The organism is Bartonella taylorii, from assembly GCF_023920105.1.
Lineage (GTDB): Bacteria > Pseudomonadota > Alphaproteobacteria > Rhizobiales > Rhizobiaceae > Bartonella > Bartonella taylorii.
The window spans coordinates 1,476,102-1,591,444 of record NZ_CP083693.1 but is presented as its reverse complement, the minus strand read 5'-3'; the positions used below and the strand labels follow the sequence as shown (position 1 = coordinate 1,591,444).

General features: G+C 38.6%; 71 protein-coding genes, 3 tRNA genes and 1 pseudogene (2 of these 75 cut by a window edge). 52 read left to right on the top strand and 23 right to left on the bottom strand.

Going from position 1 to position 115,343, the window contains the following annotated elements:
- The 5 genes in view from LBE40_RS06835 to ccmA are tightly spaced (at most 46 nt apart) and all read right to left on the bottom strand, a layout consistent with a single transcriptional unit that may run on beyond the window.
- Positions 1 to 50, bottom strand: partial view of a DsbE family thiol:disulfide interchange protein gene (locus LBE40_RS06835; RefSeq protein WP_004858313.1) — the 5' end (the start) only. 601 nt of this gene lie to the left of the window's left edge; 50 of the gene's 651 nt are visible here — the first part of the coding sequence; the start codon lies at positions 48 to 50; its stop codon lies off the left edge, out of view.
- A gap of 1 nt (position 51) precedes the next feature.
- A complete protein-coding gene (locus LBE40_RS06830) occupies positions 52 to 276 on the bottom strand; it encodes a hypothetical protein (RefSeq protein ID WP_004858316.1) in 225 nt (74 codons plus the stop codon).
- Complete coding sequence (locus LBE40_RS06825; RefSeq protein ID WP_196792884.1) at positions 264 to 1,043, bottom strand: heme ABC transporter permease; 780 nt, start codon at positions 1,041 to 1,043, stop codon at positions 264 to 266. Before LBE40_RS06825 ends, LBE40_RS06830 begins: the two co-directional genes overlap by 13 nt.
- A gap of 46 nt (positions 1,044 to 1,089) precedes the next feature.
- Positions 1,090 to 1,755 carry a heme exporter protein CcmB gene (gene ccmB / locus LBE40_RS06820; RefSeq protein ID WP_004858322.1) on the bottom strand — a complete coding sequence of 222 codons (666 nt, stop codon included), beginning with the start codon at positions 1,753 to 1,755 and terminating at the stop codon, positions 1,090 to 1,092.
- On the bottom strand, positions 1,752 to 2,378 hold the full coding sequence (gene ccmA, locus LBE40_RS06815) for a heme ABC exporter ATP-binding protein CcmA (RefSeq protein ID WP_004858324.1): 627 nt from the start codon (positions 2,376 to 2,378) through the stop codon (positions 1,752 to 1,754). Before ccmA ends, ccmB begins: the two co-directional genes overlap by 4 nt.
- A gap of 298 nt (positions 2,379 to 2,676) precedes the next feature.
- On the opposite strand from ccmA, the gene acnA reads away from it, so the two are divergent.
- The 11 genes from acnA (at position 2,677) to gpsA (ending at position 17,241) form a co-directional block, all read left to right on the top strand.
- Entirely contained in the window at positions 2,677 to 5,364 is a 2,688-nt protein-coding gene (gene acnA / locus LBE40_RS06810; RefSeq protein ID WP_004858326.1) for an aconitate hydratase AcnA, read from the top strand.
- Positions 5,365 to 5,598: 234 nt separating this feature from the next.
- A complete protein-coding gene (gene rpsT, locus LBE40_RS06805) occupies positions 5,599 to 5,865 on the top strand; it encodes a 30S ribosomal protein S20 (RefSeq protein WP_004858330.1) in 267 nt (88 codons plus the stop codon).
- Between the two features lie 698 nt (positions 5,866 to 6,563).
- Positions 6,564 to 8,132, top strand: coding sequence for a chromosomal replication initiator protein DnaA (gene dnaA / locus LBE40_RS06800; protein WP_004858333.1), 1,569 nt, complete (start codon positions 6,564 to 6,566; stop codon positions 8,130 to 8,132).
- Between the two features lie 193 nt (positions 8,133 to 8,325).
- Positions 8,326 to 9,447: a DNA polymerase III subunit beta gene (gene dnaN / locus LBE40_RS06795; RefSeq protein ID WP_004858336.1), complete on the top strand. Its 1,122-nt coding sequence runs from the start codon at positions 8,326 to 8,328 to the stop codon at positions 9,445 to 9,447.
- Positions 9,448 to 9,467: 20 nt separating this feature from the next.
- Positions 9,468 to 10,601 carry a DNA replication/repair protein RecF gene (gene recF / locus LBE40_RS06790; RefSeq protein WP_004858339.1) on the top strand — a complete coding sequence of 378 codons (1,134 nt, stop codon included), beginning with the start codon at positions 9,468 to 9,470 and terminating at the stop codon, positions 10,599 to 10,601.
- Between the two features lie 53 nt (positions 10,602 to 10,654).
- Complete coding sequence (gene aroQ, locus LBE40_RS06785; protein WP_004858342.1) at positions 10,655 to 11,119, top strand: type II 3-dehydroquinate dehydratase; 465 nt, start codon at positions 10,655 to 10,657, stop codon at positions 11,117 to 11,119.
- A gap of 114 nt (positions 11,120 to 11,233) precedes the next feature.
- Complete coding sequence (gene cyoA, locus LBE40_RS06780) at positions 11,234 to 12,205, top strand: ubiquinol oxidase subunit II (protein ID WP_040296816.1); 972 nt, start codon at positions 11,234 to 11,236, stop codon at positions 12,203 to 12,205.
- A 74-nt stretch (positions 12,206 to 12,279) separates the two neighbouring features.
- Positions 12,280 to 14,298, top strand: coding sequence for a cytochrome o ubiquinol oxidase subunit I (gene cyoB / locus LBE40_RS06775; protein ID WP_004858348.1), 2,019 nt, complete (start codon positions 12,280 to 12,282; stop codon positions 14,296 to 14,298).
- The gene (locus tag LBE40_RS06770; RefSeq protein ID WP_004858351.1) at positions 14,295 to 14,960 is read left to right on the top strand and encodes a cytochrome (ubi)quinol oxidase subunit III; all 666 of its coding nucleotides are present in this window, start codon (positions 14,295 to 14,297) and stop codon (positions 14,958 to 14,960) included. The genes cyoB and LBE40_RS06770 overlap by 4 nt, the downstream gene beginning before the upstream one ends.
- Positions 14,960 to 15,856, top strand: coding sequence for a cytochrome o ubiquinol oxidase subunit IV (cyoD, locus tag LBE40_RS06765; RefSeq protein WP_004858354.1), 897 nt, complete (start codon positions 14,960 to 14,962; stop codon positions 15,854 to 15,856). Before LBE40_RS06770 ends, cyoD begins: the two co-directional genes overlap by 1 nt.
- A gap of 344 nt (positions 15,857 to 16,200) precedes the next feature.
- On the top strand, positions 16,201 to 17,241 hold the full coding sequence (gpsA, locus tag LBE40_RS06760) for an NAD(P)H-dependent glycerol-3-phosphate dehydrogenase (protein ID WP_004858356.1): 1,041 nt from the start codon (positions 16,201 to 16,203) through the stop codon (positions 17,239 to 17,241).
- Positions 17,242 to 17,517: 276 nt separating this feature from the next.
- Here gpsA and fabI read toward each other — a convergent pair whose 3' ends face one another.
- From fabI to fabA, 3 genes are read right to left on the bottom strand one after another with little or no spacing between them, the layout of a single operon-like run.
- Positions 17,518 to 18,336 (bottom strand): enoyl-ACP reductase FabI, encoded by an 819-nt coding sequence (gene fabI, locus LBE40_RS06755; protein WP_004858359.1) that lies wholly within the window; start codon positions 18,334 to 18,336, stop codon positions 17,518 to 17,520.
- 51 nt (positions 18,337 to 18,387) lie between these two features.
- Positions 18,388 to 19,608, bottom strand: coding sequence for a beta-ketoacyl-ACP synthase I (gene fabB / locus LBE40_RS06750; RefSeq protein ID WP_004858361.1), 1,221 nt, complete (start codon positions 19,606 to 19,608; stop codon positions 18,388 to 18,390).
- Positions 19,609 to 19,664: 56 nt separating this feature from the next.
- Positions 19,665 to 20,174, bottom strand: a complete 510-nt coding sequence (gene fabA / locus LBE40_RS06745) for a 3-hydroxyacyl-[acyl-carrier-protein] dehydratase FabA (protein ID WP_004858364.1) — start codon at positions 20,172 to 20,174, stop codon at positions 19,665 to 19,667.
- A gap of 231 nt (positions 20,175 to 20,405) precedes the next feature.
- On the opposite strand from fabA, the gene irrA reads away from it, so the two are divergent.
- Positions 20,406 to 20,900: an iron response transcriptional regulator IrrA gene (irrA, locus tag LBE40_RS06740; RefSeq protein ID WP_004858366.1), complete on the top strand. Its 495-nt coding sequence runs from the start codon at positions 20,406 to 20,408 to the stop codon at positions 20,898 to 20,900.
- A gap of 58 nt (positions 20,901 to 20,958) precedes the next feature.
- Here irrA and LBE40_RS06735 read toward each other — a convergent pair whose 3' ends face one another.
- From LBE40_RS06735 to LBE40_RS06720, 4 genes are all read right to left on the bottom strand, one after another.
- Positions 20,959 to 21,531: an SH3 domain-containing protein gene (locus tag LBE40_RS06735; RefSeq protein ID WP_004858370.1), complete on the bottom strand. Its 573-nt coding sequence runs from the start codon at positions 21,529 to 21,531 to the stop codon at positions 20,959 to 20,961.
- A gap of 742 nt (positions 21,532 to 22,273) precedes the next feature.
- The gene (gene rpsU, locus LBE40_RS06730) at positions 22,274 to 22,507 is read right to left on the bottom strand and encodes a 30S ribosomal protein S21 (RefSeq protein ID WP_004858373.1); all 234 of its coding nucleotides are present in this window, start codon (positions 22,505 to 22,507) and stop codon (positions 22,274 to 22,276) included.
- A 219-nt stretch (positions 22,508 to 22,726) separates the two neighbouring features.
- Positions 22,727 to 24,400: a formate--tetrahydrofolate ligase gene (locus LBE40_RS06725; RefSeq protein ID WP_004858376.1), complete on the bottom strand. Its 1,674-nt coding sequence runs from the start codon at positions 24,398 to 24,400 to the stop codon at positions 22,727 to 22,729.
- Between the two features lie 580 nt (positions 24,401 to 24,980).
- Positions 24,981 to 25,057, bottom strand: a tRNA-Arg gene (locus LBE40_RS06720).
- A 377-nt stretch (positions 25,058 to 25,434) separates the two neighbouring features.
- Between LBE40_RS06720 and LBE40_RS06715 the strand changes: the two genes are divergently transcribed.
- From LBE40_RS06715 to pgi, 3 genes are all read left to right on the top strand, one after another.
- Positions 25,435 to 26,559, top strand: coding sequence for an efflux RND transporter periplasmic adaptor subunit (locus LBE40_RS06715; protein WP_004858379.1), 1,125 nt, complete (start codon positions 25,435 to 25,437; stop codon positions 26,557 to 26,559).
- Between the two features lie 15 nt (positions 26,560 to 26,574).
- Positions 26,575 to 29,709 (top strand): efflux RND transporter permease subunit, encoded by a 3,135-nt coding sequence (locus tag LBE40_RS06710; protein WP_004858382.1) that lies wholly within the window; start codon positions 26,575 to 26,577, stop codon positions 29,707 to 29,709.
- Positions 29,710 to 29,904: 195 nt separating this feature from the next.
- Positions 29,905 to 31,575 carry a glucose-6-phosphate isomerase gene (gene pgi / locus LBE40_RS06705; RefSeq protein ID WP_004858384.1) on the top strand — a complete coding sequence of 557 codons (1,671 nt, stop codon included), beginning with the start codon at positions 29,905 to 29,907 and terminating at the stop codon, positions 31,573 to 31,575.
- Positions 31,576 to 31,878: 303 nt separating this feature from the next.
- Here pgi and LBE40_RS06700 read toward each other — a convergent pair.
- Positions 31,879 to 31,968, bottom strand: a tRNA-Ser gene (locus LBE40_RS06700).
- A gap of 291 nt (positions 31,969 to 32,259) precedes the next feature.
- Here LBE40_RS06700 and rplU point away from each other — a divergent pair.
- The 4 genes from rplU (at position 32,260) to LBE40_RS06680 (ending at position 37,526) form a co-directional block, all read left to right on the top strand.
- The gene (rplU, locus tag LBE40_RS06695; RefSeq protein WP_004858388.1) at positions 32,260 to 32,748 is read left to right on the top strand and encodes a 50S ribosomal protein L21; all 489 of its coding nucleotides are present in this window, start codon (positions 32,260 to 32,262) and stop codon (positions 32,746 to 32,748) included.
- Between the two features lie 12 nt (positions 32,749 to 32,760).
- Positions 32,761 to 33,030: a 50S ribosomal protein L27 gene (rpmA, locus tag LBE40_RS06690; protein WP_004858391.1), complete on the top strand. Its 270-nt coding sequence runs from the start codon at positions 32,761 to 32,763 to the stop codon at positions 33,028 to 33,030.
- Between the two features lie 1,452 nt (positions 33,031 to 34,482).
- A complete protein-coding gene (gene ptsP, locus LBE40_RS06685) occupies positions 34,483 to 36,987 on the top strand; it encodes a phosphoenolpyruvate--protein phosphotransferase (protein WP_004858393.1) in 2,505 nt (834 codons plus the stop codon).
- Positions 36,988 to 37,436: 449 nt separating this feature from the next.
- Positions 37,437 to 37,526: transfer RNA gene (locus tag LBE40_RS06680), tRNA-Ser, on the top strand.
- A gap of 28 nt (positions 37,527 to 37,554) precedes the next feature.
- Here the strand turns inward: LBE40_RS06680 and LBE40_RS08400 are convergent.
- Entirely contained in the window at positions 37,555 to 37,683 is a 129-nt protein-coding gene (locus tag LBE40_RS08400) for a hypothetical protein (RefSeq protein ID WP_276577405.1), read from the bottom strand.
- 574 nt (positions 37,684 to 38,257) lie between these two features.
- Here LBE40_RS08400 and LBE40_RS08395 point away from each other — a divergent pair.
- On the top strand, positions 38,258 to 38,383 hold the full coding sequence (locus LBE40_RS08395) for a hypothetical protein (RefSeq protein WP_276577404.1): 126 nt from the start codon (positions 38,258 to 38,260) through the stop codon (positions 38,381 to 38,383).
- Between the two features lie 184 nt (positions 38,384 to 38,567).
- Here LBE40_RS08395 and LBE40_RS06675 read toward each other — a convergent pair whose 3' ends face one another.
- On the bottom strand, positions 38,568 to 39,722 hold the full coding sequence (locus LBE40_RS06675) for an MFS transporter (RefSeq protein ID WP_252615180.1): 1,155 nt from the start codon (positions 39,720 to 39,722) through the stop codon (positions 38,568 to 38,570).
- A gap of 400 nt (positions 39,723 to 40,122) precedes the next feature.
- Between LBE40_RS06675 and LBE40_RS06670 the strand changes: the two genes are divergently transcribed.
- Positions 40,123 to 41,334: an MFS transporter gene (locus LBE40_RS06670; RefSeq protein ID WP_004858406.1), complete on the top strand. Its 1,212-nt coding sequence runs from the start codon at positions 40,123 to 40,125 to the stop codon at positions 41,332 to 41,334.
- Positions 41,335 to 41,643: 309 nt separating this feature from the next.
- Here LBE40_RS06670 and LBE40_RS06665 read toward each other — a convergent pair whose 3' ends face one another.
- Entirely contained in the window at positions 41,644 to 41,913 is a 270-nt protein-coding gene (locus LBE40_RS06665; protein WP_004858412.1) for a hypothetical protein, read from the bottom strand.
- On the bottom strand, positions 41,910 to 42,371 hold the full coding sequence (locus LBE40_RS06660) for a hypothetical protein (RefSeq protein ID WP_004858413.1): 462 nt from the start codon (positions 42,369 to 42,371) through the stop codon (positions 41,910 to 41,912). Before LBE40_RS06660 ends, LBE40_RS06665 begins: the two co-directional genes overlap by 4 nt.
- Positions 42,372 to 42,402: 31 nt before the next feature.
- On the opposite strand from LBE40_RS06660, the gene LBE40_RS06655 reads away from it, so the two are divergent.
- Both LBE40_RS06655 and LBE40_RS06650 read left to right on the top strand, forming a co-directional pair.
- A complete protein-coding gene (locus LBE40_RS06655; RefSeq protein ID WP_155814723.1) occupies positions 42,403 to 42,618 on the top strand; it encodes a hypothetical protein in 216 nt (71 codons plus the stop codon).
- Positions 42,619 to 42,884: 266 nt separating this feature from the next.
- Positions 42,885 to 43,415 carry a helix-turn-helix domain-containing protein gene (locus tag LBE40_RS06650; RefSeq protein WP_004858416.1) on the top strand — a complete coding sequence of 177 codons (531 nt, stop codon included), beginning with the start codon at positions 42,885 to 42,887 and terminating at the stop codon, positions 43,413 to 43,415.
- Between the two features lie 122 nt (positions 43,416 to 43,537).
- Here the strand turns inward: LBE40_RS06650 and LBE40_RS06645 are convergent.
- Positions 43,538 to 43,662, bottom strand: a pseudogene (locus LBE40_RS06645) (helix-turn-helix domain-containing protein); the annotation flags it as partial.
- Between the two features lie 150 nt (positions 43,663 to 43,812).
- On the opposite strand from LBE40_RS06645, the gene LBE40_RS06640 reads away from it, so the two are divergent.
- From LBE40_RS06640 to LBE40_RS06515, 27 genes are all read left to right on the top strand, one after another.
- Positions 43,813 to 44,343, top strand: coding sequence for a helix-turn-helix domain-containing protein (locus LBE40_RS06640; RefSeq protein WP_040296818.1), 531 nt, complete (start codon positions 43,813 to 43,815; stop codon positions 44,341 to 44,343).
- Positions 44,344 to 45,182: 839 nt separating this feature from the next.
- Entirely contained in the window at positions 45,183 to 51,161 is a 5,979-nt protein-coding gene (locus LBE40_RS06635) for a Vomp family autotransporter (RefSeq protein WP_004858424.1), read from the top strand.
- A 430-nt stretch (positions 51,162 to 51,591) separates the two neighbouring features.
- Positions 51,592 to 52,038: a hypothetical protein gene (locus LBE40_RS06630; RefSeq protein ID WP_004858428.1), complete on the top strand. Its 447-nt coding sequence runs from the start codon at positions 51,592 to 51,594 to the stop codon at positions 52,036 to 52,038.
- Positions 52,039 to 52,053: 15 nt separating this feature from the next.
- Entirely contained in the window at positions 52,054 to 52,353 is a 300-nt protein-coding gene (locus LBE40_RS06625) for a hypothetical protein (protein ID WP_004858431.1), read from the top strand.
- Positions 52,350 to 52,478: a left-handed beta-roll domain-containing protein gene (locus LBE40_RS08490; protein ID WP_081485988.1), complete on the top strand. Its 129-nt coding sequence runs from the start codon at positions 52,350 to 52,352 to the stop codon at positions 52,476 to 52,478. The genes LBE40_RS06625 and LBE40_RS08490 overlap by 4 nt, the downstream gene beginning before the upstream one ends.
- Positions 52,420 to 52,656 carry a hypothetical protein gene (locus tag LBE40_RS06620; RefSeq protein WP_252615179.1) on the top strand — a complete coding sequence of 79 codons (237 nt, stop codon included), beginning with the start codon at positions 52,420 to 52,422 and terminating at the stop codon, positions 52,654 to 52,656. Before LBE40_RS08490 ends, LBE40_RS06620 begins: the two co-directional genes overlap by 59 nt.
- Before the next feature lie 95 nt (positions 52,657 to 52,751).
- Complete coding sequence (locus LBE40_RS06615; protein WP_040296820.1) at positions 52,752 to 53,375, top strand: hypothetical protein; 624 nt, start codon at positions 52,752 to 52,754, stop codon at positions 53,373 to 53,375.
- Entirely contained in the window at positions 53,363 to 53,536 is a 174-nt protein-coding gene (locus tag LBE40_RS06610) for a hypothetical protein (protein WP_004858440.1), read from the top strand. The genes LBE40_RS06615 and LBE40_RS06610 overlap by 13 nt, the downstream gene beginning before the upstream one ends.
- A gap of 777 nt (positions 53,537 to 54,313) precedes the next feature.
- A complete protein-coding gene (locus LBE40_RS06605; RefSeq protein ID WP_252615178.1) occupies positions 54,314 to 62,644 on the top strand; it encodes a Vomp family autotransporter in 8,331 nt (2,776 codons plus the stop codon).
- Positions 62,645 to 63,364: 720 nt separating this feature from the next.
- Complete coding sequence (locus LBE40_RS06600) at positions 63,365 to 67,708, top strand: YadA-like family protein (RefSeq protein WP_252615177.1); 4,344 nt, start codon at positions 63,365 to 63,367, stop codon at positions 67,706 to 67,708.
- 1,109 nt (positions 67,709 to 68,817) lie between these two features.
- The gene (locus tag LBE40_RS06595; protein ID WP_252615176.1) at positions 68,818 to 78,189 is read left to right on the top strand and encodes a Vomp family autotransporter; all 9,372 of its coding nucleotides are present in this window, start codon (positions 68,818 to 68,820) and stop codon (positions 78,187 to 78,189) included.
- 1,108 nt (positions 78,190 to 79,297) lie between these two features.
- Positions 79,298 to 92,086: a Vomp family autotransporter gene (locus LBE40_RS06590; RefSeq protein ID WP_252615175.1), complete on the top strand. Its 12,789-nt coding sequence runs from the start codon at positions 79,298 to 79,300 to the stop codon at positions 92,084 to 92,086.
- A 3-nt stretch (positions 92,087 to 92,089) separates the two neighbouring features.
- Positions 92,090 to 92,689 (top strand): invasion associated locus B family protein, encoded by a 600-nt coding sequence (locus tag LBE40_RS06585; protein ID WP_004858471.1) that lies wholly within the window; start codon positions 92,090 to 92,092, stop codon positions 92,687 to 92,689.
- 809 nt (positions 92,690 to 93,498) lie between these two features.
- Entirely contained in the window at positions 93,499 to 94,809 is a 1,311-nt protein-coding gene (locus LBE40_RS06580) for a Ppx/GppA phosphatase family protein (protein WP_004858475.1), read from the top strand.
- Positions 94,810 to 94,841: 32 nt separating this feature from the next.
- Positions 94,842 to 95,564, top strand: a complete 723-nt coding sequence (locus LBE40_RS06575; protein ID WP_004858478.1) for an RlmE family RNA methyltransferase — start codon at positions 94,842 to 94,844, stop codon at positions 95,562 to 95,564.
- A gap of 179 nt (positions 95,565 to 95,743) precedes the next feature.
- Positions 95,744 to 96,769, top strand: coding sequence for a GTPase ObgE (gene obgE, locus LBE40_RS06570; protein ID WP_004858481.1), 1,026 nt, complete (start codon positions 95,744 to 95,746; stop codon positions 96,767 to 96,769).
- Position 96,770: 1 nt separating this feature from the next.
- On the top strand, positions 96,771 to 97,910 hold the full coding sequence (gene proB / locus LBE40_RS06565; RefSeq protein ID WP_004858482.1) for a glutamate 5-kinase: 1,140 nt from the start codon (positions 96,771 to 96,773) through the stop codon (positions 97,908 to 97,910).
- A gap of 49 nt (positions 97,911 to 97,959) precedes the next feature.
- Entirely contained in the window at positions 97,960 to 99,216 is a 1,257-nt protein-coding gene (locus tag LBE40_RS06560) for a glutamate-5-semialdehyde dehydrogenase (RefSeq protein WP_004858484.1), read from the top strand.
- A 29-nt stretch (positions 99,217 to 99,245) separates the two neighbouring features.
- Positions 99,246 to 99,839, top strand: coding sequence for a nicotinate-nucleotide adenylyltransferase (locus LBE40_RS06555; RefSeq protein WP_004858487.1), 594 nt, complete (start codon positions 99,246 to 99,248; stop codon positions 99,837 to 99,839).
- A gap of 41 nt (positions 99,840 to 99,880) precedes the next feature.
- Positions 99,881 to 100,324, top strand: a complete 444-nt coding sequence (rsfS, locus tag LBE40_RS06550; protein WP_040296864.1) for a ribosome silencing factor — start codon at positions 99,881 to 99,883, stop codon at positions 100,322 to 100,324.
- 1 nt (position 100,325) lies between these two features.
- A complete protein-coding gene (gene rlmH, locus LBE40_RS06545; protein ID WP_004858491.1) occupies positions 100,326 to 100,808 on the top strand; it encodes a 23S rRNA (pseudouridine(1915)-N(3))-methyltransferase RlmH in 483 nt (160 codons plus the stop codon).
- 176 nt (positions 100,809 to 100,984) lie between these two features.
- The gene (locus LBE40_RS06540) at positions 100,985 to 102,163 is read left to right on the top strand and encodes a murein hydrolase activator EnvC family protein (RefSeq protein ID WP_244548700.1); all 1,179 of its coding nucleotides are present in this window, start codon (positions 100,985 to 100,987) and stop codon (positions 102,161 to 102,163) included.
- 12 nt (positions 102,164 to 102,175) lie between these two features.
- On the top strand, positions 102,176 to 103,486 hold the full coding sequence (locus LBE40_RS06535) for a S41 family peptidase (RefSeq protein ID WP_004858497.1): 1,311 nt from the start codon (positions 102,176 to 102,178) through the stop codon (positions 103,484 to 103,486).
- Between the two features lie 40 nt (positions 103,487 to 103,526).
- A complete protein-coding gene (locus LBE40_RS06530) occupies positions 103,527 to 104,048 on the top strand; it encodes an RNA pyrophosphohydrolase (RefSeq protein ID WP_004858500.1) in 522 nt (173 codons plus the stop codon).
- Positions 104,049 to 104,159: 111 nt separating this feature from the next.
- On the top strand, positions 104,160 to 104,720 hold the full coding sequence (locus tag LBE40_RS06525; RefSeq protein ID WP_004858501.1) for an invasion associated locus B family protein: 561 nt from the start codon (positions 104,160 to 104,162) through the stop codon (positions 104,718 to 104,720).
- 352 nt (positions 104,721 to 105,072) lie between these two features.
- Positions 105,073 to 105,366, top strand: a complete 294-nt coding sequence (locus LBE40_RS06520; protein ID WP_004858504.1) for a YggT family protein — start codon at positions 105,073 to 105,075, stop codon at positions 105,364 to 105,366.
- A gap of 24 nt (positions 105,367 to 105,390) precedes the next feature.
- Positions 105,391 to 105,708 (top strand): DUF167 domain-containing protein, encoded by a 318-nt coding sequence (locus tag LBE40_RS06515; protein ID WP_004858505.1) that lies wholly within the window; start codon positions 105,391 to 105,393, stop codon positions 105,706 to 105,708.
- A 36-nt stretch (positions 105,709 to 105,744) separates the two neighbouring features.
- On the opposite strand, the gene ppa is transcribed toward LBE40_RS06515, so the two are convergent.
- The 3 genes from ppa to mgtE all read right to left on the bottom strand — a co-directional run bounded on the left by ppa (position 105,745) and on the right by mgtE (position 110,137).
- Positions 105,745 to 106,275: an inorganic diphosphatase gene (ppa, locus tag LBE40_RS06510; protein WP_004858507.1), complete on the bottom strand. Its 531-nt coding sequence runs from the start codon at positions 106,273 to 106,275 to the stop codon at positions 105,745 to 105,747.
- A 68-nt stretch (positions 106,276 to 106,343) separates the two neighbouring features.
- Positions 106,344 to 108,170 (bottom strand): translational GTPase TypA, encoded by a 1,827-nt coding sequence (gene typA, locus LBE40_RS06505; protein WP_004858510.1) that lies wholly within the window; start codon positions 108,168 to 108,170, stop codon positions 106,344 to 106,346.
- Positions 108,171 to 108,760: 590 nt separating this feature from the next.
- Positions 108,761 to 110,137 carry a magnesium transporter gene (gene mgtE, locus LBE40_RS06500; RefSeq protein ID WP_004858512.1) on the bottom strand — a complete coding sequence of 459 codons (1,377 nt, stop codon included), beginning with the start codon at positions 110,135 to 110,137 and terminating at the stop codon, positions 108,761 to 108,763.
- Positions 110,138 to 110,448: 311 nt separating this feature from the next.
- On the opposite strand from mgtE, the gene LBE40_RS06495 reads away from it, so the two are divergent.
- A complete protein-coding gene (locus LBE40_RS06495; protein ID WP_004858515.1) occupies positions 110,449 to 112,473 on the top strand; it encodes a M3 family metallopeptidase in 2,025 nt (674 codons plus the stop codon).
- A gap of 159 nt (positions 112,474 to 112,632) precedes the next feature.
- On the opposite strand, the gene LBE40_RS06490 is transcribed toward LBE40_RS06495, so the two are convergent.
- Positions 112,633 to 113,640, bottom strand: coding sequence for an SGNH/GDSL hydrolase family protein (locus tag LBE40_RS06490; protein WP_004858519.1), 1,008 nt, complete (start codon positions 113,638 to 113,640; stop codon positions 112,633 to 112,635).
- Between the two features lie 69 nt (positions 113,641 to 113,709).
- Positions 113,710 to 114,966: a lytic murein transglycosylase gene (locus LBE40_RS06485; protein WP_004858521.1), complete on the bottom strand. Its 1,257-nt coding sequence runs from the start codon at positions 114,964 to 114,966 to the stop codon at positions 113,710 to 113,712.
- Positions 114,967 to 115,241: 275 nt separating this feature from the next.
- Here LBE40_RS06485 and galU point away from each other — a divergent pair, with 275 nt between their 5' ends.
- Positions 115,242 to 115,343 carry the 5' portion of a UTP--glucose-1-phosphate uridylyltransferase GalU gene (galU, locus tag LBE40_RS06480; protein WP_004858531.1) on the top strand. It continues 789 nt past the right edge of the window, so 102 of the gene's 891 nt are visible here — the first part of the coding sequence; it begins with the start codon at positions 115,242 to 115,244; its stop codon lies off the right edge, out of view.

Here is a 115,343-nt window from a genome sequence, read left to right as displayed (position 1 = left end):
ACGACGAACAAAGATATGTTTTTTCTAGATTTTTGAGGGGTAATTTTCATTCTATTTTTCTTTTTGAAACAGCTCTTTTTTGTTTAGCTGTTGTAGGATTTTTTTTTGGTATATACCTTTGCAAAGTGTGTATCCAATAAAACATAGGAGGGAGATTGCAGAAAGTATGTAGCTCAAAATAACAATTTGCTCGTGGTAAAGAGTACCAAGGAAAAAATCAATTTGCTGAGAGAGATTTCCTAAAAGTCCACTGTGAGTGCTATTTAAGTCGAGCATGATGAAGAGTCCTTATGTTGTGCGTGACGGGCCTTTTTTATCTGAAGTATTTGGATATGACGATTATTGATTTCGTTGCGCATAGCCATCAAATAAAGCAAAATGAACATAAAGCTAAAACAAAATATCATTGTTATGAGGGGCCATAACATAGCACGGTCGATTGTTGGACCGCCTGAACGTAAAAGTGATGCTTGTTGGTGCAGTGTATTCCACCAATTAACGGAAAATTTGATAATGGGGATATTCACAAGTCCAACGAGTGTGAGAATTGCTGTGGCGCGTGCAGCTTTTTCTTGGTTATCAAAAGCGCGAGCAAGCATGACAATGGCAAGGTAAATAAAAAACAAGATCAGAACTGATGTTAGCCGTGCATCCCATACCCACCATGTTCCCCATGTAGGGCGCCCCCAAAGTGCGCCTGTCACTAGAGATAAGGCTGTAAAAATTGCTCCAATAGGTGCTCCACATTTGAGTGCTACATTAGCAAGATGATATCTCCAAATCAGACTTCCTAAAGCAGCAGCACTTATTATGATATAACAAAATGTAGAGAGCCACGCGAATGGTACATGAATATACATAATCTTGACGGTGCTACCCTGCTGATAGTCATCAGGAGAATGCATAATCAGAATAAGCCCTAAGATAAGAAGACACAATGTTATACCAGTTAACCAAGGCAAAACGGTGCCGCTTATTTTCATGAAACGGGTTAAACCTGTTGAGAGTGAACTCATTTTATGTATGTGAGATGTTTTATTCATGAGATTTATAATAGGCAGAGTTTTGCTGTGCGGCAATTACCTTTTATTATTCTGATAAAAGCTTGAGCGTTATAGCAGCAACAAAAGAGCTAAAAAGACTCAAAAGAAGTGAAAAGGCAATAAGAAGAGTCAAGGAAGTGAGAAAAGAAACGTTTGGGTTTGTCGGGGCTGTAGCAGCTGAAACACCGAAAATCATGATTGGAATGATCCACGGCAAAATGATGATAAAAACGAGAAGAGTGCTGTGTAACAATGACGTTGCGAGAGCTGCTCCTATAGCGCCGATAAAAATAATAGCAGGTGTTCCGCATAAGAGGGTGAGTGTTGTTGTAAAAGTTATCGTTGCATTTAAATGGAGCATGAATGCTAAAATAGGAGTAGCAAAAATAAGAGGCAGCATTGTTCCTACCCAATGGGCAAGGCATTTGGTAAATACAATCAGTGTGAAACTTTGTCTTTGTCCAGAAAGGATGAATTGATCAAGATTTCCATCATCACTATCGGTTTGAAAAAGTTTATTGAGATTAAGGAGTCCTGCGAAAAGTGCTCCAAACCATAATATGCCTGGGCCTATTTGTGCAAGAATTTTAGGATTTGGCCCAATGGCGAAGGGAGTTATCATAATAAAAGCAATGAAAAACAAAAGTCCTGTTAAGGAAGAAGCTTGTGGTGCTAAGATTAATTTAAGATCACGCCAGAATAGTGCTTTCATTTGCTGATCTCCAAGGGAGGTAAGAATTTTTCCAGAGCGACTTTATGGTTTTCTGTAATACCAAGGGGATTATGGGTTGCAGCGATAATCATACCGCCTTGGTTTAGATGATACTGAAAAATATTGGTAAGGAGAGTTTGAGCATGGATATCAATTCCTGATATTGGTTCATCTAAAATCCAAATAGGACGATAGGAGAGCAAAAGGCGGGCAATGGCTACACATCTTTTTTGACCTGTTGACAGAATATTGAAGGGTAAGTGTTCAAGATTAGAAAGACCTACGTCGGCAAGAGCTTCATGGGGATAACGTAGATGTTGTCCATAAAATGCTGACCAAAATTGCAGATTATCGATGACAGATAAGAGAGGTTTCATAGCATTTTGGGGACCAAGATAATGACATGCAGTTGCTACGGGATATGTTTGTTCTTGGTCTTTAAGACTTACAACACCTTCGGCAGCTTCAAGAAGACCGACAATGATTCGCAGTAATGTAGATTTTCCGATTCCATTTGGGCCTGTGATTGTCATAAGTTGTTGTGGAAATAAACAAAAAGAAAGACCTTGGAATAGAACTTCTGCGTTTCTATAAGCTGCTAAATCTTTGCCCGATAACACCATGTGCTTACCTGTTTTGCTTTTGTTGCTATAAGCTTTATTGCATTATAGGATAAAAAACACGTTTTTTATGCAATTGTACCTAGAATAGTTCTAGAAATAGTTTTATAAGGCATGTGTTACATCAAGATCTGGTGTAGAATGGTTTTTAACACCGATTTCCGAATTTGCCGATGAAAAGGTGGAGAGGGAGATGAATGGCAGAGGTGATTGCGTCTGCATTCAAGCTGCGACCTTGACTCGTAGTTTGTATTGTTCGTTCTGGGAAATTGGATAGTTTGTAATATGAGGGTGGTCAGTTGTGACTCAAATTGATAGCTTTAATTGTCGCAGAACTTTAGATGTTGGTGGCAAGGAATATATTTATTATAGTTTGATCGAGGCGGAGAAGAATGGGCTTCAAGGTGTTTCTCGCTTGCCGTTTTCAATGAAAGTAATTCTTGAAAATTTATTACGTTTTGAAGATGGACGTTCTGTCAAAAAAGAAGATATTCTAAACGTTGCTAAGTGGTTAAATGATAAAGGCTGTGCTGGTGCAGAGATCGCTTACCGTCCCGCACGTGTTCTCATGCAAGACTTCACTGGTGTTCCTGCGGTTGTTGACCTTTCTGCGATGCGCGATGCTATGGTAAAACTTGGAGGAAACGCTGAAAAAATTAACCCTCTTATTCCCGTTGATCTTATCATTGATCATTCAATTATCGTTGATCATTTTGGCAATCCTATGGCTTTTAAAGACAATGTTGAGTGTGAATATGAACGCAATAGCGAACGTTATCGTTTCCTTAAGTGGGGACAGCAAGCTTTTCAGAATTTTCGCGTTGTGCCTCCGGGAACGGGAATTTGCCATCAGGTTAATCTGGAATATTTAGCGCAATGTGTGTGGCTAAAGGGTGAAGGAGGGTATCAGACGGTCTATCCTGATACCTGTGTGGGAACTGATTCGCATACAACTATGGTGAATGGTTTAGGCGTTTTAGGTTGGGGTGTTGGCGGTATTGAAGCAGAAGCGGCAATGTTAGGGCAGCCTGTTTCTATGTTATTGCCTGAAGTGATTGGTTTCCGTTTAACAGGTAAGCTTAAAGAAGGCGTGACGGCTACTGATTTAGTGTTGACAGTAACACAAATTCTACGCAAGAAGGGTGTTGTTGGTAAGTTTGTTGAGTTTTTTGGTCCAGGTCTGGAGCACATGACGCTTGCTGATCGGGCGACGATTGCGAATATGGCACCCGAATATGGTGCAACATGTGGTTTTTTCCCAATTGACAAAGAAACAGCGCGTTATCTCAACATGACAGGGCGTGATGAAAGTCGAATTGCTTTAGTAGAAGCTTATTCCAAAGCACAAGGGATGTGGCATGACGAAATGATTGTCGATCCTATTTTTACTGATACAATTGAATTAGACATGGAAAGTGTTGTGCCTTCTATGGCCGGTCCTAAACGTCCTGAGGGGCGTATTGCATTGGAAAGTGTTGGACAGGGCTTTGAAGTGGCATTGTCCGGTGATTATAAGAAGACTGTTGGTCAAGATGACCGTTATAGAGTTGAGGGTGAGGGATATGATCTTGGCCATGGCGATGTGGTGATTGCTGCGATTACTTCTTGTACGAATACATCCAATCCAAGTGTTCTTATTGCTGCAGGTCTTTTGGCGCGTAATGCTGTAGCGAAAGGCCTTAAGAGTAAACCGTGGGTTAAGACTTCTCTTGCTCCTGGCTCGCAAGTTGTTGAAGCTTACCTTATCAATTCCGGTCTCCAAAAAGATTTAAATACATTAGGGTTTAACTTAGTCGGGTTTGGGTGCACGACATGTATTGGAAATTCTGGCCCTTTGTTGCCTGCTATTTCCAAAACGATTAATGATAATGGTTTAATTGCTGCTGCGGTTCTTTCAGGAAATCGTAATTTTGAAGGGCGTGTATCACCTGATGTGCAAGCGAATTATTTAGCTTCACCACCGCTCGTTGTTGCACATGCTTTGGCAGGGACGGTGCGTAAAGATTTAACCAAGGAGCCTCTTGGAGAAGGTTTAGACGGACAACCGGTTTATTTGAGAGACATTTGGCCAACTTCTAAAGAAATACAAGAATTTATCGAAAAAAATGTCACACGTAAGATTTTTGCTGAAAAATATGCAGATGTATTTAAAGGAGACGAAAATTGGCAAGAAGTCCAAGTTCCAACAGGGGCTACTTATTCTTGGGATGAACAATCGACATATGTGCGTAATCCGCCATATTTTGATGATATGCGGAAGATCCCTGATGTCTTACAAGACATTAAAGATGCACGGATTTTAGGTTTGTTTGGTGATAAAATCACAACGGATCATATTTCTCCTGCTGGTTCCATTAAGATTGATTCTCCTGCAGGGAAATATTTGACGGATCATGGGGTTAAAGTAGCTGATTTTAACCAGTATGGAACGCGTCGTGGAAATCATGAAGTGATGATGCGTGGAACCTTTGCCAATATTCGCATTCGTAATTTCATGCTAGGAGAAAATGGTCGTGAAGGAGGCTATACAATTCATTATCCGTCAAAAGAAGAGCAAGCAATTTATGATGCAGCAATGGCGTATAAAAGAGAAGGTGTTCCGCTTGTTGTTTTTGCCGGTATTGAATACGGTAATGGGTCATCCCGTGATTGGGCAGCTAAGGGCACCAATCTTCTTGGTGTAAGAGCGGTGATTGCTCAGTCTTTTGAACGGATTCATCGTTCTAATCTTGTTGGTATGGGAATTGTTCCTTTTGTGTTTGAAGCGGGTACAAGCTGGCAATCTTTGGGTTTAAGGGGGGATGAAAAGGTAACGATTGAAGGAATTCATAGCTTGAAACCTCGCCAAAAGACTATAGCCACAATCACTTTTTCTGATGGAATGGTAAAAACTATTCCATTATTATGCCGTGTTGATACTGAAGACGAGTTAGATTATTTGTATCATGGTGGAATTTTACAATATGTTTTACGTAATCTGGCGGTCTAGATTGCATTTGTTTGTTTAGGAGCGCCTGTAAAACTCTTAAGGTGAGTATCAAGGAGCTTGTCCTTGTTTTTTATGTCTCTTTTTGAAAATTCGATTGACGTTGGCTTGAGGATTGCGTTATAAGTCGTACAGTTATCAGCAGCTTTATAGTTTTGCTTGGCTTGATTTTATTTGGATTAGGAGAGATGTTATTGAGACGCTTCCTATCCTGTGCGTTGAAAGAGAGAGATATTTATGGCGAATACACCTTCCGCTCGAAAAGCGGTGCGCAAAGTTGTGGCGCGTACGCAGGTTAATAAGGCCCGCCGTTCGCGCGTTCGTACTTTCGTACGTAAATTTGATGATGCTTTGGCTGGTGGTGATAAGGCATCTGCGGAAATAGCATTTAAGAATTTTGAACCTGAGATTATGCGTGCGGTTTCCAAAGGGGTTTTTCATAAGAATACTGCTGCGCGAAAAGTATCGCGTTTAGCAAAACGTTTGAAAACTCTTAGCGTTTAAGTTTCTTCCATTTTTTAGAATTGAAGCCAGCATCTTTGTAGGTGCTGGTTTTTTTTATTCATTTTTACGAAAATATGACACTTCTAAAGGAGAGGAATCTTCAGCGATTCTTTCCATGGAAGAGTAGAGAAAATTTGTAGAATTCATACGGTTATCCACAAGCTTTGTGGATTTTTGCAGAGTCTTTTTTGTCAAGCATTTTTATTTTTTTTTTTTAATCTGAAGAGATTCTTTAATTATTGGTAAATTTAGAAAAAAAAAATGAATTGAATCAATTATTTTTCTCATCTCTAGTTTATATGAGCAGCTTTATGGTGACTTTTTAGGGGCTTTTGATTTTATTTTGACCTCTTGCATTTTACCTCTGCTGTTTTGTATGGTTCTTATGGAGACTAAAAACATACAGGGGTCGCATCAACTCATTATCCTGTATTACGCTGAGTGAATGGGCTCTCATGTTGGAGAGGTTTTCTTAACGTGTTTCTTAGTTTTTTTGATTGGTATGCTTACCATTTTAGAGGATTGGATCATATCATGAATGCAAGTAAATCTTATTGGTCATCTTTATTGATGGGGTTTTAATGAGACTGTCCTAGGGGAGGATAAGTAATATTATTTGGGGTAGGGCGTTTTGCTTTCGCTAAGTTTATTTTTAGCTGTTTAGTAGGACAAATTTTTTATTTTTATCAGGATGAAAGATGGTGGATAAATTGAACTCTAAAGCTAGTTCCTTTAAAAGGGTTTCGGTGAATATCCTGTCGGCAGAGAAAATAATCAAGAGTAAGATGACAGATAGTGGTGGAGCGGTGAATAGAGATGCTTCTGTAGAGCATCCTATTATTTTAGAGGAGGAGGGCACGGCGGCTTTCGCACGTGTGATGGCGCAATTAAAGGCGCAGGTTGGTATCGAGGCTTATACGAGTTGGTTTGGTCGTGTGAAACTTGCTGAGTATAGCCGTAATCTTGTGAAGCTTTCTGTTCCTACAGCATTTTTGCGTTCATGGATTAATAATCACTATGGTTCTCTTTTGACAAATTTATGGAAACAAGAGAATTCAGCGATTCTTCGCGTTGAAGTTATCGTTCGTGGTATGAAGCGTGTTTCGGGAGGTGTGGTTTGTAAAACGAGTACAGCTCCTGTTGTTCTGGAAGAACAGACGACTCCATCTTTTGTTGAGAATTACACAGAGCATTCCGTAAAAAGTGTTCGAGCAGGTATTTTTGGTTCACCGCTTGATTCTCGTTATACTTTTGAAAGTTTTGTAGAAGGTTCTTCTAATCGTGTTGCTTTAGCTGCTGCACGTTCGATTGCGGAAGGGCATAAAAGTGCCTTAAGATTTAATCCTCTTTTTGTTCATGCGTCTGTTGGTTTAGGAAAAACACATTTGCTTCAAGCTATTGCAGCTGCTGCACTGAAGCGTTCGCCTGCGCGGGTTATTTATTTGACCGCTGAATATTTTATGTGGCGTTTTGCAACGGCTATTCGTGATAATGATGCTCTTTCTTTTAAAGAGCAGCTTCGTGATATTGATCTTCTCATTATTGATGATATGCAATTTTTGCAAGGAAAGTCGATTCAACACGAATTTTGTCATTTGCTTAATATGTTGCTTGATAGTGCAAAACAAGTTGTTGTGGCTGCGGATCGTCCACCAGCAGAATTAGAATCGCTTGATCTTCGGGTTCGCTCTCGTCTTCAGGGAGGGGTAGCCCTTGAAATGGAAGCACCAGATTATGAAATGCGTTTGAAAATGCTACATCAGCGATTAAAGTTGGCGCAACAAGATGATAATATGATCTCAATTTCCGATGATATTTTGGAGTATATTGCTAGAACGGTTTCGGGGTCGGGACGTGATATTGAAGGAGCATTTAATCAGTTATTGTTCCGTCAATCTTTCGAGTCTGATTTATCTTTAGAACGGATTGATGAATTATTAGGTCATTTGACACGTTCTGGCGAACCTAAGCGTATCCGGATCGAAGAAATTCAACGTACAGTTGCACGCCATTATAATGTTTCTAAGCAGGATTTATTGTCTAATCGTCGGACGCGTACAGTTGTGAAGCCGAGGCAAGTTGCAATGTATTTAGCAAAAATGTTAACGCCTCGTTCACTGCCAGAAATTGGGCGCCGTTTTGGTGGGCGTGATCATACGACAGTTTTACATGCTGTACGTAAAATTGAAGATTTGGTTTGTGGTGATCAAACGCTTGCTAAAGAGCTTGAATTGCTTAAGCGGTTGATTGGAGAACAGGCTGCGTAGTGTTTACAGGTTTTCTCTCTTTGGAGAAATATTGTAATAAAGAGCTTAATAAGGAGTGCTGTTTTTTCTTGTGCAGTAGTGGCTTGCCATTTTAAAAGAGGTTGAATAGAGTTCAATAGGTGATTCTTAAGGGGATAGGTTATTTTCAATCTAGAGAATTTTATAGTTTTTGGTAAATAGTAACGGGGATTTTATGCGTATTACAGTTGATCGCAATCAATTTCTCAAGTCTCTTGGTCGTGTTCACCGTGTGGTGGAACGCCGTAATACTGTTCCTATTTTATCGAATGTGCTGATTGATGCAGATGACGGTCGCATACAATTAAAAGCAACAGATCTTGATTTAGAGGTTACGGAATTTTTTATAGCAAATGTTGAACAAGCTGGGGCAATAACCGTTCCAGCACATTTGCTATATGACATAGTTCGAAAACTTCCTGATGGCAGTGAAATCGTATTATCGGTTGATGTAAATCAAGCAAATACCATGTCCGTTATTTCGGGTTGTGCACATTTTCAGCTTCAGTGTCTTCCAAAAATAGATTTTCCAGAATCGCTTCCGGGTCAGTTCGGTTATCGTTTCTCTCTGCCAGCATTGAGGTTAAAACATTTACTTGATTGTACGCAATTTGCTATTTCTACTGAAGAAACACGTTATTATCTTAATGGTATTTATTTTCATGTTGTTAATGACGGTATTTTGAAACTGCGTTTAGTTGCGACCGATGGTCACCGTTTGGCACAAGTTGATATGGAAGCTCCTTCAGGTGTTGATGGTATGCCAGGTGTCATTATTCCTCGTAAAGCCGTAGGGGAATTACAAAAACTTCTTTCAGAAGAAATTGATGGGGATATGTGTGTAGAGCTCTCAGAGACGAAGATTCGTTTTTCTGTAGGTTCTGTGGTTTTTACATCAAAATTAATTGACGGAACATTTCCAGATTATCAACGTGTTATCCCTCTTGGAAATGATAAAAAGTTGATTGTCAATAGGCAGGATTTTTCTTCTGCGGTTGATCGTGTTTCAACAATTTCGAGTGATCGTGGGCGTGCGGTGAAGTTGACGATTGAGCATGGGCAATTGAGGCTTGTCGTTAATAATCCTGATTCGGGAAGCGCGGAAGATCAATTAGCGGCAAATTACACATCTGATCCGCTTGAGATAGGGTTTAATTCACGTTATCTTTTGGATATTGCAGGGCAATTTTCGAGTGATGAGATGGTTTTTATGTTGGCTGATGCTGTCGCTCCAGCTCTGATTCGTGATAATGATGATGCGGATGCACTTTACGTGCTGATGCCTATTCGCGTTTAGGGAAGATTGTTTTGCAATGCATGGCTGGTCATGTGCACAAAGTGGCAGTGAGACAGCTAAAGCTTTGGCGTTATCGCAATTATCCTTATTTTAACATTCGTTTTTCAGGTCAGCATGTGGTTTTTACTGGCCATAATGGTGCTGGTAAGACCAATCTTTTAGAGGCGTTATCTTTTCTTTCTCCTGGTCGTGGTTTGCGGCGTGCGTCTTATTCTGATGTTAGTTTTGCAGATAGTAGAGGCGAAGGGTTTGTTGTGTTTGCGCGTCTTGAATGTGCTCTTTATGGTGAAGTAAATATTGGTACAGCTTTGGAAATTGATGATAACAGTCGAAAAGTGCATATTAATGGTGTAAATGAGACAGGTGATTGCTTAACAGATTACTGTCATATTAGTATTCTAACTCCTTCTATGGACGGGCTTTTTACAGGTTCTGCGCTTGAGCGTCGTCGTTTTTTGGATCGTATGGTTTTGGCTATTGATCCTTTGCATAGTCGCCGCATAGCAGATTATGATAGGGCTATGCGTGCACGTAATCGTTTGTTTTCGGATGGAAATGATGATTGTGCTTGGTTTGATGCTTTAGAAAAGCAAATGGCAGAACTTGCGACGGCTATTGCTGCGGCGCGTATTGATGTTATTCGGCTTTTAAATGAGATATTTTCACAAATGCCATCTCAGATACCTTTTCCACGGGCTTTTTTGCAAATTGATGGTTTTTTAGAAACGGCTCTAAGTAAGATATCGGCGGTTGAGGTTGAAGAGCAATTTTGTGATCGGTTGCAATATAACCGCGCAATAGATCGTGCTGCTGGGCGGACATTAGAGGGACCACATCGCACAGATTTGCAGGTTTTTTATGCTGATAAAAATATGGTTGCAGGATCTTGTTCAACTGGTGAACAAAAAGCTCTGTTGACAGGTTTGGTTTTGTGTCATGCGCGTTTAACAGGGATGATGTCGTATAGGGCTCCTATTCTTCTTCTTGATGAAATGGCTGCGCATCTTGATTCTTATAGGCGTGCTGCTTTATTTGATATTCTTGATGACCTAGGTGGACAAACATTTATGACAGGAACAGATCGCATTTTATTTGATGCCTTAAAAGGACGAGCAGAATTTTTTGAAATAAAGGATGGAGCTTTATTGCAGTAAGAAATATGCTAAAAATTTTTTTATAAGGTGATGGTCGAGGTGAGAGGCTTGCTATGTCTAAAGTTATAACGGTTCTAAATGGTCCTAATTTAAATTTTCTAGGTCAACGTGAGCCAGAAATTTACGGAACTGAAACCCTAGAAGATATTGAAAAATTTTGTAGGGAATGGGCAACAAGAGCTGGTGTGATGGTACACTTTCATCAAAGTAACTGTGAGGGTCAATTGATAGAATGGATCCAAGCAGCGATTGGGGTGAGTGCTGGATTGATCATAAATCCAGCTGCTTACAGCCATACATCTGTTGCACTTCTTGATGCATTAAAAATATTTTCAGGGACGAAAGTAGAGGTTCACTTATCTAATATTTATCAGCGTGAAGCTTTTCGCCACCATTCTTATACGTCTATAGGTGTGGATGCGATTATTGCCGGCTGTGGGAGTGATGGATATCGGTTTGCGCTTGAATATATTGCTAAGAGGCTTAAATTTAGCATAGAGGGATCAAAAATTGTATAATATCGATGAGGGTATTTGAATTTACTTGATAATTCTTTTTAAATAGGTAAGCATCTCATTGAGATTTTGTCGTTTTTTAGTGACAACTTCTGATATGTATGATGGGCAGGTAAAATGAGAAACTTTGTTAGACAAATAAAGATGCTCGTGATTTTAGGGGCAGTGTTGCTTTTGTCAGGTTGTAAATTTGACGTTATTAACCCAGCAGGATATGTTGCGAGGCAACAGCTTATTTTGATCGTTATTTGTGTTGCTGTTATGCTTTGCGTTGTGATTCCAGTTATGATCAGTGTGGTATTTTTAGCCATTAAATATCGTGCGTCAAATGCGGCAGCAGAGTATTTACCTGATTGGGGGCATTCAAATAAAATTGAAGCATTTATGTGGGGTATTCCAATTGTTATCGTGATGGTTTTGGGTGCGTTGACAGCCTATTACACCTATCAGCTTGAACCAGAGAATCCACTTCCAGTGGAAGTTGTTGGCGAAGGGAAGCCGTTGCAAGTAGATGTTGTCGCTCTTGATTGGAAATGGCTCTTTATTTATCCTGAATACAATGTTGCGTCGATTAATGAAATTTACGCGCCTAAAGGTCGTCAGGTTTTGTTGCAATTAACGTCAGAAAGTTCTGTCAACGCTTTTTGGGTACCAAAACTGGGCACAGTTCTTTACGCTATGCCACAAATGAATTCTAAGTTGCATTTGGTAGCTGATGAGCAAGGAATATTCAAAGGAAGCTCAGCGAATTACAGTGGTGATGGTTTTGCAGGGATGCGATTTCAATGGCATTCTGTCTCTTTGCAGGATTTTGACAATTGGATTTCTAAAGCTCGGGCTAGTGGCCAAATCCTTGATCGTGCGTCTTATCGTCAGCTTTCTATTGCGCCTCGTATGGGTGATATTGCTGCGAAGGAAAAAGATGCTGAAGTGCGTTATTTTGCACCCGTTGAGAAGCGGCTTTACTACCGGATTGTCAATCGATGTGTTGATGAAAATACGGTATGTAATGAGGACTTAATGAAGCGTGCTGCGGCTCAGACGCTTTGGGGCGCGCTTTGTTCTGTTTTTGATCCTGATGTTATTTAGGGCATCAATCGAGAAGGAACTCTTTTAAAAATAAGGTTTCTTTAAACTGAAATTTATTTGATACGGGTTGAGAAATGTTTGGAAGACTTACAGATCCTACGGCTGGTGCCTTTCATGCACTTGCACATGAGCCAATCGTTTTATACACATGTATTGCGATTGTTGTGGGTGGTTTGATTGCTGTTATTGCTTTGACAGTACTTGGATGGTGGGGCGTTTTATGGCGAAATTGGATTACAACAGTTGATCATAAACGCATTGGCATTATGTATATCGTGCTTGGCATTATCATGCTTGTTCGCGGTTTTGCCGATGCAATTATGATGCGAACGCACCAGGCTTTAGCACTTGGCAGTGAGTCGGCAGGGTATTTGCCTCCTGAGCATTTTGATCAGATTTTTTCGGCCCATGGTACCATTATGATTTTCTTCATGGCAACGCCAATTTTATTTGGTCTGTTCAATTATCTTATACCGCTTCAAATTGGTGCGCGTGATGTTGCTTTTCCTTTTGCGAATAATTTAGGTTTTTGGATTACTGCTGCAGGGGCAATATTAATTAACATATCACTAGGTGTCGGTAATTTTGGTCGTGGTGGTTGGTTGATGTATCCACCTTTCTCTGAATTGCAAAATAGTCCAGACACAGGGGTAGATTATTATTTATGGTCGCTTCAGCTTTCCGGTATCGCGACAACGATGGGGGCAATCAATTTTGTTGCGACCATTATTAAAATGCGTGCTCCTGGGATGACAATGATGAAAATGCCCGTCTTTTGTTGGAGCGCTTTCGTTAGTAATATCCTTATTTTAGTTATTTATCCCGTTTTAGCTGTAGCATTTGCACTCTTGGCATGTGATCGTTATTTGGGTATGAATTTCTTCACCAATGTTGGTGGCGGAAATCCGATGGTATGGATTAACTATGTTTGGATTTTTGGTCATCCTGAAGTTTATGTTTTGGTTGTTCCTGCTTTTGGGATTGTTTCTGAGGTTGTCTCAACTTTTTCTTCAAAGCGCCTCTTTGGTTATACTTCAATGGTATGGGCAATGTTGGTTATTTTAATTCTTTCTATGCTCGTTTGGGGGCATCATTTCTTTACGATGGGTGGAGGTGAGGCTGTAAATACCTTCTTTGGTATTGCAACGATGATTATCGCCGTTCCAACGGGTGTTAAAGTTTTTAATTGGTTGCTGACTATGCATAAAGGTCGGATTCGCTTTGAGCCTCCAATGCTTTGGTGCATGGGAATGATTTTTACGTTCGTTGGTGGTGGATTAACAGGCGTTTTGTTATCTATTGTACCTGCTGATTGGCAGTTTCATAATTCGCTCTTTTTGGTAGCACATTTCCATCATACAATTATTGGAGGTGTCGTTTTTGCTTATTTAGCTGGGCTTGCTTTTTGGTTTCCAAAAGTTTTTGGTTATAAACCGAATCGGGCACTTGGTATTGCATCTTTCTGGTGTTGGTTCATTGGTTTTTACCTTGCTTTTTTCCCAGTTTATGCGCTTGGGCTAATGGGTGCAACACGTCGTCTTCAACATTATATGGAACCTAGTTGGCAGCCAATGTTTATGATTGCTGCACTGGGGGCACTTATTATCTTGCTTGGTATTCTTTGTTTTGTGCTGCAAGTTGTTTTGGCGATTTGGTATGGTATCAAACATAAGGGACGCTTACCGATAACATTAAATGATTCTTGGGGTGATGCACGGACTCTTGAATGGTCTACTTCTTCACCTCCTCCTTCTTACAATTTTGCGATAATTCCGAGAGTAGAAACTGATGATGCTTATTGGAATATGAAGAAGAATGGTTATCAACGTCCGACAAGTGGGTTTTCAAAAATTCATATGCCGTCAAATACATCAGCTGGAATTATTGCGGGATTCTTTTCATTAGTTGTTGGTTTTGCGCTTGTTTGGCATATTTGGTGGCTCGTTGCGATTGGAATGATTGGCTTTGTTGCAACGATTGTGTGTCATTCATTAATAGGTGACCACCATGGTTATTATATTCCAGCTGAAGAAGTACAAAAAACTGAAGATGCTTTTACGGCTGTTCTTAAAGAACAAGGAGCAACAGTATGAGTGCGATAACAATGGATAATGCTCACATTGATGAGCATCATCATGATAGTAGTTCGGTAATGATATTTGGTTTTTGGGTCTATATTCTTTCGGATTTGATCCTGTTCTCGACGCTTTTTTCAAGTTTTGCTGTTTTTTCTGCTTCTTATGGAGGAGGCAAAGCTGGCAGTGAGTTTATTGATTTAAAATTTGTTTTGGTTGAAACTGCCATTTTATTGCTATCATCAATTACTTATGGGTTTGTAATGGTACAAGCGCATAAAGGTAATCTTAGTGGTGTGCGTTTATGGATGATTATTACCTTTGTACTTGGATGTTGCTTTATTGGAATGGAAATTTACGAATTCCATGAACTTTTGAGCGAGGTGTTCTATTACGATCCTAATGCTTATGCTGGTATTGATCCTGCAACAGGTTTACAGCTTTTTGGACGAGAAATTCTATCTGCTTATTGGTCAGCGTTTTTTGCTTTGGTTGGCACCCATGGTCTTCATGTGAGTGTTGGTCTTCTTTGGATGGTAGTGATGTTTTTTCATCTTCGTCGTTGTGGCTTAGATCGGGATAATAAAACGCGTTTGGCATGTCTTTCAATTTTCTGGCATTTACTTGATATTGTGTGGGTTGGTGTTTTCACCATGGTTTATCTGTTAGGAGCGCTGTAATGAGCATGCATAATGAAACACATAGTCCCAGTACTGGTTCCTATTTAGTTGGCTTTATTCTGGCTGTATTTTTCACTTTGGGCTCTTTTATTCCTGTGATGTATGGAATGATGGAAAGCTGGGCAATTAGCACGAAGGTTGCATATCTTATTGGGATGGCGATTATTCAAATTATTGTGCAGATTGTTTTCTTTTTACACTTGAATTCTGGTCCAGATGCTAAATGGAATTTAAGCGCTTTGTGGTTTGCAGTCATTTGTGTTTTTATTATTATTGGAGGTACTTGGTGGGCTATTTCCCATTTGAATTATAATATGATGGGTGGTTCAGGACGTATTATTGAGCCAGAAAAGGTAGAAAGAGATAGCTCTGTATCGGTAGAGAAATTATCAGACATACAAAAGCTTGAAGAGCATTTATTAGGTGTCCAAGTGTCCCCAAGGCAAGCACCGAATACGCAGGCTCCCGTAGAGCAGGCACCAGGAGTAGAAATGCCTGTGGGGCAAGCACCGAATACGCAGGCTCCCGTAGAGCAAGCGCCAGGGGTAGAAATGCCGTTAGGTCAAGCACCAAATATGCAGGCTCCCGTAGAGCAGGCGCCAGGAGTAGAAATGCCCGTGGGTCAAGCACCAAATATGCAGGCTCCCGTAGAGCAGGCACCAGGAGTAGAAATGCCTGTGGGTCAAGCACCAAATATGCAGGCTCCCGTAGAGCAGGCACCAGGAGTAGAAATGCCTGTGGGGCAAGCACCAAATACGCAGGCTCCCGTAGAGCAGGCACCAGGAGTAGAAATGCCTGTAGGGCAAGCACCAAATACGCAGGCTCCCGTAGAGCAGGCGCCAGGGGTAGAAATGCCCGTGGGGCAAGTACCGAATATGCAAGCGCCCATAAAGTAGTTACCAATAATAAAAATATTCATAGGAGCCAGTGCCAAGCATTGGCTCTTTTGGTAGGTGATAGGCACAAAAAATGTTCATGGGATGTAAGGTGGATGTTCGGTACAGGGAAGTAGTAGAATAATTATTGTGGGGGCATTATTTCAAATAGCCATTTATAGAATGTACAAGAGTTTATCTGTACAATTCAGTACAGAAAACATGAAGATCTTTAATAGATTACATATTGTATTGGATAAAGCCATGAAGCAGTAGGGCTTTCAAATTCAGTGAATTTATATTAAAGATATTGTAACAATAATATACAATTAAAACGAAGATTTGGAAAACCATCAGGAAACTTAATGAATGCGGTTTCGATGACAGTTATTGGTGCTGGTTCTTTTGGCACTGCATTAGCCATTGCGCTTGCTCGTAACGGTTATCGTGTTTTATTATGGGGACGTGACCTTCAGCATATCAGGAAATTACAGGAATATCGCTGTAATCAGGCATTTTTACCGGATGTTCGATTTCCTGACAATTTATCGCTTGAAGTTTCACTTGAGACTGCAATAACCGCAAGTCGGGATATATTAATAGCTGTTCCAAGTCATATGTTTCGTAAGGTATTATACAAAATAAAACCTTATTTAAATCAACATTCACGTATTATTTGGGCAACAAAAGGCCTAGAACATGGTACAGGACGGCTCTTACAAGAAGTTGCTCGTGAGATTTTGGGTGATAAAATTCCTTTAGCTATCTTTTCTGGACCAACTTTTGCTAAAGAATTGGCTATAGGTTTGCCTACAGCAATTACGGTCGCAGCTTCTGATGTTAAATTTAGTGAAGAACTACAGAAGCTTTTCCATTGTAGCAAAAATTTTAGAGTTTATAAAAATCCAGATATGATAGGCGTTCAATTAGGTGGAGCTGTCAAAAATGTCATTGCTATTGGTGCAGGAATATCAGATGGTATGGGATTTGGAGCAAATGCTCGAGTAGCTCTTATCACGCGAGGGTTAGCTGAAATCAGTCATTTAGGCATTGCTATGGGCGCTGAGCTTTCTACATTTATGGGGATGACAGGCTTAGGTGATTTGGTTTTGACATGTACTGATAACCAGTCGCGCAACCGCCGTTTTGGAATGCTGCTTGGTCAAGGAATGGATACAGAAGAAGCAGCAAAACAGGTTGGTCAAGTTGTTGAAGGTTATTTAAACACTAAAGAAGTGCATACGTTAGCACAACGTATCGGGGTAGAAATGCCAATTACAGAGCAAATTTATCAGGTTCTATTTTGTGGTAAAAGTGTAGTTGAAGCAGCTGATACATTACTGAGCCGAGCACTCAAAGATGAAATGCATGATTCCAGTATGTTTTTAAAATATTCAAACACCTAAGAGAGATATGATTATAGTATCACGGAAACTTTGCAATAGGTTATGCTAACCATTAGACAAGGCAATAACACTTTGGTGAAGTGTAGGGGTTATATGGGCTAACTTTTTATGCAATATGACTTAAACGTGAAAAATTTGATCATTATCTAAATCATCTCTTTGAGAATAAGGTACATCTTCTCCTTATAGAGTTATACAAAAGCAAGAAAGTGTTGAAAATACTACTAAAATAGTATGGAAATGGCCATTTTATACTTTTAAAAGTATTATGGATAGTTATTCTCCCTGAGTTTCCTCACTTTGTTTTAATTCTTTAAGTGTTGGCATAGACATAATGTTATAGCCCGAATCCACATAATGGATTTCACCAGTAACACCTGATGATAAATCAGAGAGTAGGTAAAGAGCAGATTTTCCGATTTCATGGATGTTCACTGTACGGCGCAATGGCGCATTACGACGTTGATACGAAAAGATCGCGCGTGCAGCTGCGATACCATTACCAGCCAAGGTCCTAACAGGTCCTGCTGAAATTGCATTAACGCGGATATTTTGAGGGCCAAAATCTGCGGCCAAATAGCGTACCATAGCTTCTAAAGCAGCTTTAGCCACACCCATGATATTGTAATTAGGTACAACTTGCTGTGAAGCTCCATAGGTAAGTGTTAAAAGTGTACCCCCATTGGGCATAAGTTTACCAGCACGTTGGGCAATTTCAGTAAAAGAATAAGCTGAAATAACCATTGTGCGTTTAAAATTTTCGCGTGTTGTAACATCAACATAACGCCCTTTTAGTTGAGTCTTATCTGAAAAGCCAATAGCATGAACAACGAAATCAATAGTTTTCCATTCTTTTTCAAGTTGTTCAAAGACGCGATCGACATTTTCAATTTTTTCAACATCGCATTCAAGTAACAATTTACAACCGAGCTGCTCTGCTAAGGGTTGAACCCTTTTCCCGAAGGCATCTCCTTGATAAGTAAAAGCTAATTCAGCTCCTGCTTCTGCTAGTTGGCACGCAATACCCCATGCGATTGAATGGTCATTTGCAACCCCCATAATAAGGCCACGTTTGCCCTCCATCAAACCTTTCATATTATTCTCCGTAAAAGATCGTGCTTTTTTCAACCAGCTAAGAATTCCTGTTTATGTATAGCGTTGGAAAACGAGCGTTGCATTGGTACCGCCAAAACCGAATGTATTTGACAATACAGTATTAAGTTGTTGATGATCACGACGTTCACGAACAATGGGCATATCAGCAAAAATTGGATCAAGCTCTTCAATATGAGCGCTTTCGCAAATAAAATTATGATTCATCATTAACAGTGTATAGATTGCTTCTTGAACACCTGCCGCTCCCAAAGAATGACCAGTTAAGGATTTTGTGGCAGAAATTGGAGGGCATTGATCACCTGCTCCAAAGATACGGCGGATTGCTTCTATTTCTGGAGGATCACCAACAGGTGTTGCGGTTGCATGGGGATTGATATAATCAATCTTATTATTTACGGTTGCAAGCGCCATACGCATACACCGTTCTGCTCCCTCGCCAGATGGAGCGACCATATCATGTCCATCAGATGTAGCGCCATACCCAACAATTTCTCCATAGATTTTCGCACCACGTGCTTTAGCAAGTTCTAGCTCTTCAAGAACCAAAACACCAGCCCCACCAGCAATAACAAATCCATCACGATTGATATCATAGGCACGTGAAGCTTTTTGAGGTACATCATTATATTTGCTGGACATAGCACCCATAGCATCGAACAACACAGATAGTGTCCAATCTAAATCTTCGCAACCACCGGCAAAGATACGGTCCTGCCTGCCGTATTGTATCAATTCATAAGCATTTCCAATACAATGATTAGAAGTGGCACAAGCCGAAGAGATTGAATAATTCACTCCTTTAATTTTAAAAAAAGTTGCAAGTGTTGCAGATGCTGTAGAACTCATCGCTTTAGGTACGACAAAAGGACCAACGCGCTTTGGACCTTTTTGGCGTGTAATATCAGCAGCTTCAACAATTGATTGAGTTGAAGCCCCTCCAGAGCCCATAATGATACCTGTACGTTCATTTGATACTTCATGAAGTTCTAAACCCGCATCAGCAATTGCTTGATCCAGGGCAATGTGATTCCAAGCAGTTCCACGTCCATGAAAACGTAAAGCACGTCGATCAACTAATTCTTCTACATTAACATTAGGTTTGCCATAAACTCTGCTACGAAAGCCCAACTCGGCATACTGGGGCGCATAAGAAATCCCAGATTTCGCTTCATACAAGCTAGTTAAAACGGCTTGAGGGTTATTTCCGATTGCAGAGACAATTCCCATTCCAGTTACAACAACTCGACGCATTCATACCTCCTTGTTTCACACAGAATAACAAAATATCCCTGCTAATGGAAATAATTTCAGTCTTCTTTAAACAAAGCAACACGTAAATCACTCGCTTTATAGATGGATTCCCCATCTGCTTTTACCCATCCATCGGCTATTCCCAAGACCAAATTCCCACGCCGAATACGTTTAAAATCTATTCCATATTCAAGAAGTTTGGTTTGCGGAGTTACCATACCTGATAATTTTACTTCACCTGTTGATATAGCTCTTCCTTTGCCTAGTTCACCTAACCAACCGAGAAAAAAACCTGTTAATTGCCACATACCATCTAAACCGAGACATCCTGGCATGACTGGATCACCTATAAAGTGACAGTCAAAGAACCATAAGTCTGGAGTAATATCAAATTCGGCACGGACCATTCCTTTATTGTATTCACCACCGGTTTCACTAATTTGGGTGATTCGATGAATCATTAACATTGGTGGTGCAGGTAATTGTGCATTACCCCTACCAAACATTTCGCCGCGCGCGCAGCTTAGAAGCTCTTCATAAGTGTAGCGAGACTTTTGTTCAGTCATTGTTACTCCATTTATTTGCGTATATTTTTAACTTCTGCGCTTCTCCACAATCTACTTTTAGAGCAAATTTTAAGGAGAGGGAAATGATTTTATATCATTTTTAATGACAAATACCCTTTTTTATGTATCCTGCACGGTAGGTTATTTAAAAATGGAATAAAAATTACACCATACTGTCCCCATTTTTATGTTTTAACCTTATTTGAACAGAAATAAGTTGTGGTCTTTAACATGTCAGTGAGCGTAGAGAATTTAGGTTTGGATGAAGAAGAACAGTCAACGAAGGATTGTGAAGAGGTTGTGCATTATTATTCCATCCCTATGTTAGAAAAACGTTTGCGTCAAAATGGATTGCGGCCAACACGTCAGCGGTTAGAGCTTGCTCATATGATTTTTTCTCAAGGCAACCGTCATATCGCTGCTGAAGAGCTCTATGAAGAGGCAATAGCGTTAGGTGTGCCTGTGTCTTTAGCAACTGTTTATAATACACTTCATCAATTTACGGAAGCAGGGTTATTACGGATTATTGCCGTAGAAGGTTCGAAAACTTGGTTTGATACTAATACATCTAATCATTATCATTTTTATATAGAAGGTGAGAATCGTATTCTTGATATTTCGTGCGATTTGGAAGAAGCTCCTATTATTGGAAATTTGCCTAAACCACCAGAAGGTATGGAAATTTCGCATGTTGATTTGATAGTTCGGTTAAAACCAAAAACTTAATTATAGGATTCGAGGAATTCAATAAGGAATGAAAATTAAACTTTATTGATTTGAAAATTTACCAACCTTTTATTTTTTCATCAGGATAGATTCCCCATAACTGTGGTTGAGGAAGCCATCCGCGCGTATTGTTAATACTTAATTCGCACCAGTATCCATCGCATTGGCGGATGTTACCAATGACATTAGGCTCTACTTCTGCCACAAGTTCTGCGTTGTCTGCAGGACTTTTGCGTAGCATCAGCCTTTTTGTTTTATCTTTTTGCCATGGAATAGCTATAGCGGTTCGTTTTCCTGATAAAAGCGATTGATATACCCATCCCTCATCGCCTTCGGCATCACGAATTTTGCGCCATTGATCATATTCTTGGATGATTTCAATAGGCAATCCCTGTTTTTTGTAGGTAAAGATGATAGAATAATTGCTACCTGGTCCGATGCGCACATTAACACGGGTAGGTTTTATCGAAGCAAACCGTGGAAGTGGTAAACCGCTTGGTCCTAAATTTTGCCCTGAATTTTGATTGAGTGTTTGTGCGTGCAAAAAACGAGGTGAGCTGAATACAAAGGTTCCTGCTATTAGGATACGTAATGCAAGCACTGAGAATCGAAACCAACTAAAATATTGCACACTTAAACCTTTTATCTATTCGTTTCTATATATTGGTAATCTAAGATCTGGAAGATAGGATTGAGAACTGATCAAAATTATGGCATACTGCTAGTTAAAGAGATCTAAACAATGAAGAATTTGTTACAAGAATAACAGAATAAGTAAAACAAAAGTTTGGACTTCTAATGCTTACATTGTTTATGAGAGTATACCGTTCATCAACGTCCAGTTTTCTTTTGCATCAACCAAGTACAGAAGTATAAAATTGAACAGAAGATTCAGAGCAAAACTTGTGAGCCTATGCAATGAATCACATAAGTGGTTAGAAAGTGGAGTGTAGTTGACAGAAGCCAATCTTTAATCAGATTGGTGATGGTTAAGGATTTTCGTTTTTTAAGGTGGGGAGGAAGTCAAGAGATGCAAAAAGTTACAAAATTTTATCATCTTATTAAATTACATGAAGAAGAAGTCATGGTTTGATATAATATTCTTTCCACACACAATTACATATTTTGACAGTGATTTGTATTTGCGATCTGTCGTGATTCAGGGGATTTGAAATATGCGGAATGTTTTATACCAGATAAGAAAACCATCACGGAGTTGTATACAAAAAAATTACAGGAAAAGACAAAAAAACACTCCATACGCATACTCATTTCTTGAAATAGCTAAAAGCAAAAAATCCGTGTGCTATATCTACCTACACAGCTGCCAACGGAAATCTTACAATACAATTACACAGAAGTTTACTCGTATACTATTTTAATGCAGTAGCCCGACCATTACTAACAAGGCCTTCTCTTTGCGCACGCTTACGAGCAAGCTTACGTGTGCGACGAACAGCTTCAGCCTTCTCACGAGCACGCTTTTCTGATGGCTTTTCATAATAACCACGCATTTTCATTTCACGGAAGATACCTTCACGCTGCATCTTTTTTTTCAACGCGCGCAGCGCTTGATCAACATTATTATCACGAACGAGTACTTGCACTATTTATCCTGCTTTGTTTCAGTGTCATAAATAATAGGAAAAAACCCAGTCCTTTTTAAATAGATATCTAAAAGGACATACACCATACGTATACTATACGTACAATACACATACACATACCACATAAAGAAGGGGTTTGTCTATATCGCTTTTTAAAATTCTAAGCTTTTTATTATAGAGTGCCTTTCATAATGAATGATTGACTTTACAAGTATAAGCTTATGAAAGCCCTTGTATCTGATCATTTTCGTCAAGATGAATTTTTTCAGCGATAGGGTAATGCGGTAAGCCGGGCATGGTCATGACATCCCCGCAAATCACAACAATAAAACCTGCACCTGCAGAGAGACGAACTTCTCGCACAGGAATTTCAAAATCAACAGGAGCGCCGTATTTTGTTGGATTAGAGGAAAAAGAATAAGGCGTTTTTGCCATACAAATAGGAAATGCGCCATAGCCCTCTTTTTCCCAACATTCAAGTTGCTTGAGAATATGATCTGCGATTATAGCTCCGCGTCCACCATAGAGATTTGTTATGATACAATTAATTTTCTGAACGAGCGGCAGGTTATCTTGATACAGAACTTTGAAATGGGCACTTTTTTCTTCAATTAAGCTAACAAGCTCTTGTGCGAGTTCTGTGGCGCCTTTTCCACCTTGTTGCCAATGTTTGCAGAGAACAGCTTTGCATCCAGTTGTCGAAACTATTTCTTGCAATGTACTTATTTCAGCGTCGCTATCAGTATAAAAATGATTGATAGCAACAATACAAGGGATACCGTAGTGTTCCATATTTTTTATATGCCGTAAAAGATTGGCTGCTCCCTTTTGTAAAGCTGCGATATTTTCTACTGTCAAATCATTTTTAGCTACTCCACCATTCATTTTTAGTGCGCGAATTGTTGCGACAATCACTGTAGCATTCGGTAGAATATCTGCTTGTCGACATTTAATGTTGAAAAATTTCTCTGCTCCAAGGTCGGCTCCGAATCCTGCTTCTGTGACAACATAATCTGCAAGTTTTAAAGCGGTTTTTGTTGCTATAACTGAATTACAGCCATGAGCAATGTTAGCAAAAGGTCCTCCGTGGACAAGAACAGGGTTATTTTCAATTGTTTGTACAAGATTAGGTTGCATAGCATCTTTGAGAAGAACTGTCATTGCACCTTCCGCATTGAGATCAGCAACGGTCACAGGTGTTTTATCGTAACGATAGGCGACAATAATTTTTTTGAGTCTTTGCGTAAGATTTTCTAAATTTTCGGCAAGACAAAAAATAGCCATAATTTCTGATGCAACAGTAATGTCAAAACCTGTTTGACGTGGAAAACCGTTGGTTACTCCACCCAATGAAATAATGATATCACGCAAAGCGCGGTCATTCATGTCAAGGACTCGTTTCCAAACAATACGACGTGGATCAATATTTAAGCTATTTCCCCAATAGATATGATTATCTATCATCGCAGCAAGAAGATTATGAGCAGCCGTAATGGCATGAAAATCACCAGTAAAATGCAAATTAAGGTCATCCATTGGTACAACTTGGGCATAACCACCTCCAGCAGCACCACCTTTTATACCAAAGCAAGGACCTAAGGATGGTTCTCTCAAGGTAGCTATTGTTTTTTTTCCAATGAGATTGAGAGCGTCATTGAGTCCAACCGTTGTTGTTGTTTTTCCTTCTCCAGCAGGTGTTGGATTGATAGCCGTGACGAGGATAAGTTTACCATCCGGATTTTTATTGAGCGATTTTATGTATGCAGAAGAAATTTTAGCTTTGTCATGTCCATAAGGAATGAGATTTTCATGTGCGATACCAATTTTTTGCGCAATTTCAGTGATGTGTTGCTTGTGAGCCGTGCGAGCAATTTCAATATCTGTTTTAGGCATAGAAAGATTCTTTAAACTTGGCTTTTGTTAACGTTAAGTTGGAATGTACTATAATCGGGCGAGAAAGCTTATAGCACATGGGAATAGGAAAAACATCATAGAGGTTGATGATATACTGTGCAAGGAGGAATGCTAAAGTGGAATAAGGGAAATTTGTATAGATTTTTTATAAAAACAATCACTACGTTTTTAGTTCTGATAAGCTTTTAAAAAGGAATGAGGTCTTTAGAAAAAGCTATTTCTATCTCTTACTAAGAAGGAATGTTATAGCTCTAGAAATTTTGTGGAAGAAGATTGTGTTAAAATAGTAAATCTTGCTTCAGAAGCAGACAGAATATTTTGTTTTGTGTTTTAAGAGATAAAAGAGGTTTTCAAAGTCTTCTATTTTTGAGTAGTAAAAACACGTTAAATATCTGGTGCATTTACAAACATCTAGGAAAGAAGTGCTGATTCGCAATCAAAAGAATAGTTATAGTGCCCATCTGATAGCATTACAAATACATGATAGAAGGCAATTAAATCGTGGAGTTTATAGTTAATAATACCAATAACGCACTGAAGAAAAATAAAAAATTTATAATGGCGCACCCGAAGAGATTCGAACTCCTGACCCCCAGATTCGTAGTCTGGTGCTCTATCCAGCTGAGCTACGGGTGCATTTTCAATTTTCTATCTTAAAAAGACAAGGGCTTCCTAATCGTTTCATTGAGGAATTGCAAGGAAAACTTGGTGGAAATAAAAAAATTATCATCTTCATTGATGATATATTTAAAAAAGGTTGCAGTGCATTTCCAGGTTTAGTTGAATTTTGTATGATATTTTCTCTGTAGATTAGCGGTACAACTCAATATGAACGATAGTTAACTTGACGTTGTTATTTACGAAAGCTAGTCAGGCAATAGATGAGATATGTTTTTGCGGTGGAGGGGTGAGATACACTACCTGCAGTTCAGTTTTTGTATGAAACTCGGATATCACTGTTGGGGACTTTTTCAGATAAATTTATATACTCATGATACAACAAGGATAGATGTATGAAATTGTTAAAAAAGATCTTTCCGTTGGTGTTTTTCGTTGTCGTTTTGATGGTTACTTATTGGGCAGGGAAACAGAGTTCAGAGCAACGCATTTCTATAGTGGATAAAACAACAAATGCATCGCATAAAACTTCGAAGGCTCCGATAGGAAATCCGCCAACGAATGTTGTTGTTGATCTTGTTAAAATTCAGGATTTTTATGAACAGTTGAATGTTCTTGGGAGCGGACGAGCATCTTCTGCGGTGGAGTTAGTTCCTTGGTCATCAGGTATTATTGATAAGATTTTTGTATCAGCAGGCATGAAAGTACAAGTGGGTGATGTGATTGCAAAGCTTGATTCTAAAAAGGAAGAAATAGCGGCTGCAAAAGCAAAAATACAACGTGATAATAGTGCTTTAACGCTTTCACGTATTCTTAAATTACGTGCCAGTCATACAGCGACAGAGGTTCAGGAAATTACGGCACGCTTAGAGCTGGATAACGCAAATTTGGTTTTGCGTAATGCTGAGTTAGATCTTGAACGGCGCACAATTCGTGCACCGATTAGTGGTGTTATTGGTATTTTACCCATTAATGAGGGCAATGCTGTTACTTCTAATATTATAATAGGCCGTATTGAGAATAGAGAACGCATTTTTGTCGATATATGGGTTCCTGAACGATATGTATCGCGAATACATAAAGGAGATGAAGTGACTGCAACATTAACGGCACAGCCGGATAAAGCTTTTGTTGGTCATATTTATGCGATTGATAATGTTGTTAATACAGAAAGCCGCACACTTCATATTCAAGTTGAAATCAATAATGAAAAAGATACGCTCGTGACAGGTATGTCTTTTTCTGTTGCGTTAAAATTCTATAGTGGTTCTTTTCCTGTCGTTAATCCTCTTGCGGTTCAATGGAACAGTAGAGGGTCATTTGTTTGGTGTGAAAGAGAGGGAAAGGTAGAGCCCGTTCCAGTATCGATTATTCAGCATAAAGCAGATCAAGTATTTGTGAAAGCACCTCTAAAAAATGGTGAACGAGTTGTCATACAGGGAGTACAGATGCTTCATCCAGGAAGTAGGGTTACTTTTGATGATCCAAAGCCCGATCAACAGCAATTATCAGCCGTTTAGGGGTAAGGATGTACAATGAGCCAAAAATTTAGCACAAAACAGCCTATGGTACAGGTAGAACAGGGCGGTATAATTGCATTATTTATTCGCAGGCCGGTTTTTACCTTTGTTTTGAATGCTATGATTATGATTGCGGGATTTGCTGCATGGTTGAATGTTGATGTACGCGAATTACCAGACGTTGATACTCCAGTGACGACGATTATGACGATTTTTGCTGGTGCATCGGCAGAGACAATTGATCGTGAAATTACAAGAGTTATAGAAGATACAGTTTCTCGTGTTTCAGGTGTTAAGACAATTTCTTCAACTTCTTCTTTTGGACGTTCCCGTGTGGAGGTTAGTTTTAATGTTGGTGTTGATTTGAATGTTGCAGCATCTGATATTCGTGATGCTCTGTCTCGTGTTGCCTATTCTTTACCTAAAAATGCGGATTCGCCTCTGATCATTAAAGCAGATTCAAATGCTGCTGCAATGATGTATTTGGTTGTGACATCACCAACGATGAGCATTGATGATTTAACAACGGTTGTAAACGATCAGGTTGTTGATGCACTTTCTGCTGTTGATGGTGTTGGTGATGTGCAAGTCGATAGTGCACGCACGAAGATTTTTCAGGTTGATATAGATCAAGCGAAACTTGCGAGTTATGGATTAACCGTGGCGGATATTTCACGTGTTCTTACTGATATGACAACGGATGTACCTGTTGGGTCGTTACGTAATTCTAAGCAAGCTTTAATTGTACGCGCTACTGCACGTTTAACAACACCAGAAGCTTTTGAACAAGTTGTCTTAAAACCTCATGTGCATCTTGGTGATGTTGCACATGTTACTTTGTCACCGGATGTAGAAACGGTTATCCTTCGTATCAACGGAAAGACAGGCATTGGGTTGGGAATTGTGCGCAAAGCACAATCCAATACCCTTAATATTTCCGAAGGTGTTAGAGCGGTTGTCAATAATCTTAAGAGTGTTGTTCCTTCTTCTGTGCATATAAGTATTATTAGTGACGATGCACTTTTTATTAAAAGCGCGCTTCATGAGGTTGAGGTTGCATTGGTCATTGCTATCCTTAGTGTTATCTTGGTTATTTTTCTTTTTCTAAGAGATATTCGTGTAACGCTTATTCCCACTTTATCTCTTCCTGTAGCTTTGATTGGTACAATTTCTGCCATTTATCTTGTAGGGTTTTCGTTGAATATTCTCACATTTTTAGGATTGGTTTTGGCAACAGGGCTTGTGGTGGATGATGCTATTGTTGTTCTGGAGAATATTGTTCGATGGCGCAATATGGGATTAGGCTCTAGAGCGGCAGCGGTGCTAGGAACGCGTGAAGTATTTTTTGCTGTTTTAGCAACAACATTGACTCTCGTTGCCGTTTTTGTGCCTATTTCTTTCCTTCCTGGACAAGTTGGTGCACTTTTTAGAGAATTTGGTTTTGTATTGGCAATTTCTATTCTGCTTTCTTCGGTTGTTGCTTTAACTCTTTGTCCTATGTTGGCCTCACGTTTTCTTAAAGAACATGTTGAGGGTAATAAAGGAGGGACGCATCATTCTATTTTTCTGTACAAATTAGGCTCTTTCTTGAGCAAGGGATATGCTTATAGTTTGCATAAATGTTTGGGAAAACCTTGGACCGTCGTCATTGTTTCACTTATTTTTGCGGGTCTTTGTGTTGGAGGCTATATGAAATTACAACAGGAATTGACACCAGCAGAAGACAGAGCCCTTATTTTTTTGGTCATTAGTGGACCACAGGGTATTTCAACACAATATCTGAATGAGCAGGTAGAGCAAATTGAAGCGAGTTTACAACCGTTACACGATTCTGGAGAAATTGCTAATAGTTATTCTATTGCGGGCATTGGCGGTTCGTCCAATACTGCTTTTTTGGTTTTGTTGCTTTCATCTTGGGATAAGCGTTTGCGTAGTCAGCAAGAAATCGTGAAAGATGTTAATGCAAAGGTTAGACAATTTCCCGCAGTTTTTGTGTTTGCAGTGCAAGGAAATTCTTTAGGTGTGAGAGGAACTGGCCAAGGGTTACAATTTGCAATTCTTGGGAATGATTATACAAAATTACAACTCATTGCTGATAAGTTGGTTAGTGCTTTACAAACTGATCCGCATTTCATTCGTCCACGTCTTACTGTTGATGCAACGCAACCGCAATTTTTTATTGAAATTAATCGAGAAAAAGCTTCTGATTTAGGGATTGATATCACCAATTTGGGCAATACATTACAAGCAATGTTGGATGGTAAAAAGATCGGTTCGATTTACGTAGATGACCATTCTTACGATGTTAAATTGACATCGCGTAGGAATCCTATGAAGAGTCCTAGTGATTTGGAAAATATTTTTTTAAAAACTAAAGGAAATCAATATGTTCCGTTGTCGGTTATTGCAAATTTACATGAAAAAGCTATTGCTCCCCAATTAAAACGGGAGAAGCGCATGAGTGCTGTTATTTTAAGCGCAAATCTTGCTCCAGGTGTCGTCTTAGGGGATGCTTATCAAACTGTACAGAAAATTGCTGCTCCTTTGTTATCAAAAGGAAACTATGTGGTTCCCTTGGGGGAAGCTGCGACACTTGATGAAACATCTTCCAATTTTATGATTGTTTTTGGAATTGCCTTTGTGATTATTTTATTGGTTTTAGCCGCACAGTTTGAAAGTTTTGTTTCAGGATTTATTATCATGGCTACTGTACCATTAGGGATTGGTTGTGCTGTGATTGCGATGCTTTTAAGCGGTGTCAGTCTTAATATTTACAGTCAAATTGGTTTAATCTTGTTGATTGGAGTTATGGCCAAAAATGGTATCCTCATTGTTGAGTTTGCAGATCAGTTACGTGATCAAGGTAAAGGCGTGCGTGAAGCTGTAGAAGAAGCGGCAAATATTCGTCTTCGTCCAGTTTGTATGACGATGATTTGCGCCATTTTAGGGGGTATACCCTTGGTTTTAGCAAAAGGTGCTGGTGCAGAAGCACGTATAGCTTTAGGTTGGGTTATTGTTGGTGGTTTGGGGTTGGCAACTATTTTTACGCTTTATGTTACACCGGTTGTTTATCTTTTTCTCGGACGTTTTGTAAGAGCAAAAGCAGAAGAAACTACACGCTTAACAAGAGAACTCAGCCAAGTTGAATGATGTATCTGATAGGGAAGATTTGGAAGTTTTTTACTCTTATTTTACAAATGCCATCTTGGGGACTTATCTTTCCATTTTTGTACCCCTTCATTTTGAATATGAGCAGTAAAAATGACTAGCAATAAAGGAGAGACTCTCTGTTTTATTATTGTTTATGCATAGATTTTATTGTCAATAACCGTGCGGGATCAGTTCATGGAAGATAGCTTTTCGATTCGAAACGAGAAAGCTTTTGGGGAAGCTTTGAAAGCGTTAAGAAGACACGCTATAAAGGATAGGGTGCACGATATTCGTCGACATTTCGAAGAGGATGAACAGCGTTTTTCTCATTTTTCTTTAAGACTTGATGATCTCCTTTTCGATTTTTCGAAGTGTGGTGTAACATTTAAAACGTTGCAACTCCTAGATGATTTGGCTGTCGCAGCAGATGTATTAGGCAGACGTGAGGCAATGTTTTCGGGACAGGCCATTAATACAACTGAAAAGCGCTCAGTTCTTCATATTGCGTTACGTTTACCTGCTGACGAAGTTTTCATGTTGGACGGGCATGATCTTGTCCAAGATATTCAGGCTGTTCTTAAAGATATGGAAAGATTTTCTGAAAGGGTGCGTGATGGCAGCTATAAGGGAAATAGTGGCGAAAGAATAAATGATATTGTAAACATTGGTATTGGTGGCTCTGATCTTGGACCTGCGATGGTCACACGTGCTTTAAAACCTTATCATGACGGTCCGCGTTGTCATTTCGTTTCTAATGCTGACAGTGCACATATTTCTGATACTCTCTCGGTTTTGAATCCAGCAACGACTTTATTTGTCATTGCCTCTAAAACGTTTACAACGGCCGAAACAATGGCAAATGCTCAAATTGCACGTCAATGGATTCATTCACATTTAGGGGAAAAGGCTGTTTGCACGCATTTTGTTGCTGTTTCGAGTGCACTTGATAAAGTGGTGGAGTTTGGCATAGATTCTTCAAGAGTTTTTAGATTTTGGGATTGGGTTGGAGGGCGTTATTCAATTTGGTCAGCCATTGGTCTTGTTGTTATGTTAGCAATAGGGGGGCAGAATTTTCGCCAATTTCTCAGGGGTGCTCTGCAGATGGATCAACATTTTAAAGCGACGCCTTTGCATAAAAATATTCCTATTCGATTTGCTCTTTTAGGGTTTTGGCATCGTGTTATTTGTGGTTATTCATCACGTGCTATCATTCCCTATGCACAGCGTTTAGCGTGTTTTCCGGCTTATTTGCAACAACTTGATATGGAATCAAACGGTAAGCAGGTTTCTTTGGATGGCAAACCATTAACTTTTTCGAGTGGTCCGGTTGTTTGGGGTGATTCAGGGACAAATGGTCAACATGCTTTTTTTCAGCTTTTGCACCAAGGAACAGATGTTATTCCTGTAGAATTTATTTTATTTATAAAAGGGCATGAGCGAAATTTAGATCCTATGTATGATATGTTGGTAGCGAACTGCTTAGCGCAATCAAAAGCCTTGATGAAGGGGCGTAGCGTCGAAGACGCTTGGCATATTTTGGTAAAAAATGGAATTGGTGAACGTGAAGCAAATAATTTAGCACGTCATAGAAGTTTTGAGGGAAACCGCCCCAGTATTATGCTGGTTCAGGATTTGTTGACACCTTTTGCACTTGGTCGTCTCATTGCACTTTATGAGCATCGTATTTTTGTCGAAGGGATTTTAATGAATATTAATTCATTTGATCAATGGGGTGTTGAGCTTGGTAAAGAATTAGCAAATGAATTGTTATCAATACTCCGAGGAGAAAACAAAGCTGATAACCGTGATAGTTCAACAATAGGGTTGTTGGCACACATTCAGGTGAGACGTGCAGAACAAATATAATTTTCTAGTAGTTTTGTACTAAATGGGAAAAGATAGAATTGGAGGAATACGAGATAATTCATTATTTTTGTATATACTTTTATCATCAGCTGGAACTATTTTTCAGATTGGATTTTGAGAGAAGAAAACCCAAAAAGAGCAAAAAATGACAAAGAACAAAACTTGATAGCAAAAAGGAGGAAATTTTTGCAAGGATTTTGAAAATCCTGTTGAATTTTTTAGAAAAAAATAAATCGGTACAAAACTTGGTGACAAGTTACATACAATAAAAACATTTTAATGAGATCACTTTAGCTGATACTCTGGCGGAGAGAGAGGGATTTGAACCCCCGATAGAGTTGCCCCTATGCCGCATTTCGAGTGCGGTGCTTTCAACCACTCAGCCATCTCTCCCTATGAAAATACAAAAAATTTCACACCGTTTAAGTATATGGCGGCTAGATAACCTTCAATTGTGTTTAGTACAACCTTTTTTTGCTTTTTTGTAGGACTTTATTGACAGAGAATAGAAATTCCTTCATATATGCAAAATACAAGCGTGGGGAAATCTGCGCGCGTTTGTGTTTGGGAGGATATTTTTATCCTTCTTTTAAAATCTATTACGACTGATAAAAAGCAGCCTATTTTCCCTTGATTTATAAGGCAGAAATCAAATAAGAGCTGGAATGAACGGAAGGATAAAAAATGTTCGCAGTCATTAAAACCGGTGGTAAGCAATACCGCGTTGTTGCTAACCAAGTGATGAAAGTTGAAAAAATTATTGGTAATGCCGGTGATGTTGTTGAATTCAATGACATATTGATGGTTGGGCAAGAGGGGAATGCGGTTATTGGTACACCTGTTGTTGCTGATGCTTTGGTTACGGCTGAAATTGTAGAGCAGGTACGTGGGCGTAAGGTTATCGCATTTAAGAAGCGCCGTCGTCAAAATTCGAAACGTACGCGTGGTCATCGTCAAGAACTGACAACGCTCCGTATTTTAGAGATTTTAATGGGTGGTTCAAAACCTAAAAAAGCAGCTGCAAAACCAGTTAAAGAGGAAGCAGCTGTATTAAAAGAGGCGACAAAAGAAACAAAAACTACTGCTGTTAAGAAAACAGTTAAAAAAACTGCTGAAAAAAAGACTACATCGCAGAAGGAAGCGGTTGTAGCATCAAAGAGTAAAGAAGATTAAAGGAGAACGTCCATGGCACATAAAAAAGCTGGTGGTTCCTCGCGTAATGGTCGCGATTCAGAATCGAAACGTCTTGGCGTTAAAAAATTTGGTGGTGAAGTCGTTATCGCTGGAAATATTATTGTTCGTCAGCGTGGTACGCGCTGGCATCCTGGCGACAATGTAGGCATTGGAAAAGATCATACCCTTTTTGCACTGTCAAATGGAAAGGTTTCTTTTCAAAGGAAAGCGAGGGACCGTTCATATGTTTCGGTCATTCCTATGGTGGAGGCAACAGAATAGACTGCAATATTTTCTGTAATAAGCCGGTGTTTTGTTAAATTTCGGTTATGAAATTATGAGTCTTAGAAAGGAAAGATGGCGCCCCATCTTTCCTTTTTTTTGCTCTATGATATAATGCAAAATGGAGGGACGTGCAAAAAACTAAAAGACAGAATCTAAGAAAATCTTTTTCTTAAATAACTATAAAATTGGTACTATGTTTTGTTTGCACTGAAGGCATTGACGTGATGGTGGAGTTTACCAATAGATGTGCATATGATAACAGTGATGGGATTTTTCTTTTTATACTTGGAAAAGCGCCAAACAGCTTATTTTAGAGAGGAAATTTATTTTCGAAGAATTTTAGAGAAATTTTATGGGAGCATTTGCGCGATCGTTTTATGAGGGAGAGCTAGTTTACGGAGTGGTGGTGTTCTTAATATACTTTCAACGGTCTCAGGTATTGGTTAGGTTATCTCTTTAGAAGAAGAGGAATATGTAAGAGAGGTTATAAGGGTGTTGATTAAAACTGCTTTGTAAGTGATATGCGTTGGGGATTTTCAGTAAATCTAGAATGGAGTTACACGTAAAGGAACTTATTTTGAACCGGTCGGAATGATAGATGTGTGGTGAGCTAAATAGTATTTTTAAATCTATCTGTTATTGGGTGTTATGAAAATGAAACGCTGCCAATATAAGCACAAAGACTGATTTAAGATAAAAGCACTTTTCACTTTATAGCTTTATGGATCTTGTTCGGCGAAATATCCAGAAATTAAAGTCATCTGTGGAGCATTGTTTTATTTTAGCGGTCGGGGATATTGTTTTTGGGATGTAGATACTTTTCGGGTATGCAGATGGATAACGTTCTGTGGTTGCGGTTTTTGTTTGAGCAAGAGAAGCCTATAATGTTGTTAAGGTTATCTTTTGAGGATTTTATAGCGTGAGATATTTAGCTGCGCGGAATTTTAAAGAGGTAGGCTGAGAGTAGAAATTTGTAATTATGTAATGAGGCAAAGAGCGGCAAGGGCGGGTTGCTCAGTTTGGGGAGATTTAAAACATTAGCTGAAGTTGCAGTGGGTTGGAGGCTGTTTTTTTATATGAGGAGTAATGACAAGTTATATTGAATAACTTGGGATGATGAGGGCATTTTTAAACATAGCTTTTCAGTTTTTTGGGTGTGTAAAGATCAGGGCTTCTGTCTTTGTAAAGTTTAAAAAGAGTAGGAGTCAGATTTGCCTATGATGGTTTTAAGCAACACGGTGAATAGCAATATCCAATTGTTTGATAGGGGACATGTTGGGGTGTTAAAGCGCTTCACTTAGCTATATTTTGTAAAACAAAGGAAAATTGCGGTGCTGTTTATACTTTGTATTTTGGGAAATCCAACTTGGAAATGAAATTTATCAGAAATATTCATGTTCAAATGTGATGTAGTTTGAATTGATGATGAAATGTAAGGAAGTAGAAGCGATGAATACAGATTTTAACGAGAGTGAAATCTTGTCTATAGGATCTGTACAACTTGCGGCTACTTTTGATCATAAAAATGATGCGATTCATGCTGCTGCTGAATTGCTTGTGCAGATTGGCGCGGTTAACAAATGCTATCTGGCTAGCATGCTCCAACGTGAAGCAATAACGAATACTTGGCTTGGGAATGGTATAGCAATTCCTCATGGAATGATTGAAAATCGTGATTTGATTATCAGGGATGCTGTTGCTGTTATACAGATTCCTGCTGGTGTTGAGTGGTGGGATGAAAAAAAAGCGTATTTGGTCATTGCCATTGCAGCTAGTCCGGATCGCTATAGAGAGATTTGTAAAAAATTGACACATCTTTTATTTGATAAGGAACGGCTAGAAGCACTTTCAACAACTGCAGATAAACAGCAGATTGTTAAAACTCTTTTTGGTCAGGATATGAAGATGGGGAAGACTTTTATTGGTGACCTTTCGGTAAGCCAAGAATGGACTTTAGATTATCCAAGTGGTCTTCATGCGCGACCAGCTTCTCTTTGGGTTGACTTTGCAAAAAAAGTCCAGAGCTCTATCAGAATTCGCCATGGTCAGTATACCGTTGAAATGAAAAATTTGGTTGGCTTATTGCAATTAGGAGCAAAAAACGGTGATGTTCTGATTTTTTCGACGGATGCTGTAGAAGGTGTGCAACTGCTTAAAGATGCGATTTCTGTTGCGAAGAAAGTGAGCATAAGTGAAAAGTGTATGATGAGAGAGATGGAAACTCAAACGAAGGCTTTTCATGGTTGGTATCCGTGCTCTGGGCAAAAAGGTATTTCTGGTGTTGGGGCAAGTTCAGGGTTAGCGCTTGGCAAGATTTTTGTTTTAAGGCAGAATAATATTACCATAACAGATCAACCAATTGATTTTGCGATTGGTACTGCATGTCTTGAAAGTGCTCTCACAAAAACAAAACATAAAATGGCATCAGTTATTGCTGATATAACAGCGCGTATGGGAGCGGATTCTGCTGCGATTTTTTCTGCGCAAATGGTTTTGCTTGAAGATGAAAATCTGATCGCTCAAGCTTGTCGTTTTATGGCAGAAGGTCATGGTGTAGCTTGGTCTTGGGATAGAGCGGTTCGACAATTTGCAGATATGTTTTCTAATCTAGATAATCCTTTGTTAGCGGCGCGTGCTGTCAATTTAGTTGATGTTGGCCGTCGTGTTTTAGGCGAAATTAATCCATCGTATAGATCATTCTTTTTAGATGATATCCCGTATGGTATTATTCTTGTTACAGATGATCTATCTCCTTCTGATGTAGCTCAGCTTGATTGTACAAAAGTGCAAGGATTAGCAACGGCATGGGGAGGACCTCTGTCTCATACAGCTATTCTGGCTCGTACCCTTGGAATTCCAATGGTTGTTGCTACGGGTGCTGATATTTTAGCAGTTGAGTGTAATGTTCAGGCTATTATTGATGGCGATAATGGGTTCATTTATCTTGATCCTGCTCCTGAAGATGTTGAAGATGCTCAAAAGCAGATGCGTATTGTCGCGCAAAAGCGTGACAGTGAGATACGGGTGTGTAGATTACCAGTGCAAACGGCAGATGGTCAAAGAATTCGTATCATGGCTAATGTCAACTACGCACATCAGGTTCCTGTTGCGCTTGATTTTGGGGCTGAAGGTATTGGACTCATGCGTACAGAATTTTTGTTTTTAGATAGTCCACATATTCCGGATGAAGAGGTCCAATTTGATGTGTACCGGACGATGATTGCAGCTGTAGGAGATAAGCCATTAATTATTCGTGCGCTTGATATTGGTGGGGATAAACAGGTTACGCATTTACATTTATCGCAAGAGGACAATCCTTTTTTAGGTGTTCGGGGAACGCGGCTTTTATTACGTCGGCGTGATCTTTTAGTTCCGCAGTTGCGTGCTTTGTATCGAGCTGCAAAAGAGGGTGGAGATCTATGGATTTTATTTCCAATGGTTATGTCTGTTTCAGAGATTTTTGCTATAAAAAAGATCACAGAAGAAATTCGCAACGATATTGATGCGCCAAAATTAAAGCTGGGTATTATGATTGAAGTCCCTGCAGCAGCTATTATGGCAGATGTTTTGAGTGGTTATGTCGATTTTTTTTCGATTGGGACCAACGACTTAACACAGTACACAATGGCTGTTGATAGACAAAATCCTTATCTTGTGTCTGAAGCTGATAGCCTTGATCCAGCGGTTTTGCGTATGATTTATCAGACTATTCAAGGTGCAGAAAAACATAAGTGTTGGGTTAGTGTGTGTGGCGGTATGGCTGGAGATCCTTTTGCAGCAATGATTTTGACTGGGTTGGGGATTAACGAACTTTCTATGATATCTTGTGACATTTCTTCGGTAAAAGCGTGTTTGCAGGCGCATAGTTTTGAAGACATGAAAATTTTAGCAAAAAAAGCATTACAATGTGAAACTGCGCGAGCTGTACGCGCTCTTAGCAATGATATAAAGTGATATAGAGGCTTTAAGGGGGAAAGAGCTCGTTAGTCCTGTAATTTGGTAACACAATCACATTATAAATCATTTTTGTTGGAATAAGGTCTATTATCTCAGTAAAGCACGTTTTAATGTTGGTAAACAAGGTTTTAAGAGTTGCTTGTCCTATTTATTAGATATAATGAATAGTAATGGGTTAGTAGTGATGCTTAATTATCAATTTGAAGATGATGTTATTCATAAAATGTGAAGGTCTACAAATGAGCTAAGAGAATGGTTGTTTTTGTTGATTTAGTGATTACATTTTGGATGCCTATTCACGGAAAAATCACTTCTTAAAAGGAGAGGAAGTGCTTGTTATTCAACGAGTATTACATCTTGTTTTAATAAATGAAGTTGTTTTTTAAATTTTGAATGCATAGTTTAGGCTTGCACGTTATTTCTTTCTGGGTATAGTGCGCAAATCTGGAGAGGTGGCCGAGTGGTTGAAGGCGCACGCCTGGAACGCGTGTATATGGGAAACCATATCGAGGGTTCGAATCCCTCTCTCTCCGCCAGATTTTTTAAGGATAACTTTTCTCATCGTCACCAGAAGTCATCATGGTGAGGAATCGCAGATGACAAAGCAATCTTGTAAATGCTTATATTGCCAGGCTCTTTCAGAGCTTGCGATGACGATTGAGAATCATACTTCACTTTCTCGAATTGCGCCATTTTACCCTCTCCTTTTCCAATGCGTGCGAACATTCCGATTGAGGGTACGTATGTACTAAAACCATTGATTTACCTGAGTTTTTGGCGATAAGGCTTTTTTAACCCCTCATTTTTAGAGAACAAAAACCGGAGTATTGCTTTTACATTAGTGGAATAAACAAAGATTTATTGAGAAATAAAATTAACAATATACTACCAAATTATATGGTTCCTGCTTTTATAATTGCTATTGAGCATTTAAAAAGAAAGAAATGTCATGTTATTGGTATGCAAGCCTCTAATGAGGGAATTGGTATTTATAAAAAATTGGGTTTTATAAACTTTGGTGAATTCAAAGTTTCCAATAAACACATGGTAATTTAGCTATGAACTCTTTTTTTGCTAATTTACAAGAGAATTTATTATTTTTAGCAGAATTCAAATATGGTCAACCAATCTATAAAATCAAGGAATTTTGACCAATCTCCTTTAATACTGATATAGAAAAGCTAAAATCAGTTATTACAAATATAATTGTCTCAAGAAAGATATCTATCACAGATCCAATTTGGACAAGCGAAATTTTTTATTTGATATGACTGACAATTTACAGTCTGTTGTTGGTCTTTCCTCCAGCATAAAAGAGCCACTTCCTACAACACGGCATAGCGGTCCTGATTCTGAAGTAGTAACGGCTAGAGTTTCTTCTTTGCATGGGTAGAAACTGCGTAGACACCGTGTTAGATCTATAAAATTTGCCTGATCTTTGACAGATACTTTTTGCCTTTTGGCACCATAAAAATAAGTAGATCTAACGGTGCCATATTGCGTTTGTGATCGGAGGTTGAAAACTCTAAATCCTAATGAAACCACATAAAACGCTCGTGATAATGATAAATTAATATTCACACTGAGATCTTTTTTAGAGTTTCTTCTAAAAAGAACACTGCAAACAAGTAAATAAACAAATATATACCCAAAATGTAAACTAATGACAAAAAACCAAACATACTTACCATATACGCACTAAGATAAAAAAACACCAATAGGCTCATCCTCCCAACAGTTGACAAGAAAGATTCGTATGTGGCCCTAAGATTATCGCTAATACTATCGTGCAGGACAACTTCTACACGAAGATATGTATACTTAATGAGATAAAAAATCATACAGACTAAAATAACAGCAATTTCTTTTTTGGGCTCAAAGAAGGCAACTGTAAAAATCGTAGCAGCCGAAAGAAACAGTAGTAGAATAAAATTCACTCCCTCACTTAGTTTTGTAAAGAGAAAACTAGCCAGTAGCTGAGAGAGCAATATAAGAGAAAATGTCATACCAAGATAAAAATAAGTTACATTGATATCATAATCTTTAAATATCCACTGCCAATACTGCGAAAATATATTGAAAAAAATAAGTGAAAAATAAAAACATAGAGATATGTAAGGAACTTTAACAAAAATGGATAACATTTCTCTTGCGTCAGAAATGAAAGAATTCGCTTTTATTGTTTTTTTCTCTCCTTTTAGATCATCCAAAAAAAACAAACCAAAGATTGTTGTAATCATCATTAAAAACGCAGATATATACCATATATATTGGCTAGAATAATCGGCAAAATATGCGCCTATCAAACTAAATATAAACATGCCAATGTAATTATATTGAGAGCTGGAACCGAGCGCTTTTTTAGTAGATGTAAATTTTGTTTTTGCATATTGAACAAGTAGAGCATTATAGGCACCAGCAATCAATGTAAGCGATAATGCATTACAAGTTTCTGCCAAAAGAAAACCATAAAAGCTTGTAGAAATTCCCATAAGAAAGAGCCATGTGGCTGCAAAAGCTGCTGCTAAAATTATAGATATTTTATAACTTTTTCTATCGGCAAAATATCCAAGAGGAATATCTGTAACCATCATAATAAAAGCTTGAAATGACTTAATTATACCGATATCGATAAGAGTTAACCCTTTTTCAAGCATATAAAATACAATAAAGGCGCCTGTTAAAATCCTTATACCGTTAAATAAAAATCCAAATGCTAATATACTCTTCATTTACGCACCAATAATACCAATAAAGTAATAAGTAAATTACTTTATATGAAGATATATAAATATGACACTAGCGGCTATACGGATCTCCAGTTCTATAATTTGACATTTGTCAAAATCCTTTAAATATTTTACTGCTTCAAGAGCAGCCAAAGAACCAGTAATCGTATTATATGGATCTATCAAAGTATTCATATAGTTTTGCTTAATATTTTAAATAAACTCAAACTTATTGATATCCTCCTTTGGTGATAGGTATTGATGACAAAAGATTGAACAGCGCTAAAATAAGGAATTTTGCTTTCTTAAATCGAATAAACTGAAAAACAAAATTGTAAAAAAATATATGTTTTTAAATGCGTTACAATACATGCCAAATGACGTTCGTGCGAGGGGATAATTTATGTTAACTGCAAATTTGAAAGAACGCATTGCTTTATTTGAGAATAGAACTTTTCTCTATTTTACATTGAGCGGCTTATTTGCTACATTTGGTAGTGGGCTGAATTACATCATATTGTCATGGCTCGCCTACAATCAGACAAATTCAATTCGCGGTGTGGCACTGCTGATGTTTTTTCTTTGGATGCCTAGTGTTGTTTTTGCGCCTGTTTTTGGTGTTTTGGCGGATAAATACGATCGTAAAATACAGATCATCATTTCAAACCTTGTCAGAGGTCTGGTGATCGTGGGTTGGGTAACACTTGGTCAGTTTGGCATAGAAATTAATTTAATGTTTTTATCTGCTCTCTTGGGTGTTTTTATCTCTTTTTATATGCCATCAGCTATTCCCTTAATCCAAAGTATTGTTCCGAAAAAACAGCTGATCAATGCGAATGCAACAATTGATATGGTCTATGAACTTGGTGCTATTATAGGTATGGGGTTAAGTGGATTTATACTTGCCTATGCAGGAACAAAAGGAGCCCTTTTGATAGGCGGCATACTCTTTATTATTGCTGGTTTGTTTAACTTTGTCATGAAGGTACCTAAAACGCGAGGATTTGAAAGCAAAAACCAGCAAAACTGGTGGGAAAGTTATATATCGTCACTTCGTTATTTTAAGCAGAATCCGGCTCTTTTTATGCCTTATATGAGCCAGATGATTATTATGGTTCTTTTGATGACTATTCCTGTTATTTTGGTTCCTTATACACAAGAGATTTTGAATGCGGATAGCTGGACTTTTGCAATATTGGAAGCGCTTTATTCAGCGGGCGTATTTACTGGTGCACTTCTTTCTCCATTTTTTTGTAAAGTTTTATCCATAAGGAAAACATTGGCACTTTTATTAGCTGTTATGGCTATTGGCCTCCTCATTCTGTCTGTCAATACACATATTTTCATTGTTTTTCCTGTCTATTTCATGATTGGATTTGGACTTTCGAGTTGGGCTCTTTCAATTTCTTTATCTCAACTCTATTGTAATCCTGAATATCAAGGAAGACTACAGGCAAGTTTTAATGGGATCTCTGGTTTTTTTATTCTTGTGGTCTATCTATTTATGGCAAGTGATAGCAACGGCATCTCATCTCAGTCTGTATATTTTCTTCAAAGTATCATTGCTGCTGCTGGAATGCTCATCGTTCTTTTTTATAAAAATAAAAAACAATGAATTGTATTTGAGAGCTGTAAACACTCTTCATACTACAAACATTTATGATTTCTCATCATCTCATATGTTGCTTTTAAAGTGGAGATAAGCAAATATCAAGGTTAAAGCTTTTAAAGAGTAAAGCATAAATCTGATGTGTGCTATAAAATGCTAGTTATTTTGATGAACCACCAAAAAACATTAACATACTTTTCCGATTAACCTCACACTTGTGAGAGCCAATAACACAGCGCTTTGCAACTTCTAAAAGCCCTTTAGTTTCAAGTTTAAGCAAAGCAATGAGGAGACCTCTCACCCAGCAGGGGGGCATTACTTGTGTTCTTCAAAATCCATATGAATAACTGTGCTAGTCTCATCTTCAGTGGAATGAGAGCTTTTGCGACGGCGCAAGGTTTGTAAAATTTCTTTTTGTAAAGCTGTATCGGTTTCACTTAAACGGTGAATACTCAGTTCCAATTCAAGAGATAAAGCCAAATCCACACACGATTTAAGCTCTTCTCCAATATCAAAACCGCGCTGGTAGTCGTCATAAAGACCAACAAGCGTATCGGATAATTCTTTATCGCATAAAGAGGTCATGCACATTCCTCCACATTGCGGTTTTTCCAAGCGGCTTTGGTATGTTTAGACATCACCTCATTGTTATCATCAAGCATTGCCATGTATATCAACATCCTAGTTTTGTAAATTTTGTGCAAAGCACTAACTTTTAAACCAATGCCTGTCAGAAACTTTATCGTTCTAGGATTTTCAATTTCCCAATGACAAATACGTGCGGCAATGTCTTCATGAGAGAATTTGCAGCATTTAAGATACATTGTCAAACAGCTTTTAATTTGTGTGTAAGAGCGACTGTTTTGACGATAGGTGAAATGTCCCAAGATTTCATCATTGTTAACCAAAGCCAAATTGGTGCCATTGATATCAACAATAAGCGAGCATGGCTTATAAACGTTTAGCCTTTGAATAAGAAATGATGACCTTATTTTTTGTAGAACATCAATTATCTTGCCCATTTTGTGTTGATTTTTAGACATTGATAAACCTTTTATCGTATGTAATATAAAAATGATGAGAAATGCGCTTAATACGCATGTCTTTGCAACGAGATTCAAGCAGCGTTATCGCGCAGTACGGAAGGATGAGAGAAACCGTATTGGGCTGTATTGCTGTTTTGAAAATGCGACCACGACTTTTAGAGTAGTGGTCGAAAAAATTTGTTTGACGAGCAAACCGATAAAATCGGCAACGGCGCGTTCAGCTTTTTCGTTAAGCTGTGTTTAAATGTTTTTGACACGGAGTAACGATCTTTAGGAAGCTTTTGCGCGTTTCGTCAAGGTTATATTCCTGTGGCGGTGCTCGGTAAAATACTATGGCGATCCCATATGTGGGTGATGGTCATAACTTTCGCTCCTGCTTAAACGGATGCTGTAACATCTGCTTTTGGTGGGGTTATAATGTGATAACCGCCCAATATAACGGGCAGTAATGATGGATATAAATCAATATAATTACTTAGTCAATAATTATATTGATTTTGGAGTAATTTTTTGGCACGTCCAGAAGCAAAGCCTAAAACCGAGTTGGCAAAACGTTTTCGTGAAGTGCGCCGCGCTCTTGGTTTTACGGAGCGTAAGCAGTTTGCTGAACATCTTGGTGTAACGGCTGGTTCCATAGGAACCTATGAAAATGGTATAAGTGAACCTACGGCTTCCGCTCTCTCAAAATACCAAGAAATTTGTGGCATTTCATTAGACTGGCTTGTAACTGGCAATGGTGAAATGTTTATGGATATAGCCAAGGCAAAAACGTGTGGTTTTAAACCGCAAGGGATTCCTGCTGGGTTGATGAAAAAGCTCGGGCATTTGGTTTATACGGCTTATCATGACGCACAAAGAGAGCTTCCTCCTGAAGATATAGCGGAATTAGCAGCAGAGCTTTATGGCAAGCTGCAAGAGCTCATTCAAAACATCCACGATATGGAAGAAGTTGAAGCGACCTTTCCGCTTTTAAAATTACATTTAAAACGTCAAATCGAAGCTGAAAAAGCACATCGAGCAACTCCACAAGATACGGACTAAAAGTTCTCTAAAACAAAAATCTTTCTTTTCCACTGAATACGACATCTCATGTTAAACTATACTGATTTTGTATGGGTTTTTAGACATTGATAAACCTTTTGTTTTATGTAATGAAAAAACTATGTCCAAATATTTTTGACACTGGACGACGGTATTTGATATGCTTTCGCAAGTTCCGCCAAGGTTATATTCCTTTGGCGAAGCTTAGAAAAATACTATGGCGATCCCATGTGTGGGTGATGGTCATAACTTTCGCTCCTGCTTAAACGGATGCTGTAACATCTGCTTTTGGTGGGGTTATGTGAGTAATATATGCCCAATATAATGGGCAGTGAAATAGATTTAACTCATTTTATGTGCTTTGTAAATACAAAAAATGGGTCTATGGAGTATTTTTTTGGCACGACCTGACTCAGAACCAAAAACACCATTGGCAAAACGCTTGCGTAAAATAAGAAAAACGCTTGGAAACGAAGAGCGTGGTGTTTTTGCAAAATCTCTTGGTTTGGCAAAAAATACGCTTGCAAATTATGAGCTTGGTTTAAACGAGCCACCCGCATCGATCATAATTGCCTATCATACAACTTATGGCGTAGATTTGCATTGGCTTCTCACTGGTGAAGGTGAAATGTTTACAAACGCGGGAAAGGCAAAAGCGTGTGGTTTTAAACCGCAAGGGATTCCTGCTGGGTTGATGAAAAAGCTCGGGTATTTGGTTTACACGGCTTATCATGATGTGCAAAGAGAACTTCCTCCTGAAGATATAGTGGAATTAGCAGCAGAGCTTTATGGCAAGCTGCAAGAGATTGTTCAAAACATTAACGATATAGAAGAAGTTGAAGCAACCTTTTCGCTTTTAAAATTACATTTAAAACGTCAAATCGAAGCTGAAAAAGCACATCGAGTAACTCCAAAAGATACGGACTAAAAGTTCTCTAAAATAAAAATCTTTTTTGTTTTTTTATCGTAAAAATTCATTTAAAAACAACGCGTTATCATACCTTTTTATTGAATTCTTTCTTTTTCATTGAGTACGACATTTCATATTAAGCTGTATTGATTTTTAGCATTGTTATAAATCAAAAATAAAAAGCACCGCGCATAAAGGTAAAGAAGAACAAAAGAAAGTTTAGAAAACTTCCATATTTTTCATGAAGCCTATGGAATAAAAAAACAAAGCTTTATTCTAGAAAAATGCTTAATTTTATGAAGAAATATTTTTTTAAAGATTCATATCGTATTTTATAGCAGATGATCTCAGTGTAAAGAGTGAGGTTATCATGATGATTAAGTTCTATTACATGATGCTATAGGTCTAAAAAATCATAATTTTCCGCTTATAAGAACAGTTTTTGTAAAAAACCTCTCTTTGTGTTTATTGAGAAGTGTTTTTGCATATCAATGAAAAATTATTTTTTATACTCTTGCCATTCTGCTTATGCGCTTTATCTGAAAGAGATAATTGCTCTTTAAAAAGCTATTTTTATTATGAGCTAAGTCGCGATATTTTTGAATGGAGATTATGTAATATTCTCAAAAGTTGTATTTTTCTTTATTTTTTAGTTTGAATCCCTCTAGCTAAAAGGGTTGGGGACTTTTCTAGATTCAATGTCTTTTCAGAGATTTTAGAGTGATGCCGTAATGAATGTCGGCATCTAAGGGGGAGGGGTCTGTCTTTATTTGTTTGTTTTTTTGTGCGCGAACAGGGTTTTGCCATGAGGGTTTTTGCGCGCTGTAATGATATTGTGCTCTGTTGGAGGAGGTTTTATGAAAAAGTTATATTCAAAATCAAGTTTGGTTAGAACGGTTACATTGGGAGCCGCAGTGGCCACACTCTTGTCAAGTGTTTCTCCCGTTGTTTCACCTGTTTTTGCGGCGAATCTTTCGATAACGGGAGAGTTAAATAGAAGCACAAATGGTACCAATGTATTGTATCCATGGGGTAGTCATGGCAGTATTGTTTTTGCGGGTGATGATAATTACTGTGGTGTAGATAATGTTGTTGGTCGTGGGGGCAAACAACAGCAGGGCATACCAGATAATGTGCGAATATCTGCAGAAACCCAATATAACAGATTTATCAATAATCAAGAATTTAATAATGGTACTCACCCTTATGGCACGACCACTGAGCAAGAGTTTTGGGGTGCTGATGGTTTTACAGGTCCGCCTGCTACTCCGACTACTGGTAGCGGCTATATGGGTGCAGCTTCTACTGGTGGTTTCTCTGGTGCTCAGCCTGAGGCTTATGGTATTTATTCTTTTGCAACCGGTTGCGGATCTGCTGCAACAGGTAATTATTCAACAGTATTTGGTGCAGGTGCAACAGCAAAGGCTGGAGGAGCGCAAGCTTTTGGTGTTTCTGCACTTGCAAGTGGAAGAGCAAGTGTTGCTATAGGTGTTGATTCAGAGGCATCAGGGCTCTCTACGGTTGCGATTGGTGGACTTGCGACTGCATTAGGTAAAAATAGCGTTGCTATGGGGACAAGGGCAAGGGCAGAAAAGAATTATGCGATTGCCATAGGCTCAGAGGCTGAAGCTCAAGCTTCAGGTTCTATTGCAATAGGGAGTAGACTCTCTGATAGAACTGAGGCTGCTAATCCTGAAAGAAGAGTAATAGCGAAGGCTGAAAATGCGATTGCTATAGGTACGCACACATATGCTGAAACGGAAGATTCTGTTGCTATTGGTGCAAATGCACAGGTAACTGTTTATGATGGTGTTGCTATAGGTGGAGGCTCTCTCTCTGATAGAGCAAAGGGTGTTTTTGGTTATGATCCTTTCTTGAATGGTCCATCGACAGACGATAGGATAGCATGGAAAAGCACCACAGGAGCTTTTAGCGTCGGTGAAGTTGGTGGCAGGGGTAATGGTACACTAACACGACAAATTACAGGGGTCGCTGCTGGAAGTGAAGATACTGATGCGGTAAACGTAGCACAATTGAGAGCTATGAGAGAAGTTATAGCAGGAGGAGGGGGCTGGAAAATTTCTGCTAACGATAAAGATGCTACAGATGTAAATTCAGGCAATATCGTGGATTTTTCAGTAAAAAATAGTGCAGTAGGACCAGATAATTTAACGATTGCAAAAAACACTGAAGCGAATAAGCATAAAATTGAGTTTACTTTGAACGATCATCTTAAGTTGATGCAAGTCACTACCGGTCAAAGTTCTATGAGTGATGATGGTTTTTTTGTGAATGGCGGTGAAAACAGTTCACGTATGACTGTTGATGGCTTTTATGTTAATGATGGAAAAGGCCCAAGTATGTCTGTGGATGGTATTGATGCTGGCTATACAAACGTTAGAAATCTGTTAGATGCGACTGAAGATAGTGAGGCAGTGAATTTTGGGCAGTTGAAAGAATATGTAAAAAATAACGGGGGCGGCTGGAAGCTTGCTGTTGAAAAGAACCAGGCTTTAGATATTAATCCAGGAAACACAGTTCATTTTTTTGCTGTTGAGGCTGAAGATACTGGTCACAAAAATATAAAAATTGCAAATAAAAATGGGAAAAACGTCTCTTTTGATTTAGCTGATGATATTAATGTAATGACTGTCAAAACAGGAGAAAGCATTATGGATGCCTTGGGCTTTCGGTTTGAAGGTGGTGATGGGCCGAGTGTAACTGTTAATGGCATTCATGCTGGTGATAAAACGATTAAAGGAGTAGCGGCAGGGAAAGAAGATACCGATGCTGTAAATTATAAGCAGTTGAAAGATTTTACAGCAGGGATGGAAACGGGCTGGAAGCTTTCTGTTGATGGTAACAATGCTACAGACGTTAAAGCTGGGAGTACAGTAGATCTTGTTGCGGGTGCGAGTGGGGATGGAAGCAAAAATATTAAAATTGCAAAAGACAATAATAAAGTTACATTTGCTTTGAATGATACTCTTAAGCTCACAAGTGTTACGACAGGCAATAGTGTTATGAATAGCGACGGCTTTAAGTTTATTGATGGTAATGGACCTGAAATAACTTTAGATGGTATTAAAGCTGGTAATAAAAAGATTACAGAAGTAGCAGATGGAACTGATAATACCGATGCAGTAAATTATAAACAGCTGAAAGATGTAAGACAACTTGCAGAAAATGGCTGGAAGCTTTCTGTTGATGGTGAAAACGCTACAGACGTTCAAGCTGGAAGTACAGTAGATCTTGTTGCGGGTGCGAGTGGGGATGGAAGCAAAAATATTAAAATTGCAAAAGACAATAATAAAGTTACATTTGCTTTGAATGATACTCTTAAATTGACGAGTGTTGCTACAGGCAACAGCATCATGAATAGTGATGGTTTTTCATTTATTGATGGTAATGGGCCTAAAATAAGTATAAGTGGTATCAATGCTGGCGATAAAAAAATTACAAAAGTGGCAAGCGGAACGGATGACACTGATGCAGTGAATTATAAACAGTTGAGAGACTTTACAGCAGGGATGGAAACGGGCTGGAAGCTTTCTGTCAACGGTGAAAATCCTACCGATGTTAAGGCTGGTAGTACAGTAGATCTTATTGCCGTTAAACACCAAGAGGATGGTGAACTCACAAATATTAAGATTGTAAAAGATGAAAACAATAAGGTAAAGTTTGATTTAGAGGAACATATTAAAGTTGGTAGCATATCAGTAGGGGATCAAACTAGTTTAACGGCTAATGGCTTGGTAATTAAAAATGGTGGTCCGAGAATAACATTTGGCGGGATTCATGCGGCTGATAAAACAATTACAGGAGTGGCTGATGGTGTTTTAGAGAAGGATGCAGTTAATCTTTCACAGTTGCATAAAATAAAAGATGAGATAGAAGACAATAGTCTTGTTAAATGGGACGAAGAACAGAAACTTATCACTATTGGTGCTCAAAAAGGTGGTACGAAAATTGATATCACAGGTACTGGGGGAGAGCGGACCATTGCGGGTGTAAAAAATGGAACGATTTCAGCAGTTTCAAAAGAAGCAATAAATGGTAGCCAGATTAATAAGATATCTGGAGATATTGCAAATTACTTTGGTGGTGGTGCAGCATTTCAGGATGGTATTTTTGTAGGACCAAGATATAATTTATCTATAGTTTCTGCAGATGGTGAGGTAGTGCAGAAGGTGTTTCCTGATGTTGGTTCAGCATTGACAGGACTTGATGCGAATGTCAAAAATGTGAATAGTCGTTTGACACATGTCACCAATGAATTTAATCAGAAATTTGATGATTTCTCTAAAGACGCCTTGCTTTGGAGCGAAGGAGAGCAAGCATTTGTTGCACTGCATGGACCAAATGGAGAAAAAACAGAAAGTAAGATTACTTACCTTTTGGATGGTGATATTTCTGAAGATTCAACAGATGCAATAAATGGTTCCCAACTTTATAATATGGGCGATAAGATTGCGAATTATTTTGGTGGTGGTGCCAATGTGCTTAACGGTAAAGCGCCAACTTATATAATTCAGGGCAATAGACATAATGATGTTGGTTCTGCTTTTGAGGATGTTAATACTTCTATCACGGATATCTACAGTCAGATTAATAATGTTACAGAAAACAGTCTTGTGAAGCAGGACGGAAATGATGGTATTATCACGATCGGTAAGGCAACAGGTGGTACTAAAATCAGCATTGCAAATAAAGATAATCAAGAAAGAACTCTTTCTGGTGTGAAGGATGGAATGATCTCTCAAACATCAACGGAAGCAGTAAATGGTTCACAGCTCTTTAAAACGAATAAAAAGGTCGAGACCGTTTATGATAATCTATTAGAAGTTGCTGAAAATACATCGAAATATTTTGGTGGCAATACAGATGTACTTGAAGGTATAGAACCAACTTTCCTTATTCAGGGGGAAACATATCATAATGTTACAGAGGCGTTTGCTGGTGTGAATGTTTCTATCCATAATATTGATAATAAAATTTCTGATTTGGAAAAAAATAACCTTGTACAACAAGAGGGAGGAGCTTCAGGTGTTATCACTATTGGTGCAAAAACAGCTGGAACTAAAATCAGTGTTGCAAGCATTGGCGGTTTGGGACGCACTATTTCTGGTGTAAAAGCAGCAGAAAATGGTGATGAAGCTGTTAACAAAGACCAACTTGATAAAAGCATAGAGAAGATTTCTAATGATATTGAGATAGCAAGTGCTGCTGCGGTTCTCTATGATAAAGATGCAAATGGTGGCATTAATTATAACAGTGTGACTTTGGGTGGTCAGGAAAATGCTGGACCAGTTGCTCTTTTGAATGTAAAAAATGGCAGAATTGCTGAAGAATCTTATGATGCGATCAATGGTAGCCAAATTAATGAAATATCAGGAGATATTGCAAATTACTTCGGTGGTGGAGCCTCATTTGAGAATGGTGCTTTTGTAGGACCAAAATATAGCTTATCTACTATTGTTGAAAATGGCCAAGTAGCAAAAACTAACTATTATAATGTTGGTGATGCTTTGACAGGGCTTGATGCGAATGTCAAAAGTGTGAATAATCGTCTAACAAATGTATCCAATGAGTTTAATCAGAAGATTGAAGGTATCTCTAAAGATGCTCTGTTGTGGGATGATGAAGAACAGGCATTTGTTGCACTTCACGAAAAAGATGGAGAAAAGACAAAAAGCAAACTTACATTCCTTATGAATGGTGAAATTCATGAAGAATCAACAGACGCTATCAATGGTAGCCAGCTTTATTTCATGAGCAATCAACTTGCTGCTTATTTTGGTGGTGGTGCTAAATATGAGAATGGCAAATGGACAGCACCTAATTTTGTGATTTCTCAAGTCAATGCGGATGGCAAAATTGTTGAGAATAAGTATAATAATGTCGCTGATGCTTTTGGTGGTATTAATAACGGGATGTCAAATATTAATAACCGTATTGATGATGTCATCAACAAGGTCGATTCAGATGCTTTAAAGTGGAATAAGGATAAAGGAGCCTATGATGCTAGTCATGGTGGTCAACCAAGTAAGATTATCAATGTAGCAGATGGTAGAATTGCAGAAGATTCAAAAGATGCAGTCAATGGTGGACAGCTTTGGAAGACCAACGAACGTATCACGGGCGTTGAGAAAGATATTAAACATATCGAAAACAGAGTTGACAATATCTCAGCTACGGTTACCAATATTGGTGAGACAGTTCACAATATTGATATAAAAGTTGATAAAATTGATAATAAAGTTAACGATCTTGTTGATGGGGTTGTTCTCTATGACAGAGATGCAAACGGCAAAAAAGTCAATAAAGTCACTTTAGTAGGTGGTAACGAAAGTGAACCTGTTACGATTGATAATGTAGCTGATGGTAAAATTGGAACAGGCTCAAAAGAAGCTGTAAATGGTGGTCAACTCCATGATTATACTCAAGAACAGATGAAAATTGTTCTCGATGAATCGAAGCACTACACAGATCAACGGATAAATAATATCAGGATTGATGCTATTGATGATGCTGTTGAACGTGCTAACAACTACACCAATATGAAGTTTGAGGCTTTAAATTACAGCATAGAAAATGTGCGGAAAGAAGCAAAACAAGCAGCGGCTATTGGTTTAGCGGTGTCTAACTTACGCTACAATGATACACCTGGAAAGCTAAGCGTTGCATTTGGTAGCGGCTTATGGCGCGGACAATCTGCATTTGCTTTAGGTGCTGGTTATTCTTCTGAGGATGGAAAAATCCGCTCCAACCTCTCTGCAACGAGTTCTGGTGGTCATTGGGGTGTAGGTCTTGGGCTTAATTTAACACTGAACTGATAGCAAAAAGCTTTTCTTAAATATGCTCCTTGCCCCTGCTTCATTAAAGCAGGGGCATTTTAGCAAAAAGCTTTCATAAATCCTCTAACGAAATGAAAAAAACTATCTACGAAAAATAAACTGATGCCTAAACGGATGATCAATAGACACAAAAATGACACCTCTTTCAAAGAGATCAAAGCTAAAAACGACACACAGCCTTTGATAGAAAAATGAAATCAATTCTAATATTAAGTATTTTTTTACCTTCCTTAAATTAACTTTCACAAACCGGATTCTAACTTCTCTTCAGAAACGCGGTGCAATCACAGCTTATATCTTATTTTTTTATGTTCTAAAAACACGGGTACACAAAGGAAATAGGAAAGCTTTACAAGGCGAGAAGATGTCTTTTTTGCGTTTCTAATATGTTATTTATTGAGGGGGAATTATGAAAAAATTATATACTACACGGGTGATGCCTGATCTGAGTTTTTCTCGTTCACATCGTCGATCATCGTTGTTTAAAGTAGCTTCGTTGGGAACTGCGGTGGCCTTGTTTTTATCGAATGCTACTCCTGTTTTTTCTGCAAATCCCGATTTAACAAAAGCATCTTTTGAAAATGTGAAGAATGCTGCCGTGGTTTATCCGCAAAGCATTATCTCTGCGTATGATTACTATGATGATGATAAGGAAAATTATTTAACAGCATTGAATGTGGCAATGGTGCCAAAAGTTGACGCTTCTGATGATTATGCAAATTTTTTAATCAAAATCCTTTCTGGTATAAGTAATGATGATCCTATTGTGAATGTTTTGAGGGTAGATGGAAAAAACTCATTGGAAAGAACATTAGATGCAGGCAGGCAATATAAAAAATCGCTCATCAGTGCATAAAATGGCGAGAATACAGTGATTATTGATGCATTGAATCTTTCGCGCAATGACTCTATGGCTAGACCGCAGCGCGGTACCGGACTGCAACGTGACGGCATAGAGGGTACTAATGTTATATCTGGTAATGATATAACAAAGCCTGTAAAACTTCATGCAAGGAGTGATATTGTTGCTATTGGTGCCAAGATAACAGTAAACGCTCCAGATTCGGTTGCTGTAGGTCATTTGGCGTACGCTGTAGGTAAAAAAAGTATCGCAATAGGTGGTGAAGGTAGATACAGTGATAACCCGATTCCCCTGAGGGGCGTACAATAGCGACGGGCGAAGAATCAATTGCTATTGGACATCGTGCTAAGGCGGACGGTGAGGAATCTATAGCTTTTGGTGCTTGTGGGAGCGAGTCTGTGGCTGATGTTGTTTGCTGGCGCTATCAGTTATGATCCTTACACTAAAGGACCTTCACAGTCTGACAACTTTGCATGGAAAAGTACGCAAGGTGCAGTGAGTGTTTGTGATATTGGTTCAGAAAAAACGCGCCAGATTGTAAGAGTGGCAGCTGGTAGTGGCAACACTGATGCAGTGAATTTTGTGCAGCTACAAGAAATAAAAATCAAATAGCAGGAACTTGTCTTGTTAAGCAAGATGGTGGAGAAGCAGGTCGTATCACTATTGGTAAAGAAACAGGTGGTACTAAAATCAATGTTGCGAACAAATTGGGTGAAGACCGGACTATTTTGGGTGTGAAGGCAGCTGTTGCGAAGAATGAAGCTGTTAGCAAAGCTCAGTTTGATAAAAGGATAGAGAAGATTTCTAATGATATTAATCACCTAAATCTGTCTGTGGTTCTCTACGATAAAGATTCAAATAGTGTGACTTTTGGTGGTGATAAGACTACGGCACCAGGTGCTCTCCATAATGTACAAGCTAGTACAATTGCAGAAGGGTCGCATGATGCAATCGATGGTAGCCAGATTGAAAAAATATCCCAAGATGTAGCAAATATTTTTGGTGGTAATGCAGAATTTAGCGAAGGTATTTTGTTCGGTCCGCTTTATCATTTATCGCACATTTCTGAGGATGGAACATCGAAAGATCGTCCCTTTTATGACGTTGGTTCTGCTTTGACAGGACTTGATGAGAATATCAACAATGTGAATAGCCGCTTAACACATGTAACCAATGAGTTTACTCAGAAAATTGATGGTGTCTCTAAAGATTCTCTGTTGTGGAGTAATGATGAGCAGGCATTTATAGTACAGCATGGAGAGGGAAAAACCAATAGCAAAATTAAGTCCTTGCCAATGGAGACATTTCTGCTAACTCAATGGATGCAGTGAATGGTTCGCAGCTTTATTTGATGAGTAATCAGCTTGCGGAGTATTTTGGTGGTGGTGCTGGTTATACGTCTGAAAATGGAAAAATCCGCTCTAATCTATCGGCAACGAGTGCTGGGGCGCATTGGGGAGTAGATGGCGCAATAACTCTGAAAATAAAATAATACAAAAACTAATATTTAACAAAGCTTTCGCCCTGTCAACAAGACAAGGGTGAAAGCTTTTCAGATGCAAAACTTGAAATAACTTCTTTAAAATGGAATAAGGATAAAGGAGTGTATGATGCTAGCAATGGTCAACAAAGTAAGATTATTAATGTTGCTGATGGTAAAGCTAATAATAGCTATTTTAGTTTTGCTTTAGTTAGGTAAGCGCAAACTCTTTTTAACTAAAAAACGACTCTATAGAGCTTAGCAAAGTATTTAGCAAAGCATAAAGTTAAAATTCCATAGAATTATACTTGTTGAAAAAATAGCGCACTAGAACCCATAGTGATATCTTACTATGGGGAAGTTCATTTTATTCCAAAGCAACTCTCTTTTTTTGAAGCGATGTACCTCAAAGGGGGAGTAAAGAAATACATTTTTAAGAAACTAAATATTCTTCAAGAGAAATGCTTACGATATTTAAAGTACGTAAGAATACTCTCTTTTCTAATAAGTATAAAACTGCAAATAGCGAATTTACATTTATAGATTATAAATGTATTCTACATGTTTATTTGATTTGTTTAGTGATTTTTACATTTAGTTCTGACGACAAAAAGCACACAAACCCCAAAGGTAAAATACTAGAAATGTCATCAATTTCACAACTGGCGAGCGTAGATTTTAAATTTACAGAAATCTGAATTTATTCCGTGCTTTGGTTGGAAAGAACATTTTGTGGAATACTTCGCATCAAAATATGGCTTTTTTATGTTTTTATTACAGGGGATAATTATGAAAAAAGTATATGCCAAATTAGCGGGGAGAAAATTGAATTTTTTTAGTCCTGTTTACAAGGCGTCTTTTGTAAAGATGCTTTCCTTGTCCTCAATAGTTGCACTTTTGTCGAGTGCTTCTCCAGTGTATTCAAAAACAGTTTCTCCAAAAGAAGCATTTCTCATAAGTGCGAAAAGTTCTTCTATAGTTTTTCCGCAAAGTGTTATCTCTGTCTATGATGACTATAATGTTGATGCGAGCGATCAGGAAAACTACGTAACAGCCCTACAAGGGGGGAGCACACTGGTAGAGAGCGCTGTGAGTGACTATGTCAATTTTCTCATCAATACTCTTTCTAAGAACAGTAATGATAATGTTATCGTGAATATTTTGGCAGCATACAGCAATAGCCTACCAAAAAGTAAGTTCAGTGCAGAGGAGCAATATCAAAAATTTATCACCAGTCCGCAGTTGTCTAATTTTTCTAGCTCTATACCTCAACAGCTTGCTCAAGATGGTGGTGATGTAGGGATTATTAATAGATTTGTTAGATCACGGGATGATGTGGCTACACGAGACAGCAGTGATGGCAATATTAGACTGGGTAATCCTGGTAAAATATATAGCATCAAACATAGTATTATGATCGGTAATAATATTGATTATTATTACAACAATAATGTAAATGGGTTCCGTATAAATTCTGTTATTATTGGTAATAACGCAGGAGGAGGAGGAACATTGTATTCCAACAATAGGTTAGTTGCAATAGGTTATAAAGCATATGCCTATAGGGATGACAATGTTGCACTAGGTGCTCATTCTCACATGGGTATGGAAAAGGATATTGCTGGTTATGATCCTCTAACAAATGCTTCTTCAAAGCAGCAAGATGATATATGGCGAAATACGCTAGGCGGCGTTGGTATTGGTAGCTCTGATAATAAAACACGGCGGATTACAGGAGTAGCGGCTGGTGATAAAGATACTGATGCTGTGAATGTTGCGCAATTGAAAGCAGTAAGAGAAATTGCAAAAACAGGTTGGAAGCTATCTGTTGGAGAAAAGACTACAAATGTTGATGCGGATAACAGCCTCAGTTTTTCCTCTGGAAGTGACAACTTTAAGATAGTCAGCGATAAGAATAAGATCACATTTGATCTAGCACGGGCTATCACAGCTGATAGCATAAAGGTAGGCGAAAATACCTTAGATGCGACAGGCTTAGTGATTAAAAGTGGTCCGAAAATGACGACTGCAGGTATAGGTGCCGGCAATCAAAAGATTACAGGAGTGGCAAAGGGCACTGAAGGTACTGATGCAGTTAATTTTGCACAGCTGAAGGAGATCAAAGAACAGGTAGCATCCAGTGGCTTAGTCGCGCAAGATACGCAGACGAAAGACATCACTATTGGTAAGGGAACAGATGGTAATAAAATCAGTATTGCCAATAAGGATGGCAAGGGTCGAGTTATTTCTGGCATAGCGAATGGAGCCATTTCTGATGCTTCAACTGAAGCAATAACAGGGCATCAATTGCATCAGTTTGGCACCAGTATAGCTGGCTATTTTGGCGGTGGTGCCAAATATGAGAATGGCCAATGGAGCACTCCAAAATTTAAGGTTAAAACTGTTAAAGATGATGGCACAGAAAGTGAACAAAGCTACGAAAATGTAGCATCTGCTTTTGAAGGTGTTAGTAATTCTATCACGAAGATTCAGAATAACATCACCAAAGAGATTAATAATGTAGTCACCAAAGTAGAAGGTGATTCTTTGTCGTGGAGTAAGGAAGATGGTGCGTTTGTAGCCAAGCACGGGGCGGAAGATGCAAAGACAAATAGTAAGATCAGGTTTCTTGCGAATGGTGATGTTTCTAAGGGTTCAACGGATGCTATAAATGGTTCCCAGCTTTATTCACTAGGTGATACATTTGCTACCTATTTAGGCGGTGGCGCTAAATATGAGAATGGGGAATGGACTGCTCCAAAATTCAAGGTTAAAACTGTTAAGGATGATGGAAGTGATGTTGAAGATAAGGAATACAAAACTGTAGCGGAAGCTTTGGCTGGAGTTGGCACTTCTATCACAAATGTAAAAAAAGAGATTAACAATGAAATTACCAATGTAAAGGGTGATAGCCTTGTTAAGTGGGATGAAGCGACAAAGTTAATCAAGATAGGCGAAGAAAAAGAAGGTAGTAAAATCAATATTAAAAATAAGGATGGTGGTGCTCGGACCATTTCTGGTGTAGCGGCTGGGAGTGCTGAGACTGACGCTGTAAATTTTTCACAACTGCAGAAAGTTGAAAAAGACGTCAAGGAACAAGTAGCAGCTAGTAGCTTCGTGAAACAGGATCTTGAAACCAAACACCTTACTATTGGTAAAGAAACAGATGGTGACAAAATTGATATTGCTAACAACAAAAATGAAAAGCGTACTCTTACTGGTATAAAGGGTGGAGCGCTCTCGGCAGATTCAAATGAAGCAATCACGGGTAGTCAGATTAATAAAATCGGTGAAGATGTTGCAGGTTTCTTTGGTGGTGGAGCAGCCTTTAGTGGTGGTGCTTTCACCAAACCATCTTATGAGATACATAGCATTAGAACAAATGGTGAAGTAGGCGAACCAGGAACTATTCACCATGATGTTGGTTCAGCTCTTTCGGCGCTTGATCATAGTCTTGGGAATGTGAATACTCGTATAACGAATACGATCAATGATTTTAATCAAAAAATAACGGATAGTTCTCAACATATTGAGAAAGACGCCTTGTTATGGAACGAAGGAGCTCATGCCTTTGTCGCGCGTCATGAAAAGAGTACAGAAGAAAAGGGCAGGGCCGTAAGAACACAAGAAAATAGCAAAATTACCTTTCTTTTAGATGGTAATGTTTCTGAGGGTTCAACGGATGCTGTTACAGGTAATCAGCTCTACTCTATGGGGCATGCGCTTTCTACGTATTTAGGCGGTGATGCTAAATATGAAAATGGAAAATGGAGTGCGCCAAGTTTCAAGGTTAAAGCCTTCAATACGGATGGCACTCCCGTTGAAACAAGCTATAATAATGTAGCGGATGCTTTTGCTGGTGTTGGTAATTCTTTCACGAATATTCATAAAGAGCTTACAAATGTAGTTAGCAAAGTAGAAGGCGATTCTTTATCGTGGAGCAAGGAAGCCAATGCGTTTGTAGCTCGCCATGAACAGAGCACAGAAGAAACAGGCAAAGCCGTAAGGGCACAAGAGAACAGTAAGATTACGTTTCTTGCGAAAGGTGATGTTTCATCAACCTCAACGGATGCAGTAAATGGTACCCAGCTTTTTGAAACGAATAATAAGGTTGCTACCTATTTAGGTGGTGGTGCGTCATTTAATGAGGGTTCCTTCACGCAGCCAACTTATAAATTATCGAGTGTTTCTAATGACGGGACAGTAACAGAGAATTCCTTTAACGATGTTGGAGCAGCCTTTACTGGACTTGATGCAAATATCAAGAATGTTAATGCACGGATTAAAGAAGTATCTCAGGGTGTTGCGCAAGATTCGTTATCATGGAGCAAGGAAGATGATGCCTTTATAGCCAAGCATGGAGCAGAAAAAACAGCGAGCAAAATTAAATTTGTTGCAGGGGGAGATTTATCTAAAAACTCAACGGATGCAGTAAATGGTACCCAGCTTTTTGAGACGAATGATAAGGTTGCTACGTATTTAGGCGGTGATGCTAAGTATGAGGAAGGTAAATGGAAAGCTCCTACTTTCAAGATTAAAACAGTTAAGGATGATGGTAGTGCAGTTGAAGATAAGGAATATAAAACTGTAGCCGAGGCTTTGGCTGGAGTTGGTACTTCTATCACGAATGTTAAAAATGAGCTTACCAAGCAGATTAATAATGAAATTACCAATGTAGTGAGTGATAGCCTTGTTAAACGAGATGAAACAACGAATCTTATTACTATTGGTAAAGAAGTAGAAGGCAGTGAAATTAATATCGTTAACAAAGATGGAGCGGATCGTACGCTTTCTGGTATTAAAGCAGCAACAAAGGATAATGAAGCGGTTAATAAGAAACAACTTGAAGAACATTTGAAGGATCTTTCCACCAGTCTTCAGTCTGATGAATCAGCTGTTGTGCATTACGATAAGAAGGAAGGGGATGAAACTGATTATACGAATGTCACTTTTGGCAAAGGTAAAGCTTCTACATCTGTAGGCTTGCATAATGTTGCTGATGGTAAGATTGCTAAGGATTCACGTGATGTAGTTACGGGTGGTCAGATTAATACGATCTCTCAGGAAGTTGCAAAATATTTAGGTGGAGGAACAGCATTTATCGACGGTGCTTTTACAGGACCCGCTTATAACTTGTCGAAGATTGAGAAAAATGGTTTGGTAACAGATACTACTTTTCAAGATGTTGGCAAAGCGTTTGAAGGTCTTGATACCAATATCCAGAATGTTAATCAGCGTATTAAGGAAGTATCAGAAGGTGTTGCACAGGATTCCTTGTTATGGAGTGATGAAGCCCATGCCTTTGTCGCGCGTCATGAAAAGAAGCAAGAAGAACAAGGCAGAGCCGTAAGAACACAAGAAAACAGCAAAATTACATTTCTTTTAGATGGTAATGTTTCTGAGGGTTCAACGGATGCTGTTACAGGTAATCAGCTCTACTCTATGGGGCATGCGCTTTCTATGTATTTAGGCGGTGATGCTAAATATGAAAAGGGAAAATGGAGTGCGCCAAGTTTCAAGGTTAAAACAGTCAAGGAAGATGGCAGTGGTGTTGAAGAGAAGAGCTATGAGAGTGTTGCCTCTGCTTTTGAAGGTGTAGGAAGTTCTTTTACGAATATTAAAAATGAGCTTAAGAATGAGATTACCAATGTAGTGAGTGATAGTCTTGTTAAACAAGATGCTGAGACAAAGGTTATCAATATTGGTAAAGAAGTAGAAGGCAGTGAAATTAATATCGCCAACAAAGATAAAGAGGATCGGACGCTTTCTGGTGTAAAGGAGGCGACCAAAAATAATGAAGCTGTTAACAAGGGGCAGCTTGATAAAAGATTAGAAGAACTTTCTAAAAATATTCAGTCTGAGGATTCAGCTGTTGTTCTTTACGATAAAGGTGAAAATGGTACCACTAATTACAAGAGTGTGACGTTAGGCAAAGGTGAAAACCGCGAACCAGTTGCACTTCATAATGTTGCGGATGGTAAAATTGCTGAAAATTCACATGATGCAATTAATGGCAGTCAGATTAATAAAATTTCTCAGGATCTTGGGAAGTTCTTGGGTGGTAATGCAGTCTTTAACAATGGCGCTTTTACAGGACCAACATATAAATTATCTAAAGTCGATACAGAAGGTAAGGTAGAGCAAACTGACTTTAATGATGTAGGTAGTGCGTTTACGGGTCTTAATGATAACATCAAGAATGTGAATCAGCGTATTAAAGAAGTTTCTGAGGGTGTTGCGCAAGATTCGTTGTCTTGGAGCAAAGATGATCATGCATTTGTAGCCAAGCATGGAGCAGAAAAAACAGCCAGCAAAATTAAATTTGTTGCAGGGGGAGATTTATCTGAAAACTCAACCGACGCAGTAAATGGTACCCAGCTTTTTGAGACGAATGACAAGGTTGCTACCTATTTAGGTGGTGGCGCTAAGTATGATGGAGGTAAATGGAAAGCTCCTACTTTCATGGTTAAGTCCCTCAAGGAAGATGGCACAGAAGTTGAGTCGAGTTATAATGATGTAGCTTCTGCATTTGCAGGTGTTGGTAACTCTATCACCAAAATACATAAAGAAGTTAAGAATGAAATTAATCAGGTTGTAGCTGATAGCCTTGTTAAGCAAGAAGACAAAACAAATCGTATCACCATTGGTAAAGAAGTAGAAGGCAGTGAAATTGATATCGCCAACAAAACTGGTGCGGATCGTACGCTTTCCGGTGTAAAGGCAGCGACCCAAAATAATGAAGCGGTTAATAAAGGTCAGCTTGATGCAAGCTTGAAAGATCTTTCCAACAGTCTTCAGTCTGAGGATTCAGCTGTTGTTCTTTATGATAAAACAGGGGGTGAAAATAGCACTACGAATTATGAAAGTATAACTTTTGGCAAAGGTAAAGATCGTGCCCCTGTTGGATTGCATAATGTTGCTGATGGTACCATTGATGAGAAGTCACGTGATGTGGTTACGGGTGGTCAGATTCATACAATCTCTCAGGAAATTGCAAAATATTTAGGTGGTGGTACAGTATTTAATAACGGTACTTTCACAGGACCGACTTATAAATTGTCCAGTGTTAATGCAACAGGTGAGGTAGAAGAAAAATCGTATAACGATGTTGGATCTGCTTTTGGAGGGCTTGATACGAATGTCAAGAATGTGAATAATAATCTAACGAATAAGTTTAACGAACTTACTCAAAACATCACGAATATTACTCAAGAAGTTCAAGGAGATGCCTTGTTGTGGAACAAGGATGAAGAGGCATTTGTAGCACAGCATGGAGAGAAAAAAGGCAATAGTAAGATTACATCTCTTGCAAATGGTAACGTTGCAGAAGGTTCAACGGATGCTGTTACGGGTGGTCAGCTTTACTCGTTGAATAATACAGTTGCGACGTATTTTGGTGGCGGTGCTAAGTATGAGGAAGGCAAATGGACAGCTCCTACCTTTACAGTAAAGACGTTTGATGCAAATGGTAAGGAAGGTGAGGAGAGTTATACGAGTGTTGCGGAAGCCTTTACAGGTGTTAATAATGCTTTCATAAGTTTTGGTAACAAAGTTACCAATGAGATTACCAATCAAGTAAATAATGCGATTACTAAAGTTGAAGGTGAAAGCCTAGTTAAGAAAGACAAGAAGACAAAAGTTATCGCAATTGGTGGCGAGACAGACGGTACAAGCATCAGTCTTGCAAATATTGATGGTACTGCACGGACGCTTTCAGGCGTAAAAGATGGAGCGCTTTCAGCAGTGTCGACAGAAGCAGTTAATGGATCTCAGCTTTATTCATTGGGTGACAAGGTTGCTACATATTTAGGTGGTGGTGCTAAGTATGAAAATGGAGAATTGGTATCTCCAGGTTTCAAGGTTGTGACATTTAATGATGATGGTAGTTCTGAAGAGCAAAACTACACAGATGTTGCGGCTGCGTTTGCTGGTGTGAGTAATTCTTTCACGAAGCTTCATCATGAGATTTCAGATAATATTGAGCAGAACGCGTTGTTGTGGAGTGAAGCTGATAAAGCGTTTGTAGCGCTTCATGGAACAGGAGAAACAAAGCAAAACAGCAAGCTTATTCACCTTGTTGATGGAGACATATCCGCGGGTTCTAGCGAAGCGATAACCGGCAACCAGCTCTATCAGCTCAATCAGACACTAGCACTGTATTTTGGAGGTGATGCTGGGTATAAAGATGGAGTATGGACAGCCCCAAAATTCCAAGTTTCGCAATTTAATTTGGATGGTAGTGCGGGTAACAAGGAAGTCTATGATAATGTGGCGTCTGCTTTTGAAGGTGTTAATGGCAGTATGTCGAGTATCAACGATCGTATTAACACAGTAGAGCAGAATGTCTCGTCGAACAGTTTAAATTGGGATGAGAAAGAAGGAGCTTATAATGCAGGTCATTCAGGTCAAGACAGCAAGATTACGCATGTAGCGGATGGTAAGGTTGCATCAGGCTCGAAGGATGCAGTGAATGGCGGTCAGCTTTTTGAGACGAATGAGAGGGTTAGCGCAGTTGAAAGCCAAGTAAGTAGTATTGATAAGCAAGTAAAAGATATTGAAAGTACAGTTACGAACGGTGTTGTTAAGTATGATCAAGATGGTGAAGGTCATAAGGTTAATAAAGTCACGTTAGTAGGTGTTAATGAAAGTGATCCTGTGTTGATAGATAATGTAGGGGATGGCAAGATTGAGAGTGGTTCAAAAGAAGCTGTCAATGGAGGCCAATTGCATGATTATACCGAACAGCAGATGAAAATCGTTCTTGATGATGCGAAAAAGTATACGGATGATAAGGTCGATAGTGCAATCAATAATGCTGCTGATGAGGCAAAATCCTATACAGATATGAAGTTTGAAACGTTAAGTTATGCGGTTGAAGATGTCCGGAAGGAAGCGAGACAGGCCGCAGCTATTGGCTTAGCAACGTCTAACTTACGTTATAATGATACACCAGGAAAGTTAAGTGTATCATTGGGTAGTGGTATATGGCTGAATCAAACTGCATTTGCTCTTGGTGCTGGTTATACGTCTGAAGATGGCAACGTCCGTTCTAATCTGTCAGTAACAAGTGCTGGGGGACACTGGGGTGTAGGTGTAGGCGTAAACTTCACACTGAATTAACAATAAAACACAATAGTTTAATGACATTTTCGTTTGCCTTTGCTTAACTAAGCAGGGGCAAGCCATTTTTGCTCAAGATATAAATACACACCTACCTTAGAAAATAAATATTCGGATAGAATTAAAGGATTGAGGAAAATCTCTGATGAGGTTTGAGTGTAAAAAACTGTATCATCATCTACACAAAAGATTCTTTCGAATGTTAAGACTTCTCATTCAATAAAGCTGATAATAGCTATTTTAGTTTTGCTTTATTTAGGGTAGAGCAAACTCTTTTTAACTAAAAAACGATCCTATGGAGCTTAGCGAAGTATTTAGCAAAGCATAAAGACTAAATTTTACAGAATTATATTTTTTGGAAAAATAGAACCATAGAATCCACAGTGGTATCATACTATGGGAAAGTTATTTTCTTTCAAAAAAGCTCTCTTTCTAATAAGTATAAAACTACGAATGGTGAATTTACATTTACAGATTATAAATGTATTTTACATGTTTACTTGATTTGTTTAGCGATTTTTACATTTAGTTCTAACGACAAAAAGCACACAAACCCCAAAGGTAAAATACTAGAAATGTCATCAATTTCACAACTGGCGAGCGTAGATTTTAAATTTACAGAAACTTGAATTTATTCCGTGCTTTGGTTGGAAAGAATACTTTGTAAAATATTTCGCATCAAAATATGGCTTTTTTATGTTTTTATTGCAGGGGATAATTATGAAAAAAGTATATGCCAAATTAGCGGAGAGAAAATTGAATTTTTTTCGTCCCTTTTACAAGGCGTCTTTTGTAAAGATGCTTTCCTTATCCTCAATAGTTGCACTTTTATCGAGTGCTTCTCCAGTGTATTCAAAAACAGTTGCTCCAAAAGAAGCATTTCTCATAAGTGCGAAAAGTTCTTCTATAGTTTTTCCGCAAAGTGTTATCTCTGTCTATGATGACTATAATGTCGAGGCCAGTGATCAGGAGAACTATGTAACAGCACTACAAGGGGAGAACACACTAGCAGCGAGCGCTGTTAGTGACTATGTCAATTTTCTAACCACGACCTTTTTTAGGAAAAGTCATGATAATGCTATCATAAATATTTTGACAGTATACAACAGTTTTGCGCGAGTTATTGGTTATGGTAGTGATTTAGGACTATGGGGCACGTCTAGTTTATTAGAGGAGAATTATCCAACGAAATTTAAAGTAGAAACGTTTGGGGATATAAGCACAAGAGATACAGGTGACCCTGATCCGGACCGTTCCTATCAGGCTGGTGATCAGGCGTCTGCAGGCGGTAAAAATGCTATTGCGATAGGTTACACTGCAAAGGCAAGAGATAAAGATAATATTGCCATAGGTGCGCGTGCTGAAGCTAAAGGTTATAGCAGTGTTGCAATAGGTTCTGAATATACTGTTCAAGACCCAACAGAACATACAAGTGCGATAGATGACTACACAACAGCAGTGGGAGCTATTGCTATGTCCACTAAATTTGGAGCATCTTCTTTTGGGCATCGTTCATATGCTACGAATAAAGAAGCTCTTTCCCTGGGGTTCAAGTCAGTAGCAAATGTTGAGACAAGTGTTGCTTTAGGTGCTGAATCTGTAGCTAATATTTCTGCTGGTGTTGCTGGATATGCTCCTCTCTTACAGGGGAAATCAACTGATTCAGAAATTGCATGGAAAAGTACCATGGGTGCTGTTAGTGTGGGTTATGTTGCTTGGAAAAAAACCCGACAAATTACAGCCGTTGCAGCCGGTTTTGAAGATACTGACGCAGTGAATGTTGCACAGTTAAAGTCGTTACAAGGCTACGTGAATAAAGGCTGGAAGCTGTCTGTTGATGATAAAAATGCTACAGTTGTTAGCATAGATGATACGGTAGATTTTTCAGCTGGAAGTAATAATTTCACGATTACAAAAGGCGAAGACGACAATAATGTGAAATTTGATTTAGCTAAGTCCATTACAGTCGATAAAATAGAAACAGGAAACAACACTTTAGACGCAACAGGTCTGATAATTACTGGTGGTCCAAAAATAACAACTGCTGGTATAGATGCTGGTAGTAAAAAGATTACAGGAGTGGAAAAGGGCACTGATGCGAATGATGCAGTTAATTTTTCACAGCTGAAGGAGATCAAAGAACAAGTAGCATCCAGCGGCTTAGTTGCGCAAGATGCGCAGACGAAAGACATCACCATTGGTAAAGAAGCAGATGGTGATAAGATAGATATTTTAAACAATAAAGGTAAGAATAGAGTTCTGTCTGGCATAACGAATGGAATCATTTCTGATGCTTCTACTGAAGCAATAACAGGTCAACAATTATATCAGTTGGGCACCAGTATAGCTGGCTCTTTGGGTGGTGGCGCTAGCTTTAGCGGAGGAACTTGGACTGCTCCCAAATTTAAGGTTAAAACTGTCAAGGCTGATGGGGAAGAAGGTGAAGAGACAGTCTACGATGATGTAGCGTCTGCTCTTGCTGGTGTTGGTAATTCTTTCAAGGATATTAAAAATGAGATTACGAATGTTGTGACCAAAGTAGAAGGCGATTCCTTATCGTGGAGCAAGGAAGCCAATGCGTTTGTAGCCAAGCACGGGGCGGAAGATGCGAAGACAAGTAGCAAGATCATGTTTCTTGCGAATGGTGATGTTTCTAAGGGTTCAACGGATGCTATAAATGGTTCCCAGCTTTATTCACTAGGTGATACATTTGCTACCTATTTAGGCGGTGGCGCTAAATATGAGAATGGCGAATGGACTGCTCCAAAATTCAAGGTTAAAACTGTTAAAGCTGATGGAAAAGAAGGTGAAGAAACAGTCTACAATGATGTAGCGTCTGCTCTTGCTGGTGTTGGTAATTCTTTCACGAATATTAAAAATGAGATTACGAATGTTGTAACTAAAGTAGAAGGCGATTCCTTATCGTGGAGTAAGGAATATGGTGCGTTTGTGGCTCGTCATGAACATAAACAGAGCACAGAAGAAACAGGTAAAGCCGTAAGGATACAAGAAAACAGCAAGATCATGTTTCTTGCGAATGGTGTTGTTTCTAAGGATTCAACGGATGCTATAAATGGTTCCCAGCTTTATTCACTAGGTGATACATTTGCGAAGTATTTTGGTGGTGGCGCTAGTTTTAGTGGAGGAACTTGGACCGCTCCAGAATTTAAGATTAAAACTGTTAATGCTGATGGCGCAGGAAGTGAAGAGACAGTATACAATGATGTAGCATCTGCTCTTGCTGGTGTTGGTAATTCTTTCACGAATATTAAAAATGAGATTACGAATGTAGTTAGCAAAGTAGAGGGCGATTCTTTATCGTGGAGCAAGGAAGCCAATGCGTTTGTAGCTCGCCATGAACATGAACAGAGCACAGAGGAAACAGGCAAAGCCGTAAGGGCACAAGAGAACAGTAAGATTACGTTTCTTGCGAAAGGTGATGTTTCATCAACCTCAACGGATGCAGTAAATGGTACCCAGCTTTTTGAGACGAATGATAAGGTTGCTACCTATTTAGGTGGTGGTTCTAAGTATGAGGAGGGCAAATGGACAGCTCCAATTTTCAAGGTTAAAACAGTTAAGGATGATGGAAGTGATGTTGAAGATAAGGAATATAAAACTGTAGCTGAGGCTTTGGCTGGAGTTGGTACTTCTATCACAAATGTTAAAAAAGAGATTAGCAATGAGATTACTAATGTTGTCAGCGATAATCTTGTTAAACAGGATGAAGCGTCAAAGATTATCAAGATTGGTGCGGAGAAAGACGGTACAGAAATTACCATTGTAAGTAATGAAGGTGCTAATCGTACACTTTCTGGTATAAAGGAAGCGATCAAAAATAATGAAGCAGTTAACAAAGGTCAGCTTGATGAGAGTTTGAAGAAGCTTTCTACCAGTCTTCAGTCTGATGAATCAGCTGTTGTGCATTACGATAAAAAGGAAGGGGATGAAACTGATTATACGAATGTCACTTTTGGCAAAGGTAAAGATTCTACACCTGTAGGCTTGCATAATGTTGCAGATGGTAAGATTGCTGAAAATTCACATGATGTGGTTACGGGTGGTCAGATTAATAAAATCGGTGGTGATATTGCTAAATTCTTAGGTGGAGAAGTATCCTTTAAAGATGGAGCCCTTACACAGCCAACGTATAAATTATCGCAAATTGCTAAAGATGGAGTTGTAACAGAGAATTCATTTAACGATGTTGGAGCAGCCTTTGGAGGACTTGATACAAATATTAAGAATGTTAATCAGCGTATTAAGGAAGTATCAGAAAATGTTGCGCAAGATTCGTTATCATGGAGCAAGGAAGATGACGCCTTTGTAGCCAAGCATGGAGCAGAAAAAATAGCCAGCAAAATTAAATTTGTTGCAGGGGGAGATTTATCTGAAAACTCAACCGACGCTGTAAATGGCGGTCAGCTTTTTGAGACGAATGAGAGGGTTAGCGCAGTTGAAAGCCAAGTAAGTAGTATTGATAAGCAAGTAAAAGATATTGAAAGTACAGTTACGAACGGTGTTGTTAAGTATGATCAAGATGGTGAAGGTCATAAGGTTAATAAAGTCACGTTAGTAGGTGTTAATGAAAGTGATCCTGTGTTGATAGATAATGTAGGGGATGGCAAGATTGAGAGCGGTTCGAAAGAAGCTGTCAATGGAGGTCAATTGCATGATTATACCGAACAGCAGATGAAGATAGTTCTTGATGATGCGAAAAAGTATACGGATGATAAGGTCGATAGTGCAATCAATAATGCTGCTGATGAGGCAAAATCCTATACAGATATGAAGTTTGGAACGTTAAGTTATGCGGTTCAGGATATCCGGAAGGAAGCAAGACAAGCCGCAGCTATTGGTTTGGCAGTAGCTAACTTAAGTTATGATGATACACCAGGGAAGTTAAGCGTTACATTTGGTAGTGGTGTATGGCGTAACCAATCTGCATTTGCTCTTGGTGCTGGTTATATGTCTGAAAATGGTCGTGTGCGTTCTAATTTATCTGTCACAAGTGCTGGGGGGCACTGGGGGGTAGGTGCTGGATTTAGGGTAACACTAAATTAAAGATAAAACACAAAAGTTTAATAACATTTTCATTTGCCCTTGCTTAACTAAGCAGGGGCAAACCATTTTTGCTCAAGATGTAAATACACACCTACCTTAGAAAATAAAATAGCAATATAATTCAATGAGTTATGAAATCCTTTCATGAGGTTTGAGGTAGGATGAATTATATTCCCACCTCAACAAAAGATTCTTTCCAATGTTAAATTTCTCATTCAATAAAGCGGATAATAGCTATTTTAGTTTTGCTTTAGTTAGGTAAGCGCAAACTCTTTTTAACTAAAACAAGATCCCATAGAACTTAGCAAAGTATTTAGCAAAGCATAAAGTTAAAATTCCATAGAATTATATTTGTTGAAAAAAACACACTAGAACCCATAGTGATATCTTACTATGGGGAAGTTCATTTTTTTGGTTATTGTCTGTTAGTACCTATAAGTGTGTAAAAAGTACATTAGTAAGACTCATTTTGTTTCAAATAAACTCTCTTTTTTGAAGAGATGTATCTCAAGAAGGGGGGGTGAAAATAATGCATTTTCAGCCAACACGCATTACGCCATAGCAATTGTAGTGTAGCATTGTTCTTAATAAAAGAACCTTCTTGCAAAAAGAAATAAAGGTTTGTGAGATTTAGAGGATATTAATTTACACATTATTAAGAGAATAGTGTTCTTCTAAATAATGAAGCAATTTATCAGTAAAGGGAAGACGATAAATTTCTTATTTTGAAGACTTTTGTTAAGAAACTAAATATTTTTAAACGAAATGCTTTCGATATTTAAATTGGGCAAGAATAATCTCTTTTTTAATGAGTATAACACTGCAAACGGTGAAATTAATTTTTATTAGAGTCTAAATGTATTTTAGATGTTTGTTTGATATCTTTGCCAATTTTGACATTTAGTTTTGACGATAACAAGGGCATAGGGCGGGAAGATAAAAGACTCGAAACGTTATCAATCTAGCAACTAGCGATCGCAACTACACAATTTACGAACCTTTAAATTCCGTGGGTATTTTTATTAAGAGGACAGGTTCATAGGCATCAAAATATGGCTTTTTTATGTTTTTAATATGTTTTTAATATGTTTTTATTACAGGGGATAATTATGAAAAAAGTATATGCCAAATTAGCGGGGGGCAAATTGAATTTTCTTCGTCCTATTTACAAGACATCTTTTGTAAAGATGCTTTCTTTATCCTCAGTAGTAGCACTTTTGTCGAGTGCTTCTCCAGTGTATTCAAAAACAGTTTCTCCAAAAGAAGCATTTCTCATAAGTGCGAAAAGCCCTTCTGTAGCTTTTCCGCAAAGTGTTATCTCTGTTTATGATGACTATAATTATGATGACTATAATGTTGATGCGAGCGATCAGGAAAATTATGTAACAGCACTACAAGGGGGGAGCACACTGGCAGCGAGCGCTGTGAGTGACTATGTCAATTTTCTCATCAATACTCTTTCTAAGAACAGTAATGATAATTCTATCGTGAATATTTTGGCAGCATACAGCAATAGCTTACCAAAAAGGGAGTTCAGTGCAGAGGAGCAATATAAAAAATTTATCATTAGTGCACAGAATGGTGAGAATACAGCGACCATTGATGCATTGAATCCTTTGCGCAATGACTCTATGGCTAGAATGCAGCGCGGTACGGGAATGCAACGTGACGTAGAGGTTACTAATGTCATATTTGGTAATGATGTACAAAGAGGACCAGGAATGCATACATCGAACGATGTTGTTGCTATTGGTACCAAAATAAAAGTCTATGATGTAGATTCGGTTGCTGTTGGTTATGGTGCGCAGGTGGATAATAAATATACTGTTGCTGTAGGTCATTTGGCGTACGCTGTAGGGAAAAGCAGTATCGCAATAGGTGGCGAAGGTAGATGGGCTGATAACCCGACTCCCCCTGAGGGGCGTACAATAGCGAAGGGCGAAGAATCAATTGCTATTGGACGTCGTGTTAGGGCGAACGGTAAAGGATCTATAGCTTTTGGTGCCCATTCAAAAGCAGAGGTTGAGACAAGTGTTGCTTTAGGTGCTGAATCTGTAGCTAATATTGTTGCTGGTGTTGCTGGGTATGATTCTTTAACTAAAGAAGCTACAACAAATACAGATTTTGCATGGAAAAGTACTATGGGTGCTGTTAGTGTGGGTAATGTTGCTGGCAAAAAAACCCGACAAATTACGGGATTAGCGGCTGGTAGTGCAGATAGCGATGCAGTGAATGTTGCACAGTTAAAGTCGTTACAAGGCTACGTGGATAAAGGCTGGAAGCTATCTGTTGGTGGTGCAAATGCTAAAGCTATTGGTATAGACAGTTCGGTAGATTTTTCAGCTGGAAGTAACAATTTTACGATTGCAAAAGGCGAAGACGACAATAAGGTCACATTTGATTTAGCTAAGTCCCTTACAGTTGATAGCATAAAGATAGGAAACAACACCTTAGACGCAACAGGTCTGATAATTACTGATGGTCCGAAAGTGACGACTACAGGCATTGATGCTGGAAATAAAAAGATAACAGGGGTGGAAAAGGGTACTGGAGAGACTGATGCAGTTAATTTTGCACAGCTGGAAGAGATCAAAGAACAGGTAGCATCCGGTAGCTTTGTAAAACAAGATGCTCAGACAAAACATATTACCATTGGTAAAGAAGCAGATGGTGATAAAATCAGTATTGCCAATAAGGATGGCAAGGGTCGAGTTATTTCTGGCATAGCGAATGGAGCCATTTCTGATGCTTCAACTGAAGCAATGACAGGGCATCAATTGCATCAGTTTGGCACCAGTATAGCTGGCTATTTTGGCGGTGGTGCCAAATATGAGAATGGCCAATGGAGCACTCCAAAATTTAAGGTTAAAACTGTTAAAGATGATGGCACAGAAAGTGAACAAAGCTACGAAAATGTAGCATCTGCTTTTGAAGGTGTTAGTAATTCTATCACGAAGATTCAGAATAACATCACCAAAGAGATTAATAATGTAGTTACCAAAGTGGAAGGCGATTCCTTATCGTGGAGCAAGACCGATGATGCATTTGTAGCCAAGCACGGGGCGGAAGATGCAAAGACAAATAGTAAGATCAGGTTTCTTGCGAATGGTGATGTTTCTAAGGATTCAACGGATGCTATTACAGGTAGTCAGTTGTATTTGTTAAAGAGTACGCTTGCGACGTATTTTGGAGGTGGTGGCGGCTATGATCAGGAGGGTAATTGGAAAGCACCGAGCTTTAAAATTAAGAAATTCGATGCTGAAGGGGCTGTCACTGATGAAGCGTATGGTGATGTAGCGGCTGCTTTAGAGGGTGTTGGTGCTTCTATCACGAATGTTCAGAACAAAATCACTAAAGAGATTACCAATCAAGTTAATAATGCGATTACCAAAGTAGAAGGTGATAGTTTTGTACAGCAAGATAAGGAAACGCATCTTATCACCATTGGAGCAAAAAAAGGTGGCGCTGAGATCAATATAGCAGATAGCACGGGTGTCGATCGGACACTTTCTGGTTTAAAGGAAGCAACGAAAGATAATGAAGCAGTCAATAAAGCTCAGCTTGATAAAAATTTGAAGGAACTTTCTAACAATCTTCAGTCTGATGATTCAGCTGTTGTGCATTATGATAAAACAGATGGTGATAAGGGCACTATTAATTATGGAAGTGTGACTTTAGGTGGTAAAAATAAGGCACCTGTTGGATTGCATAATGTTTCCAGTGGTGTAATTTCGTCAGCATCATATGATGCAATCAATGGTCAGCAGATTAATAAAATCGGTGAGGATGTCGCAGGTTTCTTTGGTGGTAATGCAACCTTTAAAAACGGTACTTTCACCAAACCGTCTTATGAGGTACATAGCATTAGAACAAATGGTGAAGTAGGCGCATCAGGAAATGTTCACCATGATGTTGGTTCAGCTCTTTCGGCGCTTAATTATAGTCTTGGGAATGTGAATACTCGTATAACGAATACGATCAATGATTTTAATCAAAAAATAATGGATAGTTCTCAACATATTGAGAAAGACGCCTTGTTATGGAATGATAAAGTTCATGCGTTTGTAGCCCGTCATGAAAAGAGTACAGAAGAAAAGGGTAGATCCGTCAGGACACAGGAAAACAGCAAAATTACGTTTCTTGCGAATGGTGATGTTTCTAAGGCTTCAACGGATGCTATTACAGGTAGTCAATTGTATTCGTTAAAGAGTATGCTTGCGACGTATTTTGGTGGTGGAGCCGGTTATGATAAGGAAGGGAACTGGAAAGCTCCGAGTTTTGAGGTTAAGAAATTTGCATCTGATGGCAGTGTTTCTGATACGACCTATAATGACGTTGCATCTGCTTTTAAAGGTGTTGGTGATTCATTCACGAATGTTAAGAATGAGATTAGCAAAGAAATTACCAATGTAAAAAATGAGATTACCAATGTAAAAGGTGATAGCCTTGTTAAGTGGGATGAAGCGACAAAGTTAATCAAGATAGGCGAAGAAAAAGAAGGGAGCCAAATCAATATTACAAATAAGAATGGTGATGTTCGGACCATTTCTGGTGTAGCAGCTGGAAGTGCTGAGACTGACGCTGTGAACTTTTCACAACTGCAAAAAGTTGAGAAAGATGTCAAGGAACAAGTAGCAGCCAGTAGCTTCGTGAAACAGGATCTTGAAACCAAACACCTTACTATTGGTAAAGAAACAGATGGTGACAAAATCGATATTGCCAACAACAAAAATGAAAAGCGTACTCTTACTGGTATAAAGGGTGGAGCGCTCTCGGCAGATTCAAATGAAGCAGTCACAGGTTCACAGCTGTTTACAACAAATCAAAATGTTACAACTGCAGCCATGAATATAGCCAAATCTTTTGGTGGTGGTGCTAAGTATGAGCATGGACAATGGACCGCTCCTACATTCAAGGTTAAGTCCGTTAAGGATGATGGTGTTTCTGAGGATAAGGTTTATACTAATGTTGCTACAGCTTTTGAAGGAGTTGGTAGTTCTATCATGAATGTTCAGAATAAATTTACTGAGCAAATTAATAACGTGGTTCAAAAAGTGGAGAGTGAAAGCTTTGTTCAGCAAGATAAAGCAACGCATAGTCTTACTATTGGTGCAAAAACACAAGGCAGTAAAATCGATATCGCTAACAAAGATGGAGTGGATCGTACGCTTTCTGGTATTAAAGCAGCAACAAAGGATAATGAAGCGGTTAACAAGGAACAACTTGATGAAAGTTTAAAGAAACTTTCCACCAGTCTTCAGTCTGATGAATCAGCTGTTGTGCATTATGATAAAACAGATGGTGAAAATAACACAATTAATTATGCGAGTGTAACTTTTGGCAAAGGTAAAGATTCTACATCTGTAGGCTTGCATAATGTTGCTGATGGTAAGATTGCTAAGGATTCACGTGATGTAGTTACGGGTGGTCAGATTAATACGATCTCTCAGGAAGTTGCAAAATATTTAGGTGGAGGAACAGCATTTATCGACGGTGCTTTTACAAGACCCGCTTATAACTTGTCGAAGATTGAGAAAAATGGTTTGGTAACAGATACTACTTTTCAAGATGTTGGCAAAGCGTTTGAAGGTCTTGATACCAATATCCAGAATGTTAATCAGCGTATTAAGGAAGTATCAGAAGGTGTTGCACAGGATTCCTTGTTATGGAGTGATGAAGCCCATGCCTTTGTCGCGCGTCATGAAAAGAAGCAAGAAGAACAAGGTAGAGCTGTAGCGAAACAAGAAAACAGCAAAATTACGTTTCTTTTAGATGGTACTGTTTCTAAGGATTCCACGGATGCTGTCACAGGAAGTCAGCTTTATTCTGTAGGCAATGCACTTTCTACTTATTTGGGTGGTGGTGCTAAGTATGAGAATGGTGAATGGATAGCTCCAAGCTTCAAGGTTAAAACAATTAAGGATGATGGCAGTACAGTTGAAGATAAGGAATATAAAACTGTAGCCGAGGCTTTGGCTGGAGTTGGTACTTCTATCACAAATGTTAAAAAAGAGATTAGCAATGAAATTACCAATGTAGTGAGTGATAGCCTTGTTAAACGAGATGAAACAACGAATCTTATTACTATTGGTAAAGAAGTAGAAGGCAGTGAAATTAATATCGTTAACAAAGATGGAGCGGATCGTACGCTTTCTGGTATTAAAGCAGCAACAAAGGATAATGAAGCGGTTAATAAGAAACAACTTGAAGAACATTTGAAGGATCTTTCCACCAGTCTTCAGTCTGATGAATCAGCTGTTGTGCATTACGATAAGAAGGAAGGGGATGAAACTGATTATACGAATGTCACTTTTGGCAAAGGTAAAGCTTCTACATCTGTAGGCTTGCATAATGTTGCTGATGGTAAGATTGCTAAGGATTCACGTGATGTAGTTACGGGTGGTCAGATTAATACGATCTCTCAGGAAGTTGCAAAATATTTAGGTGGAGGAACAGCATTTATCGACGGTGCTTTTACAGGACCCGCTTATAACTTGTCGAAGATTGAGAAAAATGGTTTGGTAACAGATACTACTTTTCAAGATGTTGGCAAAGCGTTTGAAGGTCTTGATACCAATATCCAGAATGTTAATCAGCGTATTAAGGAAGTATCAGAAGGTGTTGCACAGGATTCCTTGTTATGGAGTGATGAAGCCCATGCCTTTGTCGCGCGTCATGAAAAGAAGCAAGAAGAACAAGGCAGAGCCGTAAGAACACAAGAAAACAGCAAAATTACATTTCTTTTAGATGGTAATGTTTCTGAGGGTTCAACGGATGCTGTTACAGGTAATCAGCTCTACTCTATGGGGCATGCGCTTTCTATGTATTTAGGCGGTGATGCTAAATATGAAAAGGGAAAATGGAGTGCGCCAAGTTTCAAGGTTAAAACAGTCAAGGAAGATGGCAGTGGTGTTGAAGAGAAGAGCTATGAGAGTGTTGCCTCTGCTTTTGAAGGTGTAGGAAGTTCTTTTACGAATATTAAAAATGAGCTTAAGAATGAGATTACCAATGTAGTGAGTGATAGTCTTGTTAAACAAGATGCTGAGACAAAGGTTATCAATATTGGTAAAGAAGTAGAAGGCAGTGAAATTAATATCGCCAACAAAGATAAAGAGGATCGGACGCTTTCTGGTGTAAAGGAGGCGACCAAAAATAATGAAGCTGTTAACAAGGGGCAGCTTGATAAAAGATTAGAAGAACTTTCTAAAAATATTCAGTCTGAGGATTCAGCTGTTGTTCTTTACGATAAAGGTGAAAATGGTACCACTAATTACAAGAGTGTGACGTTAGGCAAAGGTGAAAACCGCGAACCAGTTGCACTTCATAATGTTGCGGATGGTAAAATTGCTGAAAATTCACATGATGCAATTAATGGCAGTCAGATTAATAAAATTTCTCAGGATCTTGGGAAGTTCTTGGGTGGTAATGCAGTCTTTAACAATGGCGCTTTTACAGGACCAACATATAAATTATCTAAAGTCGATACAGAAGGTAAGGTAGAGCAAACTGACTTTAATGATGTAGGTAGTGCGTTTACGGGTCTTAATGATAACATCAAGAATGTGAATCAGCGTATTAAAGAAGTTTCTGAGGGTGTTGCGCAAGATTCGTTGTCTTGGAGCAAAGATGATCATGCATTTGTAGCCAAGCATGGAGCAGAAAAAACAGCCAGCAAAATTAAATTTGTTGCAGGGGGAGATTTATCTGAAAACTCAACCGACGCAGTAAATGGTACCCAGCTTTTTGAGACGAATGACAAGGTTGCTACCTATTTAGGTGGTGGCGCTAAGTATGATGGAGGTAAATGGAAAGCTCCTACTTTCATGGTTAAGTCCCTCAAGGAAGATGGCACAGAAGTTGAGTCGAGTTATAATGATGTAGCTTCTGCATTTGCAGGTGTTGGTAACTCTATCACCAAAATACATAAAGAAGTTAAGAATGAAATTAATCAGGTTGTAGCTGATAGCCTTGTTAAGCAAGAAGACAAAACAAATCGTATCACCATTGGTAAAGAAGTAGAAGGCAGTGAAATTGATATCGCCAACAAAACTGGTGCGGATCGTACGCTTTCCGGTGTAAAGGCAGCGACCCAAAATAATGAAGCGGTTAATAAAGGTCAGCTTGATGCAAGCTTGAAAGATCTTTCCAACAGTCTTCAGTCTGAGGATTCAGCTGTTGTTCTTTATGATAAAACAGGGGGTGAAAATAGCACTACGAATTATGAAAGTATAACTTTTGGCAAAGGTAAAGATCGTGCCCCTGTTGGATTGCATAATGTTGCTGATGGTACCATTGATGAGAAGTCACGTGATGTGGTTACGGGTGGTCAGATTCATACAATCTCTCAGGAAATTGCAAAATATTTAGGTGGTGGTACAGTATTTAATAACGGTACTTTCACAGGACCGACTTATAAATTGTCCAGTGTTAATGCAACAGGTGAGGTAGAAGAAAAATCGTATAACGATGTTGGATCTGCTTTTGGAGGGCTTGATACGAATGTCAAGAATGTGAATAATAATCTAACGAATAAGTTTAACGAACTTACTCAAAACATCACGAATATTACTCAAGAAGTTCAAGGAGATGCCTTGTTGTGGAACAAGGATGAAGAGGCATTTGTAGCACAGCATGGAGAGAAAAAAGGCAATAGTAAGATTACATCTCTTGCAAATGGTAACGTTGCAGAAGGTTCAACGGATGCTGTTACGGGTGGTCAGCTTTACTCGTTGAATAATACAGTTGCGACGTATTTTGGTGGCGGTGCTAAGTATGAGGAAGGCAAATGGACAGCTCCTACCTTTACAGTAAAGACGTTTGATGCAAATGGTAAGGAAGGTGAGGAGAGTTATACGAGTGTTGCGGAAGCCTTTACAGGTGTTAATAATGCTTTCATAAGTTTTGGTAACAAAGTTACCAATGAGATTACCAATCAAGTAAATAATGCGATTACTAAAGTTGAAGGTGAAAGCCTAGTTAAGAAAGACAAGAAGACAAAAGTTATCGCAATTGGTGGCGAGACAGACGGTACAAGCATCAGTCTTGCAAATATTGATGGTACTGCACGGACGCTTTCAGGCGTAAAAGATGGAGCGCTTTCAGCAGTGTCGACAGAAGCAGTTAATGGATCTCAGCTTTATTCATTGGGTGACAAGGTTGCTACATATTTAGGTGGTGGTGCTAAGTATGAAAATGGAGAATTGGTATCTCCAGGTTTCAAGGTTGTGACATTTAATGATGATGGTAGTTCTGAAGAGCAAAACTACACAGATGTTGCGGCTGCGTTTGCTGGTGTGAGTAATTCTTTCACGAAGCTTCATCATGAGATTTCAGATAATATTGAGCAGAACGCGTTGTTGTGGAGTGAAGCTGATAAAGCGTTTGTAGCGCTTCATGGAACAGGAGAAACAAAGCAAAACAGCAAGCTTATTCACCTTGTTGATGGAGACATATCCGCGGGTTCTAGCGAAGCGATAACCGGCAACCAGCTCTATCAGCTCAATCAGACACTAGCACTGTATTTTGGAGGTGATGCTGGGTATAAAGATGGAGTATGGACAGCCCCAAAATTCCAAGTTTCGCAATTTAATTTGGATGGTAGTGCGGGTAACAAGGAAGTCTATGATAATGTGGCGTCTGCTTTTGAAGGTGTTAATGGCAGTATGTCGAGTATCAACGATCGTATTAACACAGTAGAGCAGAATGTCTCGTCGAACAGTTTAAATTGGGATGAGAAAGAAGGAGCTTATAATGCAGGTCATGCAGGTCAAGACAGCAAGATTACGCATGTAGCGGATGGTAAGGTTGCATCAGGCTCGAAGGATGCAGTGAATGGCGGTCAGCTTTTTGAGACGAATGAGAGGGTTAGCGCAGTTGAAAGCCAAGTAAGTAGTATTGATAAGCAAGTAAAAGATATTGAAAGTACAGTTACGAACGGTGTTGTTAAGTATGATCAAGATGGTGAAGGTCATAAGGTTAATAAAGTCACGTTAGTAGGTGTTAATGAAAGTGATCCTGTGTTGATAGATAATGTAGGGGATGGCAAGATTGAGAGCGGTTCGAAAGAAGCTGTCAATGGAGGTCAATTGCATGATTATACCGAACAGCAGATGAAGATAGTTCTTGATGATGCGAAAAAGTATACGGATGATAAGGTCGATAGTGCAATCAATAATGCTGCTGATGAGGCAAAATCCTATACAGATATGAAGTTTGGAACGTTAAGTTATGCGGTTCAGGATATCCGGAAGGAAGCAAGACAAGCCGCAGCTATTGGTTTGGCAGTAGCTAACTTAAGTTATGATGATACACCAGGGAAGTTAAGCGTTACATTTGGTAGTGGTGTATGGCGTAACCAATCTGCATTTGCTCTTGGTGCTGGTTATATGTCTGAAAATGGTCGTATGCGTTCTAATTTATCTGTCACAAGTGCTGGGGGGCACTGGGGGGTAGGTGCTGGATTTAGGGTAACGCTAAATTAACGATAAAACACAAAAGTTTAATAACATTTTCATTTGCCCTTGCTTAACTAAGCAGGGGCAAACCATTTTTGCTCAAGATGTAAATACACACCTACCTTAGAAAATAAAATAGCAATATAATTCAATGAGTTATGAAATCCTTTCATGAGGTTTGAGGTAGGATGAATTATATTCCCACCTCCACAAAAGATTCTTTCGAATGTTAAGACTTCTCATTCAATAAAGCTGATAATAGCTATTTTAGTTTTGCTTTATTTAGGTATGAGCAAAATCTTTGTGGCTAAAACAAGATTTCATAGAGCTTAGCGAAACATAAAGGCTAAATTTTATAGAAATATATTGGATAGTTTGTGTTGAAAAAAACACACTAGAACCCATAGTAATATCTTACTATGGGGAAGTTCATTTTTTTGGTTATTGTCTGTTAGTACCTATAAGTGTGTAAAAAGTACATTAGTAAGACTCATTTTGTTTCAAATAAACTCTCTTTTTTGAAGAGATGTATCTCAAGAAGGGGGGGTGAAAATAATGCATTTTCAGCCAACACGCATTACGCCATAGCAATTGTAGTGTAGCATTGTTCTTAATAAAATCACCTTCTTGCAAAAAGAAATAAAGGTTTGTGAGATTTAGAGGATATTAATTTACACATTATTAAGAGAATAGTGTTCTTCTAAATAATGAAGCAATTTATCAGTAAAGGGAAGATGATAAATTTCTTATTTTGAAGACTTTTGTTAAGAAACTAAATATTTTTAAGCGAAATGCTTTCGATATTTAAATTGGGCAAGAATAATCTCTTTTTTAATGAGTATAACACTGCAAACGGTGAAATTAATTTTTATTAGAGTCTAAATGTATTTTAGATGTTTGTTTGATATCTTTGCCAATTTTGACATTTAGTTCTGACGATAACAAAGGCATAGGGCGGGAAGATAAAAGACTCGAAACGTTATCAATCTAGCAACTAGCGATCGCAACTACACAATTTACGAACCGTTAAATTCCGTGGGTATTTTTATTAAGAGGACAGGTTCATAGGCATCAAAATATGGCTTTTTTATGTTTTTAATATGTTTTTAATATGTTTTTATTACAGGGGATAATTATGAAAAAAGTATATGCCAAATTAGCGGGGGGCAAATTGAATTTTCTTCGTCCTATTTACAAGACATCTTTTGTAAAGATGCTTTCTTTATCCTCAGTAGTAGCACTTTTGTCGAGTGCTTCTCCAGTGTATTCAAAAACAGTTTCTCCAAAAGAAGCATTTCTCATAAGTGCGAAAAGCCCTTCTGTAGCTTTTCCGCAAAGTGTTATCTCTGTTTATGATGACTATAATGTTGATGCGAGCGATCAGGAAAACTATGTAACAGCCCTACAAGCGGGGAGCACACTGGCAGCGAGCGCTGTTAGTGACTATGTCAATTTTCTCATCAATACTCTTTCTAAGAAAAATAATGATAATGCTATCGTGAATATTTTGACAGCATACAGCAATAGCCTACCAAAAAGGGAGTTCAGTGCAGAGGAGCAATATAAAAGATTTATCACCAGCCCGCAGTTTTCTGATTTTTCTAGTTTCATCCCTAAACAGTTTTCTCAAAATGGCGATGGTGTAGCGGTTGTTGATAGTTTTGGTGGATTGTGGAATGGTAGAACTGCAGTACAGTCCCGTGGTGGAGGCGGTTCTAATATAATACATGGTCAAGTTATGCATGTAAATGGCTATGATAATGTTGTTATTGGTAACAATGCTATGGTATGGTCTAATACTCCTACAATCGAAGTATTCTCCAGAAATGTTGTTATTGGTAGCGATGCGAGATCGGATAGTTCATTTTCGGTTGCTATTGGTAATAATGCAGTCGTATTTCCACAGAGTAGAATCTCTGTTGCTATAGGTCATGAAGCTTATGCGAGAGGTGATGCTACGGTTGCTATAGGTTCTAAAACTACGGCGAAAAACGAGTCCTCAGTTGCTTTAGGTGCTTATTCTGTGGCTACGGTTTATGAGCGTGCTCGTGGGTATGATCCCATAACAAATGGTGCTACAGAGGAGGAAGGTTATGTATGGAAAAGTACTCTAGCTGCAGTTAGTGTTGGCAATACTGCTGATGGAAAAACACGCCAAATTGTAGCAGTAGCGGCTGGTACTAAAGATACTGATGCTGTGAATGTTGCGCAGTTGAAAGCAGTAAGAGAAATTGCAAAAACAGGTTGGAAGCTATCTGTTGGAGAAAAGACTACAAATGTTGATGCGGATAACAGCCTCAGTTTTTCCTCTGGAAGTGACAACTTTAAGATAGTCAGCGATAAGAATAAGATCACATTTGATCTAGCACGGGCTATCACAGCTGATAGCATAAAGGTAGGCGAAAATACCTTAGATGCGACAGGCTTAGTGATTAAAAGTGGTCCGAAAATGACGACTGCAGGTATAGGTGCCGGCAATCAAAAGATTACAGGAGTGGCAAAGGGCACTGAAGGTACTGATGCAGTTAATTTTGCACAGCTGAAGGAGATCAAAGAACAGGTAGCATCCGGTAGCTTTGTAAAACAAGATGCTCAGACAAAACATATTACCATTGGGAAAGAAGCAGATGGTGATAAAATCAGTATTGCCAATAAGGATGGCAAGGGTCGAGTTATTTCTGGCGTAGCGAATGGAGTCATTTCTGATGCTTCCACTGAAGCAATGACAGGGCATCAATTGCATCAGTTTGGCATCAGCATAGCTGGCTATTTTGGCGGTGGTGCTAAATATGAGAATGGCCAATGGAGCACTCCAAAATTTAAGGTTAAAACTGTTAAAGATGATGGCACAGAAAGTGAACAAAGCTACGAAAATGTAGCATCTGCTTTTGAAGGTGTTAGTAATTCTATCACGAAGATTCAGAATAACATCACCAAAGAGATTAATAATGTAGTTACCAAAGTGGAAGGCGATTCCTTATCGTGGAGCAAGACCGATGATGCATTTGTAGCCAAGCACGGGGCGGGAGATGGGAAGACAAGTAGCAAGATTACGTTTCTTGCGAATGGTGATATTTCTAAGGATTCAACGGATGCTATAAATGGTTCCCAGCTTTATTCACTAGGTGATACATTTGCGACGTATTTAGGTGGTGGCGCTAGTTTTAGTGGAGGAACTTGGACCGCTCCAGAATTTAAGGTTAAAACTGTTAATGCTGATGGTACAGAAGGTGAAGAAACAGTATACAAAAATGTAGCTGCTGCTTTTGAAGGTGTTGGTAATTCTATTACGGATATTCATAAAGAAATTAAAAATGAGATTACCAATGCTGTTACGAATGTTAAAGGCGATTCTCTGCTATGGAGTGATACAGCCAATGCGTTTGTAGCCCGTCATGAAAAGAGTACAGAAGAAGGCAAGTCTGTAAGGATACAAGAAAACAGCAAGATTACGTTTCTTGCGAATGGTGATGTTTCACCAACTTCAACGGATGCTGTTACGGGTAAGCAGCTTTATTTACTTGGTGATACATTTGCCAAGTATTTTGGTGGTGGAGCCAAATATGAGAATGGTCAATGGACCGCTCCAATATTTAAGATTAAAACTGTTAAGGCTGATGGCACAGGAAGTGAAGAGACAGTCTACAAAGATGTAGCGTCTGCTCTTGCTGGTGTTGGTAATTCTTTCACGAATATTAAAAATGAGATTACGAATGTAGTCACCAAAGTAGAAGGTGATTCTTTATCGTGGAGTAAGGAAGATGGTGCGTTTGTTGCCCGTCATGCAGAGAAAGTGGCTGGAGAAAATCCAGTGGAACCAGTGAACAGCAAGATTAAGTTTCTTGCGAAAGGTGATGTTTCACCAACTTCAACGGATGCTATAAATGGTTTCCAACTTTTTAAGACGAATGAAAAGGTTGCTACCTATTTAGGCGGTGGCGCTAAATATGAGAATGGCGAATGGACTGCTCCAGAATTTAAGGTTAAAACTGTTAAGGCTGATGGTACAGAAGGTGAAGAGACAGTCTACAAAAATGTAGCGGCTGCTTTTGAAGGTGTTGGTAATTCTATTACGGATATTCATAAAGAAATTAAAAATGAGATTACCAATGCTGTTACGAATGTTAAAGGCGATTCTCTGCTATGGAGTGATCAAGTCAATGCGTTTGTAGCCCGTCATGAAAAGAGTACAGAAGAAGGCAAGTCTGTAAGGATACAAGAAAACAGCAAGATTACGTTTCTTGCGAATGGTGATGTTTCACCAACTTCAACGGATGCTGTTACGGGTAAGCAGCTTTATTTACTTGGTGATACATTTGCCAAGTATTTTGGTGGTGGTGCTAGTTTTAGTGGAGGAACTTGGACTGCTCCAAAATTTAAGGTTAAAACTGTTAAGGCTGATGGCACAGGAAGTGAAGAGACAGTCTACAATGATGTAGCGTCTGCCCTTGCAGGTGTTGGTAATTCTTTCACGAATATTAAAAATGAGATTACGAATGTAGTCACCAAAGTAGAAGGCGATTCCTTATCGTGGAGCAAGGAAGCCAATGCGTTTGTAGCGCGTCATGCAGAGAAAGTGACTGGGGAAGATCCGGTGAAATCAGTGAATAGCAAGATTAAGTTTCTTGCGAATGGTGATGTTTCTAAGGGTTCAACGGATGCTATAAATGGTTCCCAGCTTTTTGAGACGAATGAAAAGGTTGCTACCTATTTAGGTGGTGGCGCTAAGTATGATGAAGGCAAATGGACTCCTCCTAGCTTTAAGGTTAAAACTGTTAAAGCTGATGGAAAAGAAGGTGAAGAAACAGTCTACAATGATGTAGCGTCTGCACTTGCCGGAGTTGGTAATTCTATCACGAATGTTAAAAATGAGCTTACCAAGCAGATTAATAATGAGATTACCAATGTGAAAGGTGATAGCCTTGTTAAGAAAGATGCAAATACAAATTATATTACTATTGGTGCAGAAGTAGAAGGCAGTGAAATCAATATTGCTAACAGCAAAAATGAATTACGGGCTCTTTCTGGTGTGAAAGAAGCAAAGAATGATAATGAGGCTGTTAACAAAAGCCAGCTTGATACAAGCATCAAAAAAGTTGAAGATAAACTAACGAATGTTACTGAACAAGTTAAAGGCGATTCCTTATTATGGAACGAAGAAGCCAATGCATTTGTAGCTCGTCATGAAAAGAGTACAGAAGAAAAAGGTAGGTCCGTAAGGATACAAGAAAACAGTAAGATTACATCTCTTTTAAACGGTGATGTTTCTAAGAATTCAACGGATGCTATAAATGGTTCCCAGCTTTTTGAGACGAATGACAAGGTTACTACCTATTTAGGCGGTGGCGCTAAATATGAGAATGGAGCATGGACTGCTCCTAGCTTTAAGGTTAAGATTGTCAGTGCTGATGGCAGTGGAGTTGAAGAAAAAGTTTACAAAAATGTAGCTTCCGCTTTTGGAGGTGTTGGTGATTCTTTTACGAGTGTTAAAAATTCTATCACAAATGTTAAAAATGAGATTAGCAAAGAGATTAATAATGTTAAAGGCATTTCCTTATTGTGGAATGATACAGCCAATGCGTTTGTAGCTCGTCATGAAAAGAGCACAGAAGAAGGTAAGTCCGTAAGGATACAAGAAAACAGCAAGATCACATCTCTTGCGAATGGTGATATTTCTAAGACTTCAACGGATGCTGTTACAGGTAAGCAGCTTTACTCATTGGGCGATAAGGTTGCGACGTATTTTGGTGGAGACGCTAAATATGAGAATGGAGAATGGATCGCTCCAAAATTTAAGGTTAAAACTGTTAAGGATGATGGTACAGAAAGTGAACAAAGCTATAATAATGTAGCAGCTGCTTTTGAAGGTGTTGGTACTTCTATCACGAATGTTCAGAATAAATTTACTGAACAGGTTAATAATGCGATTACCAAGGTGGAAGGTGAGAACCTTGTTCAGCAAGATAAAAAAACAAATCATATTACTATTGGTGCGGCAAAAGAAGGAACAGAAATCAATATTGCCAATAAGGCTGGTGAGAAGCGAATTATTTCTGGCGTTTCACATGGTACGATTGGTAAAGATTCAACTCAAGTTGTGAATGGTGACCAGATTCACACAATCTCGCAGGATATTGCCAAATTCTTAGGTGGTAATGCAGCTTTTAACAACGGTGCTTTGACAACACCAACTTATAGCTTATCGAAGGTTGAAGAAAATGGTTCGATATCAAGTGCTACCTTTAACGATGTTGGAGCAGCCTTTACTGGACTTGATACAAATATCAAGAATGTTAATGCGCGAATTAAAGAGGTATCTCAGGGTGTTGCACAGGATTCTTTATTATGGAGTGCGTCTGATGGAGCTTTTAGTGCTCGGCACGGGAAAGAGAAGGACAGAAAAGATAGCAAGATTACACATCTTTCGGATGGGAATATTGCTTCTAACTCTACAGATGCAGTCACAGGTGGTCAGCTTTATTCTCTGAAGAGTGCACTTGCTACCTATTTTGGTGGCGGTGCCGGCTACGATCAGGACGGAAACTGGAAAGCTCCTAGTTTTAAAGTAAATACAGTTAAGAATGATGGCAACTCTGAAGAGACGAACTATACCAATGTTGCTGATGCACTTGCTGGAGTTGGTAGTTCTTTTACAAATATTAAAAATGAAATTACGAAGCAGATTAATAATGAGATTAGCAATGTGAAAGGTGATAGCCTTGTTAAAAAAGATGCAAGTACAAATTATATTACTATTGGTGCAGAAATAGAAGGCAGTGTAATTAACATTACAAATAAAAACAAAGAGGATAGACTTCTTTCTGGTGTGAAAGATGGAGAGCTCTCTAAAACGTCACGACAAGCAGTAAATGGTTCACAACTTTTTACGACCAATGAAAATGTTACGACTGTGACAAATGATCTGAAAAAAGTTGCTAACAATACATCAGCTTATTTTGGTGGTGGAGCCGATGTTCTTAAAGGTGATATCCCAAGTTTTTCTATTCAAGAGAATACCTATCATACTGTTGCTGAAGCATTTGCAGGTGTTGATAGTTCATTCACAAAGCTTCATAATGAAATTTCTAAAAACAATACTGAGGTTACCGAGCGTATTGAGCAAAATGCCTTATTATGGAATGATGACGCTCATGCCTTTGTGGCGCGTCATGAAAAGAGTAAAGAAGAAAAAGGCAGAGCCGTAAGGGCGCAAGAAAACAGCAAAATTACATTTCTTTTAGACGGTAATGTTTCTGATGGTTCAACGGATGCTGTTACTGGTAATCAGCTTTACTCATTGGGTGATAAGGTTGCGACGTATTTTGGTGGTGACGCTAAATATGAGAATGGAGCATGGACTGCACCTACTTTTACGGTTCAAAAATTTGATGATAAAGGGAACGCGACAGAAGAAAAGTACAGTACTGTTACGGATGCATTAGCTGGTGTTAGCACTTCTATCACGAATGTTAAAAATGAGATTACCAAGCAAATTAATAATGAGATTAGCAATGTGAAAGGCGATAGCCTTGTTAAGCAAGATGCTAAGACACAGGTTGTCAATATTGGTAAAGAAGTAGAAGGCAATACAATCAGTGTAGTCAATAAGAATGGTGAAGATCGGACGCTTTCTGGTGTGCAGGAAGCAACGAAAGGTAATGAAGCAGTCAATAAAGCTCAGCTTGATAAAAGTTTGCAAGATCTTTCTACCAATCTTCAGTCTGAAGATTCAGCTGTTGTTCATTACGATAAGAACAACGATGAGAATGGCACCATTAATTACAAGAGTGTGACTTTGGGTGGTAAAGATAAATTCCCCGTTGCACTTCATAACGTTGCCGATGGTGCAATTTCTTCAGAATCACATGATGCGATCAATGGTAAGCAGATTAATAAAATCGGTGAGGATGTAACTAAATTTTTGGGTGGTAATGCAGCCTTTAGCAACGGTAGCTTTACAGAACCAATATATAATTTATCTCAAGTGACCAAAGATGGAGAAATAAAATCTGCAGAGTTTAAAAATGTTGGTTCAGCATTTGAGGGTCTTGATGAAAATATCAAGAATGTAAATCAACGGATTAAGGAAGTTACGCAAGGCGTAGCGCAAGATTCTTTGAACTGGAGCAAGGAAGAAGAAGCCTTTGTAGCGAAACATGGAGAAGGTAAGAATAGAGGTAATAGTAAATTGAAGTTTCTTTTAGATGGAGAAATTTCTAAGGGCTCAACAGAAGCGATAACAGGTAGCCAGCTTTATTCAATGGGTGAGACAGTTGCGACATATTTTGGTGGCGGTGCTGGATATGAGAAAGGCAAATGGAAAGCTCCAAGTTTTGTAATCAAGAAAATTGATGCAGAAGGTAAAGAAAGTGAAGAAAGCTATACGAATGTAGCGGAAGCTCTCTCTGGTATTAGTAATACTGTTACGAATGTTCATAATGATGTAACTAATGTTGTCAGTGATAGTCTTATCAAGCAAGATCAAAAGGGGCTGATTACTGTTGGTGCTGAAAGAGGTGGTAATAAAATCAGTATATTAAATCGTGATGGTGCTGATCGTACGCTTTCTGGTGTTAAAGCAGCCGAGAATGACAATGAAGCAGTTAATAAAGCTCAGCTTGATAAAAGTTTGAAGGAACTTTCTCGAGACATTCAGTCTGAAGATTCATCTGTTGTTCTTTATGATAAAAAAGCAGATGGCAAAACTGATTATAGCAGTGTGACCTTTGGAAAAGGCGTAGATAAAGATTCTGCTCCCGTTGCACTGCATAATGTGAAAGATGGTGTAATTTCTGAAGCGTCGCATGATGTAATTAATGGTAGCCAAATTAATACGATAACTCAGGAGGTAGCCAAATTCTTTGGTGGAGGAGCAGGGTTTAAAGATGGTAAGTTTACAGAACCGAGCTACAAATTATCCCGTATTGATGCGGATGGACAGATAACAGACGACTCTTTTAATGATGTAAGTAGTGCATTTACAGGTCTTGATAAGAATATCAAGAATGTCAATAAGCGTATTAAAGAAGTTTCTGAGGGTGTAGCGCAAGATTCTCTGAACTGGAGTAAGGAAGCCAATGCGTTTGTAGCTCAGCATGGAAAGGAAGGCGCAAAGACAAATAGTAAAATCACGTCTCTTGCGAATGGTGATCTTTTATCAACCTCAACGGATGCTGTAAATGGTTCTCAGCTTTTTGAAACGAATAATAAGGTTTCTACCTATTTGGGTGGTGGTGCTAAATATGAGAATGGCCAATGGACTGCTCCGAATTTTGTAGTTAAGAAATTTGGTGTTGAAGGACACGTAACAGAGGAAAATTATAACACTGTTGCAGATGCATTTTCTGCTGTTAATGGTTCATTCACAAAGCTTCACAATGAAATTTCTAAAAATAACACTGAGGTTACCGAGCGTATTGAGCAAAATGCTTTGTTATGGAATGATGACGCCCATGCCTTTGTAGCCCGTCATGAAAAGAGTAAAAAAGAAAAAGGTAGAGCCGTAAGAATACAAGAAAATAGCAAAATTAAGTTTCTTGCAGATGGAGCTATTGAAGAGGGGGCCACCGAAGCTATAACCGGTAATCAGCTCTATTCCTTGAATAAGACAGTTGCAAAATATTTTGGAGGGGGTGCTGGATATGAGAGTGGAGAATGGACTGCACCTAGTTTCACAGTTCAAAAGTTTGATGCTAAAGGAAATGTGACAGAGGAAAAGTACAGTACTGTTGCGGATGCATTAGCTGATGTTAGCACTTCTATCACGAATGTTCATAAAGAGTTTAATAATGAGATTAACAATGTTGTTAGTGATAGCCTTATTAAGAAAGATGACAAAATAAATCTTATCAACATTGGTAAAGAAGTAGAAGGCAGTGAAATTAATATCACGAATAAAAATAAAGAGGATCGAACACTTTCCGGTGTGAAAGAAGCTGTTAACAATAATGAAGCAGTTAATAAAGCTCAGTTTGATAAAGGTTTGAAGGATCTTTCTAAGGATCTTCAGTCTGATGATTCAGCTGTTGTACATTACGATAAAAAAGATGATAAAATTGATTATACCAATGTAACTTTAGGTGGCAAAGATAAGTCCTCCGTTGCACTTCATAATGTTGCTGATGGTCGGATTGGTGAAAATTCGCATGACGCGATCAATGGTAAGCAGATTAATAAAATCAGTGAGGACGTTGCTAAATTCTTAGGTGGTAATACATCTTTTAAAGACGGTACTTTTAGAGGACCGATGTATGAGGTTTCTAGTGTTAGCGAAAATGGAGAGATAAAAAAGACTAGCTATGATAATGTTGGTTCTGCTTTTGCTGGTCTTGATACGAATGTGAATAATGTGAATAATCACCTAATGAATGCAGTCCAAAAGTTTGATGAAAAAATAAATAATATTACTCAAGAAGTTCAAGGTGATGCACTATTGTGGAGTGATGCAGACAAGGCATTTATAGCACAGCATGGCAAAGATGAGACAAGAAGCAATAGCAAGATTACATCTCTTCAGTCTGGCAACATTGCTGATAACTCAACAGATGCCATTAATGGTTCCCAACTTTATTCGATGAGCAATACACTTGCGAAGTATTTAGGTGGCGGAGCTGGTTATGCAGAAGGGCAATGGAATGTACCTAATTTCACAGTTCAAAAATTTGATGCTGAAGGGAATGCGACAGAGGAAAAGTACAATACTGTTGCGGACGCCTTTTCTGCTGTCAATAATTCTTTCACAAATATTCATAATGAAGTTAAGAATGAGATTAACAATGTAATCAGTGATAGTCTTGTTAAGTGGGATGATGCAACAAAGTTGATTAGGATTGGAGGGGAAAAGGACGGAACTACAATCAGTATTGCTGATAAAGATAATAAGAGTCGGACGCTTTCTGGTGTGAAGGATGCAGAGAATGATAATGAAGCTGTTAACAAGGGGCAACTTGAAAAAAGTTTAAAGAAACTTTCAGAAAATATTCAATCGGAAGATTCTTCAGTAGTTCTTTATGATAAAAAAGCAAATAACGAAACTGATTATAGCAGTGTGACTTTTGGAAAAGGTATCGATAAAAATTCTGCTCCCGTTGCACTCCATAATGTCAAAGATGGCTCTCTTTCTGAAGGATCACATGATGTGGTTAATGGTGGGCAGCTTAACACGATTTCACAGGATGTTGCCAAATTCTTAGGTGGTGATGCTGCCTTTAAAAATGGTGCGTTTACAGGTCCTACCTATAATCTATCTCAGGTTTCTAAAGAAGGTAAGGTAGAGGAAAATGTCTTTAATGATGTAGGTTCAGCATTTGCAGGACTTGATGAGAATATCAAGAATGTTAATCAACGTATTAAAGATGTGTCTGAAAGTGTTGCTCAAGATTCTTTGAATTGGAGCAAGGAAGACAAAGCGTTTGCAGCCAAGCATGGCAAAGAAGGAAGCAATAGCAAAATTAAGTTCCTTGCGGATGGAGAGATTGCGAATGGTTCCACGGATGCGGTAAATGGAAGCCAGCTTTACTCGTTGAATAATACAGTTGCGACGTATTTTGGTGGTGGTGCTAAGTATGAAGAAGGCAAATGGGTTGCTCCTACCTTTACAGTAAAAACGTTTGATGCAAATGGTAAGGAAGGTAAGGAGAGTTATACGAGTGTAGCGGAAGCCTTTACAGGTGTTAATAATGCTTTCATAAGTTTTGGTAACAAAGTTACCAATGAGATTACCAATCAAGTAAATAATGCGATTACTAAAGTTGAAGGTGAAAGCCTAGTTAAGCAAGACAAGAAGACAAAAGTTATCACGATTGGTGGTGAGACAGATGGTACAAGCATCAGTCTTGCAAATAGTGACGGAGCAGATCGTACACTTTCAGGTGTAAAGGCAGCGGAGAAAGATAATGAAGCGGTTAATAAAGGTCAGCTTGAAAAAAGTTTAAAGGATCTTTCTAAGGATCTTCAGTCTGATGATTCAGCTGTTGTTCATTACGATAAGAATGAAAAAGGCAGCATTAATTATGAAAGTGTGACTTTTGGAAAAGGAAAGGGTTCTGCGGCTGTTGGTTTGCATAATGTTGCGGATGGCCTGATTGCAAAGGGTTCACATGATGTGGTTAATGGCAACCAAATTAATACCCTGTCTCAGGATGTAGCGAAGTTTTTGGGTGGTGATGCGTCATTTAAAGATGGTAGCTTTACACATCCGACCTATGAATTATCCAGTGTTTCTGAAGATGGTCAGATAAGCAAGTCTGTCTTTAATGATGTAGGTTCAGCTTTTTCTGGTCTTGGTGCAAGTGTTAAGAATGTGAACAATCATCTGACAAATGTAGTGCAGAATTTTGATGAGAAGATTACGAATATTACTCAAGAAATTCAAGGTGATGCGCTATTGTGGAGTGATGCTGACAAAGCGTTTGTAGCCAAGCATGGCAAAGATGATGCAAGAAGTAACAGTAAGATTACGTTCCTTCAGGCAGGAACAGTTTCAGAAAATTCAACAGATGCGGTAAATGGAAGCCAGCTTTACTCATTGAATAATACAGTTGCGACGTATTTTGGTGGTGGTGCTAAGTATGAGGAGGGCAAATGGGTTGCTCCTACCTTTACAGTAAAAACGTTTGATGCAAATGGTAAGGAAGGTGAGAAGAACTATACGAGTGTAGCGGAAGCCTTTACAGGTGTTAATAATGCTTTCATAAGTTTTGGTGACAAAGTTACCAATGAGATTACCAATCAAGTAAATAATGCGATTACTAAAGTTGAAGGTGAAAGCCTAGTTAAGCAAGACAAGAAGACAAAAGTTATCGCGATTGGTGGTGAGAAAGATGGTACAAGCATCAGTATTACAAATATTGATGGTTCTGCACGGACGCTTTCAGGTGTAAAAGATGGAGCGCTTTCAGCAGTGTCGATGGAAGCCATTAATGGATCTCAGCTCTATTTAATGAGTAATCAGCTTGCTGCATATTTTGGTGGTGGTGCTGGGTATAAAGATGGAGCATGGAGAGCACCAGAGTTCAAGGTTGCACAATTCAGTTTTGATGGTAGTTCAGCTGAAAAGAAGAGCTATAATGATGTAGCGAGTGCTTTTGAAGGTGTTAATGGCAGTATGTCAAGTATCAACGATCGTATTAACACAGTAGAGCAGAATGTCTCGTCGAACAGTTTAAATTGGGATGAGAAAGAAGGGGCTTATAATGCAGGTCATGCAGGTCAAGACAGCAAGATTACGCATGTAGCGGATGGTAAGGTTGCATCAGGCTCGAAGGATGCAGTGAATGGCGGTCAGCTTTTTGAGACGAATGAGAGGGTTAGCGCAGTTGAAAGCCAAGTAAGTAGTATTGATAAGCAAGTAAAAGATATTGAAAGTACGGTTACGAACGGTGTTGTTAAGTATGATCAAGATGGTGAAGGTCATAAGGTTAATAAAGTCACGTTAGTAGGTGTTAATGAAAGTGATCCTGTGTTGATAGATAATGTAGGGGATGGCAAGATTGAGAGCGGTTCGAAAGAAGCTGTCAATGGAGGCCAATTGCATGATTATACCGAACAGCAGATGAAAATCGTTCTTGATGATGCGAAAAAGTATACGGATGATAAGGTCGATAGTGCAATCAATAATGCTACTGATGAGGCGAAATCCTATACAGATATGAAGTTTGAAACGTTAAGTTATGCGGTTGAAGATGTCCGGAAGGAAGCAAGACAATCAGCAGCGATTGGTTTGGCAGTATCTAATTTACGTTACTATGATACGCCAGGCTCTTTAAGCGTTTCGTTTGGTAGTGGTGTATGGCGTAGTCAATCTGCATTTGCTCTTGGTGCTGGTTATACATCTGAAGATGGCAACATCCGTTCTAATGTATCTGTCACAAGTGCTGGAGGTCATTGGGGGGTAGGTGCAGGGGTTACTTTGAGGCTGAGATGATAAATGAAAAAAACTAATATCATTGTAAAAAAGAAAAATATTTTGGTAATTTTGTTTGCCCTAGCTTTAATAGGCAAGGGTGAAAGCCTTGCCAATGAGAACAGTAGTATTTATACGGTGCAACCACCGCATTTATCTATTCCTAAGGGGGAACGTGGTGAAACACGTCGGATCATTATGCAATTTTATCATTGGACTTTGATTTGCGATGAAAAAGAGGATGAAAAACAAAAGCTTAAGCAAGGTATATGTAATGTGACTCAGACTGTTCATGATCAGGAGGATAATACTATTTTTAGTTGGTCTCTTGTTTCTACGAAAAATGGTCAAGCAATAATGCTCTTTCGCACATTGCCAAATACTGATACAAATGTTCCACTTCAAATGTTTTTGGAAGGCGTTAAAAAACCTCTCCTCATTCATTATACGCAGTGCAATGAAACGGTCTGTTTGGCTCAATCGCCTGTAGGAGCAGTTCTTAGTAAACAAATAGAGCAAAACAAAAAAGTACGTATTTCCTATAAGGTTAAAGAGGGAAAGATATTTTCTTTTATTGTACCATTTAAAGGGTTAAGTGCAGCACTTAATTCTTTACAACGGTAGACTGTATAGCAAAGCTTTAGTAGAAATTTTTTCATAAATTTTTGCATTGTATTTTCAGATCTAAATGAAGAGGCAATGAATAAGAAGTCTTATACAATATATTATATAGATGATTTATTCAAACAAGGCTTTATTTACAAATGTAAAATCATAATAAGCTGTTTCTATATATAATAGAAAATCAGTAGTGAGTTTTTTAACAGATTTTATAGAGTGCGTTATATTAATTGTTAACAGTAAAAAATCACTGAGAGTAATCAGTTAAAAATAGTAGAAATACGGCTTTCTCTCAGACAAGGAGAGGATTAATTTATTTTCTTTGAAAGCTTCTTATAGATTTGTAGAATGGCCTTCTTTGACATTAATAACTCCCCATTGAAGTATTGAAGTTATTTTGATGGTGGTGGCATAAGTACTCAGTCATTCTATAAAACGCAATTATAACGCTGTTATCCCGTGAATACAAAGAGAAATTATATTTCGAAAAACTCTCTAGCAGTATAAATTAACCCTTTTACAATAGAGGTGCATTCTATACAAACTATAAAAAGAGAAGCTAGAAAGTTAGAAAAATGAATGTAAACGATTATTTATGTTTTCAAGTTCATAAAGAGAAGCACGATTTTGTGGAAACAATTACAAGATTATTCAAAAACCTGAATGATGCTAGTGTAAAAAATTTGATAATAGAAAAATAGGGAATGTTTTCTTGTTATTTGTCATTTAATGCTGCATTGTTACTTTATTAATTGAGCAGAAGAGTTCTCGTGTTTGTTTATTGGGGGAAAACGCTTAAAGGATAAGGAAGAATGACCCCGTTAGATTATGGTTCAAAAGAATCAAAGCGAGCAAGTGCGTATGATACCAGAGCAAGGCAATTATATGGGCAACGTGGGTGCAATCAAAATAATCATTCTGCATTGTTACAGATGGGGACGCACTCTATTTCTGTTGATATAAAGAAACAACAGCGAAAAAGGCGTTGGAAACAGAAACAGGTACTTATTCAATCAGATACAGCTCTTGAACTCCAAGGGCGAGCAATTTTAGGTGTAAAAAAAACAAAAAGCCCAAAAACATATTTTCTTCCACGAGTCTCTCAATTAGAATCTTCGCCTCTTTATGCGGCACTTGATTTGGGGACGAATAATTGTCGCCTTCTTATTGCATCTCCCACTAAACCTGGGTATTTTCGTGTTGTTGATGCCTTTTCGCGTATTGTACGATTGGGAGAAGGTCTAGTAAATAACGGCTTCCTTAATATACGAGCTATGGATCGTGCGATTGAAGCATTAAAAATTTGTCATTTAAAGTTAAAACAAAGGCGTATTAAACGATATCGTTTAATTGCAACGGAAGCTTGTCGTTCGGCGGAAAATGGTAGACATTTTATTCAACGTGTTTTGGATGAAACTGGCCTTAAATTGGAAATTATTGATCGGGAAACAGAAGCCCGTTTTGCTGTTTCAGGATGTGGTACGCTTGTTGAGCCAAATACTGATGCAATTGTGCTTTTTGATATCGGAGGAGGGTCATCGGAAATTGTTCTTCTTGATGTTTCACAAAAGCGTTCTTTTCGTTTAGCCGAACAGATTGCGGCTTGGACTTCTCTTCCTGTTGGTGTTGTTACGCTTGCTGAACGTTTTGGAGGAAATGATGTTAGTTTAGACGATTTTGAAAAAATGAAAAGTTACGTGCGAGGTCTTTTAAATAATTTTTCAGATCGATACAAATTAGGAGCTTTAGCGCAAAGTTCAAAATTTCATCTTTTGGGAACCTCTGGCACGATTACGACTTTAGCAGGAATGTACCTTAATTTAGAACGTTATGATCGAAGACGTGTTGATGGCATTTGGATGAATGATGCAGACATTACTCTTATGATGAAACGTTTATTGTCATGGGACATGAGAAAACGAGTAAGTAATCCTTGTATTGGGCGAGAGAGAGCAGATTTAGTGTTAGCCGGATGTGCAATTTTAGATGTTATTCGAGAAGTTTGGCCCAGTAAACGATTAAGAGTTGCTGATCGTGGATTGAGAGAAGGAATTTTGATAGAGCTTATGTTGCGTGATGGTGTATGGTGTCGCCATAGGAAAAGAAGAGGTATAAAACGTTAGCAGCTATCAGAGTATGGAGACAATGAACAACTATGAAAAAAATGACAAAAACACCGACGGGTGGATATGGGGGGTCGGGATCGCATGAATTATATCAACGCGTGAAGAAAAAGGCAGGAACTATTAAAGCGTCATCACGGCGATGGTTAGAGCGACATCTAAATGATCCATATGTCCATCAGTCGAAAATAGATGGTTATCGTTCGCGTTCTGCCTATAAACTTATCGAAATTAATGAGCGCTATAAATTTCTCAAAAAAGGACAAAAGGTTATTGATTTGGGAGCGGCGCCGGGGGGGTGGTGTCAGGTTGTTGGGCGTCTAGTAGGATCCAGTAATGAAAAGCCTAGCGTGGTTGGTATTGATTATTTGCCTATTGACCCGTTGCCTGGGATTGTGATGCTGGAAATGGATTTTTTGCATGCAGATGCACCACAGAAATTAATTGATGCTTTAGGAACGAAGCCGGATGTAGTCCTTTCTGATATGGCCGCACCAACAACAGGACATCGCCAGACAGATCATTTAAGAACGGTTCATTTATGTGAAGTTGCTGCTGATTTTGCTCTTTCAGTTCTCAAGCCTAGAGGGCATTTTTTAGCAAAAGCCTTTCAAGGTGGAGCAGAAAACACCCTGCTCACGACATTAAAACAGAATTTTAAAACAGTTTATCACGTTAAACCCCCCGCAAGTAGAGCAGAATCAGTAGAGCTTTACCTTTTAGCACTCGAATTTAAAGGAAAAATAAAAGGATAATAATAGTTTCTTCTTTTCAAAAGGCTTAAGTATACTTGCATATTTAAATGTGAGGATATTCTCAAAAAGTTGTCAGTGATATTGTTTATAGTTTTTCTTTTATAAATGATGAAAAACTGGTAAAATTATTGCATTGCCTGTAGAGGTTAAGGGGATTGATTCCTCAGTGAGCATTTCTAATGAAATTTCTTGATCAAGCTAAAGTTTATATTCGTTCTGGTAATGGAGGGGCAGGGGCAGTATCATTTCGTCGTGAAAAATTCATCGAATTTGGAGGCCCTGATGGAGGGAATGGAGGACGAGGTGGTGATGTTTGGGCTCTTGTTGTTGATGGGCTCAATACGCTGATCGATTATCGCTACCAGCAGCATTTTAGAGCAAAAACAGGGGGGCATGGTAAGGGGCGTAATATGACGGGTGAAAAGGGTGATGATGTCATCCTTAAAGTACCGGTTGGGACGCAAATTTTTGAAGAAGATAATGCAACGTTAATCTGTGATTTAATTGAGGTTGGACAGCGTTACCGTCTTGCAAAAGGAGGAAATGGCGGTTTTGGGAATCTTCATTTTACAACGTCTACGAATCGGGCACCTCGTCGCGCAAATCCTGGTTTAGCTGGAGAAGAGCGAACATTGTGGCTTCGTTTGAAGTTAATTGCTGATGCGGGACTTATTGGTTTGCCAAATGCTGGAAAGTCAACTTTTTTAGCTTCCGTGACAGCTGCAAAACCAAAAGTTGCAGATTATCCTTTTACTACTATCCATCCTCATCTTGGTGTTGCACGTATTGATGCTCGTGAATTTGTTTTAGCTGATATTCCTGGTTTGATTGAAGGAGCACATGAAGGTGTGGGGATTGGAGACCGTTTTTTAGGGCATGTAGAACGTTGTCGTGTTTTATTTCATTTGATTTCTGCTCAAGAAGAAGATGTGGCAAAAGCATATAAAGTTGTGCGTAATGAACTAGAAGCATACGGGAACAATTTGAGTGATAAAACTGAAATTGTAGCTTTGAGTCAAATAGATACTCTCACTATTGAGGAGCGTAACGCTAAACAAGAAGTTTTGCAAAGAGTAACGGATAAATCTGTGATGATGTTTTCTGCGGTCAGTCGTGAAGGTTTAGAAAATGTGCTACGTGCTGGGGCGCATATTATTGAAATGGCACGTAAAGAAGATGCTGGCGACGATATCAGGGTTGATTAAGATGACTGTTGAATTGCAAAAGCTTGCGCATTATAAACGCGTTGTAGTTAAAGTTGGATCTGCACTTTTGGTTGATCCTCAGACAGGTTTACGCGCTGAATGGCTTAAAAGCTTGATAAGTGATGTTGCTAATTTGCGCCAACAAGGTGTTGAGGTTTTATTAGTATCTTCAGGCGCTATTGCTTTAGGAAGAACATTGCTACAGCTTCCTAAGAGAGCTTTGAAATTAGAAGAGAGTCAAGCATGTGCAGCTTTGGGGCAAATTGAATTAGCAAAAACATATAGAGATGCGCTTGCTCAATATGGATTAAAAACGGGTCAAATTTTGCTCACTCTCTTCGATACGGAAGAGCGACGACGTTATCTTAATGCACGTGCTACGATTAATGTGCTTTTACGTTTTGGAGCGGTGCCTGTTATCAATGAAAATGATACTGTCGCAACAAGCGAAATTCGTTATGGTGATAATGATCGTTTAGCGGCACGTGTGGCAACGATGATGGGTTCAGATCTTTTGATACTTTTATCAGATATTGATGGTCTGTATACGAAATCTCCTCATCGTGATCCAACGGCTGAATTTATACCCTTTATTGCATCAATTACGAGTGATATAGAAAAAATGGCTGATGTTGCTGCTTCAGAGTTTTCTCGTGGAGGAATGAAAACCAAGCTTGATGCTGGGAAAATAGCGAATTCCGCTGGAACGGCGATGGTTATTACTTCAGGTAAACGTATGAATCCTCTTGCAGCAATTGATAGAGGAGAACGTAGAAGTTTTTTTGCTGCCAGTGAAAAGCCCGTTAATGCTTGGAAAACATGGATTTCTGGTCATTTAGATCCATCTGGCATTTTGACCATTGATCAGGGAGCGGTTAAAGCTCTTGAATCTGGAAAATCATTATTAGCTGCAGGAGTTGTTGCGGTTGAGGGGAGATTTCATCGCGGAGATACGGTTGCAATCATTGATGCAAATGGAATTGAAATTGCTCGTGGACTTGTGAGTTATGGCAAGGATGAAGCTGTACGCATTATGGGGTGCAAAAGCGAGGAAATTGAAACTATCCTTGGATATGAAGCATGCTCTGCTATGGTGCATCGTAATGATATGGTTTTACGCTGCTTGACCGATTCTGCTTAAAAAAGTTATCTTTTATCTTATTGATCGTTTTAGCAGAATGGATGATATTATGGCTTTAGAAGAACAGATGAAAAACATGGGGCGAAAAGCACGCCATGCCGCCACTGTATTGGCGGTTATGTCTTCTGAACAAAAGAACAAAGCATTAGAAATGATAGCTTTAAATCTAGAGGCTCAGTCAGCTGAAATTTTACGGGCTAATCGTCAGGATTTAGCGGATGCTGCTCAGAATAATTTGAAGGCAGCAATAGTTGATCGGCTCAAGTTAGATGAATTGCGTTTACGTGCAATCATAGAGAGTGTTCGCCAGATTGCATATTTACCTGATCCTGTTGGACAAGTTATGAGTGAATGGACACGCCCAAATGGGCTCCATATTAGTCGTGTCCGTACACCCCTTGGGGTGATTGGCATTATTTATGAGAGTCGACCAAATGTTACAATTGATACAAGCGCTTTATGTTTGAAAGCAGGAAATGCTGCAATTTTACGTGGTGGTTCGGATAGTTTTCATTCTTCCCATGCACTTCATTCGGCATTAGTGAGAGGATTGGAGGAAGCTGGTTTTCCTAAAGATGCCATTCAAATGGTTGGAACAACAGATCGTGATGCTGTTGGAGAAATGCTCAAGGGACTGGACGGTATGATTGATGTTATTATACCTCGTGGTGGGAAAAGCCTTGTTGCACGTGTTCAGTCTGATGCACGTGTTCCGACTTTTGCGCATTTAGAGGGGCTCTGTCATATTTATATTGATCAGTCGGCAGATTTAGATATGGCCCGTAATATTGTTGTAAATGCAAAGTTGCGGCGGACAGGTATATGTGGTGCTGTTGAGACAGTTCTCATTGACCGCCATGCATTAAGAAAGTTTCTTCCTGTTCTGACCGCTTTACAGGAGAAGGGATGTGAAATTCGTGCAACAGAGGATATTGTTTTTCTTATGCCAGATGTCAAATTAGCCTGCGAAGAGGATTGGTCACACGAATATCTTGATGCAATTCTTTCTGTTAAAACAGTAGAAGGTATTGAAGGAGCTATTGCGCACATTCAGCGTTATTCATCAGGACATACGGAATCGATTATTGCTGAGGATATGAGGGTGGTAAAGAACTTTTTTAATCGTTTAGATTCGGCTATTTTGCTTCATAACGCATCTACACAATTTGCTGATGGAGGTGAGTTTGGTTTTGGGGCGGAAATTGGTATCGCAACAGGAAAAATTCATGCGCGTGGTCCCATAGGTGTTGAACAGCTGACGTCATTTCAGTATCATGTTAAAGGAAGTGGACAGGTTAGGCCTTGAAAAATCCATTTCTTCCTTGGAAAAATCGCATGCCGCATGTTGAAAGGTCCAATGTTGTGGGCCTTTTTGGTGGATCTTTTAATCCACCGCATGCTGGACATCTTCTTGTCGCAAAAATTGCAATTCGGCGTTTACGTCTTGACCAATTATGGTGGATGGTAACGCCAAAAAATCCCTTAAAAGATTGTACAAACTTATTATCTTTAGAGGAGAGAATGGGACTAAGTGTTGAACTCATTGATCATCCGAAGATCCGCGTAACAGGTTTTGAGCAGGCTATAGGTAGTAAAGTATCAGTAGATACGGTTTCTCATATTCTTGCGCATTACCGAGGGGTACGTTTTGTGTGGGTTATAGGCGCAGATAGTTTTGCATCGATTCACCATTGGTATCGATGGCATGATATCATATCTATGCTTCCTATCGCGATTATTGATCGTCCTTTTATGCATACGTCAGCACTCTCTTCACCTATGGCTCATGTTTACCGTTCTTTTCGTTTAGATGAGAGAGAAAGCATACGATTACCTTTTATGAAACCACCGGCTTGGACTTATTTACATGGACCTTTATCTTTTCAGTCTTCAACGAATCTTCGTTTAAAGGAGAATGATTTTTCTTGAACATTTTATAAGATTCTGCTTCTCTTTTTTCTATGTTCCAAATGATAAGAAAGGATATTGGTCTGGAAAACATTTTACAGAAACACTCTTACAGTATGACATCTTCGGCAGACAAAAAAATCTTTTCTGTCAGCGATGGTCTTAAAATTATTCTCAAAAGTTTAGAGGATACAAAGGCAGAAGACATCGTCTCCATTGATATTCAGGGTAGATCGTCCTTAGCTGATTACATGGTCATAACTTCAGCAAATTCACAACGTCATGTATCTGCTGTTGCTGACCATTTGTTATGTGCTTGGAAAGACAATGGGTACGGCTTTGCAAATGTAGAAGGGCTTGCTGGAGGTGATTGGGTATTGATTGATACAGGTGATATTATTGTTCATATTTTTCGTCCGGAAATTCGTCTCTTTTACAATTTAGAAAAAATGTGGCTTGTACCAGAGTTAAACAATATAAAATCGGTTCTTTTTGGAGATCATTAACATGCAAATTTCTATTTTTGCTGTTGGTCGCATGAAGAAAGGGGCAGAGCACAAATTGGTTGACCATTATTTGGATCGTTTTTCTAAAAGTTCTGGAGCTGTGGGATTTCATTTTAAAAAACTACAGGAAATATCAGAAAGCCGTGCACAAACAGCATGTCAGCGTATGGAAGAAGAAGGAAGAAAGCTTATCGAGTTTTTGCCTGAAAAGTGTCGATTAATTGTGTTGGATGAGCGCGGAGAGACGATTTCATCATCTGCTTTTACTGAAAAATTGGAGTTTTATCGTGATGAAGGTATTCGTGATCTCATAATTGCGTTGGGAGGACCTGATGGGCATAATGAACAGATAAGAAATCGTGCTGATTTTCTTTTGTCTTTTGGTTTTATGACATGGCCGCATCAAATTGCGCGTATACTTCTTACAGAACAGCTTTATCGTGCTGTAACAATTGCGAGCAATCATCCGTATCATCGTTTTTAATATTTTTGTGCAATTTTTAGCACTTATTTATGTATTTATTAATATTGTTTTAGCTGGCATCGTTTAAAGCATCGCTGATTTATGTGATGATGCTTAATGGTTGGGCAATGAAAAAGCTTCTTCATAAAAAGATGCAATGTTTATATGAGGAATGCGTGATATTTATAGTACTGTTTTTGAGTATATTTTTTTGCTTTTCTGTATCCCATGCTGAAGATACAGTAAGCAGTGTAGAAGCAGCACATAAAGCGTTGGTAGAAATTCGCCAAAATATTTCACTCTCACGTGAGCGTGTTATTTTTCTTACGCGTCAAGTTGAGCGTTTAAAAAATGATCAACGTGCTTTGAGTGATGCACTTATAAAAGCTGCTAAAGCAGAACGCGCAGCAACAAATGATATTGTTGAAAGGGAGGAAAAGCTTAAAAAAATGATAGAGAAACAGGCACAAATTTATCAAAGTTTAAAAAATAATCGCGCTGAATTTGCAGAAGTCCTTGCACTCTTAGAACGTATGGGGTTAAATCCACCTCCTGCTCTTATGGTGCGGACTGAGGATGCATTAGCTTCTGTCCGGAGTTCTGTTTTATTAGGGGCTATTGTATCTCAAATGCAAAAAAAAATACAGGTTTTAACAGCAAGCCTCAAGGAGTTGACTAATTTGCGTCATTCAATTACCACAGAATATGCAGCACTAAAGACTAAAATGCAAAATCAAGTAGAGCAGCAAAAGCGTTTAGAGCTTTTATTAGATGAAAAAGCCAAATTACAAAAAAAGTCAGAAGAAGAACTTACAGAGCAGCAACAAAAAAACATTATTCTCGCTAAAAAAGCGCAGTCTTTGGAGGAATTGATTTTAGAGCTTGACCGTCAATCAAAACTTAGTTCTGATGTCTCAGTACAGGTACAGAAAAATTTACAATTGTTAGAGCAAGCCAATTTTGAAAGCCGAAAAGGCTCTTTACTTTTTCCTGTTGCGGGAAAAAAAATTCAACACATGAATAGTAGTTCGCAGATTACACGCTTTGGTGAAATGATTGAAACAGAAGCAGCAGCTGTTGTTATATCACCTGCTGATGCTCTTGTTGCTTTTGCTGGACCATTTCGTTCTTATGGACAATTGATCATTCTTAATGTTGGAAATGGTTATCATATCGTTCTTATTGGGATGTCGAGAATCAACGTCACTCAAGGACAGTTTGTTCTTGCAGGTGAACCTCTTGGAACGATGGGGATGCAATTTATTGCGAACAGTGTTGCATTGGATATAGGCAAAACGACTCCGATGCTTTACATTGAGTTTAGAAAGCAGGGGAAGCCTGTGAATCCAACTCCTTGGTGGCAGACTGAAAAATAAGAAGGAACCAAAATGATTCGTAAAATTATTCTTTTGGTCGCTGGGGTATTGCTCGGCGCCAGTTCAATGATTATGGTGCAGTCTGTTGCTGCCAATAATGAAGGTGATGCGTATAAAGAGCTGGCCATATTTGGCGATATCTTTGAACGCGTACGTATGCAATACGTGACGGTTCCAGATAATAAAAAGCTTATTGAAAATGCTATCAATGGGATGCTAACATCTCTTGATCCTCATTCATCTTATATGAACGCTGAAGAAGCCAAGGAGATGCGGGATTCTACAAAAGGAGAATTCGGAGGGCTCGGTATTGAAGTTACTATGGAGAAAGGCTTAATCAAAGTTGTGTCCCCAATGGATGATACACCTGCTTCAAAAGCAGGTATTTTGGCAGGGGATCTCATTTCAAAAATTGATGGTGTACAGACCAATGGTCAAACATTGAATGAAGCTGTTAATAAAATGCGGGGTGCTCCTGGAACACCAATTACGTTGACAATTATTCGTTCTGGTGTTGATAAGCCGCTGGAAATTAAGGTTGTTCGTGATATCATCAAAGTGAAGGCAGTGAAATATCGCGTTGAGGGTGATATTGGATATTTAAGACTCATTCAGTTTTCTGAGCAGACTTTTGGCAATCTTCAGGCTGCAATTAAAGATATTCAGTCTAAAATTCCTCAAGATAAGTTGAAGGGGTATGTTCTTGATTTGCGACTTAATCCTGGTGGTCTTTTAGATCAAGCCGTTAGTGTTTCGAGCGCCTTTCTCAATAAAGGTGAGATTGTATCGACTCGCGGGCGTAAAAAGAGTGATGTGACAAGATTTGATGCTAAGCCAGGGGATATCATCAATGAAAAACCTCTTATTGTACTCATTAATGGCGGTTCGGCAAGTGCTTCTGAAATTGTTGCAGGTGCATTACAAGATCATCGTCGTGCTACAATTTTAGGTACGCAATCTTTTGGTAAGGGATCTGTTCAAACGATCATTCCTTTGGGTGAAAATGGTGCTTTACGCTTAACGACAGCACTTTATTACACGCCGTCAGGTACTTCAATTCAAGGAACTGGGATTACACCTGATATTATTGTAGAGCAACCACTACCTGAAAAATATAAAGGCTATGATGTAAAAATTGGTGAATCTGCATTGAAAGGGCATATAAAAGGGAAGCGAGAAAATAATAAGGGGTCTGGCTCGGCTGCTTTTGTTCCGCAAGACCCTAAGGATGATGTTCAATTGCGTGAGGCTTATAAGCTGTTACGCGGTGAAATGGCACATGCAGCATTTCCACCAGATCCCAATAAGGATATTTTAAAGTGAGAAAGAATGGATGCAGCTTATGCTTTTGGTGAATAATTGAATGGATGCGGTGGTTGATTTGACAGCTCTTCCTTATCGGAAATGTGTTGGGATTGTTGTATTTAATCGTGCAGGTAAAGTTTGGATTGGGCGCCGTTTAATGACGTCAGCTCATGCTGATACCGACATGTCTCATCGTTGGCAACTCCCTCAAGGAGGAATCGATGAAAACGAGGAGCCATTAGAGGCGGCATGTCGTGAACTTTATGAAGAAACGGGCATCAGATCTGTAAAATTGATTAAAGAAGCACAGAATTGGTTCCAGTATGATTTTCCACAAGAACTTGTTGGGTGTACGTTGAACAATAAGTATCGTGGTCAAATACAAAAATGGTTTGCTTTTCAGTTTACGGGGGATCTTTCTGAAATCACCATTAATCCCCCGCCAGATGGTAATAAAGCAGAATTTGATCAGTGGAAATGGGCTGATCTGGAAACTCTTCCTTCAATTGTAATTTCTTTTAAAAAGCATGTTTATATGAAAGTTGTCGATGAATTTCGAGGTAGCCTTAAAAGATTATAAAGGCTATATAATTATAGAAAGCTCTTTTTTTATTAGGGTGCTTTATATTATGTATAATCATTAAAAGATAATAAACATGTTTTTCTTTTATGTAAAGAACTGGAATATAAGATGAAAAAGTTATTTAATTTACTTATGGTTTTTACTCTTTTGAGTATTTCTTCTGTAGCATTTGCTTCAGGTTCAAAGTCTGCTGAAACGAAAGATGCAGCAGCTACATTGCCAAATGGTGCTTCTTCTTTGACTGAAACTTACGGCTTGTGGACTATTAACTGTGGTATACAAGAGGGAAAAAAAGTTTGTTTTATGCACCGTCAAGAGGTAAATGATCAGGGTCGTGTCGTTGTGGCTATGAATGTTATTCTCAATGCTGATGGTATTGTATCTGGTAATTTAACGGTTCCTTTTGGCATTTTGGTCTCTAAACCTGTTCGTTTACAAGTTGATGAAGGGAAGGCTGCTATCGAAACGGGTATTCGGACGTGTGTACCAGCAGGTTGTATTGTTCCAATAGTATTTGATAAAAATCACGTGGCAGCTTTACGTGCTGGAAAGCATTTAAAGTTGGCTATGACGATTGCTGCTCCAGGTGAACCACCTTTGAATGATTTATTCGTTCAGTTGAATGGTTTTAGCAATGCTCTTAACCGTTTGACTGCTTTGCAAAAATAATCTAAAAATACAACAAAGGCGGCCTTTAAAGGCCGTTTTTAGTTTAAGTATTTTTTGTCTCGTACTTACGGTTGGAATGACGAGATTGTTGTATAATGGATATTCAGAGTTTTTTTAGTCCTCGGGTTATTCGCCGTTGCTATTGTTTTGGCCAACTATTTTATTTCGATATGCGATATTTTTAATTAGGTTTGTCATCGTGATGGTATAAAGGTGAAGAATTTAGACGTTTGGATTTTTTATTTATGAAAAAATGAACGTTTAAGTATAAACATTGTTCGAAAAACAGACTTATTTTAATAAAAACTCTATATACGATTTTCTATTTCTTGGATTGAAAGAGGGATAAAGCATGGTTTATACATTGCTTAAAGTGATTGATCTCGTTTTCGATATTTATATTGATATTTTAATCGCAAGTGTCATTTTTTCTTGGCTTTATATATTTAATATCATAAATGCGCGCAATCGCTTTGTTGTTTTGATAAGAAACTTTTTATATCGCCTTACGGAACCCGTTCTCAGTTGTATTCGGCAGATTTTGCCAAATCTTGGAACAATTGATATTTCACCTGTTGTAGTTTTCATAATTATTTATTTTATTCGTACATTTATGTGGCGCGTTTATGCAAATATGTGTCTATAGAAATCTCGTATGAGACGTATGAAGATGTTTCACCAATTTGATTCGAATGGTTTGAGTTTGTTTGTATATCTCATTCCTAAAGCTTCCGTTGATAGAATTATGGGGGTTGAAAGCAGGGATAATGGAAAGCAATATTTAGTTGTACGCCTTCGTGCTGTTCCTGAAGATGGAAAGGCAAATAGAGCTCTCATTAAATTTCTAGCGAAGCAATGGAAAATTCCATCCTCTTGTATTTCTCTGAAAAGTGGTACAACATCTCGCTACAAACAGCTTTACTTTTCAACATATTTGGAAGAGCTAAAGCAAATATGGCAATCTTTAGAAGAATATACCTCAAAGTAAAAGCCCATTCAAAATGGGCTTTATTTTTTGAAAGAATTATATTTCTTTATTGCGCTCAATAGCTCGCATAATCAGTTCACGGGCAAAACTTTTATCACGCCATCCTTCAATTTTGGCCCATTTCCCAGGTTCAAGGTCTTTGTAATGTTCGAAAAAATGCGCAATTTGCTTTAGTGTAATTTCAGGAAGATCTGTATAGTCATGAATATTGATATAGCGTTTTGTTAATTTGGGAGTAGGGACAGCAATAATTTTTTCGTCTTTACCACCATCATCTTCCATAATTAGAGCCCCGATGGGACAAACATTAATCACACAACCAGGAATAAGTGGACGGGTATTACAGATAAGAACATCAATGGGATCACCATCATCTGAAAGAGTATGTGGGACAAAACCGTAATTTCCGGGATAAACCATTGATGTATGAAGAAAACGATCAACAAATAACGCTTCTGATTTTTTATCCATTTCATATTTTATTGGTTGACCACCAAGAGAAACTTCTACAATGACATTGATATCTTCTGGTGGATTTTTACCAACGGGGATTTCTTTAATATTCATGTAAATATCCTTTCTGGAGTGTGGTGACGCTAAGTACAATAAAACATTCGACCGAGTAAGTCACAAAATTAGCTTGAAGTTGATGCACGTGTTTTTTCAAAACGTTTGCGTTCATTGGGGTCCAGATAGAGTTTGCGCAGACGAATATTTTTAGGAGTTACTTCTACAAGTTCATCATCTTGTATCCACGATAGGGCACGTTCTAATGTCATTTTAAGTGGAGGGGTTAATTTTACGGCTTCATCTTTTCCAGAAGCGCGCATATTGGTCAGTTTTTTTCCTTTTAAAACATTCACTTCCAAGTCATTATCACGTGAGTGTATACCAATAATCATACCTTGATAGACTTTAACGCCAGCATCGATGATCATAGGTCCACGGTCTTCGAGATTAAAAAGAGCGTAAGCGACAGATTCACCGCTATCATTTGAGATCATAACACCATTCACACGACCACCAATATCTCCTTTATAAGGTTCATAGGCGTGGAAGAGACGATTCATAATTGCTGTACCACGTGTATCCGTCAAAAGCTCTGATTGGTAGCCGATAAGACCTCGCGTTGGTGCGTAAAAGACAAGGCGGACACGATTACCCCCAGAAGGACGCAGCTCAACCATTTCAGCCTTACGTTCGGACATTTTTTGAACGACAGTTCCGGAATATTCCTCATCAACATCGATAACAACTTCCTCGATTGGTTCAAGAGTTGTTCCGTTTTCATCTTTTTGCATAACGACACGTGGACGTGAAACACTAAGTTCAAATCCTTCACGACGCATATTTTCAATGAGAACTGCAAGTTGCAATTCCCCTCGCCCTGAAACGTAGAAAGAATCTTTATCGGCTGATTCTTCAATTTTAAGGGCTACATTACCTTCTGCTTCTTTTAATAAACGATCACGGATGACACGACTTGTTACTTTATCGCCTTCAGTTCCTGCAAGGGGACTATCATTGACAAGAAAACTCATAGTAACAGTAGGAGGGTCAATTGGTTGAGCAGTGAGGGGTTCATTGACAGCAGGGTCACAGAAAGTATCAGCAACGGTACCTTTCTGTAGACCTGCAATTGCTACGATATCACCAGCAATACTTTCTTCAATGGGTTGCCGTTCTAGCCCACGAAATGCCAAAATTTTTGAAATACGCCCAGTTTCTAAAAGTTTTCCATCTTGTCCAAGAACTTTAACACTTTGATTGGATTTTATAGAGCCCGAATGAATGCGCCCAGTAATAATTCGTCCCAAAAATGGATCTGCTTCAAGAATAGTTCCGATCATACGAAATGGTCCTTCTGCTATACTAGGAGAAGGGACATGGCGGATTATAAGGTCAAATAGAGGGCTTAGCCCTTGATCTTTTGGCCCCTCAGAGGTTTCAGCCATCCATCCATCACGGCCTGATCCATAAAGAATAGGAAAATCAAGCTGTTCATCGGTTGCATCAAGAGCCGCAAAAAGGTCAAAAACTTCATTGATAACTTCATCAGCACGCGCATCAGCTCGGTCAATCTTATTGACAGCAACAATTGGGCGTAATCCTACTTTTAAGGCTTTCCCAACGACAAATTTTGTTTGTGGCATGGGGCCTTCAGCTGCATCAACAAGCACAATTGCTCCATCGACCATATTTAAAATACGTTCAACTTCTCCACCAAAATCGGCGTGCCCCGGTGTATCAACAATGTTAATTCGGGTACCTTGCCAAACAACGGACGTCACTTTTGCTAGAATTGTAATTCCGCGTTCTTTTTCAATGTCGTTTGAATCCATCATACGCTCACTGGTACGCTGATTATCGCGAAAGTTCCCTGATTGTTTGAGAAGCTCATCTACGAGTGTTGTTTTGCCATGATCAACGTGGGCAATGATAGCGATATTACGCAATTGCATAAATTTTCTTCTTTTCTTTAATGAGATTTCACTTGAGGTAACGCCTCTGCGGTCTTTACCTTACTACTACAAAATCTTTTACATGTTTTTTTATAATTTTGGAAGAGGAGGAAATATTTTTATGGCAAAGTGTTTGCAAAGGCTTTTGATATTCTATTGGCTTGGAAAAGTTTTCTTAAAAACTTTTGAGTATGTGAGCACTTTATATGAGATATGCACGAAGAAAACCACTAATAAAATTTGTTCTCTTATAGTCAAAGTGTGCACCTTACCTATATCAATATCGAAATTTAATGTAGCTTCGTGTTGATAATGTATTGATTTATAATGATATAGTTATTGTTTTCGTATGTAAATAGTGCATTAACGTATATGAAATTTTTTCTAAAACTGCTGATATAGGTATGCTAAGAACAGCTTTTGTTTATTCATAATTAAGAGCTCCTAAAAGAATGCACTATAACAATATCACAGGGTTTTCTTTAAGATGTGTGATGCTATTTTGTGTTTTTAAGAAATTAATGTGCTGTTCAACAGTTGTTTACATAAAAAGATTTTAGATGCATGAGATGCGTTTTTTGCTTGCCATGTTAGAGTAGAGTGCCAGACAAGATAAGGGAAGCTACAGAAAAGTAGATAATAATTCCCATGACATCCACTAAAGTTGCGACAAGGGGAGCTGAAGCACTTGCTGGATCAAATCCAAGACGTTTCAGAATAAAAGGAAGCATGGAACCAGACAAGGAACCAAATGTAACAATTCCAACTAAAGCTGTGCCTACTGTTATGGCAATGAAAATCCAATGTTCACCATAGTTGTAAATACCGAGTTCTTGCCAAATAGCAATACGCATCATTCCAATAACTCCGAGTAAAAGGCCAAGAGATATCCCTGCTGGAATTTCACGGAGGATAATTTTCCACCAGTCTTTGAGTGTGAGTTCACGTAATGCTAGTGCGCGAATAATGAGGGATGTTGCTTGCGAACCGGAGTTTCCTCCCGAGCTCATGATAAGAGGAATAAATAGTGTGAGAGTGATGACTTTTTCAAGCTCTGTTTCGAAATATTGCATAGCACTGGCTGTCAACATTTCGCCAAGGAAAAGTAAAGCAAGCCAACCACCACGTTTTTTCATCATCCCTAAAAAGTTGATTTGCATATAGGGTTTATCAAGAGCCTCCATACCTCCAAATTTGTAGGCATCTTCACTCATTTCATCAACCATTGTATCAAGTACGTCGTCAACCGTCACAATACCAATAACATGGTTACAGTCATCGATAACTGGTACAGAGAGAAGATCATGACGCTGAAAAAGACGAGCGATGTCTTCATGATGTGTAAAGGGCGATATTGTAATGGGTGTGTCATGTGTAGAGACGTTTAGAATTTGATCATCAGGAGAGGCAAGGATAAGGTTACGCAGTGAAACCGCCTTGAGAAGAGTGCTTGTTTTGGGGTCAATAACATAGCTTGTATAAACTGTTTCACGTGTTCGTTCAACATCCCGAATATGATCCAGAGTTTTTTTTACGGTCCAGTTTGCTGGGACAGCTATAAATTCTGTTGTCATCAGTGCACCTGCTGTATGATCAGGGTAACTGGTAAGTTTTTTTAGTTCAGCACGCGTTAAGGGTTTGAGCAATGCATAAAGTTGCGTGCGGGTTTCTTTATCCATTTCCTGAAAGACATCAGCAGCAGCATCAGCAGACATGCCATCAAGAATTTCAATGGAACGATTTACAGGGAGAAGTTCGAGAATAGCTGCAGGTTGTTCAAGTTCGGGCTTGTCAAAGAGTTCAATGACATACTCAAGAGGCAAAAGGCTAAGAATAGCTACACGTTCCATGATATCGAGATCATTGATGATATCAATCGAGTCAGCAAAATGATAATTCTTTAATTCTTCGGCAAGAGCTTCTGGAGAAGAATTTGTGAAGTCGAAGGTCGTTTTAATTTCAGTCATGATAAAGTACCTTCTGAAAGATTGGAGAATTATAAATTCAGATCATGGATAGGATAAAACAAAAGTTATGGAAGATTTAAAAAAATGCTCCTTAAACTATACTTCCAATTGTTAATATTTGAAATAAAGTTAATGATAGATTGCAGGTTATAAACAATTTCCTTAATCAAGTACGTAAGGATTCTTATTTTTTCTGCCAAAATAGAGGTCTGAAAGGGACTTTTGAAACACACTAAATGATTTTAGTGTATTATTTTGTGTCGTAAAGGTAATTGTTACACTTTTATTTATAATTGGAGATAGAGAGTATTATGACAAAAGTAGCAGTGCTAGATTGGAAGGGATTTTCAGGGCTTCCTGATTTTTCGTCAATAAGTGATGAAGATTTCTCTCCCGCTTTTGAACAGGCACTTCAAGAAGCAGAAAAAGAAATAGAGATGATAGCAATGGAGCGAGAAGCACCAACGCTTGAGAATTTTTTGCAACATTTTGAGCTTTGTGGCAAAGCGCTTGATCGTGTATGTTCAATATTCTTCTTGCGCACAAGTGCTCATAGTAACGCATTGATTCAGCAGTTAGAGCAAGACTTTGTTGTAAAACTTTCTCATTATTCTTCAAAAATTATGATGGATACACGGATATTTGCAAAAATAGATGTGCTTTATAAACAGTCGCAGCAAGGTATGTATGATAGTGAAACGACACGTGTACTTGAATTATGGTGGAAAAAGTTTGTTTGTAACGGTGCAAAACTTGATGAAAAAGGTAAAAAACGACTTGTTGAAATTAATGAAAAGCTTGCTTTTTTAAATGCTACTTTTGGTCAGCACGTCTTAAAAGATGAAGCTGAATGGGTTTTGTTTTTAGAACAAACAGATTTATCTGGTTTGCCTGATGATCTCATTGCTTCAATGAAAGAAATGGCATGCGAAAAAGGAAATGAAGGAGCTTATGCCTTAACATTAGCACGCTCAGTTGTTGATCCTTTTTTGAAATTCTCTCATCGTCGTGATTTGCGTGAAGTAGCATTCCAAGCTTGGTCTAAACGTGGTGAAAATAATAACGAGAATGATAATCGAGCGATTATTTTAGAGATTGTTGCACTTAGAGATGAGAAGGCTAAATTATTGGGGTATAAATCTTTTGCAGATTTAAAACTTGATAATACCATGGCTAAAAGTGTTAATGCGGTTATGAATTTGCTTACACCTGTATGGGAAAGGGCAAGAGCTAAGGCTTCTAGCGAACAGATTGAATTGCAAAACTTTGCGAACAATCATGGAAGCAATGAAACTTTAAAAGCTTGGGATTGGCGTTATTACGCTGAAAAACTTCGCGCTGAAAAATTTTCTTTCGATAGCTCTGAAATTAAATATTATTTTCAGCTTGATCGCATGATTGAAGCGGCTTTTGGAGTGGCAGAAAAACTCTTTGGCATTACATTTGAAGAAAAAAATGCTATTACAATTTGGCATCCTGATGCGCGTTTGTGGGAAGTAAGAAAATCTGATGGAAGTCTGCTTGGACATTTTATTGGTGATTATTTTGCGCGTTCATCAAAACGGTCTGGGGCGTGGATGAGTAGTTTGCAGTCACAACATAAACTGGATTGCGGACAAAAGCCTATTATCTATAATGTTTGTAATTTTGCTAAGCCACCCAAAGGAGAAATTGCCCTTTTATCACTTGATGATGCGCGCACACTTTTTCACGAATTTGGACATGCGTTGCATGGTTTACTTTCTGATGTAACATGGCCATCTGTAGCGGGAACATCGGTTTCGCGGGATTTTGTTGAACTTCCTTCTCAACTTTACGAACATTGGTTAACTGTACCAGAGGTTTTAAAATCTTATGCTACGCATATAAAAACAGGGCTTCCTATGCCACAAACATTGATGGATAAAGTTTTATCAGCACAGACATTTAATGCTGGTTTTTCTGCCGTTGAATTTACCTCATCAGCCTTAGTGGATATGGCTTTTCATCAAGGCGAAAAGATAACTGATCCAACAATGTTTGAGCGTCAAGAATTAGAAAAGTTACAAATGCCTGATACAATTATTATGCGTCATCGTCCTCCGCATTTTACGCATATATTTTCAGGAGATGGTTATGCCGCTGGTTACTATTCTTATATGTGGTCGGAAGTACTTGATGCTGATGCTTTTCAGGCTTTTGAAGAAACGGGTGATGTTTTTAATTCAAAGCTTGCTGATAGGTTGAAACGTTTTATTTACTCGGCTGGAGGAAGTTGTGATCCAGAGGAGCTTTATAAAGCTTTTCGGGGGCGACTGCCTTCACCGGAGGCAATGATTAAAAAACGTGGACTATAAATTATAACGGTATGGTCTAAACCATACCGTTGTTATATTCTTTTCTGCGGTTGAGATTAATGAAAATCTTTACTCCATCATGGTTCTCTGAGCAGAGATTTTTTATTTTTGTAGCTTTTAATTTTTGGAGAATATGAGACTCTGTGTTGTTACCAGTCATCATGGGAAAGAAAAATTATCAGCTCGGTCTTTTTGATGACCATTTGGTAGAAACCATGATTTTTTTATGAAACTTTGATCTATTTTGTTAAGTAAACCAGTATTTTGTTGTGCCATGTCATCAAGACTCATTGGGAGTTTACGTTCAATATTCTGTGATTCTTGGGTAAACTTTGGAATGTTGCCATTGATCAAAAGTAAATTTTCATGGGAGAATGTGTGAATATTTAAAATGTTTTCTAATTTTGTTTCTAAATAAGAAGCGAGTTTTTTCTTTCCTTCAGAGGTAAAATTGATACCATCATGAGTGCGTAATCTAATGATTTTTCCATTTGTATCGTAACCTGAAAAAGAAAATTGACCTTGTTCATTAATAAATCCACTCCAGATATCGACAAAATATCCTCCTGCCACTTCTGTTGCTTGTTTGTAGAGCTCATTAAAAAATTTCATTTTTTGTGTTAAATTATCGTTTCCAAAAGCAGGTTGCCCCATCCATATCCATGGTTTCCCAGAAGTATGAAGGCTTTCAGCAATTTCGGTAATTCTTTGCTTGTATATGTTTAGCCATTCTGGCTGAAGCGTACCGAATATGCCGTGAAGCGTTTTGATTGGTTGATTATCATTTGCACCTATCACCATAACAATGGCGTCGGGTTTATTTTTATTAATGAGTTCATAAATATTGTTTTTCCAAGAAGTCTGATCAGTTTGGATTAAGCCAGAAGTTGGCATTGTATTATTTATAATGATAATATAGCGATTATCAGTAAAAAGTTTTTTGAGTGCATCGGCAACAGCAGAAGCGACAAAATCCCCTATGACGAGAATACGTTTTGCATTTTCTTCTTTTAGTTTTTGTGCGGGTTTTTGTAATACAGTCTTTTTTAATGGTTTATATATTTTTTGTTCTATAGTTTGCGGTGGTTGTTGCTGTTGTTTGTTATGTTGTAACAACCATTTGAAAAAGTTTGTTGCTTTACTTGGAGATGGTTGTATGACAGCCATAGTAAAGAGAGAGAAAAGCAGAAAAATCCAGTATATTGGGCGGAAATGGGACAAACACTTTACTCCAGATTATTGTTTACGCAGAATAGAAAGAACAGCAGGGGTTGGATATCCATTTGGCTTTAAACCGTGACGCAGTTGAAAAGCTTTAATTGCTTTTTGAGAGACTGTACCGATTTTGCCATCAACTTCTCCTTTATAATAGCCAAGTGCAGCTAAGCGAGATTGCAGTTCTTGACGCTCATGGAACGTAAGAGGTTGAAATGGACGTTGCCAATCTTGAAGCAATCTAGGATGTCCAGCAATGCGGTTAGCGAGAAGAGCGACAGCTAAAGCATAGCGATCTGCGTTATTATAACGTTTAAGAACAAAGAAATTTTTTGTTACTAAGAATATAGGTCCTTTGGGGCCATCTGGGTATTTCAATATTGCTTGTTCAGTTGATGCAGGAAGTTGATGCCCATTCGCGTGTTTTACACCTAGTTTTGCCCATTTCTCAAAGGAATACCAATCCTCAGGGAAATTTTTCCCTTGTGGTAATTTAACTTCTACTCCCCAAGGGAGGTTAGACTGCCAACCATTCATGTGAAGAAGATTAGCAGCGCTAGCAAGAGCATCTGGAACAGAAGTCCAGATATCACGCCGTCCATCCCCGTCCATATCAATGGCATAGGCGAGATAACTGCTCGGAATAAATTGCGTATGTCCCATTGCCCCAGCCCAAGATCCGGTAAGTTGTGCACGTGTAATTTCACCACTTTGGAGAATTTTCATGGCAGCAATCAGTTGTGCATGCGCGTATTTTGCACGTTTTTGATCAGCATAGGCTAGGGTTGCAAGTGAACGAATAGTATCACGCATCACATTTTTATTTTCTAAAATTTTTCCATAATTGCTTTCCATTGACCAAATAGCCAAGAGAATATTACGGTCAACACCAAAACGTTTCTCAATTTGAAAAAGCCAATTTTTCCATTTTTGGGCTTGGCGTTGTCCTTCTAAAATTGCAATATCATGGACACGATTATCGAAATAATTCCATGAAGGGTCGACAAATTCTGGCTGGTATGCAGCTCTTTCTAAAACTTTTGGATCAATTGCATTGACGCCTTTAAAAGCCATATCAAACGTAGAGGGTGAAATATTGTTAGCAAGAGCTATTTTTTTAAACTCTTTAATCCAGTATTTAAAACCACTATCAGCATGTAAAAATGATGCAAAAAACATTAAAAATGCAGAAAAAAGAACAGCAAAACTTATGATAAAAGTTTTCCGACTTATTGATTTGTCTAAAGAAGAGAAAGTTTTAAATTCTGTTTTTTGCATTTTTAAATTCCCCTCAATATTCAAGTCTTTTGATGCGCAAGGACTTCATTTTTGTATTTAGTATCATTGATGATGTTATAAAACGCATAAGAAAGGTTGAAACGGATTATTTGTTTTGAAGGAATATTCTCAATAAATTACCATACTCTTGTATCTCTTTCTTGTCCATTATAATGGCAATTAAAACAATAAGATATCTTTTTTACCATTTAGTAAAAACATATGTTAAATGAAATCAGAAATTTATAAGATTCATGAGAAGCAGGAGGGTAAGAGTGCGTAAAATCCGGAAGGCAGTATTTCCTGTGGCGGGTCTTGGGACACGTTTTCTTCCCGCAACAAAAACAATTCCTAAAGAAATGCTGACTGTTGTTGAT

Excerpts from the sequence above, each read along its gene's own strand:
- LBE40_RS06830 (WP_004858316.1), bottom strand. The coding sequence starts at position 276 with ATGCTCGACTTAAATAGCACTCACAGTGGACTTTTAGGAAATCTCTCT.
- LBE40_RS06825 (WP_196792884.1), bottom strand. The coding sequence starts at position 1,043 with ATGAATAAAACATCTCACATACATAAAATGAGTTCACTCTCAACAGGT.
- ccmB (WP_004858322.1), bottom strand. The coding sequence starts at position 1,755 with ATGAAAGCACTATTCTGGCGTGATCTTAAATTAATCTTAGCACCACAA.
- ccmA (WP_004858324.1), bottom strand. The coding sequence starts at position 2,378 with ATGGTGTTATCGGGCAAAGATTTAGCAGCTTATAGAAACGCAGAAGTT.
- rpsT (WP_004858330.1), top strand. The coding sequence starts at position 5,599 with ATGGCGAATACACCTTCCGCTCGAAAAGCGGTGCGCAAAGTTGTGGCG.
- dnaA (WP_004858333.1), top strand. The coding sequence starts at position 6,564 with ATGGTGGATAAATTGAACTCTAAAGCTAGTTCCTTTAAAAGGGTTTCG.
- dnaN (WP_004858336.1), top strand. The coding sequence starts at position 8,326 with ATGCGTATTACAGTTGATCGCAATCAATTTCTCAAGTCTCTTGGTCGT.
- recF (WP_004858339.1), top strand. The coding sequence starts at position 9,468 with ATGGCTGGTCATGTGCACAAAGTGGCAGTGAGACAGCTAAAGCTTTGG.
- aroQ (WP_004858342.1), top strand. The coding sequence starts at position 10,655 with ATGTCTAAAGTTATAACGGTTCTAAATGGTCCTAATTTAAATTTTCTA.
- cyoA (WP_040296816.1), top strand. The coding sequence starts at position 11,234 with ATGAGAAACTTTGTTAGACAAATAAAGATGCTCGTGATTTTAGGGGCA.
- cyoB (WP_004858348.1), top strand. The coding sequence starts at position 12,280 with ATGTTTGGAAGACTTACAGATCCTACGGCTGGTGCCTTTCATGCACTT.
- LBE40_RS06770 (WP_004858351.1), top strand. The coding sequence starts at position 14,295 with ATGAGTGCGATAACAATGGATAATGCTCACATTGATGAGCATCATCAT.
- cyoD (WP_004858354.1), top strand. The coding sequence starts at position 14,960 with ATGAGCATGCATAATGAAACACATAGTCCCAGTACTGGTTCCTATTTA.
- gpsA (WP_004858356.1), top strand. The coding sequence starts at position 16,201 with ATGAATGCGGTTTCGATGACAGTTATTGGTGCTGGTTCTTTTGGCACT.
- fabI (WP_004858359.1), bottom strand. The coding sequence starts at position 18,336 with ATGAAAGGTTTGATGGAGGGCAAACGTGGCCTTATTATGGGGGTTGCA.
- fabB (WP_004858361.1), bottom strand. The coding sequence starts at position 19,608 with ATGCGTCGAGTTGTTGTAACTGGAATGGGAATTGTCTCTGCAATCGGA.
- fabA (WP_004858364.1), bottom strand. The coding sequence starts at position 20,174 with ATGACTGAACAAAAGTCTCGCTACACTTATGAAGAGCTTCTAAGCTGC.
- irrA (WP_004858366.1), top strand. The coding sequence starts at position 20,406 with ATGTCAGTGAGCGTAGAGAATTTAGGTTTGGATGAAGAAGAACAGTCA.
- LBE40_RS06725 (WP_004858376.1), bottom strand. The coding sequence starts at position 24,400 with ATGCCTAAAACAGATATTGAAATTGCTCGCACGGCTCACAAGCAACAC.
- LBE40_RS06715 (WP_004858379.1), top strand. The coding sequence starts at position 25,435 with ATGAAATTGTTAAAAAAGATCTTTCCGTTGGTGTTTTTCGTTGTCGTT.
- LBE40_RS06710 (WP_004858382.1), top strand. The coding sequence starts at position 26,575 with ATGAGCCAAAAATTTAGCACAAAACAGCCTATGGTACAGGTAGAACAG.
- pgi (WP_004858384.1), top strand. The coding sequence starts at position 29,905 with ATGGAAGATAGCTTTTCGATTCGAAACGAGAAAGCTTTTGGGGAAGCT.
- rplU (WP_004858388.1), top strand. The coding sequence starts at position 32,260 with ATGTTCGCAGTCATTAAAACCGGTGGTAAGCAATACCGCGTTGTTGCT.
- rpmA (WP_004858391.1), top strand. The coding sequence starts at position 32,761 with ATGGCACATAAAAAAGCTGGTGGTTCCTCGCGTAATGGTCGCGATTCA.
- ptsP (WP_004858393.1), top strand. The coding sequence starts at position 34,483 with ATGAATACAGATTTTAACGAGAGTGAAATCTTGTCTATAGGATCTGTA.
- LBE40_RS08400 (WP_276577405.1), bottom strand. The coding sequence starts at position 37,683 with ATGGCGCAATTCGAGAAAGTGAAGTATGATTCTCAATCGTCATCGCAA.
- LBE40_RS08395 (WP_276577404.1), top strand. The coding sequence starts at position 38,258 with ATGACTGACAATTTACAGTCTGTTGTTGGTCTTTCCTCCAGCATAAAA.
- LBE40_RS06675 (WP_252615180.1), bottom strand. The coding sequence starts at position 39,722 with ATGAAGAGTATATTAGCATTTGGATTTTTATTTAACGGTATAAGGATT.
- LBE40_RS06670 (WP_004858406.1), top strand. The coding sequence starts at position 40,123 with ATGTTAACTGCAAATTTGAAAGAACGCATTGCTTTATTTGAGAATAGA.
- LBE40_RS06665 (WP_004858412.1), bottom strand. The coding sequence starts at position 41,913 with ATGACCTCTTTATGCGATAAAGAATTATCCGATACGCTTGTTGGTCTT.
- LBE40_RS06660 (WP_004858413.1), bottom strand. The coding sequence starts at position 42,371 with ATGTCTAAAAATCAACACAAAATGGGCAAGATAATTGATGTTCTACAA.
- LBE40_RS06655 (WP_155814723.1), top strand. The coding sequence starts at position 42,403 with ATGATGAGAAATGCGCTTAATACGCATGTCTTTGCAACGAGATTCAAG.
- LBE40_RS06635 (WP_004858424.1), top strand. The coding sequence starts at position 45,183 with ATGAAAAAGTTATATTCAAAATCAAGTTTGGTTAGAACGGTTACATTG.
- LBE40_RS06630 (WP_004858428.1), top strand. The coding sequence starts at position 51,592 with ATGAAAAAATTATATACTACACGGGTGATGCCTGATCTGAGTTTTTCT.
- LBE40_RS06610 (WP_004858440.1), top strand. The coding sequence starts at position 53,363 with ATGGATGCAGTGAATGGTTCGCAGCTTTATTTGATGAGTAATCAGCTT.
- LBE40_RS06605 (WP_252615178.1), top strand. The coding sequence starts at position 54,314 with ATGAAAAAAGTATATGCCAAATTAGCGGGGAGAAAATTGAATTTTTTT.
- LBE40_RS06600 (WP_252615177.1), top strand. The coding sequence starts at position 63,365 with ATGAAAAAAGTATATGCCAAATTAGCGGAGAGAAAATTGAATTTTTTT.
- LBE40_RS06595 (WP_252615176.1), top strand. The coding sequence starts at position 68,818 with ATGAAAAAAGTATATGCCAAATTAGCGGGGGGCAAATTGAATTTTCTT.
- LBE40_RS06590 (WP_252615175.1), top strand. The coding sequence starts at position 79,298 with ATGAAAAAAGTATATGCCAAATTAGCGGGGGGCAAATTGAATTTTCTT.
- LBE40_RS06585 (WP_004858471.1), top strand. The coding sequence starts at position 92,090 with ATGAAAAAAACTAATATCATTGTAAAAAAGAAAAATATTTTGGTAATT.
- LBE40_RS06580 (WP_004858475.1), top strand. The coding sequence starts at position 93,499 with ATGACCCCGTTAGATTATGGTTCAAAAGAATCAAAGCGAGCAAGTGCG.
- LBE40_RS06575 (WP_004858478.1), top strand. The coding sequence starts at position 94,842 with ATGAAAAAAATGACAAAAACACCGACGGGTGGATATGGGGGGTCGGGA.
- obgE (WP_004858481.1), top strand. The coding sequence starts at position 95,744 with ATGAAATTTCTTGATCAAGCTAAAGTTTATATTCGTTCTGGTAATGGA.
- proB (WP_004858482.1), top strand. The coding sequence starts at position 96,771 with ATGACTGTTGAATTGCAAAAGCTTGCGCATTATAAACGCGTTGTAGTT.
- LBE40_RS06560 (WP_004858484.1), top strand. The coding sequence starts at position 97,960 with ATGGCTTTAGAAGAACAGATGAAAAACATGGGGCGAAAAGCACGCCAT.
- LBE40_RS06555 (WP_004858487.1), top strand. The coding sequence starts at position 99,246 with ATGCCGCATGTTGAAAGGTCCAATGTTGTGGGCCTTTTTGGTGGATCT.
- rsfS (WP_040296864.1), top strand. The coding sequence starts at position 99,881 with ATGATAAGAAAGGATATTGGTCTGGAAAACATTTTACAGAAACACTCT.
- rlmH (WP_004858491.1), top strand. The coding sequence starts at position 100,326 with ATGCAAATTTCTATTTTTGCTGTTGGTCGCATGAAGAAAGGGGCAGAG.
- LBE40_RS06535 (WP_004858497.1), top strand. The coding sequence starts at position 102,176 with ATGATTCGTAAAATTATTCTTTTGGTCGCTGGGGTATTGCTCGGCGCC.
- LBE40_RS06530 (WP_004858500.1), top strand. The coding sequence starts at position 103,527 with ATGGATGCGGTGGTTGATTTGACAGCTCTTCCTTATCGGAAATGTGTT.
- LBE40_RS06525 (WP_004858501.1), top strand. The coding sequence starts at position 104,160 with ATGAAAAAGTTATTTAATTTACTTATGGTTTTTACTCTTTTGAGTATT.
- LBE40_RS06520 (WP_004858504.1), top strand. The coding sequence starts at position 105,073 with ATGGTTTATACATTGCTTAAAGTGATTGATCTCGTTTTCGATATTTAT.
- LBE40_RS06515 (WP_004858505.1), top strand. The coding sequence starts at position 105,391 with ATGTTTCACCAATTTGATTCGAATGGTTTGAGTTTGTTTGTATATCTC.
- ppa (WP_004858507.1), bottom strand. The coding sequence starts at position 106,275 with ATGAATATTAAAGAAATCCCCGTTGGTAAAAATCCACCAGAAGATATC.
- typA (WP_004858510.1), bottom strand. The coding sequence starts at position 108,170 with ATGCAATTGCGTAATATCGCTATCATTGCCCACGTTGATCATGGCAAA.
- mgtE (WP_004858512.1), bottom strand. The coding sequence starts at position 110,137 with ATGACTGAAATTAAAACGACCTTCGACTTCACAAATTCTTCTCCAGAA.
- LBE40_RS06495 (WP_004858515.1), top strand. The coding sequence starts at position 110,449 with ATGACAAAAGTAGCAGTGCTAGATTGGAAGGGATTTTCAGGGCTTCCT.
- LBE40_RS06490 (WP_004858519.1), bottom strand. The coding sequence starts at position 113,640 with ATGGCTGTCATACAACCATCTCCAAGTAAAGCAACAAACTTTTTCAAA.
- LBE40_RS06485 (WP_004858521.1), bottom strand. The coding sequence starts at position 114,966 with ATGCAAAAAACAGAATTTAAAACTTTCTCTTCTTTAGACAAATCAATA.